This is a genomic window from Amycolatopsis sp. NPDC049252, from assembly GCF_043197175.1.
Classification (GTDB): Bacteria; Actinomycetota; Actinomycetes; order Mycobacteriales; family Pseudonocardiaceae; genus Amycolatopsis.
Genome location: NZ_JBICSQ010000011.1, coordinates 1 through 112069 on the forward strand (window position 1 = coordinate 1; position 112069 = coordinate 112069).

The window sequence follows — 112069 nt, forward strand, 5'->3', positions numbered from 1 at the left end:
CGGGACAGGTGGTTGATCCGGCAGCGCACCAGCACTGCGTGCACCGTGGATGCGGGCAGGCCGAGGCGGCCGGCGATCTGGATCGGGCCCAGCCGGTGCCGCCACCGCAGCCGCACGATCGCCCGCACCACGTGTTCGGGGGTGCGGGTCGGGGTGTGGTGCGGTCGGCCATGCCGGCAGGGCCTTCGGTGCGGTAACGCTGCGCCCATTTCGCGGCAGTCTTGGGCGCGACCTCGAACATCTTGGCCGCGGTGGTGCAGGTCCAGCCGTGGTCGACGATCAGGCGGGCGAGTCGTAGCCGGGTGCGTGGGGTGAGGGCGGGACACGAAGGCCTCCGGCGGGTTCCTAGCCAGCTCCACTTCACATCCGGAGGCCTTCACCTGTCTGCGCGACAGGCCGTCGCCGGGTCACCTCAACTCGGGACAACGTCCCTGGACATCACACCTAGGGGGCTGCCTCGGGGTCCAGTTTATCGGCGGCCACCGTCGAAACCCGCCGTCCGGTGAGCCACAACGCCGGTTTGTCCACAATGCCGCGCGCCTGGGGGCAACCCGGCCGGCTGCCAAGAAACAGCCACTTCACCGTCGTACCGGCAGACTCGGAGCACTGGGCTTGGGTATCGTCACGCCCAGCCACCTGATCTTCAGCACCGGGGAATGATGACCGAGCCGAACGTGAATCCCGAGCAGCCCGGCGCGCCTGACGCCGACCGGCTGGGTCCGCGGCCGCTCGCGCGGCCGGCCGTCGATCCGGGGCAGGCCGCGGTGTTCGGCAGGCCGCAGGGCGTCGACGGGGCGTTCGACAAGCTCTACGCGCCCACCAAGGCCAACGGCGTCAAGCTCACGCCGCCCGCGCCCGAGTCGCTCGCCGAGGCCTTCAGCCGCCCGCCTGGGGCCGAAGGGGTGCTGCTCGAACGGCCTCGAGAGGCCGTCGGGGACGCACCCCAAGGCGAACCGCCGCTGTGGACCGGGTCGGGCGACCCGTGGCGTGATCCGGGGGCCGGGGCCGTCCTCGCCGGGCCCGCGGTGTCCGCCGAAGACGAGGAAAAGCCCGCTCGGCGCCCGCCCGGGGCGCTGCTCAGCCTGCCCGAGGTGCTGTTCGGCCGCCGCGTCAAGCCGAAGGCGCTGGTCATGCTCGGCGTCGTGGCGCTGCTCATCGGCGCCGCCGGTGGTCTCGTCGGCTGGTGGGCCGCCGACACCGGCACCGAGCTCACCGGGTCCGCGACGATCTCCGAAGCCGAGGCCGCCAAGGAGCGTCCGGCCGGCTCGGTCGCCGAGATCGCCAAGCGTGTCTCCCCGGCCGTCGTCTCGCTCGAGGTGTTCAAGCCCGGCGCCGAGTCCGGCGAGCAGGGCTCCGGCGTGATGATCGACCCGCAGGGCTACATCCTCACCAACGACCACGTGATCAGCTCCGCCGCCGCGGACCCGAGCGTCAAGATCACCGCGATCTTCATCGACGGCACCCGCACCGACGCCAAGCTCGTCGGCACCGACCCCAAGACCGACCTCGCCGTGGTGAAGGTCAACGTCACCAACCCGACCGTGCTGCAGGTCGGCAAGTCCGCGGACCTGCAGGTCGGCGACACCGTGATGGCGATCGGCTCGCCGCTGGCCCTGCAGAACTCGGTGACCGCCGGCATCGTCAGCGCGCTGAACCGGCCGATCACCGCCGGCGGGGACAACGGTGCCGCGCCGGTCACCTACGAGGCCATCCAGACCGACGCCGCGATCAACCACGGCAACTCGGGCGGCGCGCTGGTCGACTCCACCGGCGCGCTCGTCGGCATCAACTCGTCGATCCGCTCGTCCAGCGCGGACGGCGGCAGCATCGGCATCGGCTTCGCCATCCCGAGCGACTACGCGATCAAGATCGCGAAGGCGCTGATCAAGGACGGCAAGGTCCAGCACGCCGACATCGGCATCAACGCCTCCTCGACGGTCGCCGGCTCGTCCACGATGGGCGCGCAGGTCAAGAACGTCGCGCCCGGCGGCCCGGCGGCGAACGCGGGCATCAAGGAGGGCGACGTGATCACGAAGATCGGCAACCGCCTGGTCCGCGACTCCGCGGAACTGACGGTCGCGGTGCGCGCGCACGACGTCGGCGAGGTGGTCCCGGTGTCGCTGGCGCGTGACGGCGCCAGCTTCGTCGTGGACGTAACCCTGGCTTCCGACTGAGTTACCGTGTTCGGCCTGCTGGAGCGGGGCCGGTGGCGAGTACCCTGAGCCAGTAGGTTCCGAGCGGAGGTTGACGGTGTTCGACAGTGTCGGATGGGGGGAAATCCTCGTCCTCATCATCGCCGGTCTTTTCATCCTCGGCCCGGAACGGCTGCCCGAGGCGGCGTCCTGGATGGCGAAGAGCGTGAAGAAGGTCCGCGACTTCGCGACCGGGGCGAAAGAGCAGCTCCGCGAGGAGATGGGCCCGGAGTTCGAGCAGCTCCGCAAGCCGCTGGAGGACCTGCGCGGGCTGCGCAACTTCGACCCGAAGCGGGTGGTGACGCAGCACCTGTTCGACGGTGACAGCGACCCGCTCGGCCTCAAGGGCATCACCAACGGCGGGACCAACGGGACCACCAACGGCTCGAACGGCTACACGGCGGCCCCGGCCCAGCCGGAGCCGCTGAAGCCCGGCGAGCGCCCCCCGATCGACCCGGACGCCACGTAGCCCGACCGGCCTGTGGACAACCGAACCGCACCCGCCTGAGCGCGCCCGAAACCGTCGGTGGCGTCCGGTAGCGTCGAATCCGGGGGCGGCGCCCCACCCCCGGACATGCCGAAAGCCACTCCCCGCGACGGGAAGTGGCCTTCGAAACGGGAACCGCTCAGCGGCCCGCGGGCGTCACGTTCAGCATCATCCCGGCCAGCCCGCGCGCCCGGACCGTCAGCTTCTTCGCCGCTTCCTTCAGCACCAGCGAAGCCGGGGCCTCCGGGTCCGAGAGCACCAGCGGCGTGCCCGAGTCACCCTGCTCACGCAGGCGCGGGTCCAGCGGCACCTGGCCCAGCAGCGGGACGTCCGAGCCGATCGACTTCGTCAGCGAGTCCGCCACCGTCTGGCCGCCACCGGAACCGAAGATCTCCAGGCGCGACCCGTCGGCCTGCTCCAGCCACGACATGTTCTCGATGACGCCCGCGACGCGCTGACGCGTCTGCAGCGCGATCGCGCCCGCGCGCTCGGCCACCTCGGCCGCCGCCTGCTGCGGGGTGGTGACGACCAGGATCTCCGCGTTCGGGATCAGCTGGGCCACCGAGATCGCGATGTCGCCGGTGCCCGGCGGCAGGTCCAGCAGCAGGATGTCCAGGTCGCCCCAGAACACGTCCGCGAGGAACTGCTGCAGCGCGCGGTGCAGCATCGGGCCGCGCCACACCACCGGGGTGTTGCCCGGGGTGAACATGCCGATCGAGATCATCTTCACGCCGTGCGCCTGCGGCGGCATGATCATGGTGTCGACCTTGGTCGGCTTCTCGCGGGTGCCCAGCATGCGGGGGATCGAGTGGCCGTAGATGTCCGCGTCGACGACGCCGACCGAGAGCCCGCGCTGGGCCATCGCCGCGGCCAGGTTCACCGTGACCGACGACTTGCCGACGCCGCCCTTGCCGGACGCGACGCAGTACACCCGCGTCATCGAGCCCGGCTGGGCGAACGGGATCACCGGCTCGGTGGCGTCGCCGCGCAGCGACTTCCGCAGCTCGGTGCGCTGCTCGTCGCTCATCACGTCGAGCTCGACCCGGACGTCGGCGACGCCGGGGAGCTTCGAGACGGCTTCCTTCGTGTCGTTGGTCAGCGTCGCCTTCAGCGGGCAGCCGGCCACGGTCAGGTAGATCCCGACGGTGACCACGCCGTCGTCGCCGACGACGACGTCCTTCACCATCCCCAGGTCCGTGATGGGTTTGTGGATCTCGGGGTCTTGCACGCTCTTCAGCGCGCTGCGGACGTCATCGACGCTGGGGAGCTGCTGAGTGCTGGTCACCCCGTCCATGTTACGAGCCGGTAGGAGTGCGGTCGGCCTTGGCCTTCCGTGGCTTCACCGACAGGTCCTCCCGCAGCCGGTCCAGCTCGCCGCGCAGGTAGTCGCGGGTCGCCACCTCGCCGACCGCCAGCCGCAGCGCGGCCAGCTCCCGGGCCAGGTACTCCGTGTCGGCCTTCGTCTGGAGGGCCCGGTTCCGGTCCTCCTCCAGCGAGACGCGGTCACGGTCGTCCTGCCGGTTCTGCGCCAGCAGGATCAGCGGGGCCGCGTACGCCGCCTGCGTCGAAAAGGCCAGGTTGAGCAGGATGAACGGGTACGGGTCCCAGCGCAGCGACACCGCGGCGAGGTTCATCGCGATCCAGACGATCACGAGCAGCGTCTGCCAGAACAGGTACTTCCCGGTGCCGAGGAACCGGGCGACGCGCTCGGTCAGCCGGCCGAAGGTGTCCGGGTCGATGTTCAGCTTGAACCGGTTCTGGCTGCGGGGCTGGTCCAGCCGCCGTCCGGACGTCAGTTCAGGCACGCTCGGCCTCCAGTTGTTCGCCGGTCTCGCCGGTCGTGTCGTGCAGCCCGGTCTCGCGCCAGTCCTCGGGCAGCAGGTGGTCGAGCACGTCGTCCACGGTCACCGCGCCGATCAGGTGGTCCTCGGTGTCGACGACCGGTCCGCAGGTCAGGTTGTAGGCCGCGAAGTAGCGCGTGACCTCGGGCAGGGTCGCGTTGGGCCGCAGCGCCGCCAGCCCGGTGTCGACGGCGCTGGCCACCAGCTCGGCCGGCGGCTCGCGCAGCAGCCGCTGGAAGTGCACGACCCCGACGAAACGCCCGGTCGGCGTCGCGGTCGGCGGGCGGCAGACGAACACCATGCTGGCCAGCGCCGGCGGCAGCTCGGCGTTGCGGATGTGCGCCAGCGCCTCGGCGATCGTGGTGTCCGGTGTGAGGACCACGGGCTCGGGGGTCATCAGGCCGCCCGCGGTGTCGGACGAGTAGGCCAGCAGCCGCTTCACCGGCGCCGACTCCTCCGGTTCCATCAGCTCCAGCAGCCGGCTCTGCTCGGCCGGGGCCAGCTCGGCCAGCAGGTCGGCGGCGTCGTCCGGGTTCATCGCCTCGAGGATGTCGGCCGCGCGCTCTTCGGCGAGGTAGGACAGCAGCTCCTTCTGGTCGTCCTCGGGGAGCTCTTCGAGGACGTCGGCGAGGCGCTCGTCGTCCATCGCGTCGGCGACCTCGTGCCGTCGCTTGAGCGGCAGGTCGCGGACGGTCGCGGCGACGTCGACCGAGCGCATCGTGTCGAACAGCATGAGCAGCTGCCCGGCGCCCTGCTGCTGGCCGGTGATGTCGGTCAGGCTGAGCCCGGCCACCTCCGACCACGCCAGCACCTGCATCGCCGAGCGGCGGCGCCCCAGCCCGATCCGCCGCTCCCGGATGGCGAGCTTCGCCAGCACCCAGTCGCGGGTGCGGGTCGGCTCCATCCCGGCGTCGACGACGGTGACGCGGGTGTCCGAACCGGCCAGCGTCGCGTGCGCGTCGAGCAGCTGGCCGAGCACCAGGACCTCGTTGGGCCGCTGGTTGAACTGGCGCATGTTGACCGAGCCGGTGGCCAGGGTGATGGCGGTCGGCTCGATCGCGGTGACCCGCAGCATCGGCACGAACACCCGCCGCCGGGTGGTCAGCTCGACGACCACGCCGAGGATCCGCGGCGGCTGCGTGTCGAGGCGCAGCCCGGCGACGAGGTCGCGGACCCGGCCGATGGACTCGCCGTCCGGGCCGAACACCGGCAAACCCGACAGCTGAGCTGCGAAAACCCTGTTGACCGCCGCCATGCCGCCGACCCTATCGGCTGGCTGCCCACTGGGCGATTTCCGGCACTGTGATGAAGGCCGGGTCGTCGCTGTCTTCGCCGGACTCGGCGAACTCCTCGGCCATCCAGAGCCAGTTCTGCACGGCCCGAACCAGCGTCCAGGCCCGCGCCTTCTCGGCGTCGAGATCCAGCGACGCGACGATCAGCGCCATCCGTTCGTCCAGTGTGGACTCGGTGAAGCGGTTCCAGAACAACGGGATCACGGCGTACTCGAGGTCGCCGGCCAGCGGCTTGGGGTCGATGACCAGCCACGGCTCCCGCCGCCCGGCGAGCACGTTCTGGAAGTGCAGGTCCTCGTTCACCAGCAGTTCGCCCGACGACGGCCCGAGTTCACGGCAGAGCGCGACGGCGTCGTCGACGAGCCGCCGGTCGAACGGCTCACCCAGCTCGGCCCAGCGCCGGGGGAGCTCCTCGACCAGCCGTTCAGCCTCCGCGCGCACACTCCGGGACAGCTCGGGTGGCGCGGGCACGGCGAGGCGGCGCGCCAGGCCGCCCAGGACCGGGATCGCCTCGCGCAGCGGGAGGTCGTCGAGGGTGCGTCCGGCGTCGAGCCGCTCCAGCAGCAGAACGCCGTCTTCGGGCGCGGAATCCAGCAGCAGCACCGCACCCCGACCGGCCCATGTGGACAGTGCGAGCGGCTCGTCGGCGGACTCTTCGGCACGCCAGCCGAGTTTCAGCACCACCGGCGTGCCGTCGGGCAGGCGCGCGGGCTGCACGACACCGACGTAACCGTGCATCGCCTCGCCTTCGAACGTCAGCCCCCACTTCCGGGCGTACCCGGCGGCGAGGTCCGGCAGGCCGGCGAGCCAGGGGAGCGCCCCGGGGCCGAGCACGCGGGGCGCCCGGGCGGCGAAGACCCGGGGCACGCGGAGATCGTTCACCACCCCAGTCTGGCCGCCGCGTCCAGCGCGTTTCGCCCTGGTGCCCACGGGCGTACGCTGGGTTTTCAGGGGAAAACACGACCCCGGGAGCAGCCATGGTGGTGGAGATCGTCAGCGCCGTCGTCGTAGTGGGCGGAGCCTGGCTGGCGGCCGGCGTGCGCGTCGTCAAGCAGTACGAACGCGGGCTCATCTTCCGGTTCGGCCGGGTCCGGTCCCGGGTGCAGGAACCCGGCCTGAAGCTGCTGGTCCCGTTCGTGGACCGGATGCAGAAGGTCAACATGCAGATCGTGACCATGCCGGTGCCCGCCCAGGACGGCATCACCCGCGACAACGTCACCGTCCGGGTCGACGCGGTCGTCTACTTCAAGGTGATCGACCCCGTCGTCGCCGCGGTCAACGTGCAGGACTACCGGGCCGCGGTCGGCCAGGTCGCGCAGACGTCCCTGCGCTCGATCATCGGCAAGAGCGAGCTCGACGACCTGCTGTCGAACCGCGAGCACCTCAACGAGGGGCTCGAGCTGATGATCGACAGCCCGGCGCTGGACTGGGGCATCCACATCGACAAGGTCGAGATCAAGGACGTCGCGCTGCCCGAGGCGATGAAGCGCTCGATGTCCCGGCAGGCCGAGGCGGAGCGGGAACGCCGCGCGCGCGTCATCTCCGCCGACGGTGAGCTGCAGGCGTCGCACAAGCTCGCGCAGGCCGCGGCGACGATGGCCGACACCCCGTCGGCGATGCAGCTGCGGCTGCTGGAGACGGTGGTCCAGGTGTCGTCGGAGAAGAACTCGACGCTGATCCTGCCGTTCCCGGTGGAGCTGCTGCGCTTCCTCGACGCCCACACGCCGAAGCAGGCCGCGGCCCCCGCGGCGCCCGTCGCTCCGGCGCCGGAACCCGAAGCGGTGGAAGCGAAACCGGAGGCGAACGGGCACGGGACGCCGTCGCCGCGCACCCCCGGCGACGCGGCCCTGCCGACGGCGGATTAGCCGCCTAGCTGTCGAACTGGCCGTTCACGCCCAGGATGATGAAGGTCGTGAAGAAGCCGATCAACAGGGCGAGCACGACGTAGCCGACGATCACGGCGCCCAGGGCGACGCCGCGGCCGCCGCCTTCGCCGCGGTTGGTGCGGCTCAGCGCGATGTGACCCATGATCAGCCCGGCGATCGCCGTGACGCCGGCGGAGCAGAAGCCGAGGATCGAGCAGACCAGCGCGCCGATGGCCAGCGCGTTGTCCTGGGAGCGCGGGGGCATCGCGTACGGCGGCCGCGCGTAGGGCGCGGGCGGGGCGTACGGCGCGCCGTAGGCCGGCGGGTACGGCTGCTGCACGTAGGGCTGCGGGTAGGGCGGCTGCGGGTAGCCCGGGGCCGCGTACGGCGTGCCGGGGATGTGCGCCGCGGGTGTCTCGTACGCGCCGGGCGGGAGGCCCGGGTCCACCGAATCCGGCGCCGGGGCCGCCGTGGTGTCGGTGGCGGTCGAGTCGGCCGCTGTCGTGTCGGCGACCGTGGTGTCGGCGGTGGTGGTGTCCGGGACCGTGCTGTCGAAGGTCGGGTCCGCGGTCGCGGGCGGCTCGTAGGACGCCGGGTCGTACGACGACAGCTCGGTGTTCGACGGCGGGTCGTACGACGTGGACGGCTTGTCCTTGTCGCCGGACGGGTCGGTCATCAAGGGCCCCCTCGGTGCGTGCAGGACCTCAACTTAGCCGGTCAGCGACCGCCGCCGTCGGGGCCGGTCGGGGAGCTCCGCGAGGTGCGGAACCCGCGGGCGTGAGCGCCCTCATAGCAGGGTCGCCCGTTTCGGGTCATACTCACCGGTAACCCAGCGCCGGGAGCGGCGTCGTAACCGGAAAGGGAGCCGTGATGGCCCGTCTCGCCCAGACCGCCGGCCTGTCCGACGTGCAGTCGGAGATCCTCGCGACCGTCCGCTCGTTCGTGGACAAGGAGGTCATCCCGCACGCGCAGGAGCTCGAGCACTCCGACACCTACCCGGCCGACATCGTCGAGGGCATGAAGGAGATGGGCCTGTTCGGGATCACCATCCCGGAGGAGTACGGCGGGCTCGGCGAGTCGCTGCTGACCTACGCGCTGGTCGTCGAGGAGATCGCGCGGGGCTGGATGAGCGTGTCCGGCGTGATCAACACGCACTTCATCGTGGCGCACATGATCGCCCGCCACGGCACCGAAGCGCAGAAGCAGCACTTCCTGCCGCGGATGGCGACCGGCGAGGTCCGCGGCTCCTTCTCGATGTCCGAGCCGGACCTCGGCTCCGACGTCGCCGCGATCAAGACGCGCGCGAAGAAGACCGGCGACGGGTACGTCATCGACGGCTCGAAGATGTGGCTGACGAACGGCGGCTCGTCCAACCTGATCGCGCTGCTCGTGAAGACCGACGAGGGTGCCGAGAAGCCCCACCAGAACCTGACGACGTTCCTCGTCGAGAAGCCCGAGGGCTTCGGCGAGGTGGCGCCGGGCCTGACCATCCCCGGCAAGATCGACAAGATGGGCTACAAGGGCGTCGACACCACCGAAGCGGTGTTCGACGGCTACGAGATCGGCGCGGACATGGTCCTCGGCGAGGCGCCGGGCAAGGGCTTCTCGTACATGATGGACGGTGTCGAGGTCGGCCGCGTGAACGTCGCTGCCCGGGCGTGCGGCATCGCGATCCGGGCGTTCGAGCTGGCGGTGGAGTACGCCCAGCAGCGCAAGACGTTCGGCAAGGCGATCGCCGAGCACCAGGCCATCGCGTTCAAGCTGGCCGAGATGGCGACCAAGGTCGAGGCGGCCCACCTGATGATGGTGAACGCGGCCCGGCTCAAGGACTCGGGCGAGCGCAACGACGTCGAGGCCGGCATGGCCAAGCTGATCGCGTCGGAGTACTGCGCCGAGGTCACGCAGGACTCGTTCCGCATCCACGGCGGTTACGGCTACTCCAAGGAGTACGAGATCGAGCGCCTGATGCGCGAGGCGCCGTTCCTGCTGATCGGCGAGGGCACGAGCGAGATCCAGAAGACGATCATCAGCCGCGGCCTGCTGCGCGAATACAAGTCCCGCTCCTGAGGCCGCCACTTTCGCCGGGAAAGATGCGTCCGAAGGGCCCTCCGATGTATCTTTCCCAGGGAAAGTGCGAAGCGACTTGTCGACATGGTGGCCGCGTCCGGCCTTTCGGGGTAAGCGGCTCGCACGGTCCGGGCCTTCTTGACAAGATGGACGCCCAGGACCCACGAGGGCGCAGGTGATGATGGTGAGTAGTCCCTTTGGCGGGGGCCGGGCGCCCGGTAACCTGCCGCGGTTGCCGACGCCGCCCACCGGCTGGCCGATCGGGTCCTACGCGACCTACGGCGAGGCGCAGCAGGCCGTCGACTTCCTCGCCGAGAGCGAGTTCGCGGTCGGCGACGTCACCATCGTCGGCGTCGACCTCATGCTGGTCGAGCGGGTCATCGGGAAGCTGACGTGGGGCCGCGTGCTCGCCACCGGCGCCTTCTCCGGGGCCTGGTTCGGCGTGTTCGCCGGGCTGCTGCTCGGGCTGTTCGTCAACCAGGGCTTCGTGCTGCAGGTGCTCACCGGGCTCGTGCTGGGCATCCTCTCCGGGCTGGTGTTCGCCGCCATCGGTTACGGCATGTCCCGTGGGCGGCAACGGGACTTCTCGTCGGCGAGCCAGCTGGTGGCCGGCCGGTACGACGTCCTGTGCCAGCCGCGTTCGGCCGAGCGGGCCCGGGAACTGCTGGCGAAGCTCGCGCTGAAACCGCCGTCGTGAGTTTTCCCGTCAATATCAGGGGATAATCACAGTTCGGCATGCACTGGCCTGAATCGTTACCGATACTGCTTGCGGGGTGTGATCGCCCGGCATAAGTTGTCCGACACCAGTCGGGCGGCCCGCCCAACCAGCGTGGCGGCCCGAGCACTAGCACGTCGGGGTGCTGGCGCGGTTCGCCTCATCGCGTCGCGGTGCCCACCGGGTACCGCGGTAACCGGCGTGCACGCGGGTGAGGAGGCCTGATGGGGAAGAGGATCGGCGCGGGCAAACGGGGGCGATCGCCCGGCCGTACCGCCGCCCTGCTGGGGGCAGGGGCATTGCTGACCGGCCTGGTGGCCGGCTGCGGCTCGGGCGGTGGTCTGAAGATCAACGTGTACTACGCACCTGAGGACAGCTTCCAGAAGGTCGTGGACAACTGCAACAAGGCGGCGAACGGCCGCTACGAGATCGTCTACAACAAACTCCAGCGCGGCTCGGACGACCAGCGCCTGCAGATGGCACGGCGGCTGGCGGCGGGCGACACCGCGATGGACGTCCTGGGGCTCGACGTGACCTGGGTTTCGGAGTTCGCCGAAGCCGGCTGGGTCGACGAATGGAAGGACCAGAACAAGGCCGCGGCCTCCGAAGGCGTCCTGCAGGGACCGCTGGACACCGCGACCTACAACGGGAAGCTCTACGCGGCCCCGAAGAACACGAACATCCAGCTGCTCTGGTACGACGACCGGATCACCCCGACCCCGCCCAAGACGTGGGACGAGATGATCCAGGCGTCCAAGGACCTGAAGCAGCGGGGCAAGCCGTACAGCATCGTCTTCACCGGCGCGCAGTACGAAGGCCTCGTCGTCTTCTACAACACCCTGGTCGAGTCGATGGGCGGGCACATCCTGTCCGACGACGGCAAATCCGTGGTGATGGACGACGGCGCCGTGAAAGCGCTCGCCCTGCTGAAGCAGATCACCGATTCGGGGATCACCGACGCGTCGCTGACCAACTCGAAGGAAGACGACGTCCGCCAGACGTTCCAGCGCGGTGACGCCGCGTTCGAGCTGAACTGGCCGTTCGTCTACGCCTCCTACGCGAAGGACAAGGCGTCCGACGTCCAGCACATGAAGTGGGCCGTCTACCCCGAAGCGGTGCCGGGCACCCCGGCCAAGACCACGATCGGCGGGTACGACCTCGCTGTCAGTTCGCTGTCACAGCACAAGCCCGAGGCGTACGAAGCCGCGTTGTGCCTGCGCAGTCCGGAGAACCAGAAGTTCTCCGCGATCAACGACGGCGTGCCGCCGACCATCGAATCGGTGTACCACAACGACACACCGCTCGACCCGTCCAAGCCGGCGGGCGACGACAACCCGAACATGGCGATCAAGTACCCGATGCGCGACTCCATCCTGGACGCGCTGAAGGACGCCGCGGTGCGGCCCCTGACCCCGGCCTACCAGAACATGTCGACGGTGATGTCGAAGATCCTTTCGCCGCCGGCCGAAATCGACCCGAAGGCCACCGCGGACAAGCTGCGTGAGCAGCTCAGCGACGCGCTCCAGTCGAAGGGAGTGATCCCGTGACCGTTCAGGACTCCACCCCGGCCGACACCGCCGGGGCCACCGTCGCCGAAGGGGCGACGTCCCACAAGAAGGGCAAACCCGCTCTCTCCGAGGGCAAGAAGGCCGAGCGGAAGCTCGGGCTCTGGCTGTGCGCACCCGCGTTCGTCGTGATGATCCTCGTCACCGGCTACCCGATCGTCTACTCGATCTGGCTGTCGCTGCAGCGGTACGACCTGCGGTTCCCGGCGCAGCAGCAGTTCGTCGGCTTCGACAACTACGGCGCCGTGCTGTCCAATTCGTACTGGTGGACGGCGTTCGGCACGACCATGTTCCTGACGGTCGTGTCCGTCGCGATCGAGTTCGTCCTCGGCATGGCGCTGGCGCTGGTGATGCACCGGACGCTCGTCGGGCGTGGCCTGGTCCGGACGGTCGCGCTGATCCCGTACGGCATCGTCACGGTCGTCGCGGCGTTCTCGTGGTACTACGCGTGGACGCCGAAGACCGGCTACCTGGCGAACTGGCTCGCCTCGGACGGCGCGCCGCTCACCGAGCAGTGGCCGTCGCTGTTCATCATCATCGGCGCCGAGGTGTGGAAGACCACGCCGTTCATGGCGCTGCTGCTGATGGCCGGCCTGGCGCTGGTGCCGGACGACCTGCTCAAGGCGGCCGCGATGGACGGCGCGAACGGCTGGCAGCGGTTCACCAAGGTGATGCTGCCGGTGATGAAGCCGGCGATCCTGGTGGCGCTGCTGTTCCGCACGCTCGACGCGTTCCGGATCTTCGACAACATCTACGTCCTCACCGGCGGCGCGCAGGACACCGGGTCGGTGTCCATGCAGACCTACGACAACCTGGTCAAGGGCCTCAACCTCGGGATCGGGTCGACGATGGCCGTGCTGATCTTCATCACCGTGGCGATCATCGCGTTCATCTTCATCAAGGTGTTCGGCACGGCCGCACCGGGTTCGGACACTGGGGGTAAGCGCTGATGGTGATGGGAACCGTCACGACGGGCCGCAAAGTTCGCTGGGGCCTCGTCGACATCCTCGTGCTGGTGTTCGCGCTGGTGCCGGTGCTCTGGGTGGTTTCGCTGTCGTTCAAGACCAAGGACACGCTGACCGACGGGTACTTCATCCCGCAGTCGTGGACCTGGCAGAACTACGCGGACATCTTCCAGACGTCGGAGTTCCTGCTGGCCCTGGTCAACTCGATCGGCATCGCGATCATCTCCACGGTGATCGCGGTGGTGCTGGGCACCATGGCCGCCTACGCCATCGCCCGGCTCGAGTTCCCCGGCAAGCAGCTGCTGGTCGGGCTCTCGCTGCTGATCGCGATGTTCCCGCAGGTGTCGCTGGTGACGCCGCTGTTCAACATCGAGCGGAACCTGGCGCTGTTCGACACGTGGCCGGGGCTGATCCTGCCCTACATCACGTTCGCGCTGCCGCTGTCGATCTACACGCTGTCGGCGTTCTTCCGGGAAATCCCGTGGGAGCTGGAAAAGGCGGCGAAGATGGACGGCGCGACGCCGGCCCAGGCGTTCCGGAAGGTGATCGCGCCGCTGGCCGCGCCGGGTGTGTTCACCACCGCGATCCTGGTGTTCATCTTCTGCTGGAACGACTTCCTGTTCGCCATCTCGCTGACGTCGACCACGGCGTCGCGCACGGTGCCGGCGGCGCTGTCGTTCTTCACCGGGTCCTCGCAGTTCGAGGACCCGACCGGGCAGGTGAGCGCGGCCGCGGTCGTCATCACCATCCCGATCATTGTGTTCGTGTTGTTCTTCCAGCGTCGCATCGTGGCGGGGCTGACCTCCGGTGCGGTGAAGGGGTAGTCATGGCAGAAATCGTCCTCGACAAGGTGTCGAAGAAGTACCCCGACGGCGCGCTCGCGGTGTCCGAAGTGGACATCACCATCGGCGACGGCGAGTTCCTCGTGCTGGTCGGGCCGTCCGGCTGCGGGAAGTCGACCATGCTGAACATGGTGGCGGGGCTGGAGGACATCTCCTCCGGCGAGCTGCGCATCGACGGCAAGCGCGTCAACGAGAAGGCCCCGAAGGACCGGGACATCGCGATGGTGTTCCAGTCCTACGCGCTCTACCCGCACATGAGCGTGCGGGAGAACATGGCCTTCCCGCTGCGGCTGGCCAAGGTCGACGACAAGACGGTGCGGGCGAAGGTGGAGGAAGCGGCGACGATCCTCGACCTGACCGCGCACCTGGACCGCAAGCCGGCCAACCTCTCCGGTGGTCAGCGGCAGCGCGTCGCGATGGGCCGGGCGATCGTCCGCAACCCCAAGGCGTTCCTGATGGACGAGCCACTGTCCAACCTGGACGCCAAGCTCCGCGGCCAGATGCGGACGTCGGTGTCGAAGATCCAGAAGCAGCTGGGCACGACGACGCTGTACGTCACGCACGACCAGACCGAGGCCATGACCCTGGGCGACCGGGTCGTGGTGCTGCGCGGCGGTTTCGTGCAGCAGATCGGTGCCCCGCAGTTCCTGTACGAGAACCCGGCGAACCTGTTCGTCGCGGGGTTCATCGGCTCGCCGTCGATGAACTTCGTACCGGCCACGCTGGAGAACAACGAACTGCGCACCCCGCTGGGCGTCACGCCGCTGACGGACCGGATCCGGCAGCTGGTGGAGAAGGCGGACGCGCCGCGCGAGGTGCTCGTCGGCATCCGGCCGGAGCACTTCGAGGACGCGGCGCTGGTCGAAGCGGGCCAGAAGACGGGCGGCGGCACGTTCACCGCGCACGTCGACGTCCTCGAGTCGATGGGCTCGGAGAAGTTCGCGCACTTCACTCTCGAAGGGGAAACCGCCACGTCCGCGGAACTCGCGGAACTGGCGGCGGACAGCGGCTCGGCCGACGTCCCGGGTTCGGAGTCCCAGATCGTGGCCCGCCTCTCGGCGGAGTCGGCCGCGAAGGAAAACTCCGACCTCGAGGTCTGGTTCGACGCGGACAAGGTCAAGCTCTTCGACCCGGCCAACGGCAAGAACCTCACCTACGAGGAGTAGGCAAAACCCGTGAAGGCCTCCTTACCGGCTCAAGATGCCGGTAAGGAGGCCTTCACGGCATTTCAGGCCTTCGGTAGCCGCGGCAGGATCGACGCTGCGGCCGTGCGGGCCAGGGTGCACGTGCCGTCGCCGGCCGTGCCGGCCGTCTCCACCACGCTGATCTCCGCCAGTTCGCGCCGGCCGGGCAGGCCGGGGGCGGGCTGGGTGGTGTCGACCAGGCAGAACGCGCCCTCGGTCCGGACCCGGGCCTCTCGGCCGCCGAGCGTCTCGGCCGGGCCGGCCGGGGGTGCCGTTTCGACCGTCAGCTTGAGGCTGACGTTGCCGCGGATGCAGGCGTGCCCGGTGAGGCTGATGGTGGGCTGGGTGCCGGCGCCCGCCGCGGTGTCGACGTCGTGGCCGTCGAGCAGCGCGCACGGCGCGATGCCGCCCCACGACCGCTCCGGGAAGCTCAGCCGCCCGACCTTGCCCGCGGTGATCGTGGCCAGGGCCGACCCGACGGCCGCGTCCGCGATCTTGCACCGCGACGCCGCGTCGCCGGTCCCGCTGTCGGTCACCGACAGGTCGAGCCGGTTGCCGTCGGCGAACGTGATCGCGCGGCTGCAGGCGCTCTGGTCGTTGAACGTCGACTGCTGCACCGCGACGCCGTCGGGTACCGGCCCGAGGTAGTCGTACGGCTTGATGTTCGGGTCGGCGGCCGACGCCAGCGGCCCGACGAGGACCGTGCGCGACCCGAGGTCGGCCCGGCAGTTCTCGAACGTCGGGACGGCGGTCGCGCCGGGGACGACCGCGGCCACGTCGAGCAGGCTGCAGTAGTCGACGGTGGCGTACTCGCCGAGCGCGGCGGACGCCGTCAGCGGCGAGGGCCCGGACTGGTCGGCGGGGGCGGGCGCCGCCTCGGTGCCCGCGCAACCCGCCGTGAGCAGGGCGCAGAGCATCGCGACGACCAAGGATTTCGGACGCGGGTACACGGGGTGCAAGTATCACCACATCGGTGCGAAAAACCAGCCCTGACGGGGACATCTCTCACTATTTTCCGCGAGGTGCGTGACAAACGCGCAGGTCGCCGGAGCCGCCGGCGCGCGGACGGCCGGTTCGCCGGTCTCCGAACAACTTTCGCCTTTGCCGTCCCCTAAGGGAGTTGTGGTCCGCGCGAGTGATGCGGAAGCGGGTACTCCGGTGGTGAAGTGGGGGACAACAGGAAGTTCGAGGAAAGGGAAAGACGATGAGCGCACCGGTCACCCGACGACTGAGCCGCCCGCACCACGGTCGCATGATCGGCGGCGTCTGCGCGGCCCTCGCGCAGCGGTACGGCATGAAGACCGGCACCGTGCGGCTGCTGGCCGTGCTGTCCTGCCTGCTGCCGGGGCCGCAGTTCGTGGCCTACCTCATCATGTGGGCGGTCATCCCGTCCGAGTGACGGACGCGGGAAAGGCGGGCCAGGCGGGGATTTCGACACCCGCCTGGTTTTTTGGTGCGGTATCCGGATTTCTCAGGGCCGCCAGGAGCACATCGCTTCGTCGATCTCCCGCTCGTCCAGCGGCGGGTGCGGCAGCTCCGTCGCCTTGCCGGGCTCGGCGCGGAGGCCGTCGAGCAGCATCCCCAGGCAGCGCCGCCACAGCGCCGGGTCCACCGCGCACGTGAACTCGACGACCGAACCGACCATCATGTGCAGCAGCGGGAGGTCCGTCGGGGCGAAGTCGGCCCGCAGGCCGCCCACCGCCTTGGCCCGCTCGACGAGCTGTGTGATCAACGGCACCATGCGCGCTTTCGCGTCCGCGACGTGCTCGTGGCCGAACTTGTTCGACAGCATGATCTCGCGCAGCCCGCGGTCCGTCGAATGCAGCTCGGCCGCCTTCCACGTGAAGTCCACGAACGCCTGCCACGGGTCTTCGGCCCGCAGCGCCTCCGCGGCGAGGTCGCCGATTTCCTCCATGCGCTCGGCGAACATCGCCTCGACCAGGTGTTCCTTGCTGGGGAAGCGCCGGTAGACCGTGCCGACGCCGAGGCCGGCGTGGTGCGCGATGTCGTCGAGGGTGGCTTCGAGGCCGCGGCGGCCGAACACCTCGCGGGCGGCCTGGAGGATGCGGCGGCGGTTCAATTCGGCGTCACGCCGCAGCGGCCGCGCCGGTGCGGCGGGACTCGCGTCCCGTGTCATGCGTCCCATCCTACCAATGAAGTAGAGGCACCTTCTCCGGTTCTTGTGTACCTTGGGCCACGTAAGGGGAGATACCTACTCCACATAGCTTCCTGATCACTTTCAGTGAGGACACCCATGACCGAGTCCACACTCGTCGTCGCGCCGTCGGGGGACGCGCGCGCCGCCGAGAACCCCCACCACGCCAGACGGTGGCTGATCCTGGTGATGATCGGCCTGGCGCAGCTGATGGTCGTCCTCGACGCGACCGTCGTGAACATCGCGCTGCCCTCGGCCCAGCTCGACCTGGGCTTCTCCAACGACGCGCGGCAGTGGGTCGTCACCGCGTACGCGCTCGCGTTCGGCAGCCTCCTGCTGCTCGGCGGGCGGCTCGCGGACCTCTTCGGCCGCAAGAACACCCTGCTCGTCGGCCTGGCCGGCTTCGCCGCGGTGTCCGCGCTCGGGGGCGCGGCGAGCAACATCGAGATGCTGCTGATCGCCCGTGCGGCACAGGGTGTGTTCGGCGCGCTGCTCGCGCCGGCCGCGCTTTCGCTGCTGACCACGACGTTCACCGACCCGAAGGAACGCGGCCGCGCGTTCGGCGTGTTCGGGGCCATCGGCGGTGGCGGCGCGGCGGTCGGGCTGCTGCTCGGCGGCGTGCTGACCGAGTACCTCGACTGGCGCTGGTGCATGTTCGTCAACATCATCTTCGCCGTGCTCGCGTTCGTGGGCAGCTCGATCCTGCTGCGCAACCAGCGTGACGACGGCCCGCGCCCGAAGCTCGACCTGCCCGGCACGGTCACCGCGTCGGCGGGTCTCTTCGCGCTCGTCTTCGGCTTCGCGAACGCCGAGTCGGACCCGTGGTCGTCGGTCTCGGTGTGGGGCTTCCTCGCGGCCGGTGTGGTGCTGCTGGGCGTGTTCGTGTGGCTGCAGCAGCGCGTCTCGCACCCGCTGCTGCCGCTGCGCGTGCTGCTCGACCGCAACCGCGGCGGCTCGTACCTGGCGATGTTCCTGCTGGCCATCGGCATGTTCGCGATCTTCCTGTTCCTGACGTTCTACGTGCAGCAGAACCTGAAGTTCACGCCGATCCAGAGCGGTGTCGGCTTCCTGCCGATGGTGGCGACGCTGATGCTGGCCGCCACGACGGCGACGGCCGTGCTGCTGCCGCGCTTCGGCCCGCGGCCGCTGGTGCCCACGGGCATGGCCATCGCCGCGGTCGGCCTGTTCTGGCTCAGCCGCATCGACCTCGAGAGCACGTACGCCAGCGGGGTCCTCGGCCCGCTGCTGGTGATGGGCTTCGGCATCGGCCTGGCGATGGCGCCGGCGATGAGCGTCGCGACGTTCGGCGTCGAGGTGCACGACGCCGGGGTCGCCTCGGCGGCGGTCAACACGATGCAGCAGGTCGGCGGCTCGATCGGCACGGCGCTGCTCAGCACCCTCGCGGGCAACGCGGCGTCGTCGTACCTCGCGAACAAGGTGCCGACGCCGCAGCTGGTGGCCGAAGCCTCGATCGAGAGCTACACGACGGCGTTCACCTGGGCCGCGTTCATCTTCGTGGCCGGCGCGGTGCTCAGCGGCCTGCTGCTGCGCTCGGGCGCCCCGAAGGGCGAGGCGGCGCCGGGCGTCGTCCACATGTAAGGCCCGCTTGAACCGATCCGGCCCTCCTCGCACCAGCAGGGGTGAGAATGTGCGCAGGAGGGCCGGATGGGGGCTTGGGGAGACCTCGACTTCAGCGAGTCCAGGTGTACCGGCGATGGCGCCGGGGCCGGCCGGGCACCGTCGACGCCTACGCGCGGCGCATTCTGCTGAACGCTTTCCTCGCCGGGCGCAAAAGCCGACCGTGAGCACGTGACGTCCCGATCCACCCGATCCGGCGTCGGCCCCGAGCGCGCCCTGACCGGGCTGACGCCGAGACAGCGCGCGATGGCCGTGCTGCGGTTCCTCACAGGGCGCCATCTTCCACAGGGGTGTCCTTCATGGCGCTGCCCAGCAGCCCTTCCTCGAGGTGAACTGTGGCGGCACCGATCCACACCAGGTGAGCTGCGCGCCGGAACAGCAGGCGGACGGCACCTGCGGAAGGTGACCGAGCGCGTGGACGAGGTGCTGACCTACCGCGCTTCGCTGGTCTCGCCGACGACGAACATCCATTTCTGGTCGAACAACTGTGGGGTGCCGGTGCAGGAGGGCGTGCGGGTTCCGGTGCAGCGCCCGGCACCGGCGCTGAACGCCGTGCAGGTCAGGGGGCCGGCGCAGACACCGGGTCTCGGCTGAAGATCCACTTTGGACCGAGGCACCCGATCGGGCGGTAGACACCGAAGTGTTCGCGTGGTGCGGTGGAAAACCCGATCGAGTGGTAAGGGGTGGACCTTGCGGGAGCCTGAGGTGGCGCCGGATCTCGTGGATGCCGCCCGGCGGCTGGCCGTCGCGGTAGCGGAGGGCACAGCCGCCGACCGGGAGTCGATGGTCGTCGAATTCGCGCGGAAGGTACTGGCCTCGCGCGGTGGTGAGGCCAGGTTCGCCACCTTCTACGAAAAGTGCCCGTCCGGTGTGGTTCTCGTAGATCCCAAGGGGGTGATCGGGGCCGCCAACCCGGCTTTCCTGAAACTGGCGCGCATCGGCGCCGAAGACGAGCTCCTCGGCACGCGCGCCGAAGAGCTCGGGGCGACCGCGCGGGACCGGTCGGCACTGGCCGCGGCGCTCGAAGCCGGGGACCGCGTGCTGGACCGGCTCGCGATCCGTTCCCGGCCCGACGCCTCCCGGCTCGTCCGGCTGACGGCGACGACGTTGCCGGGCGAGCGTTCCCGGTACCCGATCCTGATGTTCGAGGACACGCACGACCTGCGGCAGCTGCAGGAGACCATCCAGCACCAGAGCCTGCACGACCCGCTGACCGGCCTGCCCAACAACGCGCACTTCCGCTCCAAGCTCGAAGGCATGCTCGCCGACCGCGACCAGGGGCGGATCGGGTTGGTGTACCTCGACATCGACGGTTTCAAGGTCGTCAACGACGGCCTCGGCACCGAGGTCGCCGACAAGGTGCTGCGCGGCGTCGCGGGCACGCTGCGCGCGGTTTTCGCCCCCGCCAAGGGTTTTGTGGCCCGCCTCTTCGGCGACGGGTTCGCCGTGGCCCTGCGCGGCGAGCTCGAACCGTCGGCGGTGGTGAAGCTGGTCGAGCAGACCATCTGCGAGCTGGCCAAACCCGTTTACGCCAAGGGTGTCGGGGTCGGCGTGAGCGCCAGCGCGGGCATCGTCGTGGCGGAGGTGCCGGGCGCCGAGCACGACGAGCTGATCCGCTCGGCGGAAGTCTCGCTGCACCGCGCGAAGGAGCTGGGCAAGGCGCAGTGGGTGGTGTTCGACCCGCGGTCGGGCCGCGCCGACCGCGACCGCTACCGCCTCGCGGCGGCCATCGCCGGGGCGCTGGAGCTCGGTCAGATCACCGTCGTCTACCAGCCGCACGTCGTGCTGCCGGACGCCCAGATCGTGACGTCGCTCAACGCGGCGCTGCTGTGGAACCACCCGACGCGCGGCCGGCTGCGGTCGGAGGAGTTCTACGCGCTGGCGGAGACGACCGGGATGACGGTGCCGCTCGGCAAGCACCTGCTGAGGAGGGCCCTGGAGACGAAGGCGAGCTGGCAGGCCAGATTCGGCGACGGCGCGCCCATGGTGTGCCTGACCCTGCCCCGCCGCATGGCGATCGACGCGGACCTGGTCGCCATGGTCCGCGCGGAGCTGGACCGCGCGGGCCTGGAGCCCCGGCACCTGATGCTGTGCGCGGACGCGGAGTCTCTGATCGACGACCGCGGCGACCTGATCGACTCCCTGGGCCACCTGGCCCGCCTCGGGGTGCTGTTCGTCCTGAACATCACGGGCCTCCCGGAGCTGGAACTGATCCCGGCGCACGCGATCCCGGCCCCGGGGGTGATGCTGCGCGGCCCGATCGTCGACGTCCTGGCGGCGGACGACGCCCCGGCGTGGGCCCGCCGCAACGTCCGCCAGCTGGTGGAGCGCGCGGAGGAGATGGGCGTGAAGGTCGGCGCGTACGGCGTGGTTTCCCAGACCCAGGCGGAGTTGTTGTACGGGCTGGGCGTGGTGGTCGCGTCCGGGAGCTACCAGCCGGAGTACCAGACCAGCTCGGAGGCGGAGGTCTGGGTGGGGCGCACCTTCCCGATGGGCTAGCCACCCGCCGGGTTCGCCTCGTCGGCCAACACCCTGCCCGGAGTGGCCACTACGGCTAGCTCTGTTCGCTCCGCAGCTGCTCGATGACCTCGTCGTCCCACCGATGGGTCCGGATCAGGCGGTACCGCTCCGCCGCCACCCACATGTACGCCTCGGCGTCCGTGCGGTCACCGACCATCCCCGCCTGGCGCAGCATCCCCACCACCGGGACGAACTCCTCCTCGAACCAGCGCTGGGCGACGCTCGCGCGGTCGCAGAACCGGCCTTCGTCCTGCATCAGACGGAAGCCCCACGCTTCCACGTGCTCGCCCAGTTTCGCGTAGTCCCACGGGTCCGTCACGATCACCGACGCCCGCGCGTGGCCGGCCAGGGGGACGCGCTCCAGGAACAGCCTGCGGTAGTCCTTGACGATCAGGTCGCCGCGGTGCCGGATGCCGCTCGGGTCCAGTTTGGTGCGGACCACCGTCACGAACGCCTCTATTGTGGACAGTCCCTGCGCGTGGGCGACCGAGACCCGGTGGTGGCCGTCGATGATGAAGTGGAGCTCGCCGACGCGGTAGACCTCGATCGGCGGGATGTCCTCGCCGCGGCGGGCGGCCAGGGCCAGCCGTTCCCAGCGTTCGCGCACGCGGCCGGACGTCGGGCGGAAGCGGCGGTCGAAGTCGCGGCTGCGGTCGACCGTGCCGACGATCGAGTCCAGCTTGATCACCCGCAGGCCGATCCGGCTTTCGCCGAGGTACCCGAGCGCCTCCACGACCTCGTGGAACGGCAGCATGATGTTGACGTCGTCGGGCTCGCGCCGCAGCCACGTCGAAAGGCGCGAAAGCACCTGCTGACGCCGGGCGCGGAGGAAGTCGTTCTCGGCGTCGGCGCGCGGGAATCCCGTTTCCTTCATGAGAACTCCATGATCCGGTGGCCCACCACGTTGCGGATCCGCGTGGCACCGACGACCCGGTCGGGCACCGGCTCGCCGTGGGGGTGGATGTGCCCGTGCAGCAGCCACTTCGGGCGCAGCCGCTCGATCGTCCGGTGCAGGCAGGAGAACCCGCGGTGCGGCGGGTCCTCCCGGTCGCCGAGGTCCAGCGGCGGCGAGTGCGTCAGCAGGATGTCGACGTCACGGCCGTCGCGGCGGTGCCGCCACCGGGCGCGCCGCTCCAGTGCGCGGGCCCGGCGCGCCTGCTGGCGCTGGGTCCACTGGTTGGGCCCGTCGTTGTACCGGATCGAGCCGCCGAGCCCGGCGAACCGGATCCCGGCGACGTCGACGATCCGGCCGTCGGCGTTTACGCCGCCCGCCGGGCCCGGCCAGACCGTCGGGAAACCGTCCTTCATGGACAGTCCGCCGTAGCGGGTGTAGCCGCTCAGGTCCGGGTCGTGGTTGCCGGGCACGAACACGCACGGCGCGTCCAGGGCGCTGGCGAGGAACGCCAGGTAGTCGTAGGGGAGGTCGCCGGCGCCGATGACGAGGTCGACGGGGCGGCTGCGGACCGCGTCGGTCCACAACCGCTCGTCCACCTCGTCCGCGACCACCAGCGCTTTCGTCACGGACCCAGGGTACGACGCCCGGGCGTCATTTCATGCCGTGCGCGAACCCGGGGTCGGCGACGATGACGAAAGTGATGACGAAGATCCACAGCAGGCTGAGGGCGAGGGCCCAGGCCTTGAGGTTGGACAGCATGCGGGGCATCACGAATTCTCCGATTCCGGCGGTGGGAAAAAGGGGACCTAGAGCCAGCCGTTCTTCCGGAATATTCGGTACAGCAACAGGCAGATCGCCAGGATCACGGTGATCACCAGCGGGTACCCGAACTTCCAGTGCAGTTCGGGCAGGTAGTCGAAGTTCATGCCGTAGATCCCGGCGATCATCGTCGGCACGGTGATGATCGCCGCCCACGACGTGATCTTGCGCATGTCGGTGTTCTGCTGCAGCGAGATCTTCGCGACGGTCGCGTCGACCAGTGTGGACAGCAGCTCGTCGAACGCCGCCACGCGCTCCGACACGGTCGTGAGGTGGTCGGCGACGTCGCGGAAGTAGGAGCGGACCTCGTCCGGCACCAGCCGCGTGTAGCCCTCGGCCAGCCGCTGGACCGGCGTCGCGAGCGGCATCACCGCGCGGCGCAGCTCCAGGACCTCCCGCTTCATCAGGTAGATCTGCTCGGCGCTGACCTGCGACCGCGGCGCGAAGACCTGCGCCTCCATCACGTCGATGTCGTTCTCGATCCGGCCGGTGACGTCGAGGTAGTGGTCGACGACGTGGTCGGAGATGGCGTGCACGACCGCGGCCGGGCCGAGCTGCAGCCGCTCCGGGTCGTCGTCCAGCTCACGGCGCAGCCGGGCCAGGCCGGAGTGGTTGCCGTGCCGGACGGTGATCACGAAGTCGCGGCCGAGGAACACCATCAGCTCGCCGGTCTCGACGATCTCGTTCGCCGTGGTGGGCGACTCGTGCTCGACGTACCGGACGGTCTTGACCACCAGGAAGAGCGTGTCGTCGTAGCGCTCCAGCTTCGGCCGCTGGTGCGCCTCGAGCGCGTCTTCGACGGCCAGCTCGTGCAGCCCGAACGTCTCCGCGATGCCCTGGATCTGGTTCGCGTCCGGCTCGTGCAGCCCGATCCAGACGAACCCCTCGTGGCGCTTGCGGACCTCTTTGATCGCCTCGATGTGCGTCCAGCGGCCGGGCAGGCGCTTGCCGCCGACGTACACCGCGCAGTCCACGACGTAGGCGGACAGCGGCACCGGGATCGGCCGGACGGGGACGGCCTTGGCCCGGTTGTTGCCGCGGCCGCGAAGGCCGCCGAGCGAGGGAATGGCAGGCATGGGATCTCCTGGGCGTCGTGCGTGGTCGTGCGAGACGACTGACCAGGGGCGGAACGCGTCCGCCCGGCGACACCAGCGTTCCCGGGAAGGGGCCTACCGAGAGATGAGCCGGCCGGCGGGTGAGGTGGGAACGCTGGGACTACTAGGGAGCGGACTATCGCCACTACTCATCGAGTTCCTCACCTCCTTCGGCCGGGTACTGCAGTTGAGAAGTACGGAGTGGTGGGGCTCGCGTTGACGAGCGACAACCAATGGTTGAGGGTACTCCTCACTACGAATGCGTGTCGTACCAGGCTCACGCCGTGTTACGCGGAACAGGAGAAGACGAGTGCAGTTCGGCCGGTACTACGAGGAGTTCGAGGTCGGTGCGGTCTACAAGCACTGGCCGGGCAAAACGGTCACCGAGTACGACGACCACCTCTTCTGCCTGATCACCATGAACCACCACCCGCTGCACCTCGACGCGCACTACGCCGAAGAGACGACCGACTTCGGCAAGAACGTCGTCGTCGGCAACTACGTCTACTCGCTGCTGCTGGGCATGTCCGTGCCGGACGTGTCGGGCAAGGCGATCGCGAACCTCGAGGTCGAGTCCCTCAAGCACGTCAAGCCCACTTTTCACGGCGACACCATCTACGGCGAGACCGAGGTGCTGGACAAGACGCCGTCGAAGTCGAAGGACGACCGCGGCGTCGTGTACGTCGAGACCCGCGGGTACAAGCAGGACGGCCTGATCGTGTGTACCTTCCGGCGGAAGGTGATGGTCCCGAAGCGCTCCTACGGGGAGACTCGGGGCGGGGAGCAGCCGGGCCGGCCGACCCCGCACGAGTGATCGGGACGCGCTGATGGACCTGAACCGGATCAAGGGCGTATTGCGCACGTTCGCGGAAGTCGAGGCGCGCGGGGTTTCGCCGCTGTACGACCACCTCGCGACGCAGGCGGCCGAGGACGACGACGTCGCGGGGCTGCTGAGCGCCGCCCGCGACGGTGAGGTGCGCGCGACGCTGCTGATGGCGACCGCGCACCGGCTCGTCCAGGCCGACCCGATCCACCCGCTGTCGCGGTACTACCCGTCACTGGGCGGCTTCGACGGCGTCGACTCCGAAACCTGGCCGTTGTTCCGGTCGTTCCTGCTGGACCGGGCGGACAAGGCCCGCGCGCTGATCGCGTCGCGGTACACCCAGACGAACGAGGTCCGCCGCGCCGCGCTGCTGTACCCGGCCGTCGCCCGGGCGGCGAAGGAGGCGGGCGGGAAGGTCTCGCTCCTGGAGGTCGGCTGCAGCGCCGGCCTGCTGCTCGGCCTCGACCGCTTCGGCTACCGCTACCAGTGCGACGGCGGCGAGCAGCTGACGGCGGGCCCGGCCAAGGCCGCGGTCGGCCTGCACTGCGCGCTCGACCTGGCCCCGGGGGCGGTGGCGCCCAAGCTGCCGAAGAAGCTCGCGGTGGTGGCGCGCGCCGGGCTGGACCGGGCCCCGGTCGACGTCTCGGACGAGGACGAGCTGGCCTGGCTGGAGGCGTGCGTCTGGGCCGACCAGCCGGACCGCATCCGGCTGCTGCGCACGGCGGCGGCCGAGCAGGCCAAGCACCGGCCGTCGCTGATCACCGGGGACGGCGTGGACGACCTGGCCGCGGCGGCCGCCACGCTGCCGTCCGAGACGCCGCTGGTGGTGCTGACGAGCCACGTGCTGGCCTACTTCGCGGCCGACCGGCGTGCGGCGTTCGTCGAGGCACTGGCGGCCTTGGCGGCCTCGCGGCCGGTGTGGTGGGTCTCGGAGGAGTTCTACGGCGCGGCGCTCGAGGGTGTCCTGCCCGGCCGCGCCGACCTGGTCGGCGCCGGCCTGGCGACGCTGGGCGTGGTCCGCTGGGACGGCGGGAAGCCGGAGGCGCACGCCCTGGCCCGCACAGCGCCCCACGGGCAGCGGATGACCTGGCTGCCGGTCTAGCAGGTTCGCGAAACCACCCCGATGCCGCGGGCTCAGGCCCGCGGTAGGGCGTTCCAGTCGCGCAGCGTCACGTACAGGAGATCAACGAGCCGGCCGGTCGCCTCCAGGTCCGCAAGGTCTGCCGCATCGGACCAGCGGGCGTCCGTGGCGTCGTCACCCGCGGTGAGCACGCCGCCCGTGACGCGGCAGGCGTAGTCGTGGATTTCGTAGCGGCCGCGGGTCACCGTGCCGATCACTGTGCCCGGAATCACGTCGAGGCCCGTTTCCTCCCGCATCTCGCGAATCACGGCCGTTTCGTCCGATTCGCCGGGTTCGACTCGTCCGCCCGGCAGCGACCATTGCCCCGAACCGGGGTCGTTGGCCCGCCGGATGAGCAGTAATCGGCCCTGGTCGTCGTACGCGATCCCGCCGACGCAGCGGACGGTGGTGTCGATGGAGCCCTCCATGTCCCGAAGGGTAGACGTGACCGACTTGAAAACCGATGTCCTGTACACGGAGAGTAGCCGTGCGGTACACTCTGGACCGCGTACTGACCCAAGCGCGGGACTTTCCTCCCTCGCGCCCCTTCAGTGCGGTACAACGTAAAAAGTCAGGATTTACCTCTTGTCCGGTGTCACCGTAAGAGACGGGATTTGATCGCGGTGAACGTGAAGAAGATTGCGGGCCTCGCCGGTATCGCGTTGGTGCTGTTCTTCGTCATTGCCCAGCCCGGTCAGGCCGCGGGCCTTGTCGGCAACATCGTCGACTTCCTGCGCAGCTCGGCCGAATCGGTGATCACCTTCGTCAGCAACGTGTTCAAGGGCTGATAGGGGGCTACCCTCGAACCATGTTCGCGCCACGCGACCCCGACGAGTACCTCCTCGACACCGAGCGGCGGGTCATCCGGATCCGCCGCCACTGGGCGGTGCTGCTGTGGGACACCTTCGAGGCGGCGGCTCTGCTCGCCATCTGCGTCCTGGTGTCCTACCTGCTGCCACCTGCGCTGTACATCGGCCAGAACATCCTCTGGTACGTGGCGCTGATCGTGGTGCTGCGGTTCGCCTACGTGGTGATGGAGTGGTGGGTCGAGCGGCTGGTGGTCACGGACAAGCGGTTCGTCATGACCACCGGGGTGTTCACGACCAAGGTGCTGATGATGCCGATCAGCAAGGTCACCGACCTCAGCTACGTGCGCACGGCGACCGGCCGCATGATGGGCTACGGCACGATGGTGGTCGAGTCCGCCGGTCAGATCCAGGCGCTCAACAAGATCGACTTCCTGCCACGGCCGGAGGAGTTCTACGACACGATCTCCGAGCTGGTCTTCGGCGACAAGCAGAAGCAGGCCGAACGCTTCTCGATGATCAAGGCCCAGCGGGCCGCCCGGGGCAAGAAGCCCGTCGGCTGAGGCGTACCGGCCTACGTGTGACGTAGCGCATCGTCGACAATGGACCCGATGCGCATCGACCTGCACGCCCATTCCACCGCTTCCGACGGCACCGACACGCCGGCCGGGCTCGTCGCCGCGGCCGCGAGAGCCGGGCTCGACGTCGTCGCGATCACCGACCACGACACCACCGCGGGCTGGGCTCCGGCCACCGCGGCCATCCCACCAGGCCTGACCCTGGTGCCCGGTGCCGAGCTCTCCACCGTGTCGATCAACCCCGAGACCGGCCGCCAGATCAGCGTCCACCTGCTGGCCTACCTCTTCGACCCGACCTCCGAGGCCGTCGTCACCGAGCAGACCCGGCTGCGGGTCGAACGCCGCACCCGGCTGCGCAAGATGGCCGAGCGGATGACCGCCGACGGCCTGCCGATCGACGCCGACGAGATCTTCGGCCTGCTGCCCGAGGACTCGCCGCCCGGACGCCCGCACCTGGCCCAGGCGCTGGTCCGGGCCGGGCTGGTCAAGTCCGTCGACGAGGCCTTCGCCGACTACCTGAACCCCCGCCGCGGGTACTACGTCGCCCGCCGCGACACCCCGGTCGAAGAAGCCATCGACATGATCGCCGCGGCCGGCGGGGTCACCGTCATCGCGCACCCCTTCGCCTTCAGCCGCGGCGCCACGATCAGCGAGGACACCCTCGCCGGGCTGGCCGCGCACGGGCTCACCGGCGTCGAGGCCGACCACCCGAACCACGACCCGGCCACGCGGGCCCGCACCCGCGCGCTCGCCGGCGAGCTCGGCCTGCTGGTCACCGGCTCGAGCGACTACCACGGCACGAACAAGACCATCGCCCTCGGCGAGTGCACCACCGACCCGGGGCAGCTCGAGGAGCTCATGGCGCGGGCGACCGGTTTCCAGGTCGTGAAGGGCTGAGATGGCGATCGCCGACTTCTTCGACGCCAAGCTCTTCATGAGCGCGACCATCACCCTGGTCGTCATCATGGACCCGCCCGGCACGGTGCCGGTGTTCCTGAGCCTGGTCGGCCGCAAGCCGGTCGCGACGCGCGCCCGCGCCGCCCGGCAGGCCGTCCTGGTGTCACTGCTCGTGATCAGCCTCTTCGCCGTCGCCGGCCAGGCGATCCTGGCCTACCTCGGCATCGGCATCCCGGCGCTGCAGGGCGCGGGCGGCCTGCTGCTCCTGCTCATCGCGCTGCAGCTGCTGACCGGCGGCGGTCACGAGCAGGAGGCGGCCACCGAAGACGTCAACGTCGCGCTCGTGCCGCTCGGCACGCCCCTGCTGGCCGGGCCCGGCGCGATCGCCGCGACCATCGTGTTCGTCCGCCAGGCCGACGGGCACGCGGGCGCGTACATCGCCTTGGCCTTGGCGATCGTCACGACGCACTTCGTGATCTACATCTGCATGCGCTACTCCGGCGTCGTCATCCGGCTGATCAAGGAAAGCGGCATCACGCTGCTGGCCAAGGTGGCCGGCCTGCTGCTGGCGGCCATCGCCGTCGAGCTCGTCGCGAACTCCGTGCGCGGCTTCATCGCCGGCGGCAACTGACCCCCGCCACTCGGGTTGTCCTGCCGGACAGGATCCGGCCCGCGCGTTGACATCGTTGGCGCGCCTCCCGCAGCCTGAATCTCAACTCAGCGGTTGAAACGATTCAAACGCCTGCGGAGGCCTCGATGAAGTGGCTCAGAGCTTTCCTGCCGGTCACGGTGCTGGTGGCGAGCGGGGTGGCGGCGCTGCCCGCCGCGTCCGCCGTCGCGGCGCCGGGCTGGCAGAAGTACGTCGTCGCGCCGGCGAGCCGGGACGTCCGGCCGGTGCGCGTGCTGTCCACCACCGGCGACGTCACCAACCCGGACGGCCTGCTCGGCCGCGGCGTCACCACGCTCAAGCGGCAGGCGCCGCCGCCGAAGCCGGCCTGGCCGGGCGGGACGACGGCGGCCGCGTCGTCGTTCCACGCCCCGAACAACGGCGGCAACGGCCAGCCGCGCACGTACGACCCCGGCAACGCCGTCGACGGCAACACCGACACGTTCTGGAACGACGACACGATCGGCGCCTACCCGGACGTCCTGACGATCACCTCGGGCGCGCCCGTCGCGCTCCCCGGCGTCACCGTCCTGTCCAGTGTGGACGGTGTACCGCAGGACTACACGGTCGAGGTGCTGGACGGCGGTGCGTGGCGGACCGCGGCCATCGTCACCGGCAACACCGACGTGCAGCGCACGGTGGCGTTCGACCGCGCGGTGACGACCACGCAGGTCCGGATCACCGTGACGAAGGACCAGGCGACGCCGTCGGGCGAGTTCAGCCGGGTCACCGAGGTGTGGCCGGGCCTGGTTGCCGACCCGCCGACGCCGGTCGCGGTGCTCGACTTCGGCAAGGTCGTCTCGGGGTACCCGAAGATCTCCTTCGCGGGCGCGTCGGCGAACCACCCCGGCATCCGCGTCTCGACGTCGGAAACCCAGCAGTACCTGGGCGAACGCTCCGACTTCTCGCGGTCGGACTTCTCCGGCGGGCCGGGCAGCGACCAGATCGCCGTGCCGGCGACGCCGACGGTCTGGCGTGACACGAAGGGCTGCCAGAGCGGCACGCAGGTGTGCGCGGACGGCCTGCGCGGCTTCCGCTACCTGCGGATCAGCCTCGACGCCCTCGCGTCGGACGCGCCGCTGACCCAGGCGTCCGGTGAGGTGCGGATCAACGGCGTCTCGCTCGACTTCACGCCGTTCCTCGGCACGCCGAGCACCTACCGCGGCTGGTTCGAGTCGTCCGACGACGCGCTGAACCGCTACTGGTACAACGCTTCCTACACCAACGAGCTGGGCATGGACACGTTCCGCGAGTCCGATGTGGACCCTCGCGGCGCGTTCTCGCCGTCGCTCGACGGGAAGGTCGTACTGCACGACGGCGCGAAGCGCGACCGGGACCCGTACGTCGGCGACGTCGCGATCTCCGGGCTGACCGAGTACCTGACGCACCAGGACGGCACGGCGGCGCGCAACGTGCTCGCCGACCTGGCCGGCCACCAGCGCGCGGACGGCTGGATCCCGCCCGCGTCGATCAACGGCTACACGCTCCCGCTGTTCGACTACCCGCTCTGGTGGGTGACCGCGAGTTGGGACTACGTGCTCTACACCGGCGACACCGGGTACGCGTCTTCGTACTACGCGAACCTCGTGAAGACGCTCGACGCGTGGTACCCGTCGGTCACCGACGCACACGGGTTGCTTTCGAAGGGCCTCAACGGCACCGGCGGTTACGGCGACTACGCGTTCCTCCCGCGGACCGGCGAAGTGACGTACTACAACGCGTTGTACGTCCGGGCGTTGCAGGGCGCGGCCGGGCTCGCGCGGGCGACCGGGCACGCCGCCGACGCGGATCGGTGGCTTTCGCGGGCTTCCGGCGTCGCGGCTGCGGTGAACCAGTACCTGTGGGACCCGGCGGCGGGGGCGTACCTCGACTCGGCGACGGGCGCGGTGCGCCACGGCCAGGACGGCAACAGCCAGGCGATCGTCGCGGGTATCGCGTCGCCGGCGCAGTCCTCGTCCGCCTTGGCCCGGCTCGCGGCCGGGGCGTTGCCGTACGGGAACCCGTTCATGGACAACGACACGCTGGTTTCGGACGGCACCAAGCGCGTCTACGCGTTCACGTCGTACCCGGAGCTGGTGGCGCGGTTCCAGACCGGGCAGGCGGCGTCCGCGATCGACCAGATCAAGCGGATGTACGGCTGGATGACCAGCCACGACCCGGGCATCACGGACTGGGAGGGCATCGGCGACGGCGGTTCGCACTACGAGCAGGGCTACACGTCGGCGGCGCACGGCTGGTCGACCGGCGTCGTGCCGGCGCTGACGAACGAGCTGCTGGGCGTCTCGCCGACGTCCCCCGGCTTCGCGACGTGGCAGGTCGCGCCGAAGCCGGGCACGGTCGCCTGGGCCCGCGGCGCGGTACCGACGCCCAAGGGCGCGGTGTCGGCGTCGTGGTCCCAGGTCGGTTCGGTGTTCTCGCTGACGGTGACGGCGCCGCGCGGGACGTCCGGCTCGCTGGCGGTGCCCGCCGGGCACCTGGTGCTGCTGGACGGCCGGGTCGTCCGGACGGCGGCGGTGAACGGCACGGTCACGGTCCCCGCCGGCGCCGGCACCCACACGGTGCTGGTGGTGCGGTAGGCGGTGCGGTAGGAAAGCCGTGAAGGCCTCCTTACCGGCTCTTATGGCCGGGAAGGAGGCCTTCACGGCTTTGTGCTGGTGGTGCGGGCGCGGCGGCCGGCGCGGGTCCGGCGCGGAAAGTGTCGGTGGTGGTGCGTAGCGTGGGGAACCGTGAAGGAGCAGATGGGCTTCGATTTCGGTGTCGCGCAACCGGTACGGCTGACGAAGGTGTCGCCGGCGCGGCTGGCCACCTTCGACGACTGCCCGCGCCGGTACCGCTTGTCGTACCTGACGCGGCCGACGCCGCAGCGCACCGGGCCGTGGGCGCACAGCACGCTCGGCGCGGTGGTGCACAACGCGTTGCGGGCGCTGTTCGACCTGCCGGCGGCCAAGCGGGTGCCGCAGCGGGCCGTCGCGCTCGTCGCCGAGCACTGGAAGGACGCCGGCTTCGAGGACGCCGAGCAGGCCGCCCGCTACCGGGCGCGGGCGAAGGGCTGGGTGGCGGAGTACGTCGAGGACAACGACGTCACCCACGACCCGGTCGGGCTCGAGCGCTGGGTGTCGGCGCCGGTCAGCGCGACGCCGGGGGAGCGGCCGTCGATGATCATCGAAGGCCGCACGGACCGCATCGACCAGCGTGACGGCGAGCTGGTGATCGTCGACTACAAAACGGGCCGCCGCGCGCCGGACGAGTTCGAGGCGCGGGCGTCGCAGGCGCTGGCGCTGTACGCGGTGGCGTCGGCGCGCACGCTGCGCACGCCGTGCACCACGGTCGAGCTGCACCACCTCCCGACGGGCACGATCGCGGCGGCCGAGCACACGCCGGAGAGCCTGCAGCGGCACCTGCAACGCGCCGAAGAGACCGCCGGTGACCTGAGGCTGGCCACGGATACCCTGGACGCGGGCGGCGACGAGGACGTGGTGTTCCCGGCCCGCCCGGACCGGCGTTGCGCCTGGTGCGACTTCAGGCCGAGCTGCGCGGTGGGTCAGGAAGCGGCCCCGCAGGCGCAGCCGTGGGACCTGCTCGCGCCCTGAACAGGAGAGAAAGTGGCCTCACCGGACACCGAGGAACTGGCAACGGTCCCCCAACCGACACCGGCGCCGGACACGAAGAAGGCACTCCAGCCGGTCGCCGAGGACCCGGCCACGGCCGAGACGGCACCCCACCGGGCCATCGATCCGGCAGTGTCCGCGGCTGAGGTGGCGCCTCACCGGGCCGTCGATCCGGCAGTGTCCGCGGCTGAGGTGGCGCCTCACCGGGCCGTCGATCCGGCAAGGTCCGCGGCTGAGGTGGCGCCTCACCGGGCCGTCGATCCGGCAAGGTCCGCGGCTGAGGTGGCGCCTCACCGGGTCATCGATCCGGTCGGGTCCGCGACTGAGGCGGCGGCCCACCGGGCCGTTGACCCGGCAGCGGCCGTGGCTGAGACGGCGCCCCACCAGGCCATCAACCCGGCCGACGGTGAGATAGCGCCGCAAGAGGCCCTCACCGGCCCGGCGGAGGCGGTGCCCAGCGCAGCCGGTGCGGACGAGCCAGCTGCCGCAACCGGCGCGGACGGAGGCTCTTCGCCGGAAACCGTCGAGCAAGGCGTAGGCAAACCGGCCAAGCAGCGCGGCCGCTGGTGGCGCGGCTTCACCGGCTCACTGGCCGCAGGCCTCACGGTCCTGGCCGTCGGAGTGCTGGTGGTCGCGGGAGTCTGCCTGTACACGGACGCCCCCGGCCCCGGCCCGGTGCTGCTGATCGGTCACCCGGTGGCCGCGGTGCTGGCGTTGCTGGCCCAGCGGGTCGCCGACCGTCGCAACGGGCTTCCCGCCGCCGGCGCGGGGATCGCGGTGGTCCTTTTTGTGGTCTCCGCCCTGACCCTCTTCTGGCTCACCTGACGAAGTCCGGGCCGGCAACCCGCGTGACCAGCTCCGCGACCTTGCCTGGCCAACCCCGGAACCGCGCGACCAACCCCAGAACCCCCGTGACTAGCTCCGCACCTCGCGTATTCAGCTCCGCACGTGGCGTGATCAGACCCGGAACTCGCGAGTTCCGGCCCTCATCACGCCAGTCACGAGCTGGATCACGCCAGTTCCGTCCCTGATCACGCGGAACCCGCCCGATCAGGCGGGCATCTCACGTGATTGGCGGGGCGACTCGTGGGATTGAGGAGTCGACTCGGGACTGGGTTACTTCAGAGCCCTCAGGGTGTCGCCGCGCTGTTCCAGCAGGACTGGGCCTGCTGTGCCCAGCCGGACCGGGCCCGTGTAGCCGCGGCGATCGACGCCCACCGTGCGGATCGTGGAGCCGTCGTTCTCGTTCAGCACCGCCAGGCCGCCCTTGATCGGGACCACCAGCTGGCTCGCGAACGTCACGCCCGGGCCCATCGCGCTGCTCAGCGTCCAGCGCGGCGAGAGGTCGTCGCGGGACATCGCCACCACCTTCGAGCCGCTGAACCAGTACACGCCCGCCGCGGTCTGGGTAGTCGCCTCGGTGCCGCCCGGGGGGTCGGCGGCCAGGTCGGCCGGCGGGACGTCCAGGGGGTAGGCCGCGCGCTGGGAACCGTCGCCGTTGAAGACCACGAGGAGCTTCTGGTCCGGCAGGACCACCGCCGTCAGGTCGCCCGACATCGCGATCACGCGCGCCCGCTTGCCGGCCAGCACGGAGCTGAACGCCACCTGGGGCTCGTCGTCCTTCTCCGGCGCCGCCTTGTAGACGGTCAGGCGGTCCGCCGGGTCGCCCGGGCAGCGCTCGATGACGCCGACCTTGCTCGACGCCGCCGCGACCGTGCCGTACGTGCAGCCGGTGCGCGGCTGCTTGCCCGCGTTGACCAGCGCCGGGACCTGGCCGTATTCGGCGCTCTGCACCAGGTCGTCGCGCCAGGTGTCGAGCAGCTTCTTGCCGGTGGTGGTCACGTGCGAGCCGTCGCTGACGAGCTGCGTGCCCAGCTCGGCGTTGCCGTTGCGCTGGGCGGTGATCCGGCCGGTGCCCGGGTCGAGCTGCGTGACCTCGCTGCAGTTCTCGGTCTTGTGGTAGACGGCGTTGACCCGCCCCCACGTCTCGTTCATGGTGCACAGGGGCAGGTCACGCGTGTAGTGCCAGCGGATCTGCCCGGTCAGCGGGTCGCGCGAAGCGACCTCGCCGCCGTCCGCCGTGACCACGGAATCGCCGGTGGACACCGGGACCGGCGTCGCGCCGCTGCGGGCGCTCCAGATCTCGGCCAGCGAGCCGGGCACCGCGTTCGGCGCCGCGGGCAGCGGCGGGGGCGGGTCCGCCTCGGTCCGGTCGGTGGCCGCGCTGTCGCTGGTCGTGCCGATGACCAGCGCGACCGCGACGACGAGCACCGCGATCACCGCGGCGAGGACCCGGTCCCGGCCGCGGTTCCAAGGCGAACGACGTGCCTTGACCCGCGGCTCGGGCGGAGCGGGTTCGACGTCGTCGAGGACGTCTTCGGAGCCGTAAGCGCCTTCCGAAGGCTGCTCCGGCTCTTCTTCGGGCAAGGGCGAAGCAGCCTTGTCCTCGTCGCTCACTTACCCGCTCCCCGCGCTAAAGCCTCAGTCTGCCGACGCAGGTGTATCAGAAGTCGCGGCCGGGCGGCGACGGCGGCGCCGCCGAGCGGGGCGTTCGGCGTTCTCGCCGGACTCCTTCTCCGCCGGGCCGGCCGTCTCCGGAGCCGTGCCGCGGGTGCGGCGGCGGGTCCGGGTGCGGCCTTCGGCAGCGCCGTCTTCCGCTGGGGCGGCAGCCGCGTTGTCGGTGGCCTCGCTCGTCTCGCCCGTCCGCGCGGCACCGCGGGTCCGCTTGCGCGGGGCGCGGTTGCGCTTGCGCGGCTCTTCCTCGGACGACGGCGACTCGGGGCCGCCGGCGGAGGTGTTGCCACGGCCCTGGGCACCACGGCCCCGGCGCTTGCCGCCCAGGTCCTCTTCGACCTCGGCGCCCAAGCCCGCCCGGGTGCGGTTGGCCAGCGGCAGCCGACCGGTCTTGCCCTCCGGGATGCCCAGGTCTTCGTACAGGTGCTTCGAAGACGAGTACGTCTCCACCGGCTCCGGCTTGTCGAGGCCCAGGGTGTCCGAGATGAGCTTCCAGCGCGGCATCTCGTCCCAGTCGACGAGGGTGACCGCGACACCGGTGCGGCCCGCGCGGCCGGTGCGGCCGATGCGGTGGACGTAGGTCTTCTCGTCGTCCGGGCACTGGTAGTTGATCACGTGCGTGACGTCGTCGATGTCGATGCCGCGGGCGGCGACGTCGGTCGCGACCAGCACGTCGACCTTGCCGGAGCGGAACGCGCGCAGGGCCTGCTCGCGGGCGCCCTGGCCCAGGTCGCCGTGCACGGCCGCCGCGGCGAACCCGCGCTCGACCAGGTCGTCGGCCACCTTCTGCGCGGTGCGCTTGGTGCGGCTGAAGATCATCGTGAGGCCGCGGTCGGACGCCTGCAGGATGCGGGCGATGACCTCGGGCTTGTCCATCGAGTGCGCCCGGTAGACGAACTGCGTGGTGCGCTCGTGGATCGCGCTCGCGTCGTTTTCCTCGGCGCGGATGTGCGTCGGCTGGTTCAGGAACGTGCGGGCCAGCGTGATGATCGGCCCCGGCATGGTCGCCGAGAACAGCATCGTCTGGCGCTTGTCCGGCACCATCCGCAGGATGCGCTCGATGTCGGGCAGGAAGCCGAGGTCGAGCATCTCGTCGGCCTCGTCCAGCACGAGCCCGCGGACCTTGCCGAGCACCAGGTGCTTCTGCTCGGCGAGGTCGAGGAGCCGGCCCGGGGTGCCGACCACGACGTCGATGCCCTTGCGGAGCGCCTCGATCTGCGGCTCGTAGGGGCGGCCGCCGTAGATGGCCAGGGTGCGGATGCCGAGGTGCTTGCCGGCGCCCTTGAGGTCGTTGGCGACCTGGATGCACAGCTCGCGGGTCGGGACCACGACCAGCACCTGCGGGGTGCCGTCGCCCGGCACCTCGACGCGGTGCAGCAGCGGGACGCCGAAGCCCAGCGTCTTGCCCATGCCGGTGCGGGCCTGGCCGATGAGGTCGTCGCCGGCCATCGCCAGCGGCAGGGTGAGTTCCTGGATCGCGAAGGTCCGCTCGATGCCGACTTCGGCGAGGGCCTTGATGATCTCCGGCTTGACGCCGAACGACGCGAAGGTCGGGGCTTCGGGCTCGACCTCGACGCCCGCCTGCAGCGGGTGCGAGGTGTCGAGCGCGGCCGGGCCGGTCTCGCTGTGTTCCAGCGCGACGGCGGGGGAGTTCTGTTCGGTTGTGGGGTTTTCTGCGGTCAGGGTGATCGCCTCTCTCGTGACCAGCGCGCACAACCCTGAGTCCCGTTTCGACACTCGACCGGGAGTAAACCCTGGTCCCCAGCGCTGTTGTGAAGCGCGGAACCGGTCCGTCCCGGGAATGCCGGAAGAGGCGTGCACGCACATTGCAGTACGTCGGCCAGCCTCCTGGCCAGCCTGTTTCCCGACGCCGGTATGGCGTACGGAAGCTCTATGTCAAAGGCAGTGTACCTGGTCAGCAGTTTTTCGACAGTACCCGGCACGCCGGAGGCAGTGGGATCGGTCTCGTCCCGACACGCCCGGGTGCTTCGGCGATACCCTGCTGCCGTGACCGACCCGAAAGAGATCACCGAAGGCGTCGTCGACCTTCTGGGTGTGATCGCCTACCTCGAGCTGTCCGCGTTCGACCGGCTGGCGGAGGACGCGCGCAGCGCCCCCACACTGGCCGGGCGGGCCGCGCTGGCGGCCATGGCGGCCGCCGAGATCGGTCACTACGGCCTGCTGTCCGCGCACCTGGCCGCGCACGGCGTCGCGATCGAGGACGCGATGGCGCCGTTCCCGAAGCACATCGACGACTGGCACGCCTCCACCCCGCCGAAGTCGTGGCTGGAGTCGCTGGTCAAGGCCTACGTCGGTGACGGGCTCGCCGCCGACCTCTACCGGGAGATGGCCAGCTGGCTGGACCCCGAGACCAAGGACCTGGTGCTCACCGTGCTGGCCGACACCGGGCACTCCGCCTTCGCCGAGCGCGAAGTGGCTGCCGGGATCGAAGCCGACCCCAAGACCCGCGACAAGCTCGCGCTGTGGGGGCGCCGCCTGCTCGGCGAAGCCCTCACGCAGGCCCAGTACGTCGTCGCCGAGCGCGACGGCCTGGCCGAGCTGATCATCGCCGGATCGGGCGACCTCTCCGGAATTGCGGCACTGTTCCGGCGGTTGCAACAGGGGCACACGAAGCGCATGCAGGCGCTCGGCCTGGGCTGATCCCGATGGAGTACCAGGACACGACGAAGTGGCCGGGCGCGGACATGCGGCACCGCAACGACCCGGTTCGGTTAGCCTTGCCGAGCACATCCCTTTCGAATTTCCAGCGGAGGTCCCACGTGGAGGTCAAGATCGGCATCAAGGACACCCCGCGCGAGCTGGTGGTGTCCAGTGGCCAGTCTCCCGAAGAGGTGGAGAAGCTGGTCGCCGAGGCCCTGACGGCCGGTGACGGGCTCTTCCGCCTCAGCGACGAGAAGGGCCGGAAGTACATCGTGCCCTCCGACCGCATCGCCTACGTCGAGATCGCGCCGTCGGACGTCCGCAAGGTCGGCTTCGGCGTCGGCGACTGACATCACACCGCGGTAACCGCCCGGTCTCAGCTCGCTCTCAGCCCCGTCCGTCACCGTGCCCCGGCAGGGGACGGACGGGGTGAACGAGAGATGAGGTGGACGGCGTCCACGCGGTACCAACGGCTCCGGAACGGAGCCGCGAACACCAGGCCACGGCCGGTCTCGCTCCCCGGAGCGGACCGGCCGTCCGCCTCACCGGGGTCGACGTGGCCCGCGGGGTCGCGGTCCTCGGCATGTACGCCGTGCACGTCGGGCCGAACCCGCTGGACGGCGGCGGCGCCGGCTGGTTCAAGCCCTTCGAGGGCCATTCCGCCGCGCTCTTCGCGGTGCTCGCCGGGGTCTCGATCGCGCTGATGTCCGGCGGGCGGCGCCCGAAGGAAGGCCGCGCTCGCACACGCGTCGCGCTCCGGCTGGCGACCCGGGCCCCGCTGCTGGTCGCGCTGGGGCTCCTGCTGAGCGGGCTCGGCACCGGTTACATGGTCATCCTCGCCTACTACGGCGCCTGCTTCCTGCTCGCGATCCCCTGGCTGCGCTGCCGGGCGCGGACGCTCGCCGTCGCCGCGCTGGTCACGGCCGTGGTGATGCCGCTGGTCTCGTTCGCGCTGCGGTCCGTCTTCGCGCCGCGCGACCTGGTCTTCGAGGCGCCGGACATCGCCTGGGGCGACTTCGCGACCTGGCACGGCCTCGGGCGCGCGGCCGGCGTGCTGCTGCTGACCGGGACGTTCCCGGCGGTCACGCTGATGGCGTACCTGTTCGCCGGGATGGCGATCGGACGGCTCGACCTGCGCTCCCCGGTGGTCGCCCGCGCGCTGTGCTTCGGCGGGGCGGCGCTGGCCCTCGGCGCGTACGGCGTCTCGTGGCTCGCGACGCGCGCCTTCGGTGGTCTGGAAGCGGTTCACCGTGCGCTGGAACCGGCCGCGGCGAGCTACGGGATGAGCCCGGAAACGCTGCTGCACCTCGACGAATCGTGGATCCACGGCACCCCGCCGACCACGACGTGGGCGTGGGAACTGCTGCCGAGTGGTGCGTCGTGCACGCCGTTCGACCTGCTGGTGTCGATCGGCGTCGCGGCGTCGGTGCTCGGCGGGTGCCTGCTGCTCCCGCCGTTTTTCGAGCGGCTCCTGCGCCCGCTGGCGGACCTCGGCGGCCGCGCGCTTTCCGCGTACGCGCTGCACTTCGTGGCGATCTGGCTGATCTGGGACAGCGACGGCGACCGCTCGGACGTGTTCGCCCTCACCCATTTCGTGGCCTTCTCGGCGGTCGCGCTCATCGCCTCGGTGGCCTGGCGTCGCCGGATCGGGCGCGGCCCGCTCGAATGGGCGATGGCGCGGCTCTCACGGTGGCCGGACCGGGTCCTGCCCTAGGTTCACCGGATCGGTGAGTTCTTGTTGGTGTGTCGGGGTTTCGCCCTCTAACTTCGGCTGGCGATCCGGCGCCGCGGGGCCCGGACGGGCACTCTCTCGGAGCGGTAGATGACCACTGTCGAACCCACGGCCACCGCCGTGGCGGATCTCGTGCGGAACACCCTGGCGACGCACAAGTCGCTGTTCCTCGCCACGGCGGGCAGCGACGGGTCCTGGGTCGGCGGCGTGTACTTCGCCGAGAGCGACCCGTTCACGCTGAACCTCGTGCTGGAGCGGCGCGGCCGGACGCTCGCGGCGATCCAGGAGAACCCGGTGGTCTCGCTGGTCGTGTCGACCGGTTCGCCGATGCAGCCGTTCCTCCAGGCGCAGGCCCTGGCGGAGATCGTGGCGGGTGAGCAGGACACGCGGGTGCGCGAGCAGCTGGTCGCGAAGGTCCCGGAGGCGGCCCCGTTCCTGGACGCCCCGGTCGCGGCGATCCGCCTGAGCGTGCGTGGCTGGCGCGCCACGGACATCGCGAACGGCTGGCTGCCGGGCCGCGACCTGCCGGCACCCCGCGTCGCCAACTGAGCCAATCCCGGCACGGCCATCGCGCGGGTGGCCGAGCCGGTTCCTGCCGCACCGCCCGCGACGACGCCTTCCGGGGCCGGCGTCGTCGCGGGCGGTCGCGAAAAGTCCGTGAATGTCGCATTGAGGGACTTGAAGTCCGTGAATGCGACATTCACGGCCCGGTACCGGCTCAGGCGTTGAGTTCTTCCAAACTCGTCGGCACGTGGAACGGCGGGGTGCTCGTGCCCATGATGCGGTAGCGGCCCCACGGGTCCGGGTCGGACAGCTCGCCCGTCGCCGAGTGCGAGCCCGCCCGGATCTCGACCGCCTTCTTCTTGCCGCCCGCCAGGCGGGCCAGCTCTTCGTGCACCGCCACCCGGCCGTACCAGCGGTAGAAGCCGTCGATCGGCTGGAAGTAGCCGCGCAGTTCCACCTGGGCCGTCAGCGAAACGCCGTCGACCACCAGGGTCGCCTCGCCGCTGTAGCCGTCTTCGTCGTGGTCGCTCATGACGTTTCCTCCACGGGGTCGGTACGGCCCAGCTGGACCACCTTGTTCGCCTCCAGCGGCAGGTTCGGGTCGATGACCACGCCGTTCTGGCGGGTCAGCCCGTCGATGGCCGCCCAGATGATCTGCGTCAAGTATTCGACGACGGCGTCGCGGCCCATCGAGCGCCGGTCCAGCCACCACTCGCCGGTGTTCTGGACCATGCCGACGATGCCGTGCGCCCACGGCTCGGCCGCGCCGGAGTCCATGTTGAACATCCGCATGTAGTCGCCGAGCAGCGCGGTCAGCGCCGTCGCGATCAGTTCCTTGTCCTCGGCCACGACGTCGGAGCTGACCGGCTTCTCCGGCCGGCCGTGCGCGAGCAGCCGGTAGAGGTTCGGGTGCTCCTCGATCACCGTGAAGAACGCGTCGAGCGCCATCCGGATCCGCGGGACCGGCGCCAGTTCGGCGTTGATCGCCGGGATCAGCCGCTCGAAGAGGATCTCCGTGCCGCGCTGGCCGAGGGCGACGTAGAGGTCGGCCTTGTCGTCGAAATGCCGGTACAGCACGGGTTTCGTGACGCCCGCCTCGGCGGCGACGTCCTCCATGCCGAGGTCCGGGCCGTGCGTGTCGAGCGCGCGCAGGGCGGCCTCGACGAACTCCTTGCGCCGCGCGATCCGGTGCTTGCGCCAGCGGTCGCGGCGGGCGTCGCCGGTCACCTCGCCGTCGTGCGACGAGGGCTTGGACTGCTTGCCGGAGCGCTTGACACGTTCGATCACGAGAGGGATGCTACCAAAGGTAACTGTTACCGCAAGTTACATGTTTCGGAAGGGGTTGTCGGCAATGACGCGGACGCTGAAAGAACCGGATCGCGAAAAGACCGCGGAGCGCCTGCTCAAGTCGTCGGCGAACAAGTTCTACGACCCCGACGTCGACATCGACTGGACCGCGCCGCTGGTCGAGGGCAAGCGGTTCATCCTCGACGAGCGCTCCTCGCTCTACGGCACCGAGCTGTGGGACAAGCTGACGCCGGAGCAGCGCATCGAGCTCGGGAAACACGAGGTCGCCAGCGTCGCCACCACCGGGCTGTGGTTCGAAATCCTCCTGATGCAGATGCTGCTCAAGGAGGTCTACGAGCAGGACCCGACGTCCGCGCACGCGCAGTTCGCGCTCACCGAGATCGCCGACGAATGCCGGCACTCCACGATGTTCGCGCGGATGGCGTCGCGGATCGGCTGCCCCGCCTACGGCCCGGTGCCGTGGCTGCGGCGCCTGGCCAAGCTGATGCCGACGATCTCCTACGGCCCGGCGCGCTACGGCGCGATCCTGGTCGCCGAGGAGGTGCTCGACCGGCTGCAGCGCGAGCAGATGAACGACGACGGTGTCCAGCCGCTGGTCCGGATGGTCAACCGGATCCACGTGCTGGAGGAGGCGCGGCACGTCACCTTCGCCCGCGAAGAGGTCACGCGCGGCATGGCGAAGCTGTCCAAGGCCAAGATCGCCTACCAGCAGTTCGTCATCGCCCTCATCTCGTACTTCGTGACGCGCGCGTTCATCAACCCGAACGTCTACAAGGCGGTCGGCATCCGGCCGCGCGACGGCGTCGAAGCGGCCCTGAACAACCCGCACTGGCAGGGCACGATCGCCTGGGCCGGGGAGAAGATCATGCCGTTCCTCGAGGAGTCGGGCCTGGTCGGGCTGCCCGGGAAGTTCTTCTGGCGCAAGTCCTTCCTGCTCCCGGCGGGCCGGTGACCACCGCGTCGCGGCTGCGCGACCCGTCGATCGCGCACCGGTTCGTCGCGAGCGACGGCGCCGCGCTGCACGTCGAGCTGTCCGGGCCCGCCGACTCGGCGGTGACGCTGGTGCTGGTGCACGGCTGGACGCAGGACCACCGCACGTGGGACTTCGTGCTGCCGCACCTGGACCCGGGTGTCCGGGTGCTGCGCTACGACCTGCGCGGCCACGGCGGCTCGGCGCACGCGCGTCCCGGCTCGGCGTCGATCGCCCGGCTCGCCGACGACCTGGCCGAGGTGATCGCCGACCGCGTCCCGAACGGGCCGCTCGTGCTCGCCGGTCACTCGATGGGCGGCATGACGCTGATGGTCCTGGCCGAACGGCACCCGTCGCTCGTCGCCTCGCGGCTCGCCGGGGCGGCGTTCGTCGCGACGTCGTCGGGCGACATGGACCGGCTGACGCTCGGCTTCCCGGGCCTGGTCGGCCGGGGCGTCACGCGCTTCGAGCCGCGGCTGGCCCGTCTGCTGGCGGGCCTGCGGTCGGACACGCTGCGCCTGCGGCCGGGGATGGTCCGATCCGGGTCGCGCCGGCTGGTCTTCGGCGACCGGCCGGGCCGCGCGCAGGTGGACAGCGTCGTCGAGCAGCTGCTGTGCGCGCACCCGGCGAGTGCCGGGCTGTTCCTGGACGCGATCGCGTCGCACCGCGGCATCGGCGGCCTGGGCGCGCTCTGCGACGTCCCGTCGGTGGTGCTGGCGGGGGAGAAGGACCGGCTCTGCCCGCTGGCGCACGCGAAGGTGATCGCGGACGAGCTGCCGCACGCGGAGTTCGTCCGCTACCCGGGCGCCGGGCACATGCTGCCGCAGGAACGGCCTTACGAAGTGGCTCGCCGCATCTCGGCCCTGGTCCGCACGGCCGTCACCACCCGCTGACGCCAGAAGTCCGTGAATGTCGCATTGAGGGACTCAGAGTCCCTCAATGCGACATTCACGGACTTTGTCAGGAGTCCTTGAGCGGGAAGCCGCCGCCGATGCCGCGCCAGGCCAGGTTCGCCGTCAGGGCCACCGCTTCCTCGCGGCTCATCGACTGGTGGTGCTGCAGCCAGAACCGGGCGCTGACCTGGCTCATCCCGACCAGCCCGACGGCCAGCAGCCGCGCCTTGTCCTCGTCGAGGCCGGCGTCCGCCGTGATCGTGTCCGTGATCGCGTCCACGCTCGCCGAGGTCGCGCGGTCCACCGCTTCCTGGACCGCCGGCTCGCCGCGCAGGTCGGACTCGAACACCATGCGGAACGCGCCCGCGTCGTTGCTGACGAAGTCGAAGAACGCGCCGACCGTGGCCGGGACGCGCTGCTTGTTCTCCGTCGTCGAGTCCAGCGCGTTCTGCACGCGCTTGACCAGCTCGTCGACGTGGCTTTCGAGCAGCGCGATGTACAGGTCGAGCTTGCCGGGGAAGTGCTGGTAGAGCACCGGCTTGCTGACGCCCGCGACCTCGGCGATCTCGTCCATGGCGGCGGCGTGGTAGCCGTTCTCGGCGAAGACCCGCTGCGCCGCGGCGAGGAGCTGGGCCCGGCGCTCCGTCCGGGGCAAGCGCACCCCTCGTTGCTGCAACCGCGTCATCTCCGTCATGCTCTTCCTCCCGTCTTCAGCCTCTTCGACGGGCGGGGTCGCCACCGCGTGAAGTCGACCTGAAGATTACTCGCCGGTACGCGTGCTGTGCCAAGTGTCGGGCATCCTGGAGCCGTGAAGACCTCCGACCACCGCCCTGGCGACGTCGGCCCGGCCCGCCCGCCGGTGACCCACGTGCCCCTCTCGACCAGGGCTTTGCCGTCGATCGAGCCGGTGCTGCCGCCCTGGCCGGCGACCTTCGAAGAGGTCGGCACCGCCCGGCTCCACGTCCGCCGCACCCCGGGCCCGGACGGCGTCCCGGCGGTCTACCTGCACGGTCTCGGCGGCTCGTCGACGAACTGGACCGACCTGGCCGCGCTGCTCGCGCCGGTCGCCGGCGGCACCGCGCTGGACCTGCCCGGCTTCGGCTGGTCCGAGCCCGAGGCCGGGTTCGACTTCAGCCTCGAAGCGCACGCCGAGGTCGTCGCCCGCCACGTCCGTGAGGTCGGCGCGCCCGTCCACCTGCTCGGCAACTCCATGGGCGGCGCCATCGCGCTGATCCTGGCCGCGCGGCACCCGGAGCTCGTCAAGACGCTGACGCTCATCTCGCCCGCGATGCCCGACCGCCGCCCCGACCCGCGGCGCCTGTCGGACCCGCGGATGGCGCTGGCCTACCTGCCGCTGGTCGGCGCCCGGGTGCGCGCGCAGCTCGCGGCGATGGGCCCGCGGGAACGCGCCGCCCAGGTCATCAAGCTGTGCTTCGCGGACCCGTCGAAGTTCCCGGAGAGCCGGCTCGACGAGCTGACCGAGGAACACGGCGCCCGCGCGGGCTTCGACTGGGCCGCGCCCGCGATGGCGCGCAGCACCTTCGGCATCTTCCGGGCGTGGTCGGCGGTCGGGAAGGCGTCGCTGTGGTCCCTCGCGCCGGTGGTGAAAGCGCCGACACTGGTCGTCTGGGGCCGCGAGGACCGGGTCATCTCCGTGCGACGCGCCGTGCGCACCGCCCGCGCGATCCCGCGGGCCCGGCTGCTCGTGCTCCCGCGCACCGGCCACGTGGCGCAGATGGAGCGGCCGATCGTCGTGGCGAAGGCCGTCCTCGGCATGTGGGAGCACGTCGAAGCCGGGAATTGGTAGCCCGATCGGGCGACAACTGATCGCTGGGTGATCCGCCAGTCGCCGAGGGCGCCGCTCCGGCGCTGTGGCACCCTGGTGCGGTGGACCGGGTGAAGCAGGACGAGCGAGGCGAAGATCGGCGGGCTCCCCACCGCGCGTCGGCCCGCCGGCCCGCGCAAGGCGCCCCCGAGACCGGAGACTCCCCGCGCACCGGGCAGTACCGCCCGTCGAAGGCGCCGGCCCAGCGGGTCAGCGAGGACCGCTACCGCCCGGGCAGCCGCCGGACCTCCGCCGAGCCCCTGAGCGCCTCCTGGAAGCCGCACCAGGAAGCCCGCGAGACCAAGCAGGCCGAAGAGCCGCCGAAGACCCTTTTCGCCAAGCTCACCGGGACCTACGGCTGGCGCGTCTACGCCCTGCCGATCCTCGCCGTGCTGACCGTGCTCGTCGTGGTCAACACCGCGAACAGCCCGGCCGAGCCGATCGCCGAGCAGGGCAGCGCCCCCGGCGTCGAATCCGCGGGCGGGGACAGCTCCGGCGGCTCCATCGACGGCGACGACGGCCAGGGCATCCCGGAGAACCCGGCCACGCCGGTCGACCTCAAGGTGCCGACCGCGGACCTGCCGAACGGCAGCCCGTTCACCCAGGCCGGCGCCGGCACGTGGCACACCGTGCCGGGCAGCGGCCCGAAGGTCGGCAACGGGAAGCTCTACACCTACACCGTGGACGTCGAGGACGGCATCGACCCGGCGAGCTACGCCGGCGACGACGCGTTCGCCACGGCCGTGCAGGGCACCCTGTCCGATTCCAAGAGCTGGACGTGGGACGGCAAGATCGCGCTGCAGCGCGTCGACGCGAACTTCCCGAACCCGTCGTTCAAGGTGAGCCTCACCACGCCGGAGACCACGCACCGGGCGGACGCCTGCGGCTTCCAGATCACCTTCGAGGCGTCCTGCTACCGCAAGAGCATGGGCCGGGTGCTGATCAACCTGGCCCGCTGGGTGCGCGGGGCGAAGGCCTTCGGCGCCGACATGACCGGGTACCGGCAGTACGCCATCAACCACGAGGTCGGGCACGCACTGGGCAACCAGCACGTCGGCTGCCCCGGCAACGGCCAGGCCGCGCCGGTGATGATGCAGCAGTCCTTCGGCGTCGCCGACGACTACGTCTCGATGCTCAACGACATCCCCGGCGGCGACAAGGGCAAGGTGGCCAAGGACGGCCGCGTCTGCGTGCCCAACTCCTGGCCGAACCCCTCGCCCAAGTCGTAACGCATCCCACCATCCGGACCGGGGAAGGTCTGTTTGCGTGCGCGCGTTGTGCATAGTGGGATGGACGCGATCCGCGCGAGATGGAGGACCCGATGTCAGCACTGCCGCCGCTCGTCGAGCCGGCTGCCGAGCTCACCAAGGAAGAGGTGGCCCGGTACAGCCGTCACCTGATCATCCCGGACGTCGGGGTGAACGGGCAGAAGCGGCTGAAGAACGCGAAGGTCCTGGTCATCGGCGCCGGCGGCCTCGGCAGCCCCGCGCTGCTGTACCTGGCCGCGGCCGGCGTCGGCACGCTCGGCATCGTCGACTTCGACGTCGTCGACGAGTCGAACCTGCAGCGCCAGGTCATCCACGGCCAGTCCGACGTCGGCAAGCTCAAGGCCGCGTCCGCGCAGGAGTCGATCGCCGAGATCAACCCGCTGGTCAAGGTGCACCTGCACACCGACCGGCTGGACTCCTCGAACGCGCTGGAGATCTTCGAGCAGTACGACCTCATCGTCGACGGCACGGACAACTTCGCCACGCGCTACCTGGTCAACGACGCCGCGGTGCTGCTCGGCAAGCCCTACGTCTGGGGCTCGATCTTCCGGTTCGAAGGCCAGGTCAGCGTCTTCTGGGAGGACGCGCCGAACGGCAAGGGCCTCAACTACCGCGACCTCTACCCGGAGCCGCCGCCCCCGGGCATGGTCCCCTCCTGCGCCGAGGGTGGCGTGCTGGGCGTGCTGTGCGCGTCCATCGGCTCGATCATGGTGACCGAGGCGATCAAGCTCATCACCGGCATCGGCGAGACGCTGCTCGGGCGCCTCATCAGCTACGACGCGCTGGAGATGAAGTACCGCGAGGTCAAGATCCGCAAGGACCCGGAGACCCCGAAGATCACCGAGCTGATCGACTACGAGGCGTTCTGCGGCGTGGTCTCCGACGAGGCCGCTCAGGCCGCGTCCGGCAGCACCATCACGCCGGCGGAGCTCAAGGCCAAGTTCGACAGCGGCGAGAACTTCGCGCTGATCGACGTCCGCGAGCCGCACGAGTACGAGATCGTCAACATCAAGGGCGCGACGCTGATCCCGAAGGACCGCATCCTCTCGGGTGAGGCGCTGGCGGAGCTGCCGCAGGACAAGCCGATCGTCCTGCACTGCAAGTCGGGTGCCCGCTCGGCGGAGGCCCTCGCGGCCCTGCACGCGGCCGGCTTCAAGGACGCGACGCACCTCGGCGGCGGCGTGCTCGCCTGGGCCAAGCAGATCGACCCGAGCCTGCCGACCTACTGACAGTGGTTGTCCGTGAAGGCCACCTCGAGGGACTCTGAGTCCCTCAAGGTGGCCTTCACGGCGTTTCGTCCCGGTCGTCACCGTGTTCTCGCAGCGTTATCAAAACCGTGTGTGACCAGCGCGTCTTCTCGTTCGTGGACCACCCGGCCGGGTACCGTCAGTACTCGTGCGCTCAACCCTCGAACGCCCTCCCGGCCACGTCTGCTCGGCCTTCGGCGGGCTCGCCGACAGCGGCGAACCGATGCCGGACTCGGCGGCGTGGCGCTGCGGCGACCTCGTGCTGAAACCGGTCACCGACAAGGCCAGGACGCTGTGGACCGCCCGCGCGCTCGACTACGTCGACGAGCCGGGCCTGCGGGTCGCGAAGCCGGTGCGCTCGACCGACGGCCGCTGGATCGTCGGCGGCTGGACGGCGTCGCGGTTCGTCGCCGGCACGCCCGAGCACCGCGGTGACGCGTCGGTGCTGGCCGCGGTGAAGCTGCACCGGGCGACCGTCGGGCTGCCCCGGCCGGACTTCATCGCCGGGCGCAAGGACGTCGACGCCGTCGCCGACCGGGTCGCCTGGGAGGAGCTCGAGGTCCCGCTCGACGAGACGAAGGGCGGCCGCTGGTTCGAGGTCCTGGCCGGCGCGCGCCGCCCGATCAAGCTGCCGTCCCAGGTCGCGCACGGCGAACTGCTGGCCGGCCTGCTGTTCGACGGCGACGCGGCACCCGGCCTGGTCGACTTCGTCCCGTACTACCGCCCGGGCGAGTACGGCGCGGCGATCGTCGCGGTCGACGCCCTGGCCTGGGGCGGCGCGACCCGCGAGCTGCTCGAACGCTGGGCGCACCTGCCGGAGTGGCCCCAGCTGCTGCTGCGCGCGGTGCTGTTCCGGCTGGCGTCGAACGCACTGAACCCGAGGTCGACGCGCGCCGCGCTGGACGGCCTTCGCGTGGCGGCCCGCGAGGTCAGCGGCGTGCTCTGACACGGCCTTCGAGCCTGCGCCGGGCCCATCGCATCCGGACGGTGAAGCCGCCGGTCCGCGCCTCTCCAGCCAATCCGCTCGTCAGCTCGCGTCGGCCGAGGACGCCGGATTCGTTTTTCGGCACATCGCCGAACCTCCGCTCATCGGGACCGCGGCACCCGACGCGCTGCCGGTGTCGTCCGGGTGCACCTGCCCAGGGTGCGATCCGGGTCCTTTCCCGCGCCGACCGCCGGGTCGCCGGTCGGACGTCGCCCGATCGGCTCGGGTCGCTGCCGGAGTGGTTCCCGCGGCGCTTCCTGGAGCAGCGCGGCTGGGGCCGGTCACGCACCTCACCGCCGGGGGCGCGTGAGTCGCGCCGCAATGTCAACTGCCGGAAACATTCGGTCGATTCCGAGTAACACGGCCTCCTTAGCGTCGGGTCATCCGAACGACGCCGGAGGTACCCGTGCCGCAGGTCGACACGCACTGCCCGTACTGCGCCCTGCAGTGCGGCATGCACCTCGACGGCGTCCGCGTCACGCCGCGGGCGTTCCCGGTGAACGCCGGCGGCCTGTGTCAGAAGGGCTGGACGTCCGGCGCGCTGCTGACCTCGCCGAAACGGCTGACCACCCCGATGATCCGCTTCAACGGCCTTCTCGAACCGGTCAGCTGGGATTTCGCGCTCGACTTCGTCGCGCGGAAGTTGCGGGAACTCCAGGAAGCACACGGCCCGGACGCGGTCGCGATCTTCGGCGGCGGCGGGCTCACCAACGAAAAGGCCTACCTGCTCGGCAAGTTCGCCCGCGTCGCGCTCGGCACCTCGCAGATCGACTACAACGGCCGGTTCTGCATGTCCTCGGCCGCCGCCGCGGGCACCCGGGCCTTCGGGGCCGACCGCGGGCTGCCGTTCCCCGTCACGGATCTGGCCGGCGCCGACGTCGTGCTGCTCGCCGGCGCCAACCCGGCCGAGACGATGCCGCCGTTCACCCAGCACCTGCGCGGCGCCGACCTGATCGTCGTCGACCCGCGCCGGACGGCGACCGCCGAGCTCGCGGGCCTGCACCTCGCCCCCGCGCCCGGCACCGATCTCGCGCTGGCCCTCGGCATCCTGCACGCCGTGGTCGCCGATGGCCACCTCGATCAGTCCTATGTGGACGAACGAACCAGCGGCTTCGCGGAGACGTGGCGGATCGCCGCGTCCTGGTGGCCGGAACGCGCCGAGCGCGTCACCGGCGTTTCGGCCGCCGACATGCGCCTGGCCGCCGCGAAGCTGGCCAACGCGTGCAACGCCTACATCCTCACCGCCCGCGGCACCGAGCAGCACGCCACCGGCACCGCGACCGTCGGCGGCTGGATCAACCTCGCGCTCTCGCTGGGCCTGCCCGGCCGCGCGGGCTCCGGTTACGGCTGCCTCACCGGCCAGGGCAACGGGCAGGGCGGCCGTGAGCACGGTCAGAAAGCCGACCAGCTGCCCGGCTACCGCAAGCTCGACGACCCGGCCGCCCGCGAGTACGTCGCCGGGGTCTGGGGGGTCGACCCGGACAGCCTGCCCGGACCCGGCCGATCGGCGTACGAGCTGCTCGAAGCCCTCGGCCAGAACGGCGGGCCGAAGGCACTGATGGTGTTCGGCAGCAACGTGGTCGTCTCGGCGCCACGCTCCCGGCGTGTCCAAGATCGGCTGTCCGCATTGGACCTCCTGGTCGTCGCGGACTTCGTGCTGTCGGAGACGGCGGCGCTGGCCGACGTCGTCCTCCCGGTCACGCAGTGGGCCGAAGAGGACGGCACGCTCACCAACCTCGAGGGCCGGATCCTGCTCCGGCGCAAGGCCTTCGATCCCCCGATCGGCGTGCGGTCCGACCTGGACGTCCTCAACGGACTCGCTGATCGGCTCGGCCAGCCCGAAGGTCGCTTCCCGGTCGACACCGAGACGGCGTTCGAGGAGCTGCGGATCGCGTCCAAGGGCGGCATCGCCGACTACTCCGGCGTCAGCTACGCCCGGCTGCGCGCGGGGGCGGCCCTGTACTGGCCGGTGCCGGCCGACGACCACCCCGGCACCCCGCGGATGTTCCTCGACACCTTCGCCCACCCGGACGGTCGCGCGCGGTTCGTGCCCGTCGAGCACACCGGCCCGGCGGAACTGCCGGACGACGAGTTCCCGCTGCAGGCCACCACCGGCCGGGTGCTGCAGCACTACCAGTCGGGCGCGCAGACGCGGCTGATCGACGAGCTGAACGACGTCGTGCCCGAGGCGTTCGTCGAGGTCCACCCGGACACGGCCAAACGCGCCGGGCTCGAAGAGGGCGACCAGGCGCGGATCCGCTCCCGTCGCGGGGAGATGACGGCGCTGGTGCGGTTCGCCCAGTCGCTGCGGCCCGACCTGGTCTTCGTGCCGTTCCACTTCCCCGGCGCGCAGCGCGCCAACCTGTTCACCAACCCCGCGCTCGACCCGGTCAGCCGGATGCCGGAGTTCAAGGTGTGCGCCGTGTCTCTGTCCGCTGTGGACGGTGTGGCGTGAGCGCCCGGGACGTCGTCATCGTCGGGTACGGCATGGCCGGCGCCCGGCTGGCCGACGAGATCCGCCGCCGCGACCCGGCCGCCGAGCGCGTCCGGCTGACCGTACTCGGCGCCGAGAGGCACGCGGCCTACAACCGGGTGCTGCTCTCGGCCGTCGTCGCCGGCGGGATGAGCCCGGAGAGCGTCCGGCTGCACGACGACGAGTGGGCCGCGCGGGTGAACGTCGACCTCCGCCTCGGCACGGAAGCCGTCCGGATCGACCGCGGGAAGCGCTGTGTGGAACTCGGTGACGGATCCACTGTGGACTACGACGCCCTCGTGCTCGCCACCGGTGCCAACCCGTGGATCCCGCCGGTCGAGGGGTTCGGCCCCGGTGTCGTCACCTTCAGGACGCTCGACGACTGCGCCAAGATCCTCGACGCCGCCCGCCTCGGCGCGCCGGTCGCCGTCCTCGGCGGCGGGCTGCTCGGGCTCGAGGCCGCCCGCGGCCTGGCCGGGCGCGGCAACCAGGTGACCGTCGTGCACCCGAACCGCCACGTCATGGAACGTCAGCTCGATCCCGCAGCCGGGCACGTGCTGGCCCGGCAGCTGGCCGCGATGGGCGTCACCTTCCGGTTCGGCGCCACCGCCGCCCGCTACCTGCCCGGCGACGGCCTCAAGCTCGACGACGGCAGCTTCGTCCCGGCCGACCTCGTGGTGGTCGCCGCCGGGGTCCGCACCGAGACGAGCCTCGCCGAGAACGCCGGGCTCGACGTCGATCGCGGGATCCTGGTGGACGACGTGCTGCGCAGCAGCGACGGCCGGATCCACGCGCTCGGCGACTGCGCCCGCCACCCGGGCGCCCCGGGCGGGCTGATCCAGCCCGCGTGGGAGCAGGCCGAGGTGCTCGCCGACGTCCTGACCGGCACGAACGCCGCCGCGCGCTACCGCGGCACGAGCGCGGTCACCCGGCTCAAGGCGCGCGGCATCGACCTCGCCGCGCTGGGGGAGACCCAGGTCGAGGCCACCGACGACGACGCCGAGGTGCTGACGTTCACCGACCCGGCCGGCGGCCGGTACGGCAAGCTCGTCGTCCGCGAAAACCGCGTCACCGGGGCGATCCTGCTCGGCCTGCCCGACGCGGCCGCGTCGATCACGCAGTTCCACGACCGCGGGACGCCGTTGCCGGACGACCGGCTCGCGGTGCTGCTCGGCCGGGCGCTGCCGGCCGGCGCTGGTCAGGCGGCCAGCCCGGCCGACCTGCCGGCGACGGCGGTGATCTGCCGCTGCAACACCGTCACCAAGGCCCGGCTGATCGAAGCCTGGAAGGCCGGCGCCACCGATACCCCCGCACTGGCGCGGGCCACGCGGGCCACCACGGGCTGCGGCGGGTGCACCGGCACCGTCGGCGCCGTCGCGAACTGGCTCGCCGCGCAATGAGCACATCGACTGCTACAAGGGAGAACGCCGTGGTGCACCAAGGGAAACACTGGATCGAGCACTGGGAACCGGAGAACGAGACGTTCTGGGAGGAGACCGGCAAGAAGGTCGCCCGCCGCAACCTGTGGTTCTCCGTGCTGGCCGAGCACATCGGGTTCTCCGTCTGGACACTGTGGTCGGTCATCGTCCTGTTCATGGGCAAGGACTACGGTTTCGACGCCGCCGACAAGTTCCTGCTCGTCTCGACGCCGACGCTCATCGGCGGCCTGATGCGACTGCCCTACACGTTCGCGGTGGCCAAGTTCGGCGGTCGCAACTGGACGGTCGTCAGCGCCCTCCTGCTGCTGATCCCGACGATCCTGGCCGCGGTGGTGCTGCACCCCGGCACGTCACTCGGCACGTTCCTGCTGGTCGCGGCCCTCGGCGGGGTCGGCGGCGGGAACTTCGCGTCGTCGATGACGAACATCAACACGTTCTACCCGGAGAAGCACAAGGGCTGGGCGCTCGGCCTCAACGCGGGCGGCGGCAACCTCGGCGTCGCCGCGATCCAGCTCGTCGGCCTGCTCGTGATCGGCACGGCGGGGGCGACCGCGCCGCGGATCGTGCTGTACGTCTACATTCCGCTGATCGTGATCGCCGCCGTCTGCGCGTACCGCTACATGGACAACCTCGCGACCGTCCGCAGCGACACCAAGGCGATGCGCCAGGTCGTCAAGGACCCGCACACCTGGGTGATGTCGTTCCTGTACGTCGGCACGTTCGGCTCGTTCATCGGGTACAGCTTCGCGTTCGGGCTGGTGCTGCAGAACCAGTTCGGCCGGACGCCGCTGCAGGCGGCCGCGGTGACCTTCCTCGGCCCGCTGCTCGGCTCGCTCGCGCGGCCGGCCGGCGGCTGGCTGTCCGACCGGATCGGCGGCGGCAAGGTCACTTTCGCGACGTTCGTCGGGATGGCGCTGGCCACGGTGGTGCTGATCCTCGCCTCGACGTCGAAGTCCCTGACGCTCTTCACGATCGCGTTCATCGTCCTCTTTGTCCTGACCGGCGTCGGCAACGGTTCGACGTACAAGATGATCCCGGCGATCTTCCGCGCGAAAGCCCGGACGGCGATCGCGAACGGCGCCGAGGAGGCGGCCGAGCTGCTCAAGGCGCGACGGCTGTCCGGCGCGCTGATCGGCCTGGCCGGCGCGATCGGTGCGGAGGGCGGGCTGTTCATCAACCTGGCGTTCCGGCAGTCGTTCGCCGACACCAAGAGCGGCGTGCCCGCGTTCATCGGGTTCCTGGTCTTCTACGGGCTGTGCTTCGCCGTCACCTGGGCGGTCTACCTGCGCAAGCCCGCCGAACAGCCGAGTGAGCGCGGTCTGGCGCTCGCGGGAGCGGAGGTCTGAGATGCCCACCTTGGTCGTCGCCGGGCACGGCATGGTCGCGCACCGGCTCGTGGAGGCGGTGCGGACCGCCGACAGCGCCGGCAGCTGGCGGATCGTCGTCCTCTCCGAGGAGCCGCGCCCGGCGTACGACCGGGTGGCCCTGACGTCCTATGTGGACGGCTGGGATCCCGCGTCACTGGCGTTGCCCGGCTCGGACTACGCGGGTGACCAGCTCGTCGACCTGCGGCTCGGCGAGCTGGTTGCTTCGGTGGACCGGGCTGCCCGCACGGTCACCACCGCGTCCGGTTCCACGGTCTCGTACGACGCTCTGGTCCTGGCCACCGGGTCGCGACCGTTCGTGCCGCCGGTGCTCGGGCACGACCTGCCCGGCTGTTTCGTCTACCGGACCATCGAGGACCTCGACGCGATCCGCGCGGCGGCCGAGCGGCCCGGCCGCGGGCGGCGGGCGGCCGTCGTCATCGGTGGTGGCCTGCTCGGCCTGGAGGCGGCCAAGGCGTTGCGGGACATGGGACTCTCGCCGCACGTCGTCGAGATGGCGCCGCGGCTGATGCCGCTGCAGGTGGACGAAGGTGGTGGCTCGCTGCTGCGGCGGCTCATCTCCGGGCTGGACGTGACCGTCCACACGGGAACGTCGACCGACGCGATCGAGGCCGACGGTGCGCGGCTGGTGGCCCGGCTGGGCAACGGTACCGAGCTGGACGTCGACCTGGTCGTGTTCTCGGCCGGGGTCCGGCCGCGTGACGACCTCGCACGGCAGTCCGGTTTGGACGTCGGCCCACGCGGTGGGGTGCTCGTCGATCTGTCCTGCCGCACCAGTGATCCGTCGGTGTACGCGATCGGTGAATGTGCTGCGGTCGAAGGGCGCGTCTACGGCATCGTGGCGCCCGGGTACGCGATGGCCGAGATCGTCGCGGCGCAGCTGACCGGCGGCGCCGGAACGTTCCCCGAGCCGGACACGTCCACGAAGCTGAAGCTGATGGGTGTCGACGTCGCGTCGTTCGGCGACGCGCACGCGGCCACCGAAGGCGCGCTCGAGGTCGCCGTCAACGACGCGGTCGCCGGGACGTACAAGAAGCTCGTGGTCACCGACGACGGCAAGACGCTGCTCGGCGGTGTCCTGGTCGGCGACGCGGCGGAGTACAACACGCTGCGGGCGCTGGTCGGGCGTCCGCTGCCCGCCGAGCCGTCGGCGATCCTCGCCCCGGCCGGGGGCGGTGCGGCGGTCGGTGTCGACGCGCTGCCCGACGCGGCGCAGATCTGTTCGTGCAACGCGGTTTCCAAAGGCGCGATCACGCGGGCGATCCACGAGGACGGCTGCGACACCGTCGGCCAGGTCAAGGCGTGCACCCGCGCCGGGACGTCGTGCGGCTCCTGCGTCCCGCTGCTCGGGAAGCTGCTGACCGCGGCCGGCGTCGAGCAGTCGAAGGCGCTGTGTGAGCACTTCGGACAGTCGCGGGCGGAGCTGTTCGAGATCGTCCGGGCCACGCGGATCTCCACGTTCAGCGAGGTCATCGCCCGGTACGGCACGGGCACCGGCTGCGCGGTGTGCAAGCCCGCGGTCGCGTCCATTCTCGCCACGCTGGGCACTGGGCACGTGCTCGGCGGCGAGCAGATGACGTTGCAGGACACCAACGACCGGTACCTGGCGAACCTCCAGCGCAACGGCACGTACTCGGTCGTCCCACGGATCCCCGGCGGCGAGATCACGCCGGAGAAGCTGATCGTGATCGGCGAGGTGGCCCAGGAATTCGGGCTGTACACCAAGATCACCGGCGGCCAGCGGATCGACCTGTTCGGCGCCACGGTGGACCAGTTGCCGTTAATCTGGCGGAAGCTGGTCGACGCCGGGTTCGAGTCCGGGCACGCCTACGGCAAGGCGCTGCGGACGGTCAAGTCGTGTGTGGGGTCGACGTGGTGCCGCTACGGTGTGCAGGACAGCGTCGGGCTGGCGATCGAGCTGGAGCTGCGTTACCGCGGGCTGCGGTCGCCGCACAAGCTGAAGTCGGCGGTGTCCGGGTGCGCGCGCGAGTGCGCCGAGGCGCGGAGCAAGGACTTCGGGATCATCGCCACGGAGAACGGCTGGAACCTCTACGTCGGCGGCAACGGCGGCACCACGCCGCGGCACGCCGAGCTGCTGGTGTCCGATGTGGACACCTCGACGCTGATCCGGACCATCGACCGGTTCCTGATGTTCTACGTGCGCACCGCCGACCGGCTGCAGCGGACGGCGCCGTGGATCGAGGAGCTGGACGGCGGGCTCGACCACTTGCGCGCGGTGATCGTCGACGACTCACTCGGCATCTGCGAGGACCTCGACGCGGCGATGGCCAAGCACGTCGACAACTACGCCGACGAATGGCGCGGCGTGCTGGAGGACCCGGAGAAGCTGGCCCGGTTCACGTCGTTCGTCAACGCGCCGGGCACGCCGGACCCGGCCATCTCGTTCCGGTCGGAGCGGGAGCAGAAGGTGCCCGTGATGCTGGGAGTACCGGAGGTGCGGCGATGACGACGTCTCTCGAACGGACCTGGACGGCGGTGTGCGGCGTGGACGCGGTGCCCGAGTACTCGGGGGTCGCGGCGCTGCTGGACGAGGTCCAGGTGGCGATCTTCCGGCTACCGGGTGAGCGCTGGTACGCACTGTCCAATTGGGACCCGTGCAGCGGAGCGGCCGTGCTCTCGCGCGGGATCGTCGGGGACGCCGGTGGTGTCGCGGTGGTCGCGTCGCCGGTCTACAAGGAACGGTTTTTGCTCCACAGTGGACAGTGTCTGGACGCCGAGGGGGTTTCGGTTCCGGTGTACGAGGTGCGCGTGCGAGAGGGCGTGGTCGAAGTGGAGTCGCCGTGACGGAAGTCCTCCCGCTGGCCGGTTTCGTCATCGGCATCACCGCGGCGCGCCGGGCCGACGAGCTGGGCGCACTGCTGGTGCGCAAGGGGGCGGGCGTCCGGTACGGCCCGGCGATCCGGATCGTGCCGCTGACGGACGACACCGAGCTGCACGCGGCGACGGCCCGGCTGCTGGATTCGCCGGTGGACGCGGTCGTCGCGACGACCGGCATCGGCTTCCGCGGCTGGCTGGAGGCCGCCGAGGGCTGGGGACTGGGGGAGGCGCTGGTTTCGCGGCTGGCGGCGTCTTCGCTGCTGGCGCGCGGCCCGAAGGTGACGGGCGCGATTCGCGCGGCCGGGCTTTCGGAGGACTACTCGCCGGCGTCGGAGAGCAACGCCGAGCTGCTGCAGCACCTGCTCGCCACCGGGGTCGACGGGATGCGGATCGCGGTCCAGCTGCACGGCGAGCCGCTGCCGTACTTCGTCGACACGCTGCGTGAGGCCGGGGCGGAGGTCATCGAGATCTCGGTGTACCGCTGGGTCGGCCCGGTCGACCCGGGCCCGGTGGACCGCCTGCTGGACGGGGTGCTGGAGGGTTCGATCCACGCGCTGCCGTTCACGAGTGCGCCCGCGGTGGCTTCCTTGCTCGCTCTGGCCCGCCGCACGGGCCGCCTTCCCGGCTTGATCTCGGCGCTTTCGGGTCCCGTGGTGGCGGCGTGCGTCGGCCCGATCACGGCGGGTCCGTTGGCGGCGTTGGGCGTCCCGACGGTCCAGCCGCACCGGGCGCGGATCGGCGCGTTGGCCCGGACACTCGCCGAGACCCTGGTGGCGCGGTCCCCACGGCTACAGGCGGGCGGCCGCTGTCTCGAACTCCGCGGCGAGGCCGCCATCGTGGACGGCGAGTGGTGCGAGGTGGCGCCAGCGCCGATGGCCCTGCTGCGGGCCCTGGCGGCCTCCCCTGGCCGGGTGATTTCCCGGCGCGAGCTGATCTCGGCCCTGCCGGGCGGAGGGGAGGAACACGCGGTGGAGACGGCGATCGGCCGGCTGAGGACCTCGTTGGGGGGTAGCGGGGTGGTCCAGACGGTGGTGAAGCGTGGATACCGGCTGGCGGTGGACGCCTAGCGGCTCAGTGCGACGACGAGCGACAGCAGGGAAACGATCAAGGCGGACATCGGGACAGCGAAGGCCTTGATGACCTCCCACCTGGTCCGCGTACGCATGGGATCGAGAAAGAGTGCGTCTCGTTCCTCGTCCGCCTCAGACGACTCACGGCCTGGCAGCGTGTCGACGTACAGGCTCCTGACGCGGGGTATCAGATCCTCCCGGTCCAGAGCGACCACGGCGGCGACGTCGATCACGAACCGGCCGAGGTCACGCTGTTCGCGGAGATTGGCGGGGGAGGGCAGTCCGAAATCGTCTCGGAGTTCGACGTCCAGCAGCGAGCGCGTCAAACGCAGCACGCGCGTAGAGGCGGCCGGCGGTGAGACCCATGTCCAGCGGCTGCGCTGGAGCGTGGGATCGGCCCGTGATCCCGCTTGCTCTGAAGCAAATTCGCGACGAAGAAGACGACGATCACCGCGACGGCGGTGGACAAGGTGAATCCACCGGTGACGAGCAGTAACACCGTGAGAATTCCCGCCGTCGACAGGACGACGATCGCGGAAGTGAGCAGGACTTCCATGAAAAGCCAGAATTGCCGCATGCTGCGATACCGCCGCAGCATGAACCGGTGCTGCTCGTCGTACCAGGGTTCGTCCAGGTTCTCGAACAGGACCCTGAGCACGCCCACGTCGAAGGTTGGATATGCCGGCATCAACAGCTTCGGAGCCGGGTGCTCGATGCGCGGTTCCAGGTCGGCTCCGAGCTCGTATTGGGCGACGTTTTTGCTCGACTTCCGGTCATTTTGTGCCATGACCTCATTCGATCATGGCAGGCCTCTTTCGATGATCGCTGAGGCCACTCACGACGCGACCCAGGTGACGTCGTGTTTCTCGAAGCCTCGGGCCGTCGCCACCAGGGCTGCTTCGGCTTCGGCCGCCTCCCGGGAAGCCGGCCGGAGCGGGTCGAACGCCGTCAGCGTGAACTTCAGCTTCGCGCCGCTCGCCTTCGTGCGCCACGTGCCCGCGATGTCGCCCTCCGCCAGCAGGACTCCGGGGTTGCCCAGCATCTTCCAGACCTCCTTGCGCCGCGCCGGGTCCGGGACCAGCAGGGCCTTGTCGCGCGCCTGGATGAACGGGTCCCACGGCGGCAGCAGCCGCACCACGTCGGGCTCCGGTGGGTTCTCCAAGGCCGGCAGAGACGCAGCGGGCAGGTACCGGACCTTGCCGTCCACGCGGACCTCCGCCAGGTCGGACGGCCACGTCCGGTCCACGACCGCCCGGGCCGTCCCCACGAACTCCGCCGCTTCGCCCGGGGATGCCGGGCCGTTCAGCCGCAGGTACGACTCGACCACCGACGTCGCCGCGGCGGGATCCGGCTTCGTGCGCATGCGGCCGCGGCCTTCCAGCGGGGCCAGCGTCGCCGGGGTCGCGCCCGCGACCAGGCGGACGCCGCCCAAGGGAGCCGCGATGCGCATCAGCTGCTCGTGGATGTGCGTCGCGTTGCAGCCGCGGCACCAGCGGGAGAACTCCGGCGGCACGACCTTCGTCACCGCCGTCGACACCGCGCCCTTCGTCATCTCCGACGTGACCACGCCGCGGATCGCCTTCGCCGCCGTGAAGACCACCTCGGCCGCCGCCAGGCCCGTCGCCGTCAGTTCCTGGCGCTGCCACAGCATCCGGGCCAGCGCGTCCGCGTCGTCCAGGGGGATCAGGGCGCGGGCGACCTCGTCGAGGGCGGCACGCAGGTGGTAGTGCGGCGCGCCGCGCAACGTCCAGGCCAGCACCAGGCGGTCGTCGTCCACAAGGGACGCGGACGGCACCCGGGCCACGGCGGCCAGCAGTGCCGTGTCGCGCATGCTGTCCTGCAGCCCGGCCCGGACGACGGCGAGATCCGCCACGTCCCGGGCGGACCGGTGCAGCCCGTGCTCGGCGATGCGGTAGGCGAGTACCTGACGACGGTCCACCTGCGACTCCTAGATCGTGTACTCGAAGGTGTACCCCATTTTCTCCTCGCCCATCGCACCGCCGACCGTGCCGGACCCGGTGAGCCCGGCCAGCGCGCCGGTGCCCGAGCCCGGGACGACGGTGAACGTCGAGGCGATGCCCTTGGCGTCGAACGTGAACTCGTGACGCACGATGAACGTCCCCTCGCGACCGTCGACCTTGCCGTCGAAGCGTTCGAGGCTCGGCGACGTCGTCGTGCCGCTGTCGTACCCCTCGCCCGCGTAGTACAGCAGCAGGTCGCAGACCGATTCACCCTCGATGACCCCCTCGTACGCCATCGACGCGTGCGCGTAAGCCACCCGCGGTCCGCCCTCAGTGCCGCTGACGACGTTCTCTTCCCAGTTCTTCATGGTGAATGCGTTCATGAGAGCCACCCTGCCGGAGATACCTGTCAGCTCGTGTCAGGTTTTTGGGTCATAATTCCGAGATGCGCGCCAGCCGCCTCCTCTCCGTCCTCCTGCTGCTGCAGAACCGCGGCCGGATGACGGCGGAAGAGCTGGCCGAGGAGCTGGAGGTCTCGGTCCGCACGGTCTACCGGGACATCGACGCGCTCTCGGCGTCCGGCGTCCCGGTGTACGCCGACCGGGGCCGGACCGGCGGCTATCGCCTGGTCGACGGCTACCGCACCCGCCTCACCGGGATGACCGAGGAGGAGGCGCAGTCGCTGTCGCTGGCCGGGCTGCCGGTGGCCGCGGCCGAGCTGGGCCTGGGCACGGTGCTCGCGGCTGCCCAGCTCAAGCTCTACGCCGCCTTGCCGCAGGAGCTGCGCGACCGCGCCGGGCGCGTCGCCGAGCGCTTCTACCTGGACGTCCCGGGCTGGCATCGCGGCATCGAAAGCCTGCCGACGCTGTCGTCGGTCGCCGACGCGGTGTGGTCGTCGCACCGCATCCGGATCCGCTACGAACGCTGGGGGCAGCGGATCGTCGAGCGCGAGGTCGAGCCGCTGGGCCTGATCCTCAAGGCCGGCAACTGGTACCTCGCCGGGCGCTGCGACGGCACCGACCGGACCTACCGGATCTCGCGGATCCAGGAGCTGACCGACCTCGGCGAGGAGTTCGAGCGGCCGGCCGGCTTCGACCTCGCGGCCTACTGGCAGGAGTGGTCCGAGCAGTTCGAACGCCGGATGTACCCGCGCGTGGCCGTGGTGCGGCTGTCGCCGCGGGCGCAGGCTCTCGTACCGTTCTACGCGGGTTCCGTCGGGGCCCGGGCGCTGCGCGACTGCCGGAACGAGCCGGACGCGGCCGGCTGGCTCACCATGGAGCTGCCGGTGGAGCCGGGCGAGCCGGCCATCGGCGAGCTGCTGCGCTTCGGGCCGCACCTGGAGGTCCTCGAGCCCGCGGACCTGCGGGCGCAGCTGGCGGCGGCGATCGAGGGGATGGGCGCGATCTATGGGTGAGCTGAGCGGGGTCGCGATCGGCGTCACGGCCGAACGGCGCGCCGACGACTTCATCGAGGCCCTTGAACGCTACGGCGCCGACGTCCGCCACGCCCCGACGATCACCATCGTCCCCCTGGACGCCGACCCCGAGCTGCGGGCGGGCACCGACGAACTGCTGGCGTCCCCCGTCGGCTTCACGGCGATCACGACCGGCGCGGGCTTCCGCGGCTGGCTGGCCGCGGCCGACGGTTGGGGCCTGCGCGACCGCCTGCTGACGGCGCTGGGCGAGTCCCGCATCTACGCGCGCGGCCCGAAAGCCGTGGGTGCCCTTCGCGGTGCCGGGCTGCGAGAGTCCTTTTCGGCCGCCTCGGAGTCCAACGCGGAGTTGTTCGGTGCCCTCGCCGAAGCGGGCATCGGGGGCGAACGCGTGGCCGTCCAGCTGCACGGGACGCCGTTGCCGGAGCACACCGCGACGCTCGAGCGGGCGGGGGCGCGGCTGGTCGCGGTCCAGCCGTACCGCTGGTACTCGCCGCCGGACGTGACTCCGGTGCACGACCTGATCGACGCCGCCGTGGCCGGCGAGCTGGACGCGCTGGCGTTCACGAGCGCCCCTGCGGCCGCCAACTTCCTGACCCTGGCGCGGGACTACGGCCGCTACGACGAGCTGCTGACGGCGTTGCGCGGCCCGGTGGTCTGCGCGTGCGTCGGCCCGGTGACGGCGGCGCCCCTCGAAGAGGCCGGGGTGCGCACGCTGCAACCGGACCGGCAGCGCCTGGGAGCGCTGGTGAAACTGCTCGTCACGACGCTCAAGACTTAACTTGTCAAGTGACTTGGTGGCTGTCGGCCCGAGTTGTCCACACCGCGTCCGGCCATCCACAGATGTGCCGCGTCACCCATCCGAGGCCGGGCGGGCCGATAGACTGGAGCAGGGCACGCCCCCCTGGGTGTGGCGGGGGTGTCGGTTCGCGGCGGCGGGCACAAGCGGCCAGCCCGTCGGCGAGTCTTCCCACTGCTCCTGGCGGCCGAACACGGTCAGGTCCATCAGCGCGTAGCTGTAGTCCATCGCCTCGACGCCACGCCGGGTCGTCCAGTACGTCTCGAAGACGCGGTCGCCGTCACGCAGGTAGCAGACCAGGTGGAACAGGCCGGTCTCGCGCCCGACCAGGAGCGTGTCGAGCGACGGCTGCGCCGAGTACCAGGGCAGGTGCCAGTCCATGAAGTCGCGGTAGCGCAAGGACTCGTCGTACGACGTCTGCGCGTCGGCCGGCTCGGTCGAGACGTTGCGGCCCTGGGAGAAGACCGCGAACGTGATGTCGCGCGAGTGCAGGTTGGCCGGTTCGGCAACCTGGTTGGTGTAGAACGTGCAGCCTTCGCACTGCTCGGCGGCGGGACGCCCGGGGTTCCACATGAAGTAGTAGGCGATGAGCTGACGCCGTCCCTCGAACGCGTCGAGCAGGGTGACCGGGCCGTCCGGGCCGAGCAGCTCGAGACCGGCGTCCACCTCGACCACCGGCAGCCGCCGCCGGGCCGCGGCGATCGCGTCGCCTTCGCGGGTGTGGGCCTTTTCCCTGGTGCGCAAGCGATCCAGCTCGGCCTGGAACGTTGCGCGGTCGACGATCTCCATCACGACTCCTTCAGCTTGGCGGTGAGCAGGACGACGCTGGCCAGCGTGCAGGCAACGGCCACGCCCAGCGCGAGGTGGATTCCGGTGAGCTCGGCGGCCTGCGTCGCGGCGACGGCGCTCAGGACCGGGATGCCGACGGTGATGCCGAACTGCTGGGTCATCGACGTCAGCCCGGTGGCCAGGCCCTGCTCCTCGTCGGGCAGCCCGGACGTCGCGGTCACGGTGTACGCCACGATCGCGGCCACGTGCCCGAAGAACCCGGCGAACAGGGCCGGCAGCAGGACCAGCAGGGCGCCCCGGCCGGGCCCGAGGAACAGCAGCGGCAGCGTCGCCAGCGCCTCGACGGTGAGCCCGGCGGCCAGCAGGAGACGGCTGCCGAAGCGGCCGATCACCCGCCCGGCCAGCACGCCCGCGGCCACCGAGGCCAGCCCCGGCACGCCGAAGACCAGGCCGGTCGCCCACGGCGAAAGCCCCAGGATCCGCTGCAGGTAGAGGCTCGTCAGGAAGATCACCGCGGGTTCCACCGCGAACAGCACGAGACCGGCGAAGTTGCCCCACTTCACGGTGCGGCGGGCCAGGATCCGCGGCGGCACCAGCGGCGCGGGCGAGTGGCGTTCGATCAGCCAGAACGCGGTCAGCAGCACGCCGCCGACGACGGCCGCGAGCACGCTCTTGTCGATGACGGCGTAGACGAGGGCCAGCAGGCCGCCGCTGACCGTCAGGGCGCCGGGCAGGTCCGGGCGCGCGCGGCCGGGCACGGTCGATTCGGTGACGAGGAACGGCGTCGCGATGAGGATGGCGACGGCCACCGGGACGTTCATGAGGAACGCCGCGCGCCAGCTCAGCAGGCCGACGAGGGCGCCGCCGACCAGGGCGCCGACGGTGAAACCGCCGGAGAGCAGGGCGCCGTTGAGGCCGAGGACGCGGTCGCGCGCCCGGCCTTCGGCGAAGGTCGTGGTCAGCAGGGACAGGGCCGCGGGCAGCGTCATCGCGGTGGCGAAGCCCTGCAGGGCCCGGGCCGTCAGCAGCAGTTCCGGGTTCGTGGCGACGCCGCCCAGCAGCGACGCGGCGGCCAGCAGGGCCATGCCGGACCGGAACATCCGGCGCCGGCCGAAGAGGTCCGCGAGGCGGCCGCACACCAGCGTGAAACCGGCCGCGGGCAGGACGAACGCCGTGCTGACCCACGGCAACGACGTCAGGCCGAGCCCGACACCGGCGCCGACCTGCGGCAACGCGACGTTCAGGATCGAGAAGTCGATCGACAGGAGGAAGCCGGCGCCGAGCAGCACGGCCAGTACGGCGCGCTGTCTCGGCGTGAAATGGGCAGGGGGTAGCGCAACAAGAGACATCAGGTGCTCCAAACGGGGTTCAGTCCTGCTCGGCGGCCTCCGCGAGGCGCTTGATCCGGGCCAGGCGGCGGTCCCAGTCGGCCGCGAGCGAGGCCATCCAGCGGGCCGTGGTGTCGAGGGCTTCGGAACGCACGGCGTACCGGACCTCGCGGCCGATCTTCACGCTGCCGACCAGCCCGGCCGAGCCGAGGACGGTGAGGTGCTTGACGATCGCCTGGCGCGACACGGGAAGGCCGCCGGCGAGGGTCGTCGCGGTGGCCTGCCCGTGGGAGGCGAGCAGGTCCAGCAGCTGACGACGGGTCGGATCGGCCAGTGCGGCCAGGACGCCGTCGACGACGTCGTGCTCCATCACTCGGCGCGCGCGGCGAGGGCGGTGAAGCACTGCTCCCAGCCGGCGGTGTGGTCCTTGATCACGTTGCGGCGGTTGTCGTCCGAGGTCGGCAGGCCGGCGAAGCCGCTCTCGACGACGCGCAGGCGCGTGCCGTCACCCTCGGGCGTCAGCCAGAACTCCACGAGCGTCGAGTTGTCCTCGCGCAGTTCCTCGCCCGGGAACGCGCTGACCCAGCGGTAGGCGAGGTAGTTCGGCGGGTCGACCTTCTCCACGCGCAGCGGGAACTCGCCGTGTTCCGAGTGCGTGACGACCAGGGTCTGGCCTTCCTCGGCCATGGTGCCCTGGATGGTTTCGTCGTCGGTCGCCCAGAACCCGGGCTCGGCCACCAGCGGCCAGACCTTGGCCGGCTCGGCGGCGATCACGATCTCGCGTTCGATGCTGTCGCTGATCATCGGTGCACTCCTTCGGCTCATGTGCAATCCCAGAGTTGCACATGCCGGAAAGTGATGCAACCCCAGGGTTGCACTTGCGACTCAGTCCTCGGGGACCTCGCCCGCCTCCGCCGCGCGCAGGGACTCCCGGCTCGCCGCTTCCTCGCTCATCCCGAGCCGCCAGTAGCCCGTGAAGCAGATCCGCCGCTTGTCGACGCCCCGCTCGCGCACGAGGTGGCGCCGCACCAGCTTGACCACGCCCGCTTCGCCCGACACCCACGCGTACGGCGTCCCGCCCGGGAAATTCGCCGCGCGGACCGCCTCCAGCAACGCCTCTCCGTGCGGGCGCGCCCCGCGAAGCAGCCAGTGGACTTCGACCACTCCGCGCGTCTCGAACGTCTGACGCTCTTCGCGCGCCGAGACCTCGATGTACGCCGAAAGCCGTGCGTCGGCCGGGAGCCGCTCGATGATCGCGCCGATCGCGGGCAACGCCGTTTCGTCGCCGGTCAGCAGCTGCCAGCCGGTGCCGTCCGGGACGTCGTAGAGGCCGTGGGGTCCGAGGAAGGCCACGCGGTCGCCGGGTGCGACCCGGGCGGCCCACGCCGAAGCCGGGCCGGTGTCGCCGTGCAGCACGAAGTCGACGTCGACCTCGGCGAAGCGCGGCCGGTGCGCGCGCACGGTGTAGGTGCGCATCGGCGGGCGGACGTCGTTGGGCATCGCCAGGTACGTGCGGTGCCAGGACAGAACGTCGGACGCGGTCTCCGGCAGCTCCGGCGTCTCCTGGCCGGGCCGCGGGAAGAACACCTTGACGTACTGGTCCGGCGCCCCGGCGGGCACGTCGGCGAAGGTCGCCGCCTCGAACGTCACGCGCACCATGTGCGGCGTGATCGGCCGGACCGTCGTCACGCGGGCCCGGTGGTAGGTCAGTGCCGGTCGCTCCACCTGCGTCGTCATTAGGTGAGGCTAACCTGATCGACGAGTGTCAGAACAGCCCTTCCGGCCCGGGATCCTCCTCACCTTCCGGCTTCCAGCGGTATTTCCGCAGGTCGACGCGCTCGCCGTCGGCCAGCACACCCTCCGCCCGCAGCCGCTCCAGCTGGTCGTGGAGCAGGTGCGGCGCGGGTGTCCCGTTCGCGCGCAGGATCCGGTGCCACGGCAGGTCGTGCCCGTCCTCGGCGAGGATCGCGCCGACCATCCGCGGGGAGGGCGCGCCGGAGAGCGCCGCGATGTCGCCGTACGTCGCGACCGTGCCGGCCGGCACCGACTCGATGATCTCCCGCACCCGCTCGTGCAGAACGTCGTCCATGCCACCACTCTGCCGCACGGGTACGACAGTTTCGGTAGCCGCCTGTCGCACCGGCGGTGACCTTCACCGAACGCGCCCCTCGTTAAGCCGTGCCGGTGCCGCACCCGTTACTCCGGACGTGGTTCCATCGCGGGGTGAACGGGAGGCGAACAGGACCGGCGAACGCGCGGCTGGTGCGCACGCCGATCCTCGACACACCCACGTTCACCTGGGATTCCGGTGCTCGCCGGGTACTCTCCGCACCCGCCGGTTTCCTGCGTGTGCTCGGCGGTCCCGGCACCGGGAAGACGACGCTGCTGGCGTCGGCCGCGACCCGCCGGATCGCCGAGGGCGCCGACCCGGAGAGCGTGCTGGTGCTGACCACGTCGCGCAAGGCCGCGGACGCGCTGCGTGCCGACATCACCCGCGGCCTCACCGCCGACCCCGACCTGGCGCGGCCGCTGCCCCGGACCGTCCGCGAGCCGCTCGTCCGGACCGTCCACTCGTACGCGTATTCACTGCTGCGGCTCGAAGCGATGGGCGAGGAGCTCCCGCCGCCGCGGCTGCTCGCCGGGGCCGAACAGGACGTCGTCGTCCGCGAGCTGCTCGCCGGTGACCTCGACGAGGGCGCCGAGGAGTGGCCGGAGCAGCTACGCCCGGCGCTGATGGTGCCCGGCTTCGCCGAGGAGCTGCGCGACCTGCTGATGCGCGCGGCCGAGCGCGGGCTCGGGCCGGCGGACCTCGCCGAGCTGGGCCGCCGCCGCGGCCGTGAGGAGTGGGTCGCCGCCGGGCACTTCTGGGCGCAGTACGAGGAGGTCACGCAGCTGCAGGGGGCGGGCGGCAACGCGCTGGGCGTGGCGAGCGCGCCCGCGCTGGACGCCGCCGAGCTGGTCACCTCCGCGCTGCTCGCGCTGGAGGACGACGACGAGCTGCGCGAACGGGAGCGCACCCGCGTGCGGCACCTGTTCGTCGACGACGCCCACCACCTCGACCCGCTGCAGACCAGCCTGGTCCGGATGATCGGGCACACCGCAGCCGAGTTCGTCGTGGCCGGCGACCCCGACCAGAACGTGTATTCCTTCCGCGGCGCCGACGCGAGCCTGTTCGCCGACGCCGACCCGGACGGCAGCCGGACGATCACGCTCACGACGTCCCACCGGCTCGCCCCGGCGGTGCGGGTGGCGGTCGCGAAGATCGGTGCGACGCTGCCCGGGCTGTCGCAGCACCGCAAGATCGTCACGCCCGCGAGCGCCACCGGGGGCAACGTCCGGGTGCGCGTGATGCCGACGCCCGCCGCCGAGGCCAGCTGGATCGCCGACCAGCTGCGCCGCGCCCACCTCGTGGACGGCGTGCCCTGGTCGGAGATCGCCGTGCTCGTCCGGTCGCCGGCGCGGACTTTCCTGGTGCTGCAACGCGCTTTGCGCGCGGCGGGCGTCCCCATCGGGTCGGCCACCGAGGAGCTGCCGCTGGCCCGGCAACCGGCGGTGCGGCCGCTGCTGGCCGTGCTGAAGCTGGCGCCTTCGCCGGATCTGCTCGACATCGACCTCGCCGAGATGCTGCTGTCGTCGTCGCTCGGCGGCGCGGATCCGTTGGCGCTGCGCCGGTTGCGCCGCGGTCTGCGACGGCTCGAGCTGGCCGGCGGCGGGCAGCGGTCGAGCGACGAACTGCTCGTGGAAGCGTTGCGGGGCGGGGACATCCTCGTCGGGCTGGCCGACGCCGAGGCCGAGCCGGTGCGGCGGGTCGGTGGCCTGCTGCGCGTCACGCACCAGGCCGTCGCGCGGGGTGACGGCGTCGAGCAGGTGCTGTGGGAGCTGTGGAACGAAAGCGGCCTCCAGGAGAAGCTGCTGAAGCAGACCGAGCGCGGCGGTTCGCTGGGTGCGCAGGCCGACCGTGATCTCGACGCCGTCGTTGCGTTGTTCGACGCGGCCGGTCGTTATGTGGACCGGCTGCCGCGATCGAGCGTCGCGTCCTTCGCGGACTACCTGGGCGCGCAGCGGATCGCGGGGGACACGCTCGCTCCGGCCGCCGTCCCGGCCGACGGCGTTTCGCTGCTCACCGCGCACTCCGCCGCCGGTCGCGAGTGGACGGTCGTCGCCGTCGCCGGAGTCCAGGAAGGTGCTTGGCCGGACCTGCGGCTGCGCGGATCCGTGCTGGGCGTCGAACGGCTCAAGGACCTGATGTCCGGTGTGGACGACGACGCCGTCTCCCAGACCGCGCCGATCCTGGCCGAGGAGCGGCGGCTGTTCTACCTCGCGATGAGCCGCGCGAAGCAGACGTTGCTGGTCACGGCGGTGTCCAGGGAGGACGAACAGCCGTCCCGCTTCCTCGACGATCTGGAGGAGAACGGCGCCGACGACGGCGGCCTCGACTCCCGGATGAAACCGCCCGGCCGGTCGCTGGTGCTGGCCGAGCTGGTGGGGGAGCTGCGCGAGGTCGTCTGCGACGACAAGGCCGACCCTGCGCGCCGTCGCCGGGCGGCGAAGCAGCTCGCGCGCCTGGCCGACGCCAAGGTGCCCGGCGCCCACCCTTCGACGTGGTACGGCCTGCTTCCCGCGTCCACCGACGAACCGGTGCACCCACCCGGCGACCTGATCCGGATCTCACCGTCCACAGTGGAAATCCTGACGAAGTGCCCGCTGCGGTGGATGATCGAGCGCCACGGCGGCAGCGACCCGGCGCAACTGGCCGCCGTCACCGGGACGTTGGTGCACGGGCTCGCGCAGGCCGTCGCGTCCGGCAGCACCGACGCCGAGCTGCAGGCCGCTTTGGACGACGCGTGGGTGCGCGTCGACGCCGGGGCGCCGTGGTTCTCGAAGCGGGAGCGCCGGCGGGTCGAAGGGATGCTGCAGAACTTCGTCACCTGGCTGGAGCGCAGCCGGGCGGAGCTGAAGGAAGCCGGGGTCGAGCAGGACATCGAGGTCGAGCTGCCGGCCGGCGGCGAGGACGAAGTCCGGGTGCTGCTGCGCGGGCGGGTCGACCGGGTCGAGCTGGACTCCGAGGGACGGCCGGTGATCGTCGACATCAAGACCGGCAAGGTCCCGGTGTCGGGGGCCGACGCCGAGGCGCACCCGCAGCTGGCGGCGTACCAGCTGGCGGTGCTGCTGGGCGCGATCGAGGGCCGCAACGCGCCGGGTGGCGCGCGGCTGGTGTACGTCGCGAAGGCGAACAACAAGACCGGGTCGACGGAACGGTCCCAGCCGCCGATGGACGAGACGGGCGGCAAGCAGTGGCTGGACCTGGTCCGCGGCGCGGCGGCTTCGGCGGCCGGGCCGGACTACCAGGCGCAGGAGAACGTGGACTGCGACCGCTGCCCGGCGCGGGGCTGCTGCCCGCTGCGCCCCGAAGGCCGGCAGGTGCCGGGCCCATGAGTGTGCGTGTGGTCGCGGGGGGGGGGGGGGGGGGGGGGTGGGGGGCGGGTGGTTTTGAACAAACCTTTAACAACCCCTGTTCCCCCCCCACGACCGGTAGGCGAGGTGCGTGCGTGAGCCCCCTTGTCATCGCCAACACCGTTGAGCCTGCTGAGCTCGCTGATGCGCTTGGCCTGCACCGGCCGACTCCCGAGCAGGCCACCGTGATATCCGCGCCCGTCGAGCCGTCGCTGGTCGTCGCCGGCGCCGGGGCCGGGAAGACCGAGACCATGGCCGCGCGCGTGGTCTGGCTCGTCGCCAACGGGATCGTCAGCCCGGACCGCGTCCTCGGCCTCACCTTCACCCGCAAGGCCGCGCGCCAGCTCGGCGAACGCGTCCGCGCGCGGCTGCGGCGGCTCGCCGGATCCGGGCTGCTCGACCGGCTCGACCCGTCCGGCGGGCTGCGGTCCACTGTGGTCGCCGGGGAACCGACCGTCCTCACCTACCACGCCTACGCCGGGCGCCTCCTCTCCGAACACGGCCTCCGGCTGCCGGTGCAGCCCGGCGTCCGGCTGCTGTCGGAAACGTCGTCGTGGCAGCTCGCCCACCGCGTCGTGTCCACATGGGACAACGAGCTGGACACCGACCGTGTGCCGCCGACCGTGACCGCGGACGTGCTGGCCCTCGCCGGAGAACTCGGCGAACACCTGGTGTCCACGGAGGAACTGGCCGAGTACACGTCGTGGATGTGCCGGGTCATCGAGAACGCGCCGCGCGCCAAGGGGCAGCGAGCCGCGCTGCCGCAGAAGCTCACGGAAATCATGGCGGCGCAGCACTTCCGGCTCGCGCTGCTGCCGCTCGTCGAGGCCTACCACCGGCGCAAGCGCAACGAGGGCGCGCTCGACTTCGCCGACCAGATGTCACTGGCCGCGCAGCTGGCGAGCGGGTACCCGTCGGTCGTGCGCGGCGAGCGGGAGCGGTTCGGCGCGGTGCTGCTCGACGAGTACCAGGACACCGGGCACGCCCAGCGCGTGCTGCTGCGGGCGTTGTTCGGCGGCGTCGAGAACCAGCCGATGCCGGTCACCGCGGTCGGTGACCCGGCGCAGGCGATCTACGGCTGGCGCGGCGCCAGCGCGGCCAACCTGCCCCGGTTCACCACGGACTTTCCCCGTCATGACGGGGAAAGGCTCGTGCCCGCGCGGGATTTCGGGCTGCTCACCAGTTTCCGCAACCCGCCGGAGATCCTCGACCTCGCCAACGCGATCGCCGAGCCGCTGCGGGCGCGCGGCCTCGGCGTCGAACGGCTGCGGGCGCGGGAAGGCGCCGGGCCGGCGGACATCGCGTGCGCCCTGCTGCCGGACATCCGCGCCGAGCGCGACTGGGTGGCCGACGGGCTCGCCCGCCGCTGGTACGCCGTGCAGGAGCAGACCGGCAAGCCGCCGACCGCTGCGGTGCTGGTGCGCCGCCGCGCCGACATGGCGCCGATCGCCGCGGAACTGCGGGCGCGCGGGCTGCCGGTCGAGGTCGTCGGCCTCGGCGGGCTGCTGGACGAACCCGAGGTCGCGGACCTCGTCTCGACGCTGCGCGTGCTCGCCGACCCGCTCTCCGGCAGCGCGGCGGCGCGGCTGCTGACCGGCGCGCGCTGGCGGCTCGCGGCCGCCGACGTCGCCGCGTTGTGGCGGCGCGCGGGGGAGCTGTCCAGCCCCGAGAAGCCCGACGGTCCGGAGCTGGTCGTGGAGCGCGTCGAGCAGGCCGGGCTGATCGACGCGATCGACGAACCGGGTGCGCCGGAGCGGTATTCCGAGGAGGGCTACCGGCGGATCCGGCGGATCGGCTGGGAGCTGGCGGCCCTGCGGCGGCGGCTCGACCAGTCGCTGCCGGAGCTGGTCGCCGACGTCGAGCGCACGCTGCTGCTGGACGTGGAATCGCTGGCCCGCCCGGGATCGGCCGGGCGCGCGCACCTGGACGCGTTCGCGGAGGTCGTCACCGACTACGCCGAGACGGCGCCGACCGCGACCCTGCTGTCCTTTGTGGACTACCTGAACACCGCGGCGCACGCCGAAGACGGGCTCACCCCGGGTGAGGTCGAGGTGGTGCCGGACCGGGTGCAGGTGCTCACCGTGCACTCCGCGAAGGGTCTCGAATGGGAGGTCGTCGCCGTGCCGCACCTGGTGCAGGACGTCTTCCCCGGGCGACGGCGGTCGTCGTCGTGGCTGCGGACGGCGACGTCGCTGCCCGCTGCGTTGCGAGGGGACGCCCAGGACCTGCCGGAGCTCCGGATCGCGGATGGTTACGACCGCAAGGAAGTCCAAGAAGGACTGGAGCTGCACGAGGCGGGGTTCGTCGAGCGGGAGCAGTCGGAGGAACGGCGGCTCTGCTACGTCGCGCTGACCCGGTCGGAGCACGCGCTGATCGTGTCCGGGCACTGGTGGAACGAAAGCAGCAGCCGGGCGAAGGGGCCGTCGGAGTTCCTGACGGAGATCGCCGGCGTCCTGCGCGAGACCGGCGTCGGACAGCTCGCCGACTGGGCGCCGGAACCGACGTCCGACGACGAAAACCCGCTGGTGTCGGATTCGCGGACGGCCCGCTGGCCGGTCGACCCCCTCGCCGACCGCCGCACCGGTGTCCAGGGTGGGGTGGAGCTGGTCTTCGAGGAGCTTTCCGCTCCCGACGAATCAGGCGAGTCCGAAGAGGACGATCCCGACGGCTGGCTCACCGACACCGACGTCCTGCTCGAGGAGTGGGCGCGCAAGGACGACCAGGTCAAGCGGGTTCCGTTGCCGTCACGGCTTTCGGTGAGCCAGCTGGTCGCGCTGGCCGACGACGCCGACCGGCTCGCGACCGACCTGCGGCGTCCGCTCCCGATGGCGCCCAACAGTTTCGCCCGCCGCGGCACGGAGTTCCACAGCTGGCTGGAACGCCGTTTCGGCGGCGACCAGCTCATCGAGATCGACGACCTCCCGGGCGCCGCCGACTTCGCCGAGATCCCGGACCCCGGCCTCGAAGAGCTGCAGACCCAGTTCGAGAAGAGCGAGTGGGCCGCGCGCGTCCCGCACGCCGTCGAGATCACGTTCTCGGCGGACGTCGAGGGCATCACCCTGCGCGGCCGCATGGACGCCGTCTTCTGGAATCCCGACGGTTACTGGGAAGTGGTGGACTGGAAGACGGGCTCGCTCCCGCCGGAGTCCCGCCGCCCGGTGCTGTCGGTCCAGCTGGCGGCCTACCGGATGGCCTGGGCGGCCCTGAAGAACGTCCCGGTGGAACAGGTCCGCGCGGCCTTCCACTACGTCCGCGCGAACCACACGATCCGCCCGGCCGACCTCCTGGACGCCGAAGGCATCCGCCGCCTGCTCCGCGACCTCCCCGAGGCGTAACGGAAACCGGACGACACGCGTACCCAGATGGACGACACGCGTACCCAGGCGGACGACACGCGTACCCAGATGGACGACACGCGTACCCAGACGGACGACACGGCGGTGTGGCCGGAGTTCCGGCGTGTCGTCCGGCTAGGTACGCGTGTCGTCCCTGCAGGTACGCGTGTCGTCCGGCTGGGTACGGACGGGTCAGGCGGCGTCGCGGACTTTCAGGGCCCAGGCGATCAGTGGCCACTGCAGCGGCAGCCGGCCGAACGCGATCGCGCGCTGCGGGAGGGGGGCCGAAGACGCGTCCACCGCCATCTTCACGTTGCCCGGGAAGACGCCCAGGAACAGCAGGGCCGCCGCCAGCCCGCCCAGGCGGCGGGTGCGCGGGGTGGCGACGGCGGCCGCCACCGTCAGCTCGGCGACGCCCGAGCCGTACGTCCAGGCGCGCCGCGAGCCCGGGAGCGAGCGCGGGATCAGGCCGTCGAACGGCTTCGGCGCCACGAAGTGGAGGACGCCCATGAAGCCCAGCGCACCTGCCAGGACGTGCGCGGGCCGTTGCGAGGTTGCCATGATCTCATCGTTCCACGCGGCGGCCGGTCACCCGGTTCGGCTATCCTCCGGGCGTGAGTGACGCTCGACACCTGCCCGCGGGAGCCGGTGCATGAAGGCACTGAGGCGGCTGCCGCTCGGCAGTCTCACCGACCGGCCGGACCACGAACTCGTCGGCATCCTGCGGATGCCCGAGCTGACGGTCAGCCCGCTGCGGGCCATCTCGAAGCGGATCATCGGCGCGACACTCGCCCTGCTGGCCACGGTGGTCCTCGTCTACCTCGACCGCGACGGCTACCGCGACGCGAACGGCGACGGCCTGTCCCTGCTCGACAGCCTCTACTACGCGACCGTCTCGCTCTCGACCACCGGCTACGGCGACATCGCGCCGGCCACGTCGTCCGCCCGGCTGGTGAACGTGCTGGTGATCACCCCGCTGCGGGTGCTCTTCCTCATCGTCCTGGTCGGGACCACCCTGGAAGTGCTCACCGAGCGCTCCCGGCAGGCGTTCAAGATCCAGAAGTGGAGGACGAAGGTGCGCGACCACACGGTCGTCGTCGGGTTCGGCACCAAGGGCCGGTCCGCCGTCAACGCGCTGCTCGGCGACGAGAACATCGCCCCAGGCCAGATCGTCGTCGTCGACACCGACCAGCAGGCCCTCGACGCCGCGAGCGCGCTCGGCCTCGTCGCCGTGCACGGCTCGGCCACCCGCTCCGACGTCCTCCGCGTCGCCGCGGTGCAGCACGCGCGCGCGGTGGTCGTCGCCCCGAACCGGGACGACACGGCCGTGCTGGTCACCCTCACCGCCCGCGAGCTGGCGCCCAAGGCGCACATCGTGGCGTCGGTGCGGGAGGCGGAGAACGTCCACCTGCTCAAGCAGTCCGGGGCGGACCAGGTCGTCGTCTCCAGCGAGACGGCCGGGCGGCTGCTCGGCATGGCGACGTCGACACCGCTGGTCGTGGACATCATGGAGGACCTGCTCACTCCCGAATCCGGCCTGGCGATCGCCGAGCGGCCGGTCGAGCCGTCGGAGGAGGGCGGGTCGCCGCGGCACCTGTCCGACCTCGTCCTCGGCCTGGTCCGCGACGGCGTCCTCTACCGCGTCGACGCGCCGCAGGCCGACGCCATCGAGCCGGGCGACAAGCTGCTGTACGTCAAGAAGGTCACCCAGACGGAGAAGATCGAGCGGTAGGTCCGGTTCGGGGCGCACCGGACCCGGGGCGCCTGGGTTTTGCCCGGCGGATCTGGAACCATGACCGGGTGCCCCCGCGACCCCTCGCCCTGAAGTGGCCCACGGTGGCGATCCCGGCCGCGGCGGGCGTGCTCGTCGTGCTGCTGGCCTGGCTCGCCGGGCCCGGGCTGCTCGGGATCAGCAACGAAGACGTCGGCGTGCCGGTCTCGGCCGAGGTCACCAAGCCCGCGCCGTGCGACCGGCTCGACCCCGTGGAGACCGTGCGGTTCACCGTCGGCGGGAAGACCCACGAGGGCACCCTCAACGGCTGCGGTCACGGCCAGAACGAGCACGTCGACGTCGGCGTCCCGGCCGAGCTGCCGGACCAGGGCACGGTCACCGTCCGGGTGGCGGACACGTCGGCCGGCGCGTCGGACGCGCGGCGACCGGTCGGGCTCGCGCTGCTGGTGTTCGCCTGCTTCGCCGGCGGGATCTCCGTCTACACCTGGCTGCGGCTGCCGCCGAAGCCGCGGCCGAAACCGAAGGCCGCCAAACCGGCGAAGGTCAGCTGACTTCGGACGACGGCGCCGCGAAGGTGTTGCAGTCGGCGATCCGGTTGCTCGTCGCGCCCGCCCGCCACCACGACGCGTAGTGCGCGTTGGTGCCGTGGTCGTGGCTGCGGGAGGTGTTGTCGCCGCGGGTCTCCTGGTCGTTCCAGGCCTTGTTGTACATGTCGCGGCTGATCGTGCCGCCCTGGTCGACGTGCGCGCCGAGGAACATCCCCGAGAAGCACTGGGCCTGCAGTTCCTTGCGCCGCGACATCTCCAGCCCGGCGGGGCTGTTCTGGCCCGCCTCGTAGATCTTCTGCCAGGCCGCGTCCATCAGCCCGGCGACCTCCTGGACGTGGTGGCCGTACTCGTGGGCGAACAGGGCCAGGTAGACGCCGGGGTTGTTGCCGTACTGGTCGGTCTGCAGGCCGCGGAAGGGCACGTACAGGTTGTTCTCGCAGTAGTACGCGGCGGTCGCGATGCCGACCTGGATGGTGCCGCACTCGGTCTCGAAGCTCGCGCCGGTCGGGAAGTGCAGCGCCGGCGGCGTGAACGGCAGGCCGTAGGCGGTGAGGAACGGGCCCCACGCGGCGTCCAGGCACTTGCTGGCGGCCGTGAAGAACGCTTCGGCGCCCGCCTGCGTGCTCTGCCAGGTCGGGAGCGTGCAGACGCGGTTCTGCAGCCCGGCGTTCGGGTCCTGCAGGATCGGGTGGTCGGCCAGCTTGAGGATCTTCTGCGGGCCGGTCGCGCTCGGCGTGGACAGCTCGGTCGACGGGCCGGGTGACGCCGACGCCGGGGCGCCCGCACCCCCGGGCAGCTGCGAAGGAGCGTCCTGGGACGACGGGGCGTCGCGGTAGTTCGGGTTCGCGAGCGGGGTGTCCTGGCGGTTGAGCGCCACGATCGCGACCAGCCCGAGCACCAGCACGGCCACGGCGCCGAGGCACACCCCGATGATCGCCGCGGGGGAGCGGCGCCGGGGCGCGGAGACGGTGTGGGGGTGACCCAGCCACGGGGGAGCCGGTTGCGCATCCGGCACCGGCGGCGGCTGGACGGTTCCGCGGGGCGGTACCTGGCCGTGGGGCGGTTGCGTCATCTAGGCAGTCCCGAAGGGTCTCGGTACGGACCGGGGGTACCCGATCCCGGCGTTCAGCCTACCGGGGGAACGGGGCCTCCCGCACCCGTCCGTGTGCGCACCGTCGCGGTGTGCGGACGTCACCCCAGGTCTGGCCGGGTGCAACCCGCTCTGAGAGAGTGTCCGCAAGCAGGTACCGCAGGCGAGGGGCTTCGATGACAGAGACCGGTGGCGCGCCCGGCGAAGAGGGCGCGGACACGCCGACACCGAGCCGGGGTATTCCCCAGGCTCCCACCCCTGGATCGGGTGAGGTGAGGCCGCCGGAAAGTCACGATCAGTCACCGCCGACGCCGCCGACCGGCTGGCAGGCCCCGGACCCGCGTGGCGCTCAGTCACCGCCGCCCGGCTGGCAGCCGCAGGCCCCGCCGCCGATGTCCTACGGCGGGCCGCCGCAGCAGTACGCGCCGTACCCGCAGCAGCGGGGCTTCAGCCCGCACGGCCTGGGCAAGCCCGGCGTGATCGCGCTGCGCCCGCTCAACGTCGGCGACATCCTCGACGGCGCGATCACCGCGATCCGCCGGTACCCGCTGGTCATCCTGGGCATCGGTGCCGTGATGTCGGTGATCTCGGCCGCCCTCTCGTTCCTGATCCAGCGATTCCTCTACAGCGACCTGGCGGACCTGACGAAGATCGGCCCGGGTTCCACCGAGGCGGAGGCGCGTGACGCCCTGTTCGGCGCCTTCGGCGACCTGGCGATCGTCGTGCTGCCGACGGCGTTGCTCACGACGTTGCTGCTGACCGTCGTGAACGGCCTGCTGGCCGCCGTGATGGGCCGCGCCGCGCTGGGGCGCGAAGTGACGTTCTCGCTCGCGTGGGCCGAAGTCCGGCCCCGGCTGCTGCCGCTGCTCGGCGTCGGGCTCGTCTACTCGATCGTCTCGACCATCGGCCTGATGCTGTGCATCATTCCCGGAGTGGTCGCCTACGTGTTCTGGGCGCTGGCCAGCGCCGCGCTCGTGCTGGAGCACGGCACGTTCAAGCAGGCCTTCTCCCGGTCGGTCCGGCTGGTCAAGGGCTCGTTCTGGCGCGTGTTCGGCATCCTGCTGCTGGCCGGGCTCATCGCGTACCTGTTCAACAGCATCATCCAGGTGCCGTTCAGTCTCGGCAGCGGCGTGTTCAGCCAGATGCTGAACCCGTCGGCGCAGCCGGTCCTGCCCGGCACCGGCGAACTGCTGCTGCAGTCGGTCGGCCAGATCATCTCCGGCACCATCGCGACGCCGTTCGTCGCGCTGGTCACCGTGATCGTCTACCTGGACCAGCGGATGCGCCGCGAGGGCATGGACATCGAGCTGGCCCGCGCCGCCGGGGTGACGCCGCCGCAGGCATGGTGACGCTGCTCCTGACGGATGTCCCGGTCGACATCGACCGGGACACCGCGCGGCGCGCCGCGCAGGAGGAGCTGACCGACCAGAGGTACCAGCAGGCGAAACCGAGCCTGCTGCAGGAAGCCGCCCACTGGGTCGGCGAGCAGCTGGACAAGCTGCTGAACGGCCTGTCTTCGGTGGTCCCCGGCGGGATCTTCGGCGTGGTGCTGATCCTCGTGGTGCTGATCGTGCTCGTCGTCGTGATCCGCCTGCGCACCGGCAAGATCGCCCGCGCGGCCCGCGCCGACCGGCTCGTCTTCGAGGGGAAGCGGCAGAGCGCCGCCGACTACCGCCGGTCCGCCGCGGCAGCCGCGGCCGCCGGCCGGTACGACGACGCCGTCCGCGACGGCTTCCGCGCGCTCGTGCGGGCGCTGGAGGAACGCGCGCTGCTGGACGCCCGGTCCGGCCGGACGGCCGACGAGGCCGCCGCGGAGGCCGGGGTGCTGCTGCCGAACGTCGCGAACGAACTGCGCCAGGGCGCGCGGCTCTTCGACGACGTCCACTACGGCGGCCGCGAAGGCACCGAAGCGGCCTACCGCACGCTGACCGAGCTGGACGACCGCTGCCGCCGGGAACGTCCGGTCGTGATGGCCTCTTGAACACCTCCGTTTCGCCGGACGTACGCCGGATCTGGCGTGGCTCCCGCATTCCGCTGGCCCTGCTCGCGCTGGTGATCGCCGTCGCCGCGCTGCTCCTGCTCGGCCGCGGCGACCAGACGCTCGGCGCGCTCGAACCCGGCTCCTACGAACCCGGCGGCGCCCACGCGCTCGCGAAACTCCTGGCGGACCAGGGCGTCGACGTCCGGACCGCGCACACGATCGACGAAGCGGACGACGCGCTCGGCGAGAACTCGACGTTGCTCGTCACGCAGCCGGACCTGGTGCCGGCGAAGCGCTTCGACGCGCTGCGGCAGCGCGCCGCGGACGTCGTCCTCGTGACGCCGGGGGCGCCGACGCTGAAGGACTCCCTGCCGCTGGTCCGGCCGGTCGGCCAAAGCAGCGTCGACACGCTGAGCCCGCAGTGCACGGTCGCGGCCGCCGTCGCGGCCGGCGACGTCACGCTCGGCGGGATCGGCTACGCCGCACCTGGCGCGCGCTCGTGCTACCCGGGCGAGGACGGCGGCGGCACGCTGCTGCAGCTCGCCGACGACGGTGGCACGACGACGCTGCTCGGCTCGTCGTCACCGCTGACCAACGGGAAACTCGCCGAGCAGGGCAACGCGGCGCTGGGCCTGCACCTGCTCGGACAGCACCCGAAGCTGGTCTGGTACCTGCCTTCGGCGTCCGATCCGGCACTGGACGACTCGCGGAAGTCGATCTTCGAGCTGATCCCCGACGGCTGGTACTTCGGGGCCGCGCAGGCCGGGATCGCCGTGGCGCTGCTCGCGCTGTGGCGGGCCCGGCGGCTCGGCCCGGTCGTCACCGAGCCGCTGCCGATCGTCGTCCGCGCGGCCGAAACCGCCGAGGGCCGCGCCCGGCTGTACCGGCGCGCGAAGGCGGCCGGCCACGCGGGCGAGACACTGCGGGAGGCGGCGCGGGCCCGGTTGCGGACGGCGCTGGGGCTGCCCCGCGACGCCGACGCGGCGGCGCTGGTGACGAGCGTGAGCGCGCGCACCGGACGGCCGCCGAACGACGTCGGCGCCGTGCTGTACGGGCCGCCGGTGACCGGCGATCCCGCGCTGGTGCGGCTGGCCGGCGAACTGGACAGGGTGGAACGAGAGGTGGAGCGATCTTGACCAGCGGTACCGAAGGGACGACCGGGGCCCGCGACGCGCTGATCGCGCTGCGCGCGGAAGTCGCGAAGGCCGTCGTCGGCAACGACGCCGCCGTCACCGGGCTGATCCTGGCCCTGCTCTGCCGGGGGCACGTGCTGCTCGAAGGCGTCCCCGGCGTCGCGAAGACGCTGCTGGTGCGGGCACTGGCGGCGGCGCTGGACCTGGAGACCACGCGCGTGCAGTTCACGCCGGACCTGATGCCCGGCGACGTCACCGGCTCGATCGTCTACGACGCGCACAGCGGCGAGTTCTCCTTCCGCGAGGGCCCGGTGTTCACGAACCTGCTGCTCGCCGACGAGATCAACCGGACGCCGCCGAAGACGCAGTCGTCGCTGCTGGAGGCGATGGAGGAGCGGCAGGTCTCGCTCGACGGCAAGTCGCGGCCGCTGCCCGACCCGTTCATCGTGATCGCCACCCAGAACCCGGTGGAGTACGAGGGCACCTACCCGCTGCCGGAGGCGCAGCTGGACCGGTTCCTGCTCAAGCTGACCATGCCGACGCCGTCGCGCGAGGACGAGATCGGCATCCTCTGGCGGCACGCGCAGGGTTTCGACCCGCGCAACCTCGCGGCGGCCGGCCTCAAGCCGGTGGCGGGCGCGGCGGAACTCGCTGTCGCGCGCGAAGCGGTTGCGAAGGTGACGATCGGGCCCGAGGTGATCGGGTACGTCGTCGACCTCTGCCGCGCGACGCGGCAGCTGCCGTCGGTGCGCATCGGCGTCTCCCCGCGTGGTGCGACGGCGCTGCTGGCCGTCGCGCGCGCCTGGGCGTGGCTCGCCGGGCGCGACTACGCGACCCCGGACGACGTCAAGGCGCTGGCCCGGCCCGCGCTGCGGCACCGCCTGGACGTCCGGCCCGAGGCCGAGCTGGAGGGCGTCACCGCGGACGGCGTGCTGGACCGGGTGCTCGCGTCCGTGCCCGTGCCGCGCTGACATGGCCGTCACCGGAAGGCTCGGGCTGCTGGCGCTGTTCGGCGCGCTGGTGGTCGGGCTGCTCCTGCCGTCGCGGACCGGCCTGCTGGCCGTCGGCGGGGTGCTGCTCGTGCTGGTCGTCGCCGACCTGGTGCTGGCCGGGAGCGTCCGGCCGCTGCGGTTCACGCGCTCCGGCGACACGTCGGTGCGGCTCGGGGAGCCGTGCGAGGTGACGCTCGTGGTGACCAACCCCGGCGGCCGCGCGGTCCGCGGGCAGCTGCGCGACGCGTGGCCGCCCAGCGCCGGCGCGGCCGACCGGCACGCGTTGCGTGTGCCGGCGGGGGAGCGGCGCGCGTTGGTGACGGCGTTGCGTCCTTCGCGGCGCGGTGACCGGACGGCGGCGCGGGTGACGGTCCGGTCGGTGGGGCCGCTGGGGCTGGCCGCGCGGCAGGGTTCGCACGCGGTGCCGTGGACGGTCCGCGTGCTGCCGCCGTTCCACAGCCGCAAGCACCTGCCGTCGCGGCTCGCGCGGCTGCAGCAGCTCGACGGCCGCAACGCCGTGCTGATCCGGGGCCAGGGCACGGAGTTCGACTCGCTGCGCGAGTACGTGATCGGCGACGACGTCCGCTCGATCGACTGGCGCGCGACGGCCCGCGCGGCGGACGTGATGGTCCGGACCTGGCGCCCGGAGCGCGACCGGCACGTGGTGCTGGTGCTCGACACGGGGCGTGTTTCGGCGGGCCGGGTCGGCGACGCTCCGCGCCTCGACGCGGCGATGGACGCCGCGCTGCTGCTGGCCGCGCTGGCGACCCGCGCGGGCGACCGCGTCGACCTGCTGGCCTACGACCGTCGCCTGCGCGCGGCCGTCCAAGGCTCGACCGGGGCGGCGCTGCTGACGTCCCTGGTCAACGCGATGGCGCCGCTTGAGCCGTCCCTGATCGAGACGGACGCGCGGGGCATGGTGGCCGAGGTCCTGCGGCGCACCCGGCGTCGCGCGCTGGTCGTGCTGCTGACGGGCTTGGACGCGGCGCCGCTGGAAGAGGGCTTGTTCCCGGTGCTGAGTTCGCTGACCACGCGGCACGAGCTGGTGATCGCGTCGGTCGCGGACCCCCGGGTGGCGGAGATGCTCGCGGGACGCGGCGACGCGGAAGCGGTGTACGACGCGGCGGCGGCGTCCCGGACGATGGCGGAGCGCAGCCGGGTGACCGAACGCCTGGCGCGCCACGGGGTCAGCGTCGTCGACGCGGTCCCGGAGGAGCTGCCGCCGGCCTTGGCGGACCGCTACCTGGCCCTGAAGGCCGCCGGCCGGCTCTGATTCCCGTACCCAGCTGGACGACACGCGCACCCAGCTGGACGACACGCCAGGCGAGCCCCAGTATCGCTGTGTCGTCCGTCCAGGTACGCGTGTCGTCCACCTGCGTGCGCGAGTTCGCCGTTCCGGTACGCCGCTCGCCGGTGATCGCCGGGTCGACTCGTGTGATCGAGCAGTCGACACGGCCCGCGTGTCGGCGTTCTGATCACGGCGTCCCTCGGGCGAGTGGCTACGGTGGTGCGTGGCCCGCCGGACTGTTAAGCCCGAAGGATGCGAAAGCTTTTCGTGGGGTGCCTGGTCCTGGTCTCGGTGTCGGTTCCGGCGGTCGCGTCGGCCGACGACGGGGCGCCCGTCTACCTCGCCGACGGCGGGGGCACGCTCTCGCTCGCGGCCGTCGACGGCAAGCCCGTCCTCGCCGACGCCAAGGACCCGAACGCCAAGTGGACGTACGACAAGACGTCCCAGCACTTCACGAGTGTCCCGAGTGGACAGTGCCTGACCGCGGCCAGCCCGGTCGACGGCGTCGCGGTGAAGCTCGCCGCCTGCGACGACAAGGACAAGCACCAGGCCTGGCGGCGGGTCGCGGGGCTGCCGGGGCTCGTCGAGATCGCGAACGTCGCGACCGCGCGCTGCCTCACCGCGGAAGGCGCGGTCGCGGGAGCCCGGTTGTACCAGGAAGTCTGTTCCCTGACCGGGATTTCGAACACCTGGGCCGCGGGCGGCCGCACCCTCGCCATCCTGTCCGGCAACGGCCAGCGCCTGGCGACGAAGGACCCGGGCGCGCCGTTCGTCGTCCGGGTGATCGGCGAAAACGGCCAGCCGGCGGCGGACGTCCCGGTGAGCTTCTACGTCCGCGCGGCCCGCCCGAAGAACCTCCTGGTCTTCGAAGGCGGCAGCGACACGGCGACGGCGAAGACGGGCGCCGACGGCTCGGCGTCGAGCCCGAAACTGACGTTGACCGAGCAGGGTGAATTCGAGGCTCGCTTCGTCGGAACCGCGAGCCTGGACGACGGATCGTCCATCGCCTTCGAGGGTTCGTGCCTATGCTGATTCGGGCAGCGCGTCGCCGATGTCCCGCGCCTCGAGGTCGCCGACCTCGCCTTCACGAGCCGCGCGGCGGCCGAGCGTGAAGACGTAGACCAGGAACAGCACCTCGACCAGGACGCCGATCCCGACGCGGACCCACGTCGGCCAGCCCGACGGGGTCACGAACGCCTCGATGACGCCCGTCACCAGCAGCACGCACGCCAGCCCGAGCGCCATCACCACGACCGACCGGCCCTGCTCGGCCAGCGCCGCGGTGCGCGAGCGGCGGCCCGGGTCGATCACCGTCCAGCCGAGCCGGAGGCCCGTGCCCGCCGCGACGAACACCGCCGTCAGCTCCAGCAGGCCGTGGGGCAGCAGCAGGCCGATCATCACGTCGCCGCGGCCGGCCGCGCTCATCGCGCCGATGATCAGGCCCGCGTTGAGCGCGTTCATCCAGAGCGCGCCGATCACCGGCAGGCCCAGCGCGATCCCGAGGAACAGGCAGGTCGCCGCCACCCAGGCGTTGTTCGTCCAGACGTGCGCGGCGAACGTCGTCGCGGGCCCGGTCGAGTAGTAGCTCTCGGCCTCGCCGCCCGGCTTGGTCAGCTGGTTCAGCTCGTCCGGCGTCGCGATCGAGGCGCGCACGTGCGGATCACCCGCGACCCACACCGCGATCACCACGATCACCGCGATCGAGGCCAGCATCGCCGGGATCCACCACCGCCGCGACAGGTAGACCGCGGCGGGGAACCGGCGCGTGAAGAACAGCGCGACCTCGCGCCACGCCGGGTTGTGCGACCCCGAGATCGCCGAGCGGCCGCGCGCGACCAGCCCGGACAGCCTGCCGATCAGCGCCGGGTCGGGCGCGACCGACCGGACGATCGACAGGTGCGTCGCCGTCCGCTGGTAGAGCGTCACCAGTTCGTCGGCTTCCGCGCCGGTGAGCTTGCCGCCGCGGCGGGTCAGCTCGCCGAGCCGCTGCCACTCGGCCGAGTGCGCCACCACGAAGACGTCCAGATCCACCAGGCCACCCTATCCGTCGATAGGCTGGTTCTCGTGCACGAGGAATCCGAGCTGGTCACCGGCGAAGCCGTCGTCCTGGACCTGCGCGTCGCCAAGCTCGCCAGCCGGGCCGTCGCGATGGCGCTCGACGTCGTCGTCCAGTTCGCCCTCCTGCTCGGCGCGTTCTTCGTGCTGACGCTGACCGTCCCGCCGGACGACGGCTCGCTCGCGCTGACCCTCCTCCTCGTGTTCCTGGTGCTGGTGATGGTCGGCTACCCGGTGCTGTTCGAGACGCTCTCGCGGGGCCGGTCGCTGGGCAAGATGGCGCTGGGGCTGCGCGTGGTGCGCGTCGACGGCGGCCCGATCCGCTTCCGCCACGCGCTGACCCGCGGGCTCGCCGGCTTCGTCGTGGACTTCTGGACGCTCGGGCTGTTCGGCGCGGTCGCGGTGATCGTGTCGCTGTGCTCGTCCGACGGCCGCCGCGTCGGCGACTTCCTCGCCGGGACACTCGTGGTGCGCGAGCGCGTCCCGGAAAGCGCCGGCTACCCGGCGATCGGCATGCCGCCGGGCCTGGAGGGCTGGGCGTCCCAGCTCGACCTGACCCGGCTGCCGGACGACCTCGCGCTGGCGAGCCGCCAGTTCCTCGCGCGCTTCACCGAGCTGCGCCCGGAGGCGTCGCACGCGCTCGGCTGGGGGCTCGCGCAGCAGGTCGGCAACGCGCTGGGCGTGGCGGTGCCGCCCGGGGTGCCGCCGTGGGCGTTCCTGGCGGCGGTGCTGGCGGAACGGCGGAACCGCGACCACGCCCGTGCCTTCCAGGCGTATGCGACGGCGCAGGCCCAGCAGGCGCAAGCGTTTGCGGCGGGGGGACAGGGTTATCCGGCGCAGGCTTGGCCGGCGCAGGCTTATGCGGCGGCTCCGCAGGCTCACCCCGGGCAGGCGCCGTCGCAGCCCTTCGCGGCGCAGCAGAGTGCTGGACCCTCGCAGCCGTTCCCGGCGCAGCCGAACGCCGCGCCGTCGCAGCCGTTTCCGACGCAGCCCGCTGCTGCCGAATACGCGGGTTCCTCCGAGCTGACCCCGCCGCGGGGCACCCCGGCCGTCGAGAACCCGTTCACGCCGCCGAGCTGACCGGGCTGCGTTACGAGACGTCTCCGGCGGAGGCCGTCCACGTGTTGCACTGCTGGCTGCGGTTGGTCGTCGCGCCGTGCTGCCACCAGGAGATGTTGTGCTTGGCGCTGCCGTGATCGCGCTTGCCGTTGCGGGCGTAGTCGTCGCCGCGGTCCTGGGCGTTCCAGGCCTCGTTGTAGAGGTTCTTGTCGACCGAACCGCCCGAGACCGACGCCGAGCCCAGGAACATCCCCGAGAAGCACTGCGCCTCGAGCTCCATGCGGCGTGACAGCTCGAGGCCGGTCGCCGAGTCGGCGCCCGCGTCGTAGCGCTGCTCGCCGTAGGCGTCGGAGATGCCGGCCATGTTCTGCACGTGGTGGCCGTATTCGTGGGCGAGGATCGACAGGTACGGGCCGGGGTGGTTGCCCCACACGTCGATCTCGATGCGGTCCATCGGCATGTAGATCGTGTTGTTCGACGGGCAGTAGAACGGCGTGACGCCGGTGGTCGTGCCGCCGCTGCCGCACGGCGTCGACGATTCCGAGAGCGACCGCGGCACCGCCAGCTTCGGCGACTCGAACGGCAGGTCCGCGCCGCCCAGCGCCTTCGACCACATCGCGTCGAGGCAGGTGATGGCGGACTGGAAGAACCGCGTGACGCTGGCCTGGTCGGTCGCCCAGCGGCTCAGCGAGCACGGGACGTTCTGCAGGCCGAAGTTCGGGCTGGCAAACAGCGGGTTGTCGCCGGTCTTAGCGACCGAGTGGGGCCTGGACGGCGTCTGCGACGTCGGCGTCTCGCGCCCGGACGTGGTCTCGCGCGTGGTCGTCTCTTCGGTGGACGACGTCGTTCCGGTCGTTTCCTCGCTGGTGGTGGCGGAGCCGGTGTCGGTCGGGTAGGTGCTGGAGTAACCGGCGTCGGCGACGTGGCGCGAGTTCCCGCCGGTCAGCGCGACGGCCGCGATCAGCCCGCCCACGACGGCCACGATCCCGATGATCGACACGGCGACGATCAGCCCGGTGTTCGACTTCTTGGCGACGTAGGGCCGGTACCCGGGCGCGAACCGCGGCCCGAACGACATGGCGGGCGGCGGCCCGGCGTAGCCCGGAGCGAAGACGGGAGCGGGAGCCGTCACGGGCGGCGGCAGCGGAGCCCCAATGGGCGGCGGCGGACGGAACTGGGGGCCGCCTGGCTGGGGGTAGGGCCCGGACGGCGGTCCCGGCGCGGAGAACCCTTGGGTGCCTTGCGGACCTTGGGGCGGACGCCCGGGCTGCTGCGGCCCACGCGAACCCGGTGGCGGCCCGGCAGGCGACTGCGGATTCCACGGTGCCTGGGGATTTTGCTGCGGTGAACCGCCTGCCCCGGGCGGATTCTGCGGCGAACCGGCGGGGCCATGGGGATTCTGCGGCCCGTGCGGCGGCGGTCCAGCGGGGTTCTGCGGCATCCCGGCGGGTTGCTGCGGTCCGCCCGGATTTTGCTGCGGCGAACCGGCAGGCCCCTGCGGCGCCCTGACGGGTTGCTGCGGCCCGTGCGGCGGCGGTCCGGCAGGTCCCTGGCCCGGCTGCCCTTGGCCCGGCTGGCCCTGCCCTGGCTGTCCTTGCCCAGGCTGACCGTGCCCCTGCTGTCCCCGACCCGGCGGTCCGGCAGGCCCCGGTGAACCGGAAGGTTCGTGCCCAGCTTGCCCCTGACCCGGCTGCCCCTGCCGACTTTGGTCCTTCCCCGGCTGCCCTTGGCCTGGCTGCCCCTGCGGAGGCTGCCCTTGGCCCGGCTGGCCCTGCCCCGGTCGCCCCCGCCCCGGCTGCCCCTGCGGCAACGGCCGGTTCGCCGGCGGTGGCAACGGCCGGGCCCCCGGCGGAGGCGACGGAGGCAAAGGCGGGACTGGCGGCTGTGGCGGCCGAGCCCCCGGAGGCGGCACCGGACGTCGCGGGTCGGGTGGACCCTGCGGCGGCTGAGACATCTTGGCGGAACCCCCCGTGGACTATCCCCGTCGGAAGCGGCGTACCTGCGCTGATCTCGCCGTTCCGGCCGTCAGCATAGATCCAGTGCTCTAGGGTGTGGTGCTGTGTTGAGGAAACTCGCCGCTGTGGTCGCCGCGGCCGGGATGCTGACCGCGGGAACAGCCGCGGCCGCCGACGGGCCGACCGCCGGGCCGCCGCTGCCCGCCCAGCCGAGTGAGCAGGTCAAGAAGCCGCAGCTGCTCGGCAGCGTCGTGCCGGGCCAGCCGCCCGCCGACGGCACCAGCGCCGACGTCGCGCTCAAGCTCCTGCGCGACGGCTCCCTCTCCGTCACCGAAAAGGTCACCGTCCCCGGTGGGCAGCAGCTCGTTTCCCGCGTCCCGCTGCGGGTTTCGGCCGGTGACGACCAGGATCGCGTCTTCGCCGTCCGGGACGTCAAGACCGAGGGCGCCGCCACCGGCCAGGTCACCGGCGACCAGCTCGTCCTCACCTTCACCGGCGGCACCTCCACCGTCACCTACCTGGTCGACGGCGTCGTCGCCGACCAGGGCGGCCGGCAGCAGGCGCGCTGGCAGGCCGCGAGCGGCTTCGACGGCCCGGTCGCCAAGCTCACCGCGTCGTTCATCGCGCCGTCGCCCGAACTGTCCCCTGTGGACTGTTTCGCCGGCCCGATCGGCTCCAGCCGTCGTTGCACCCTCGCCGAGCTCGACCACACCGGCGTCGTGCGCCTGGAGCAGAACGACGTCCCGCCGGGCGACCGCGTCGACCTGCTGGTCGGCCTGCCCGCCAACACCACGCCGGCCACCGCGAAGTTCGCCGACATCGGCCTGCTCGCCAGCGCCTTCGCCATGACGCCGCTGACCGGCATCGTCTTCGCCGTCCTCCTGGTCCTCCTGATCGCCGCCGCGGTCTTCGTGGTGCGCCGCCGCAAGCAGGACGCGGGCGCGCTCACCGCCGCCACCGGCCCGGTCGAGGTGCTGCTGCGTGACGGCGAACGCGTCTACTTCGCCTCCCCGGACGGCGTGCTGCCCGGGCAGGTCGGCACGGTGATCGACGAGACCGTCGACGTCGTCGACATCAGCGCCACCGTGGTCGACCTCGCCGTCCGCAACTACCTGTGGCTGGCCGAAGTCCCCGGGCAAAATGGGCCCGACTGGCAGCTCGCCCGCCGCAACCCGCCCGACGAGCACCTCCACGACTTCGAGCGCGCCGTCTACGAAACGCTCCTGCCCGAGGGCACCGACGCCGTGCTCGTGTCGCAGCTGCGCGCCCGCGGCGGGCTCGACCTGCGCCGGATCAGCGACGCGATGTACGCCGACGTCGTCACCAAGCGCTGGTTCTCCCGGCGCCCGGACACCGCGCGCGGCCGCCTGACCTGGCTCGGTGCCGGGATCTTCGCGCTCGGGCTGGTCGTCACGGCGATCCTCACCTTCACCGTCGGGGACGCGCTGCTCGGCGTCGCGCTCGCGCTGGCCGGGCTCGGCGTGGCCGCCGCGGCCGCGCTGCTGCCGTCGCGCACCGCGCGCGGCCGGGTGCTCGTCGGCCAGGTCCGCGGCCTGCTGCACTACCTGCACCACGCCAAGGCCGAGGACATCCCGCCGGGCGACCGCGAGATGGTGTTCTCGCGGTCGCTGCCGTACGCGGTGGTGCTGGGTGACACCGAACGCTGGCTGGGCACCTTCGCCGCGCTCAACCCGGCGTCGGACGGCACGGCCGGGCTCTACTGGTACGGCGGCATGGAGGCCGACAGCGACCTGCGCCGGTTCGGCACGCACTTCCCGTCGTTCCTGACCGCGCTCGACGGGCTGCTCACCGAGTCCGGCCGCACCACGTCGCCGCGCTGACGTGCTCGCGGCGGCGGTGCTGACGCTCCTCCTGGCCGCGGCGCCGGTGGACCAGCCGCCGCTGCCCGCGCTGCCGCAAAGCGCCGAGATCCAGCTCAAGGTGCAGCGTGACGGCTCGCTCTCGGTCGCCGAAGCGGTGTCCGTGCCGGGCGGCGTCACGATGGACCGCCGGGTCGCGCTGCGGGTCGCGGCGCCGCACCACCGCGACCGCGTCTACGGCGTCCGTGACGTCGTGCTCGAAGGCAGCGGCACGGCGTCGGCCGACCAGGACGCGTTCACCGTCCACCTGACGTCCGGCACGTCGATCGTCCGGTACACAGTGGACGGTGCGGTCGACGGCGACCGCGTCACCTGGGAGCTCGCCGGTGGCTGGAACACCGACCTCAAGTTCCTCCGCGCCTCCTTCGCCGCGCCGAAGATCCCGACGGCCGTTGACTGCCTCGCCGGGCCGGCCGATTCGGACTTCCCGTGCGGCGCCGCGCAGATCGACCACGCCGGCCTGACCCGGTTCAGCCAGCAGAACCTCCTCGCGGGCCAGCGGATGACGGCCACCGTCGAGCTGCCGGCGGGCACCGTCCCGGCGAACGCCCGGCTGGTGCCGTCCAAGACGCTCGCGGGCGCGTTCGTCGTCACCGCCCCGGTCGGCTGGGCCTGGGCGTGCTTCGGCGCGCTGCTGCTGGCCGCGGCCGCGTTCGTGCTGTTCGCGCGGCGCCGGGACGCCGCCGCGCCGGAGCCGCCGAAGGCCGAGCTGGTTTCGCCGAGCGGCGAGTTCGCGTCACCGGAAGGGGTGCTGCCGGGCCACGCCGGCGTGCTGCTGCACGGCCGCGCCGGGCCGGCCGACCTGGCCGCGACCGTGCTCGACCTGGCCGTCCGCAACTACCTCTGGGTCAGCGACGGCGCCCGGCTGACCCGCCGCAACCCGGCCGACGAGCACCTGACCTCCTTCGAGCGTGCGGTCTTCGACGCCGTCCTGCCGGAGGACTCGGTCACCCTTGCCGAACTGCGGCGCGACCACGTCGCCATCGCACCGGCGCAGCTGTACGCCGACGCCGTCCGCCGCGGCTGGCTCGCACCCCGGCCCGGCCGGCTTCGCCGCGCCGGGATCCGGGTCGGCTTCTACGGCGTGTTCCTGACCGTCCTGCTGGCGTTGACCGCCGGGTACGCCCAGCTCGGCGTCGTCCTCGCGCTGGCCGGGGCGGCCACCACGGTGGTTTCGGCAGCGCTGCCGGCGCGTCGGCGGGTCGGTCTCGACGTCGCACGACGGCTGCGCGGGGTCGCCGCGGAACTGGCTGCCGTGAAGGTCGGGGACCTCGGCAAGCCGCACCGGGAACTGGTGTTCTCACGCGGCCTGCCGTACGCGCTCGCTCTGGGCGAACTAGGGCCGTGGGTGGCCGCGTTCGACGGCCTCGAGCACCCGCCGGCGGTCTACTGGCACGACGGCGACATCACCCCTGACCAGGCCGGATCCTTCGCGACGGCGCTCGCGGGCGCGTTCGCCGGCGCCCGCCGCGCGCGGCTGCTCGCCGCGCTCGGCCCGGACGCCGGTTCTCACCCGCCAGCCGGGAAGCCAGGAGGCGCCGAGCCGTCGTAGGGTGGGGCCATGGCCGATCCCGAGCTCGTCCGATACACCCTAGACAACGGTTTGCGCGTGGTCCTCGCACCCGACGCGACCGCGCCGGTGGTCGGCGTCAGTGTCCACTACGACGTGGGTTTCCGCTCCGAGCCGGAGGGACGCACCGGTTTCGCGCACCTCTTCGAGCACCTGATGTTCCAGGGCTCCGAGAGCCTGGAGAAACTCGCCCACTTCCGGCACGTCCAGTCCAGCGGCGGCACCTTCAACGGGTCCACCCATCCGGACTACACCGACTACTTCGAGGTGCTGCCGAGCGCCGCGCTGGAGCGCGCGCTGTTCCTCGAGGCCGACCGGATGCGCGCGCCGAAATTGACCGCCGAGAACCTGGCGAACCAGATCGACGTCGTCAAGGAGGAGATCCGGCTCAACGTGCTGAACCGGCCCTACGGCGGGTTCCCGTGGATCACCCTGCCGCCGGTGCTGTACTCGACGTTCCCCAACGCGCACAACGGTTACGGCGGCTTCGAGGACCTCGAGAGCGCCACGGTCGAAGACTGCGCCGCGTTCTTCGACACCTACTACTCGCCGGCCAACGCCGTGCTCACCGTGGCGGGCGACTTCGAGATCGCCAACGCCAAGAACCTGATCGAGCAGCACTTCGGCGACGTCCCGCACCGGCCCGCGCCGCAGCGGCCGTCGTTCGCCGAGCCGCTGCCGACCACCGAGCTGCGCGGGGAGAACCTCGACCCGCACGCCCCGCTGCCCGCGCTCGCCGTCGGCTACCGGATGCCCGACCCGATCAACGACGTCGACGGTTACCTCGCCTACCTCGTGCTCGCCGGCGTGCTGACCGACGGCGACGGCTCCCGGCTGCAGCAGCGGCTGGTGCACAAGGAGCCGCTGGTCGTCGACATCGGCGCCGGCGCCGGGCTGTTCGGCCCGTTCGAGGCCCGCGACCCGGACACGTTCACCATCACCCTGATCCACCCGCACGAGGTGACGCGCGAGCGCGTGCTCGCGGCGCTGGACGACGAGCTGCAGAAGCTCGCCGACAGCCCGCCGAGCGAGGAGGAGCTGCGCAAGGTCACCGCCCGCTGGACGGCCAGCCTGCACTCCGAGCACGACCGCCTGGTCTCCCGGACCCTCGCGCTCGGCTCGTTCGAACTGCTCTACGGCGACGCGTCGCTGGTGTACCAGCTCGCGGACCGGATGTCCGCCGTCACCTCGGAAGCCGTTTCGGCGGCGGCGAAGGCGCTGCGCCCCGACGCGCGCGCCGTCCTGGTGGTCAAGCCCGCTTCGGAAGGGACCAACGAGCAGTGAGCTCCCCCACGACTTCTGCAACGCACCGCAGCGCCGAGGAGATCGGCCGCACCGCGCGGGGGCCGCGTCCGCTGCCCCCGCTGGGCGAGCAGCGCGTTGCCGGCGACCTGTCCCATGTGGACACCACGCTGTCGAACGGACTGCGGGTGCTGGCCGTCCGCAAGGCGACCGTGCCGATGGTCGAGGCGCGGCTGTGGATCCCGTTCGCGGGCGACGACGCGCTGCACCCGGCGACCGCCGAGGTGCTCGCCGAGACGATCCTCACCGGCACCGCCCGCCGCAGCCGCATCGACATCGACACCGAGCTGGCGCTGATCGGCGGCGACATCGGCGTCGGCGTCGACCCGGAACGCCTGGTGCTGACCGGCTCCGCGCTCGCCGCCGAGCTGCCGACGTTCCTCGACGTGCTCGCCGACGCCCTCACCGGCGCGACGTACGCCGACGAGGAGATCGCGCGGGAGAAGGAGCGGCTGGTCGAGCGGATCGCCGTCTCCCGCACGCAGCCGCGCACGATCGCCCGCGAGGCGCTGCAGAAGCACCGCTACGGCGACCACCCGGCCACCCGCGAGGTGCCCAAGGCCGAGGACGTCGCGGTCGTGACGCCCGAGCAGGTCCGTGCGCTGCACCAGGCGTCCGTGCAGGCGCGCGGCTCGGTGCTGGTGCTGGTCGGCGACATCGACCCGGGCGGGGTCATCGGCGAGCTGGAGAAGGTGCTCGGCGCCTGGGCGTCGGACCGCTCCGCCGTCCGCCTGCCCGCGCTGCCGGACCTGACCGGCCCGAGTGTGCTGCTGGTGCCGCGCGCCGGGGCCGTGCAGTCGCAGATCCGGCTGTCCGCGCAGACCGTGCCGCGCACCGACCCGGGTTACGCCGCGCTGCAGCTGGCGAACCTGGCCTACGGCGGGTACTTCTCGTCGCGGCTGGTCGAGAACATCCGCGAGAACAAGGGGTACACGTACTCCGCGCACTCCGGTTTCGAGTTCACCGACGACACCGCGGTGGTCAACGTCGACGCGGACACCGCGACCGACGCGACCGCCCCGGCGCTGCTGGAAACCCGCTACGAGCTGGGCCGCCTCGGCCAGGTCCCGCCGACGGGTGACGAGCTGGAGTCGGTGCGGCAGTACGCGATCGGCTCGCTGCTGACCTCGACGTCGTCGCAGGCCGGGCTGGCCGGGCAGGTGCTGGCGCTGGCCTCGACCGGGCTGGGCCTGGAGTGGCTGAACGAGCACCCGGCGCGGGTCGCCGCCGTCACCGCGGAAGAAGTCGCCGACGCGGCGCTGAAGTACTTCGCTCCCAAGCGGTTCACCGGCGTGGTCGTCGGCGACGCGGCGGTGCTGGAACGCAAGCTGCTGGCGCTCGGTGACGTCGAAGTGGGCGAGCCGGCCTGATGTCCGTCCCGTTCACCCTCGGTGCCCTGCCGACCCTGTCCCGGTCCACTGTGGACCGTCAGGAGGGCTTGCGCACCAACCCTTCACGACTGCTTTCCCGCTGGGCTGACGCCCGGGTCGTCCTGCTGGACGACACCGGGCGCACCCCGGTCGTCGAGGGATCGTCGGTTCTGGCGTTCCGCAAGGCCGTCGACTTCGGCGCCGAGCCGCCGCCGGACGCGGTCTTCCTCGGCGAGTGGCAGGACACGGACTACTGGTCGCTCCCGGGTGGCCCCTCGGGTGAGACCGACACCGTCAAGATGGCCGGCAGCTGGGGCTTCGTCGAAGAGGTCCCGCGCGTCGACGGCGAAATCTGGGTCGAGCTGCGTGGTTACGGCGACCTGCTGGACGACACGTCGGCCGGCCTCTTCACGACGGCGCAGGCGTTGCGCAACTGGCGTCGCCAGGCCAAGTTCTGCACCCGCTGCGGCCACCCGACCGAGCTGATCCAGTTCGGCTGGGCGAGCAAGTGCACGAACGACGGCCGCGAGGAGTACCCGCGCACGGACCCGGCGGTGATCTGCCTGGTGCACTCGCTGGAGGGCACCAACGGATCCCACGTCCTGCTGGCCCGCCAGCCGATCTGGCCGCCCGGGCGGTACTCGGTGCTGGCCGGCTTCGTCGAGGCGGGGGAGTCGCTGGAGGCGTGCGTGCTCCGCGAGATCCGCGAAGAGGTCGGGGCTGCCGTTTCCGACGTCCGCTACCTCGGTAGCCAGCCGTGGCCGTTCCCGCGTTCGATCATGCTGGGCTTCACCGCCCGGGCGGACCGCACGCTGCCGCTGGTCCCGGCGGACGGCGAGATCGAGGAAGCGCTGTGGGTGTCGCGCGCGGAAGTGCGGGCGGCGTTCGAGAACAGCTCACTGCGCAACGAGGGCGCCAAGCCCACCCCGATCGCGGACGGCGCGGCGGAGATCCTCCTGCCGGGCAACTCCTCCATCGCCCGCGTGATGCTCAAGGCCTGGGCGGACGCGGAGGAGTAGTCACGGCCAGTACGGCTGGGCCAGCTTCGCCGCCTCGGTGATGGCCCGGCCGTCCAGCGTGGTGGCGGTGCGGTCCAGACCGGCCTTCCGCCACTCGACGGAGAACTCGAAGGGACCGGCCGGCAGCGGGCTCAGCCAGAGCTGCCGGTCGCCCCGGTAACGGCGGTCGTCGTAACTCGCGCCGCCGCCGACCTCGGTCAAGCTGCCGCGGTCGACCCGGAACTTCAGACCGTCGCCGGTCGGGCCGGGGAACCCGCCGGCGTGACTTTCGCCGATGCCGTCCCAGGTGGACCGGTCCAGCGTCCCGCGCCGGACGGTCAGGTGCAGGTGCAGAGCGCAGCCGTCCGGATAGGCGACGACGTGCTGCAGCGCGACCACGGCGAGGTCCGTCCGCGCGACGAACCGCGCGATCGGCACGGGGTACCCGAGCACGTCATCGGGCGGCGTCATCGCAGGTCACCGCGCTCGATCACCGTGCGGTTCGGCTCGCCGGTGAGGTTGGGGATGGCGCCGTACGCCAAGTTCAGCGTCTCCAGCCGGTACTGCCACTGGTCGCCGCACCCGCACGTCGAGCCGAAGCGGTAGTTGATCTGCCAGCGCAGCCACTCGCCCGGCCACAGGCGGACCGGCTCCGGTCGCCACTCCCTCCTTGGCCAGCTCATCGGCGCCAGTTCGATCCGCACGGTCAGCGAACCACCGGCTTCCCGGAGTGTCACGCCGTCCAGCGTGTCGAGCACCTTGAACCGCGGTTCGAAACCGGTCGACTCGTCGACAGCCACCTCGTGGATCGGGGCCTCGCCGGGCCAGGGAAAGGCCACCGGCACGCGATTGCGTGCGGAAGCCGCCGGACCACCCCGGGACCGCTTGGTCCAGGTGGTCCGCACCCGCTGCGCGAAGAAATCCACAGGACCAGCATCCCCGCGCGCGCAACCGGAAATCCGCTGACCAGGCCCACATCGCCCGGCGGAACTCGTTCACCGGTGTTTCCGCCACGTGGCCCAGTACGCCGTCAAGCGTTACCTGGCCGTTTCCGGAGCCCGTTGACGGCTGTGGCTCGGCTCACTACAGTCCCCGAAAACCGTCTGTAAAGTATCCTAATTAAGTCGGGAGCGACGACAAGTGCGAGCCGGTAGCCCGCGGATGCTGCGTGAGATCAACGATCGCGCGGCCATCGAGGTCCTCCTCCGGGAGGGGCCGCTGACGCGCGCCGAGCTCGAGCTCGCCATCGGGCTGTCCAAGCCCGCCACCGCGCAGCTCATCACCCGGCTCGAGCAGGACAACCTGGTCGTCAAGGCCGGAGTACGGGGTGGCGGACGCGGTCCGCGCGCCCAGCTCTGGTCGGCCAACGGCGGGCTCGCCTACGTCGCCGCCGTCGATCTGACCCCGCACGTCGCGGACTTCGTCGTCGCCGACGTCGCCGGGACGATCCTCGCCGAGCACCAGGTCGCGCTGCCCGTCCACGAAGGCGCCGACGTCGTCGGGACCTTCGGCGAGGCACTGAGCCATGTCGCCGAAGCGGCCGGGATCACCCGCGAAGAGCTCGCCCACGTCGTCATCGGCGCCCAGGGCGCCTTCGACCCGCGCACCGGCCTGCTCTCCTCCGCGCCGCACATCCCCGGCTGGCTCGGGTTCGACGTCCCGCAGAAGCTCAGCGACGAGCTCGGTGTCGACGTCCTGATCGAGAACGACGTCAACCTCGTCGCCGTCGAGGAGATGAGCGCCGGGAAGGCGCAGGACGTCGACGACTTCGTCATGGTGTGGCTGTCCGAAGGGGTCGGCGGCGCGGTCGTCATCGGACGCCGGCTGCTGCGCGGCGCCACCGGCGGCGGGGGCGAGATCGACTGGATGCGCGTGCCCGACCCGGCGACCGTCGACACCGGTGACGTCTGGCCCGAGGCCGGCGCCCGGTTCGGCAACCTCGTCGACTCGCCCGCCATCTGCCGCCTCGCCGCCGCCCACGGCATCGAAGCCGACACCGCGTGGGACGCCGTCGAGCTGGCCGGAGACGCGCACCCGTTCCTCGACGATCTGGCCCGGCGCGTCGCCGGCGGCATCGCGAACCTCGTCGCGGTCGCCGACCCGCAGCTCGTCCTGCTCTGCGGCGACACCAGCCGCGCCGGCGGCGAGAACTTCGCCGGCCTGGTGCAGGGCCGGCTGCACGACCTCGTCCTGCCGCGGACCCCGGTCGGCTGCGCTTCCGTGCAGGGCAACGCCGTCCGCGCCGGAGCGCTGCAGTCCGCGCTTGCCAAAACCCGTGAGGACGTCTTCGGCGTCGTCACCCCCACGCTCCTCGGGTCGCGCCGACCCGCGGTCGGACCCTCGCCCGGTAAAGCGGCGGTCCCGAACACCCGTCCCGCCCCGTCCCCAACCGAGTAGCCCAACCGATGAGGAGGAGGGCCATGCGCCCTACCAACCGGACCCGTCGCGGCGCAGCGTTAATCGCCGTGGCCGCGGCGTCCGTCCTGCTGACCAGCGCCTGTTCCGGCGCCGCCGCGCCGAGCGGTGGCGGTGACGCGGCCGCCGCGCCCGGCAAGGACGACAAGATCACGATCACCGTCTACAGCAAGTTCACCGATCGCGAGTACGGCGTGGTCACCGCGGGCCTGAACAAGCTCAAGGCGAAGTACCCGAACATCGAGATCAAGCACGAGGGCAACCAGGACGACGACAAGCTCACGCAGTCGATCCGCGGTGGCAACCCGCCCGACGTCGCGATCTCGTTCTACACCGACAACCTCGGCGCCTGGTGCTCCAACGGCAGCTTCCAGGACCTGAAGCCCTACATCGACCGCGACAAGATCGACCTGAACCAGATCCCGGAAGCGGTCCGCAACTACACCGAGTACCAGGGCAAGCGGTGCGCCATGCCGATGCTCGCCGACGTCTACGGCTTCTACTACAACAAGGACATGTTCGCGGCGAAGGGCGTCACCTCACCGCCGAAGACCACGGACGAGTTGCTCGAGGACGCGAAGAAGCTGACCGAGTACAACGCGGACGGCTCGATCAAGGTCGCCGGCTTCCTGCCGTCGATGCCGTTCTACGCCAACCAGGCCCAGTACTGGGCGCCGAACTTCGGCGCGCCGTTCCTCGGCCCGGACGGCAAGTCGGACCTCGCCACCAACCCCGGCTGGAAGGCGATGTTCGAGTTCCAGCAGAAGCTGATCGACGCCCTCGGCGGCCACGACAAGGTCGAGAAGTTCAAGGCCGGTCTCGGTGACGAGTACTCCGCCGACAACGGCTTCCAGAAGGGCAAGCTGGCGATGATCTACGACGGTGAGTTCCGCACCGCGTTCATCAAGGACCAGGCGCCGACGCTGAACTACGCCACCGCCCCCGCCCCGGTGCTCACCACCATGGCGGACAAGTACGGCAGTGCCTTCACCACCGGCACGATCATCGCGATCCCCAAGGGCGCCAAGAACCCGGGCGCCGCGTGGGAGCTGATCAAGCAGGTCACCCTGGACACCGACACCCTGGTGGACATGGCCAACGGCCTGAAGAACGTGCCCAGCACGAAGGCCTCGCTGACGTCGCCCCGCCTCGACCTGCAGCCGCAGTTCAAGACGTTCCTCGACATGTACGACAGCGGCAAGCTCGTGTCGAACCAGACCACCCCGATCGGTGACGCGCACCTCAAGGCGGTCAACGACTTCGCCGAGAAGTGGCAGGCCGGCTCGATCCCCGATCTGACCGAAGGCCTGAAGAAGGTGGACGCGCAGATCGACGACGAACTGAAGCAAAAGGGCGCAGGCGGATGACCTCCATTGTCGCCGAGAAAGCCCAGGGTTCCCCGTCCGCGCCGGAAAAGGCGCGGGCGGGGGCCCGCCGGGCCGGCAAGCGCCGCCGGACCGCGCTGTTCTTCATGGCCCCGGCGCTCATCGGGTTCCTGGTCTTCTTCGGTTACCCGCTGATCGCCACGGTCTACTACTCCTTCACCAAGTACGACCTGATCAACCCGCCGCAGTTCATCGGGTTCGACAACTACGTCCGGATGTTCACCACCGAGCCGCTCGTCGCCACCGCGGCGTACAACACGCTGTGGCTGGTGGTCGTCCTGACCGTTTGCCGGGTGGCGTTCTCGCTCGGCATCGCGTCGGTGATCTCCCGGCTCAAGTCGGGTGTCGGCCTGGTGCGGACCCTCTGCTACCTGCCGACCCTGGCCCCGCCCGCGGCGGCGACGCTGGCGTTCGTCTTCGTGTTCAACCCGGAGTTCGGCCCGGTGAACCGGTTCCTGCGGCTCATCGGCATCGACGGCGGCCTGTGGTTCAACAGCCCGGCCATGTCGAAGCCCGCGCTGACGCTGCTCGCGCTGTGGGGCTCCGGCGAGCTGATGATCATCATCCTGGCCGCGCTGCTCGACGTCCCGACGGAACAGTACGAGGCCGCCGAGCTCGACGGCGCCGGCTCGGTCCGGAAGTTCTGGCACGTCACGCTGCCGTCGATCTCGCCGGTGCTGCTGTTCGGCGTGGTCAACTCGATCATCTACGCGCTGCAGTTCTTCACCCAGGCGATCGTCGCGGCGTCCGCCTCGGCGGGCACGGCCGACGTCGCCGGCAACTCGAAGCTCATCGGCGCGCCCGAGAACTCGACGCTGACGTACCCGATCTGGCTGTACGTCCAGGGTTTCCGCTACTTCAACATGGGTTACGCGGCGGCGATGGCGGTGCTGCTGTTCATCGTTTCGGCTGGCTTCACCTGGATTCTCGTGCGGCAGCTGCGTAAGTCCCAGCACCAGGAGGAGGGGGCATGACCGCACTGGCGGACGCGCCGCAGAAGCCGGCGGGCGTGGACCCGAAGGTGCGGTTCAAGCGGAGCTGGGACCGGCGCCTGTCCTGGATCGCGTTGCACGCGACCGGGATCGCGCTCGGCGTGATCTTCATGCTGCCGCTGCTGTTCGTGTTCCTCACCGCGGTGATGGCGGACGACCAGGCGATGACGGCGAGTCTGTGGCCGACCGAATGGCACTTCGAGAACTTCGTGACGGTGTTCAAGAAGGCGCCGCTGCTGGAGTACTTCGGCAACAGCCTGCTGTATTCGGCGCTGGCGACGATCGGCGCACTGCTTTCGGCGATCCCGGCGGCGTACGCGCTGGCGAAACTGCGGTGGCGCGGGCAGAACCTGTTCTTCATGCTCACGGTGGCCGCGATGATGCTGCCGCCGCAGGTCACGGTCGTGCCGCTGTACGACCTGTGGGTGCGGCTCGGGCTCACCGGCACGCTCGTGCCGCTGATCACGCCGTACTTCTTCTTCGACGCGTTCTCGATCTTCCTGCTCCGGCAGTTCTTCCTCACCATTCCGAAGGACTACCTCGAAGCGGCGAAGATCGACGGCTGCAACGAGTTCCAGGCGATGTACCGGGTGCTGATCCCGATGGCGAAGCCCGGGATCGCGGCCACCGCGATGTTCTGCTTCCTGTTCACCTGGAACGACTACTTCGGGCCGCTGCTCTACACGGGCGAGAACCAGGACCACTGGCCGCTTTCGCTGGCGATCGCGTCCTTCCGCGGCATGCACCACGTCGAGTGGAACATGACGATGGCGGCGACCGCGCTGATCATGGCACCGGTGATCGTGCTGTTCATCTTCGCGCAGAAGTCGTTCGTCAAGGGCATCACATTCACGGGAGTCAAGGGATGAAGCTGGCAGTCGTCGGTGGCGGGTCCACCTACACGCCGGAGCTGATCGACGGGATCGCCGGTCGGAGGTCCACTTTGGACGTCGACGAGATCGTGCTGGTGGACCCGGACGCCTACCGCGTCGAGGCCGTCGGCGGGTTCAGTCAGCGGCTGCTCGACCACGCCGGCCACCCCGCGCGGGTCCGGACCACGCAGTCGCTCGAAGAGGGCGTCGACGGCGCGTCGGCGGTGCTGATCCAGCTGCGGGTCGGCGGCCAGCGGGCGCGGCGCTCCGACGAGACCTTCCCGCACGCCTGCGGCTGCGTCGGCCAGGAGACGACCGGCGCGGGCGGCCTCGCGAAGGCGTTGCGCACGGTCCCGGTGGTGCTCGACATCGCCGAGCGCGTCCGCAAGATCGCCGGTGACGACACGTGGATCGTCAACTTCACCAACCCGGTCGGCATCGTCACGCGCGCCCTGCTCAACGAGGGGCACCGCGCCGTCGGGCTGTGCAACGTCGCGATCAACCTGCAGCGGCAGTTCGGGAAGCTGCTGGGGGTCGGCGCGGACGACGTCAAGCTCGTCCACACCGGACTCAACCACCTGAGCTGGGAGCGCGGCGCGCTCGTCGACGGCGTCGACCGGCTGCCGGAACTGCTGGACCAGCACTTGGACTACCTGTCCACTGAGGTCAGCGTGCCGGAGAAGTGGTTGCGGCGCATGAACGTCGTGCCGTCGTACTACCTGAAGTACTTCTACGCGCACGACGAGCAGGTCGCCAAGCAGCGCACCGAGCGGCCGCGGGCGGAGGTCGTCAGCGACGTCGAAGAGGAGCTGCTCAAGATCTACCTCGACCCGGAGCAGAACACGAAGCCGGAGTCGCTGGAGAAGCGCGGCGGCGCGTACTACTCCGAGGCCGCCGTGCAGCTGGTGCACGCGCTGACCGCGGGCGGCCCGGCCGAGGAGCACGTGGTGAACGTCCGCAACGATGGCACGTTCGGCTTCCTGCCCGACGACGCCGTCATCGAGACTAGGTCCACTGTGGACTCGAAGGGGGCGACGCCGATCGCGCAGTCGCCCGTGGAACCGCAGTTCTCGGGTCTCATCGCGGCGACGACGGCGTACGAGTTCCTGGCGCTGGAGGCGGCGGTCAAGGGCGGCCGCGACCGCGTGGCCGACGCGCTGCTGGCGCACCCGCTGGTGGGCCAGTACACCAAGGCCGACACGCTCGCCGATTCGCTCGTGCAGATCAACCGTGAGTACCTGCCCTGGGCGCGCGGATGAAGCCGGCTGTCATCGCCATCGACGGAGGGAACAGCAAGACCGAGGTCCTCGTGGTGTCGCACGAGGGCGTCGTGCTCGGAAAGTCGCGCGGGCCGGGGGCCTCGCCGCAGAACGTCGGGGTCGCGGCCTGCGTCGCGGCGCTGGAAGCGCTGGTGCTGGAGGCTTTCCCGGATTTCGGGGAGAAGCCGTTCGCGGTGCACACGTCGGCCTACCTCGCCGGGCTCGACTTCCCGCGTGAGGAGGAGGCGCTGCACGCGGCGCTGGCGGCCCGCGGGTGGAGCGACACGCTGACCGTCGGCAACGACACCCTCGCGCTGCTCCGGGCGGGCAGCGCGGGGGTCGGCGTGGCGGTGGTGTGCGGCGCCGGGATCAACGGCGCCGGTGTCGGCCCGGACGGGCGGGTGCACCGCTTTCCCGCGCTGGGCAAGATCTCCGGCGACTGGGGCGGCGGTTACCGGCTCGGCGAGGAGGCCCTGTGGTGGGCGGTGCGCGCCGAGGACGGCCGCGGCCCGCGCACCGCGCTGCAGGCGGCGGTGGCCGGCTTCTTCGACCGGACGACCCTGCTCGACGTCGTCCAGGGCCTGCACTTCGAAGAAATCCCCGCCGCCTCGATTCACGGGCTCTGCCCGCTGCTGTTCGAGGTCGCGGCGACCGGCGACGAGGTGGCGGCGGACATCGTCACCCGGTTCGTCGAGGAGGTCAGCGTGTTCGCGGCGGTGATCCTGCGGAACCTCGACCTGACCGGGGAAGCGCCGGAGGTCATCCTCGGCGGCGGTGTGCTGACGGGCGTCGGCGCCCCGGTGATCGCCGAGATCGAGAAGCGGTGCCTGAAGGTCGCCCCGCGCGCGGTGGTGCGCGTCGTCGACGTCAACCCCGTGGTCGGCGCGGCCCTGTTCGGGCTGGACACCTTGGACGCGCCGGCGTCCGCCAAGGCCGCGCTGAAGGCCGCGACCCAGCGCGCGTAGACCCCGGCGGGCCCGGCTCGAAGCGGCGCGAGCCGGGCCCGCCGGACCCTCGTTCAGGCCGAGAGTCAGGCCGGGACGATGACGTCGCCGGTCTCCAGCAGGGACTTGAGGTCCGACAGGATCCACGCCCAGCCGCCACCGGCGTTCTCGCCCGGCCTGGCGTTGACGTCCTCGTGCACCCCGGCGACCATGTCGGCGGTCAGCGGCGCGCCGGTGACGTCGTGGGTGACGGTGAGTCTGGTGCCCGCGGTCTGCGTCGCCTCGATGTCGTAGGTGACGGTCGTGTACGGCTCGTCCGCCATGGCCGGGTCCATCAGCAGCTTCCAGGTGATGACGAGCTTGCGCGGCGGGTCGGCTTCGAGGACCTCGCCGTCGATCAGGTCCCCGGTGTAGCCCCCGTCGATGTACGCCTGCGTCGGGTGGGTCCGGTGTTTTCCGCCCGCCTTCAGATCGAAGTCGACGAGGCCGGTGTAGCCGTACTTCTGCGTCCACTCGGGCTTGGTGATGGCTTCCCAGATCCGCTCCGGAGTCGCCTTGATGTAGATGCGGTTGACCTGCACGGTGTTCGTCATGGTTCGTCGCCTTCCAGTTCGTTCTTGAGGTCGAGCAGCGCGGTCACGTGGCGCTCGGTGTACTTGTCGATCCACCGGTCGTGGATCTGCCGGATCGGCACGGGGTTCAGGAAGTGCAGCTTTTCGCGGCCCTCCCTGCGCGCGACGACCAATCCGGCCTCCTCGAGCAGCTTCAGGTGCTTCATGACGCCGAAGCGGCTCATGTCGACCTGCGTTTCGAGTTCGGTGAGCGTGCGCCCGTCGCGTTCGAAGAGCAGGTCGAGCAGGAACCGGCGGGTCGGATCCGCCAGCGCCTTGAACACCAGGTCATCGTCGGGCACGCCGGAAGAATAGGTGACCAAAAGGTCACGTGTCAACGGTCGCCAAAAGCCGTGAAGGCCACCTTGAGGGACTCAGAGTCCCTCAAGGTGGCCTTCACGGCTTTGAACTACACCACCAGCGACAGCGGCAGGATCAGCGCGATCGCCACCACGGAGATCAGCGTCTCCATCACCGACCAGGTTTTCAGCGTCTGGCCGACCGACAGCCCGAAGTACTCCTTGACCAGCCAGAACCCGGCGTCGTTCACGTGCGAGAAGAACAGCGACCCCGCGCCGATCGCCAGCACCAGCAACGCACTGTGCGAAGGGTCCATCGTCGCGGCCAGCGGGGCCACGATGCCCGCCGCCGAGACGGTGGCCACCGTCGCCGAGCCCGTCGCCAGGCGGATCGCCACCGCGACCAGCCAGCCCAGCAGCAGCGGCGACAGGTTCGCGTCCTTCGCCAGGCTCGTGATGACGTCGCCGACCCCGGCGTCCACCAGGGTCTGCTTGAAGCCGCCGCCGGCGCCGACGATCAGCATGATGCCCGCGATCGGTCCCAGTGACTCGCCGACCACAGTGGACAGCCGAGCGCGGTCCAGGCCGGCCGGGCGGCCCAGCAGGACCATGCCCACCAGCACCGCCGCGAGCAGCGCGATCAGCGGGTCGCCGACGAAGTCCAGCACGCGCCGCGCCTGGTTTTCCTTGCCCAGCAGGATGTCCGACAGCGCCTTCGCGAGCATGAGGACGACCGGCAGCAGGACCGTCGTGAGCGTCGCCGCGAAGCTCGGCCGCGGTTTGTCCGGGTCCGCCCGCTCGGGGATCAGCCGCTCGGGTGGCGTGGCGTCCGGGACCAGCCGGGCGGCCAGCTTGCCGAACAGCGGGCCCGCGATCATCAGCGTCGGGATGCCGACCAGCAACCCGAACGCCAGCGTGATCCCGACGTTCGCGTTCAGCGCGCCCGCCGCGGCGAGCGGGCCGGGGTGCGGCGGGACCAGGCCGTGCAGCACCGACAGGCCGGCGACGGCGGGAATTCCCAGCAGCATCAACGGTTTCCCGGTGCGCTTGGCCGCCAGCAGCACCACCGGGATCAGCATGACGAGCCCGATCTCGAAGAACATCGGCAGCCCGATCAGCGCCGCGACCAGGGCCATCGCCCACGGCAGGGCGGCCCCGCGCGCCTTGCCGAGCACGGTGTCGACGATCTGGTCGGCGCCACCCGAGTCCGCGAGCAGCTTGCCGAGCATCGCGCCGAGCGCGATCAGGATCCCGACCGAGGCGACCGTGCTGCCGACCCCGCCCGAGAAGCTCTTGAGCAGCTTGTCGACGGGCATCCCGGCGGCCAGGCCCAGCACGATCGAGCCCAGCACCAGCGACAGGAACGGGTGCAGCTTCACCTTGGTGATCAGCACGACGATCACCGCGATGGCGACGACCGTCGCGGCGATCAGGCGGGTGTCGTGGCCGGTCCAGGCGGCCGCGAGGACGGAGTTCATGCGCGCTCCCGGAAGGCGGTCAAGGCGGCTTCGGTGATTTCGTCGGGGGTGTTGCGGATGTCGAAGATCGCGCCGGGCTCGTCCGGTTCGAGGGGTTCGAGGTCGGCGAGCTGTGAATCCAGCAGGGAGACCGGCATGAAGTGGCCCTTTCGGGTCTTCATGCGCTCGGCGAGCACCTCGCGATCGCCGTGCAGGTGGGCGAACCAGACGTTGCCACCGGTGCGCAGGACGTCGCGGTACCGGCGTTTCAGCGCGGACGACGTCACGACGCCGCCGGACTCCTGGTGCGCGCGGATCCAGCCGGCGATGGCCTCGAGCCAGGGGGCGCGGTCGGCGTCGGTCAGTGCGGTCCCCGCGGTCATCTTGTCGATGTTGGCCTGCGGGTGGAACGTATCCGCTTCGGCGTACTCGACGCCCAATGCGTCCGCGAGTTCCGTGCCGACCGTCGTCTTCCCGGAGCCCGACACGCCCATCACCACGATGACGGTCATCGCCACCTCCCACTTCGTTGTGCTCGGGTGAGTCAAGCTCAAAAGTACTACTTATTCAAGATTAAGTGCTACTTAATCGAGTCAGTTCGCTAGGTTGGCTGAGTGGGGAACGACAGGCACGACCAGGTCCTGGACGCGCTCGGCGCGGCGATCGCGAACGGCGAGCTGCCGCCGGGCACCGTGCTGCGGTCCGAAGAGCTCCAGGAGCGCTTCGGCGCTTCGCGGACGGTAGCGCGTGAAGTGGTCCGAGTGCTCGAGACGATGCGCCTGACCAGCAGCAAGCGGCGCGTCGGGGTGACCGTGCGGGAGCCGGGGGAGTGGAACCACTACGACCCGAAGCTCATCCGCTGGCAGCTCGACGGCCCGGCGCGCCCGGCGGCCCTGGCCACGCTGAACGAGCTGCGTTCGGCGATCGAGCCGTGCGCGGCGCGCTACGCCGCCCTGCGCGCGACGCCGGAGGAGCGCGGCCGCCTCGGGGCGCTGGGCGAGCGGCTGGCGCGGACGGCTCGCGCGCGGGACCTCTCGACGTTCCTCGAGTTCGACATCGCGTTCCACGACCTGCTGCTGAGCGCGTCCGGGAACCCGATGTTCGCGCAGCTGTCCGAGGTCGTCGCGGAGGTGCTGACCGGCCGGACCGGCCACGGGCTGATGCCGCCCGAGCCCCAGCCCGAGGCGGTGGCCCTGCACCTGGAGGTGGCGGCCGCGGTCGCGGCGGGCGACGCGGACCGGGCCGAACGCGCGATGCGGGACATCGTCGTCCAGGCGCGGGACGAGATCGCGGCCCTGGTGGAGTAGGCCGCAAACCGGCCTGGCGGGGGCGAGTAGCCTCTCCCCGAAGCAGACTTTTCTTATGCCGGGGGGCACGGGTGAGCGCGGCGCGCGCGATCGGACTGGTGTTGGGCGTGGCGGCCGACGGCGCCCTCGGCGATCCGCGACGGCGTCCACCGGTGACGGCTTTCCGCCGCTTCGGGCCCGCTCCGGGAGCCGCCGTGGCCGGCGCCGCGGTGCTGGGTGGCCTGCTGCTCGAACGCGCGGGCCGGGGCCGTCCGCTGGTGCAGGCGACCGCGACCGCCGTGACGACCTGGGCCGTGCTCGGCGCGGCCGGCCTGGCGGTGCAGGGCACCGAGCTCGCCCGCGACCTCGAGGAGTGCCGCTTCGAGCCGGCCCGCTCGACACTGTCCGAATTGGACCCCCGCGTCGCCGACGGGCTGGGCCCGGTCGCGCTGTCGCGGGCGTCGGTGGAAACGTTGGCGGAGAACACTTCCGACGCCGTCGTCGCGCCGCTGGTGTGGGGCGCGGTGGCGGGTGTCCCGGGCCTGCTGGGCGCGCGGGCGGTCAGCCTGCTGCGCCGCACCCGCCGCGGCCGTCCCGGTCACTGGGCGATCGACCGGCTCGACGAGCTCGTCCACCTGGTCCCCACCCGCGTCGCGGCGGGCCTGACGGTGCTGGCGGCCCCGGTGGTCGGCGGCTCGGCGGGCGGCGCGTGGCGCGCGTGGCGCCGCGACACGATCGCCCACCCGAGCCCGAACGCGGGCCGCGTGGAGGCGGCGTTCGCGGGAGCGCTGGAGATCCGCGTCGGCGGCCGGACGGTGTACCCGCACGGCGTCGAGGAACTGCCGGTGCTGGGCGTGGGCCGCAACCCGGACGCGGGTCACGTGACACGCGCGGTGGAACTCTCCCGCGTGGTCGGCTGGCTGGCCGGGGTGACCTCGGTGCTGCTCGCGGTGGTCGCGGGTTTCTGGCGCCGCTCGCGCTGACTCAGCCGCGGCGGCGCAACTGCGCCAAGGCCTCCGCGTCCAGCCGCCCGTCGCGCTCCGCCAGCCGGGTGCCGATGCGCTCGCGGTCCTCTTCCGTCCGGTTGCCGCCGAACTTGAACTTCGCTCGGACGCCCGTGATCGTGAACTCGATTCCGCGGATGCCCGGCAGCAGCCGCCGGTCGGGGGCGTCCGTGGCGCTCACCTCGGCGCGGGCGCCGTCCGTCTCGAAGTGCCGCAACTGCTTGTCCAGCAGCGCTGCTTTTTCCGCCGGGTCGTCGATCAGCCGGACGTCACCCTCCAGCTGGACCGTCGCGTAGTACGACGTCGGCACTCCGCGAGCCGGGTCCGCGCCGGGCGCCGTGTTCCAGTCCGCGCGGATGTACGTGTAGTCGTCGACCACCGTCAGCAGCGCGCGCGGGTGTTCCTCCAGCAGCGGCCAGATCGGGTTGGGGCGGGCCAGGTGCGTGACGATCGTGCGGTCGCCGTCGTAGGCGAAGTGCGCGGGCGTGACCATCGGCAGGTCGCGGCCGGTGCCGCCGGCGATCAGCTGGCCGAAGTCGTGGCCGGCCAGCCAGTCCCGCCACTCGGCGTCGTCCTTCGCGGCGTCCCAGGGGTGGATCAGCATGAACCCAGTGTGAAGACTACAAGTGGCCTCGCCACAGGTCCATTTCCGGCTTACTTCGAAGGGCCACTTTCGGCGTACTCGGCCTCGTCCTCGGCCAGGATCTCCGAGACGGACTTCCGCCGCGTCCGCTCGCCCGACGGCTTCGGCTCGGACAGCGCGCCGCCCGGCTTCAGCTCGCGCACGGTGAAGTAGAGCCAGCCGAGCACCGCCATCGCACCGAACGCGATCCACTGCAGCGCGTAGGAGAAGAACGGCCCCGAGTCGGTCTGGGGCAGCGGCAGCGCGCCCAGCACGCCGGGCTGATCGGTGTCGAGCTGGAAGTACCCGGGCCGGATGTCGATCTTCCCCGCCCGCGCGACGACCTTCGAGTCGACGACGTAGCTCTGCAGCCGCCCGCCGGTCGACGCGTCGGCGAACGCGTCCCGGTTCTTCGGGTCGGTCTCGTCGCTGCGCACCCGCGCGGTGACCTGCACGGTCCCGCCCGGCGCCGGCGCGAAGGGCAGCACACCGGACTTGCTGTCGAGCTTGACGAACCCGCGGTCGATCAGCACGACCGTGCCGTCGGTCGTCCGCAGCGGCGTCAGCACCTCGAAAGCGCCCTCACCCTGCACGGTCCGCAGCCGGGCGACGACCTCCTTGTCCGGGAGGTACTGGCCGGTGATCGACACGAGGTGCCACTCGGTGTGCTGGTCGGGCACGGCGCCCGGCGGCAGCAGCTGCGCGAGCGGCACCGGCGCGGCCGTGAACGACGTCTCGAGGGAGGAGTTCTGCTGCTCGCGCTCGGTGTTGCGGCCGAACTGCCACGGCGAAAGGAGCGTGAAGCAGCAGACGGCGAAGGCGAAGACCACCACCGTCAGAGCCAGCCACCCGGGCCGGAGCAGGAACCGCAACCGCACCCCTCCACGGTAGGCCGTGCCCGGTCCGGCCCGCCCGCCGACCTCGCCGAATGTGACGTGTCAGGGGTGCGAACGCACCCAATCCAGCAAACCGGGCACGGCGCGTTCGATCATGCGGAGGACGTCCTCGAAACCGTCGTCGCCGCCGTAGTACGGGTCCGGCACCTCGGCGCCGTCCGGGGCCGACGGGTCGAACGACCGCAGCAGCCGCACCTTGGCGGGATCGTCGACGCGGGCCCGCAGGAACTCGGCGTGCCCCTGGTCGGCGGCCAGGAGCAGGTCGGCCTCGAGGTCGTCTTCGGTCACCTCGGAGGCGACGTGCTGGGTCGGGTAGCCGTGGGCTTTGAGCGTCGCCCGGGCGCGCTTGTCGGCGGGTTCCCCTTCGTGCCAGCCACCGGTCCCGGCACTGGACAGCCGGACGGCGCCGGCCAGCCCGGCGTCGTCGAGCTCCTTCCGCAGGACGAGCTCGGCCATGGGGGAGCGGCAGATGTTGCCGGAGCAGACAACGACGATCTGAAGCATGCGGCGAGCGTAACCACCGGCGGTGCGGGTTCACCTGGTCTGCTCACCGCTCGGTTGTAACAGCAGCCACTCCTCGCGCGAGTCAGACAACCACCACGGCATCCGAGGAGTCCGCTATGTCCGCCACCATCCGTCACTCGGCTCTCGTCGGTGTGTTGCTGACCTCGGCCGTGCTGTTGCCTCGATGGCTCGGCGGCGATGAGGAGGTCGACGGCTTCGCCATCCCTTCCCCGCGCCCGGCCTTCCCCGCCGAGCACGTGTACAACCGGCAGGACCTCGCCGGTTACGTCGCGTCCGACGCCGCGGCGTCGATGCTGGCGCGCGGCTACACCGACGTCCGTTACGCCTCCGACTCGACCCGAGTGCCCAGCGACAAGGGGTGCACGCCCGGCGAGGTCGTCGGCGTGTACGGCGTCGGCCCGGACGGCACCGTCTGGCTGCAGACCTTTCGCGACCCGGCAGGCCCGGATCCGTCCGCGCCCACCGCCTACGACGTGTCCGTCAGCGCGCGGCTCGCCCGATGCGCCCGGTGAGGCGGCGCGACGCCGTGCCGTAACCACCGGCGGTGCGGGTTCACCTGGTCTGCTCACCGCTCGGCGGTACCACCGGCCCTCACCAGGCACCTAGCGTCGATCACGCGAGGACGCGAACCGGAAGGAGAGCGATCATGCACGGGTGCTGCTCGAAGTGCACCGGACAGGGCTGCGGCTGCTGCGGCAACTGCAACTGACCCCCGCACGGCGCCCGCGGCGGCGGTGATTCGCCGCCGGGGCGCCCCTCAACTCGACCCTGCGGGCAGGTCGCCGCCGGCGACCCACTGTGGAGTCGGTCACCGCGCGGATCTCGCGCGGGCGGCGCGGAAGAAACCGCACCGCGACGAGCCAGGGCCGAGGTTTCACGGCCGGAAACGCTCCATGCGAAGATCCCCGGATGCCCGCCCTTTCCGAAGTCATCACCGTGCTGGAGCAGGCGTACCCGCCGGCGCTCGCCGAGTCGTGGGACGCCGTCGGCCTCGTCTGCGGCGACCCGGCCGAGCCCGTGACGCGCGTGCTCTTCTGCGTCGACCCCGGCACCGAAACCCTCGACGAAGCCGTCGAGCTCGGCGCGCAGCTGATCGTCGCGCACCACCCGCTGCTGCTGCGCGGCGTGCACGGTGTCCCCGCCGACACGGCGAAGGGCGCGTTGGTGCACCGGATGATCCGCGCGGGCATCGCGCTCTACTGCGCGCACACCAACGCCGACTCCGCCGACCCCGGCGTCTCGGACGCGCTCGCCGAGGCGATCGGCCTCCGCGTCACCGGGCCCCTCGACCCGAAGCCGGACGGCGTCACGGGAATCGGCCGGATCGGCGAACTGCCGGAGCCGGAACCCTTCGGTGTCTTCGTCCAGCGCGTCGCCGACGCCCTGCCCGCGACCGTCCCGGGCGTGCTCGGCGCGGGCGACGTGGACCGCCTGATCCGCACCGTCGCCGTCTCCGGCGGGGCCGGGGACTCCTACCTCGAGCGGGCCGCGGAAGCCGGTGTCGACGCCTACGTCACCGCCGACCTGCGGCATCACCCCGCGGGTGAGCACCTGGCCCGCCCGGGCACGGCGCCCGCGCTGGTCGGGCTGACCCACTGGGCCAGCGAATGGCCCTGGTGCGGGCAAGCCTCGGCGGTCGTGGCCGGGGCGTTTGCGGGTAACGTCGACACTTGCGTCTCCACGCGGTGCACCGACCCGTGGAACGTCCGCGCCGAGCGCACATCGAATTAAGAGGAGCACCGTGAAGGCCGAACCCGCCGTGCAGCGCCAGTTGCTCGAGCTCGCCAAGGTGGACGCCGAGCTCTCGCGCACCGCGCACCGCCGCCGCACCCTCCCTGAACTGGCCGAAATCGACGCCGGTGAGAAGACCGCCCGCGACCGCCGCGACGCGCTCGTGTCCGTGGAGACCGCCGCGTCCGACCTCGACCGCGAGGTCGCCCGCCAGGAGAAGGAGATCGAGTCGGTGCGCGCTCGCGAAGACCGCGACCGCAAGCTCCTGGCGTCCGGTTCCGTGAACTCCAAGCAGATGACCGACATCGAGCACGAGCTGCAGACCCTGCAGCGCCGGCAGAGCGCGCTGGAGGACGACCTGCTGGAGCTGATGGAGCAGCGCGAGGCGCTGGGGCTCGACGCCCAGCGCACCGGCGCCGAGGTCGACAAGGCCGAGGCCGAGATCGCGGCCGCGATCATCCGCCGCGACGAGGCGTTCAAGGACCTCGACACCACCCTCGCCCGCCGCGAGGAAGACCGCGCGAAGCTGCTGCCGCGGTTCCCCGAGCCGCTGCTCAAGCTGTACGAGCGCGTCCGCGAGCACAAGGGCATCGGCGCCGCGCTGCTGCGCGCCCGCCGGTGCGGTGCCTGCCAGCTGGAGCTGGACCGCAACACCGTCAACGAGATCAAGGGCGGCCCCGAGGACGACGTCGTGCAGTGCGAGAACTGCGGCGCGATCCTGGTCAGGACCGTGGAGTCCGGCCTGTGACCGAGCACGTCGTCGTCGAGGCCGACGGCGGTTCCCGGGGCAACCCCGGGCCCGCCGGGTACGGCGCGGTGGTCAAGGACGCCGCGACCGACGAGGTCCTGGCCGAGCGCAAGGACGGCCTCGGCGTCGTCACCAACAACGTCGCCGAGTACCGCGGCCTGATCGCCGGGCTGGCCGCCGCGGCCGAGCTCGGAGCGTCCACTGTGGACGTCCGGATGGACTCGAAGCTCGTGGTGGAGCAGATGTCCGGGCGCTGGAAGATCAAGCACCCGGACATGCAGCCGCTCGCCGAGCAGGCCAAGCAGCTGGCCGCGGGCTTCTCGCGCGTCAGCTACCAGTGGATCCCGCGCGCGGAGAACTCCCACGCGGACCGGCTGGCCAACGAAGCCATGGACACGGCCACGGGGAAGCCCGCCGCGGGGAAGCCCGCCGCCGGACCCGGCACTCCCCAAGCGGCGCCGAAGCTGCCGACCCGGAAGCCCGACCGCGCGACGGTGGCCTGGACCGGCGCGCGCGGCACACCGACCCGGCTGCTCCTGCTGCGCCACGGCCAGACCGAAATGTCGGCGCTGCGGCGCTACTCCGGCCGCGGCGACGTCCCGCTCACCGAGCTCGGCCGCGGGCAGGCCGCGGCGGCGGCGAAGCGGCTGGCCGCGACCGACGGCCTGATCGTGGACGGTGAGGCCGTTCCGATCATCTCCTCGCCGCTCACACGCACGAAGCAGACCGCGCAGGCCGTCGCCGACGCGCTCGGCGGCCGCGTCGAGACCCACCCCGGCCTCATCGAGACCGACTTCGGCGACTGGGAGGGGCTGACGTTCGCCGAGGCGGCCGACCGCGACCCCGAGCTGCACCGCTCCTGGCTGGGGGACAGCTCGGTCCCGCCACCCGGCGGCGAGAGCTTCGACGTCGTCCACCGGCGCGTCCGCAAGGCCCGCGACGAGCTGATCGCCGAGCACGGCGGCCGGACGCTGGTGCTGGTCAGCCACGTGACGCCGATCAAGACGCTGCTGCGGATGGGCCTGGACGCCGGGCCGTCGCTGCTGTTCCGGCTGCACCTGGACCTGGCGTCGCTGTCGATCGTGGAGTTCTACCCGGACGGCAACGCATCGGTCCGGCTGGTGAACGACACGTCGCACCTGAGCTGAGGCGGGGCCGGATGTGGGGTGGATCACGCTCAATGGCGACGCGTGGCCGACCCCTGATGGGGTATTGGCTACAGTGT

107 protein-coding genes and 1 pseudogene are annotated in these 112069 nt (G+C 71.4%); 68 read left to right on the plus strand and 40 right to left on the minus strand.

Going from position 1 to position 112069, the window contains the following annotated elements:
• Nucleotides 1–364: pseudogene (locus ACGFMK_RS15830) on the minus strand (helix-turn-helix domain-containing protein); the annotation flags it as partial.
• A 292-nt stretch (nucleotides 365–656) separates the two neighbouring features.
• On the opposite strand from ACGFMK_RS15830, the gene ACGFMK_RS15835 reads away from it, so the two are divergent.
• Together ACGFMK_RS15835 and tatB are read left to right on the plus strand one after the other, a co-directional pair.
• The gene (locus ACGFMK_RS15835) at nucleotides 657–2174 is read left to right on the plus strand and encodes a trypsin-like peptidase domain-containing protein (protein WP_392762873.1); all 1518 of its coding nucleotides are present in this window, start codon (nucleotides 657–659) and stop codon (nucleotides 2172–2174) included.
• 76 nt (nucleotides 2175–2250) lie between these two features.
• Nucleotides 2251–2661: a Sec-independent protein translocase protein TatB gene (gene tatB / locus ACGFMK_RS15840; RefSeq protein WP_392762876.1), complete on the plus strand. Its 411-nt coding sequence runs from the start codon at nucleotides 2251–2253 to the stop codon at nucleotides 2659–2661.
• A gap of 157 nt (nucleotides 2662–2818) precedes the next feature.
• Here tatB and ACGFMK_RS15845 read toward each other — a convergent pair whose 3' ends face one another.
• From ACGFMK_RS15845 to ACGFMK_RS15860, 4 genes are read right to left on the minus strand one after another with little or no spacing between them, the layout of a single operon-like run.
• On the minus strand, nucleotides 2819–3964 hold the full coding sequence (locus ACGFMK_RS15845; protein ID WP_392762879.1) for an Mrp/NBP35 family ATP-binding protein: 1146 nt from the start codon (nucleotides 3962–3964) through the stop codon (nucleotides 2819–2821).
• A 10-nt stretch (nucleotides 3965–3974) separates the two neighbouring features.
• The gene (locus tag ACGFMK_RS15850; RefSeq protein WP_392762882.1) at nucleotides 3975–4484 is read right to left on the minus strand and encodes a DUF1003 domain-containing protein; all 510 of its coding nucleotides are present in this window, start codon (nucleotides 4482–4484) and stop codon (nucleotides 3975–3977) included.
• A complete protein-coding gene (locus tag ACGFMK_RS15855) occupies nucleotides 4477–5775 on the minus strand; it encodes a magnesium transporter MgtE N-terminal domain-containing protein (protein ID WP_392762885.1) in 1299 nt (432 codons plus the stop codon). The genes ACGFMK_RS15850 and ACGFMK_RS15855 overlap by 8 nt, the downstream gene beginning before the upstream one ends.
• 10 nt (nucleotides 5776–5785) lie before the next feature.
• A complete protein-coding gene (locus tag ACGFMK_RS15860) occupies nucleotides 5786–6697 on the minus strand; it encodes an aminoglycoside phosphotransferase family protein (RefSeq protein ID WP_392762888.1) in 912 nt (303 codons plus the stop codon).
• A gap of 92 nt (nucleotides 6698–6789) precedes the next feature.
• Here ACGFMK_RS15860 and ACGFMK_RS15865 point away from each other — a divergent pair, with 92 nt between their 5' ends.
• On the plus strand, nucleotides 6790–7677 hold the full coding sequence (locus ACGFMK_RS15865) for a slipin family protein (protein WP_392762891.1): 888 nt from the start codon (nucleotides 6790–6792) through the stop codon (nucleotides 7675–7677).
• 4 nt (nucleotides 7678–7681) lie between these two features.
• Here the strand turns inward: ACGFMK_RS15865 and ACGFMK_RS15870 are convergent, their stop codons facing one another.
• Nucleotides 7682–8353: a DUF4190 domain-containing protein gene (locus tag ACGFMK_RS15870; RefSeq protein ID WP_392762893.1), complete on the minus strand. Its 672-nt coding sequence runs from the start codon at nucleotides 8351–8353 to the stop codon at nucleotides 7682–7684.
• Between the two features lie 194 nt (nucleotides 8354–8547).
• Between ACGFMK_RS15870 and ACGFMK_RS15875 the strand changes: the two genes are divergently transcribed.
• The 6 genes from ACGFMK_RS15875 to ACGFMK_RS15900 all read left to right on the plus strand — a co-directional run bounded on the left by ACGFMK_RS15875 (nucleotide 8548) and on the right by ACGFMK_RS15900 (nucleotide 14997).
• Nucleotides 8548–9744, plus strand: a complete 1197-nt coding sequence (locus ACGFMK_RS15875) for an acyl-CoA dehydrogenase family protein (RefSeq protein WP_392762896.1) — start codon at nucleotides 8548–8550, stop codon at nucleotides 9742–9744.
• 178 nt (nucleotides 9745–9922) lie between these two features.
• Nucleotides 9923–10441: a general stress protein gene (locus tag ACGFMK_RS15880; protein ID WP_392762899.1), complete on the plus strand. Its 519-nt coding sequence runs from the start codon at nucleotides 9923–9925 to the stop codon at nucleotides 10439–10441.
• A 242-nt stretch (nucleotides 10442–10683) separates the two neighbouring features.
• A complete protein-coding gene (locus tag ACGFMK_RS15885) occupies nucleotides 10684–12006 on the plus strand; it encodes an ABC transporter substrate-binding protein (RefSeq protein ID WP_392762902.1) in 1323 nt (440 codons plus the stop codon).
• Nucleotides 12003–12974, plus strand: coding sequence for a sugar ABC transporter permease (locus ACGFMK_RS15890; RefSeq protein WP_323334522.1), 972 nt, complete (start codon nucleotides 12003–12005; stop codon nucleotides 12972–12974). Before ACGFMK_RS15885 ends, ACGFMK_RS15890 begins: the two co-directional genes overlap by 4 nt.
• A complete protein-coding gene (locus ACGFMK_RS15895) occupies nucleotides 12974–13813 on the plus strand; it encodes a carbohydrate ABC transporter permease (RefSeq protein WP_323334521.1) in 840 nt (279 codons plus the stop codon). The genes ACGFMK_RS15890 and ACGFMK_RS15895 overlap by 1 nt, the downstream gene beginning before the upstream one ends.
• 2 nt (nucleotides 13814–13815) lie before the next feature.
• Nucleotides 13816–14997 (plus strand): ABC transporter ATP-binding protein, encoded by a 1182-nt coding sequence (locus ACGFMK_RS15900; protein WP_392762906.1) that lies wholly within the window; start codon nucleotides 13816–13818, stop codon nucleotides 14995–14997.
• A 62-nt stretch (nucleotides 14998–15059) separates the two neighbouring features.
• Here ACGFMK_RS15900 and ACGFMK_RS15905 read toward each other — a convergent pair whose 3' ends face one another.
• Nucleotides 15060–15932 (minus strand): hypothetical protein, encoded by an 873-nt coding sequence (locus tag ACGFMK_RS15905; protein ID WP_392763264.1) that lies wholly within the window; start codon nucleotides 15930–15932, stop codon nucleotides 15060–15062.
• A 287-nt stretch (nucleotides 15933–16219) separates the two neighbouring features.
• On the opposite strand from ACGFMK_RS15905, the gene ACGFMK_RS15910 reads away from it, so the two are divergent.
• Nucleotides 16220–16414 (plus strand): PspC domain-containing protein, encoded by a 195-nt coding sequence (locus ACGFMK_RS15910; protein ID WP_392762909.1) that lies wholly within the window; start codon nucleotides 16220–16222, stop codon nucleotides 16412–16414.
• A gap of 72 nt (nucleotides 16415–16486) precedes the next feature.
• Here the strand turns inward: ACGFMK_RS15910 and ACGFMK_RS15915 are convergent, their stop codons facing one another.
• A complete protein-coding gene (locus tag ACGFMK_RS15915; RefSeq protein WP_392762912.1) occupies nucleotides 16487–17152 on the minus strand; it encodes a TetR/AcrR family transcriptional regulator in 666 nt (221 codons plus the stop codon).
• Between the two features lie 117 nt (nucleotides 17153–17269).
• Here ACGFMK_RS15915 and ACGFMK_RS15920 point away from each other — a divergent pair, with 117 nt between their 5' ends.
• From ACGFMK_RS15920 to ACGFMK_RS15930, 3 genes are all read left to right on the plus strand, one after another.
• Nucleotides 17270–18769: an MFS transporter gene (locus ACGFMK_RS15920; RefSeq protein ID WP_392762915.1), complete on the plus strand. Its 1500-nt coding sequence runs from the start codon at nucleotides 17270–17272 to the stop codon at nucleotides 18767–18769.
• 453 nt (nucleotides 18770–19222) lie between these two features.
• Entirely contained in the window at nucleotides 19223–19402 is a 180-nt protein-coding gene (locus ACGFMK_RS15925; protein ID WP_392762918.1) for a hypothetical protein, read from the plus strand.
• Nucleotides 19403–19498: 96 nt separating this feature from the next.
• On the plus strand, nucleotides 19499–21307 hold the full coding sequence (locus ACGFMK_RS15930) for a diguanylate cyclase domain-containing protein (protein ID WP_392762921.1): 1809 nt from the start codon (nucleotides 19499–19501) through the stop codon (nucleotides 21305–21307).
• Between the two features lie 55 nt (nucleotides 21308–21362).
• Here the strand turns inward: ACGFMK_RS15930 and ACGFMK_RS15935 are convergent, their stop codons facing one another.
• From ACGFMK_RS15935 to corA, 3 genes are all read right to left on the minus strand, one after another.
• Nucleotides 21363–22202, minus strand: a complete 840-nt coding sequence (locus ACGFMK_RS15935; RefSeq protein ID WP_392762924.1) for a chromosome partitioning protein ParB — start codon at nucleotides 22200–22202, stop codon at nucleotides 21363–21365.
• Complete coding sequence (locus tag ACGFMK_RS15940; RefSeq protein ID WP_392762927.1) at nucleotides 22199–22849, minus strand: metallophosphoesterase; 651 nt, start codon at nucleotides 22847–22849, stop codon at nucleotides 22199–22201. Before ACGFMK_RS15940 ends, ACGFMK_RS15935 begins: the two co-directional genes overlap by 4 nt.
• Nucleotides 22850–23029: 180 nt before the next feature.
• Nucleotides 23030–24118, minus strand: a complete 1089-nt coding sequence (gene corA / locus ACGFMK_RS15945) for a magnesium/cobalt transporter CorA (RefSeq protein WP_392762930.1) — start codon at nucleotides 24116–24118, stop codon at nucleotides 23030–23032.
• Between the two features lie 328 nt (nucleotides 24119–24446).
• On the opposite strand from corA, the gene ACGFMK_RS15950 reads away from it, so the two are divergent.
• Nucleotides 24447–24950 carry a MaoC family dehydratase gene (locus tag ACGFMK_RS15950; RefSeq protein ID WP_323334499.1) on the plus strand — a complete coding sequence of 168 codons (504 nt, stop codon included), beginning with the start codon at nucleotides 24447–24449 and terminating at the stop codon, nucleotides 24948–24950.
• Between the two features lie 13 nt (nucleotides 24951–24963).
• Nucleotides 24964–26061 (plus strand): DUF2332 domain-containing protein, encoded by a 1098-nt coding sequence (locus tag ACGFMK_RS15955; protein WP_392762932.1) that lies wholly within the window; start codon nucleotides 24964–24966, stop codon nucleotides 26059–26061.
• Nucleotides 26062–26093: 32 nt separating this feature from the next.
• Here the strand turns inward: ACGFMK_RS15955 and ACGFMK_RS15960 are convergent, their stop codons facing one another.
• Nucleotides 26094–26507, minus strand: a complete 414-nt coding sequence (locus tag ACGFMK_RS15960; protein ID WP_392762935.1) for an NUDIX hydrolase — start codon at nucleotides 26505–26507, stop codon at nucleotides 26094–26096.
• A gap of 195 nt (nucleotides 26508–26702) precedes the next feature.
• Here ACGFMK_RS15960 and ACGFMK_RS15965 point away from each other — a divergent pair, with 195 nt between their 5' ends.
• The 7 genes from ACGFMK_RS15965 to ACGFMK_RS15995 all read left to right on the plus strand — a co-directional run bounded on the left by ACGFMK_RS15965 (nucleotide 26703) and on the right by ACGFMK_RS15995 (nucleotide 33460).
• Nucleotides 26703–26867, plus strand: coding sequence for a hypothetical protein (locus ACGFMK_RS15965; protein WP_167379843.1), 165 nt, complete (start codon nucleotides 26703–26705; stop codon nucleotides 26865–26867).
• A gap of 20 nt (nucleotides 26868–26887) precedes the next feature.
• Nucleotides 26888–27448 (plus strand): PH domain-containing protein, encoded by a 561-nt coding sequence (locus ACGFMK_RS15970; RefSeq protein WP_247014507.1) that lies wholly within the window; start codon nucleotides 26888–26890, stop codon nucleotides 27446–27448.
• A gap of 48 nt (nucleotides 27449–27496) precedes the next feature.
• Nucleotides 27497–28360, plus strand: a complete 864-nt coding sequence (locus ACGFMK_RS15975; protein WP_392762939.1) for a PHP domain-containing protein — start codon at nucleotides 27497–27499, stop codon at nucleotides 28358–28360.
• Nucleotide 28361: 1 nt separating this feature from the next.
• The gene (locus tag ACGFMK_RS15980; protein ID WP_392762942.1) at nucleotides 28362–28991 is read left to right on the plus strand and encodes a MarC family protein; all 630 of its coding nucleotides are present in this window, start codon (nucleotides 28362–28364) and stop codon (nucleotides 28989–28991) included.
• A gap of 125 nt (nucleotides 28992–29116) precedes the next feature.
• On the plus strand, nucleotides 29117–31603 hold the full coding sequence (locus ACGFMK_RS15985; protein ID WP_392762945.1) for an alpha-L-rhamnosidase C-terminal domain-containing protein: 2487 nt from the start codon (nucleotides 29117–29119) through the stop codon (nucleotides 31601–31603).
• 162 nt (nucleotides 31604–31765) lie between these two features.
• Entirely contained in the window at nucleotides 31766–32617 is an 852-nt protein-coding gene (locus ACGFMK_RS15990) for a RecB family exonuclease (protein ID WP_392763267.1), read from the plus strand.
• A gap of 12 nt (nucleotides 32618–32629) precedes the next feature.
• Complete coding sequence (locus ACGFMK_RS15995) at nucleotides 32630–33460, plus strand: hypothetical protein (RefSeq protein WP_392762947.1); 831 nt, start codon at nucleotides 32630–32632, stop codon at nucleotides 33458–33460.
• 291 nt (nucleotides 33461–33751) lie between these two features.
• Here the strand turns inward: ACGFMK_RS15995 and ACGFMK_RS16000 are convergent, their stop codons facing one another.
• Together ACGFMK_RS16000 and ACGFMK_RS16005 are read right to left on the minus strand one after the other, a co-directional pair.
• Nucleotides 33752–35092 carry a hypothetical protein gene (locus ACGFMK_RS16000; protein WP_392762950.1) on the minus strand — a complete coding sequence of 447 codons (1341 nt, stop codon included), beginning with the start codon at nucleotides 35090–35092 and terminating at the stop codon, nucleotides 33752–33754.
• Nucleotides 35093–35116: 24 nt separating this feature from the next.
• Complete coding sequence (locus ACGFMK_RS16005; protein WP_392763270.1) at nucleotides 35117–36736, minus strand: DEAD/DEAH box helicase; 1620 nt, start codon at nucleotides 36734–36736, stop codon at nucleotides 35117–35119.
• 420 nt (nucleotides 36737–37156) lie between these two features.
• Here ACGFMK_RS16005 and ACGFMK_RS16010 point away from each other — a divergent pair, with 420 nt between their 5' ends.
• The 4 genes from ACGFMK_RS16010 to ACGFMK_RS16025 all read left to right on the plus strand — a co-directional run bounded on the left by ACGFMK_RS16010 (nucleotide 37157) and on the right by ACGFMK_RS16025 (nucleotide 40091).
• Nucleotides 37157–37810 (plus strand): ferritin-like fold-containing protein, encoded by a 654-nt coding sequence (locus ACGFMK_RS16010; protein ID WP_392762953.1) that lies wholly within the window; start codon nucleotides 37157–37159, stop codon nucleotides 37808–37810.
• Between the two features lie 119 nt (nucleotides 37811–37929).
• A complete protein-coding gene (locus tag ACGFMK_RS16015; protein WP_086863970.1) occupies nucleotides 37930–38160 on the plus strand; it encodes a DUF3107 domain-containing protein in 231 nt (76 codons plus the stop codon).
• A gap of 95 nt (nucleotides 38161–38255) precedes the next feature.
• Entirely contained in the window at nucleotides 38256–39524 is a 1269-nt protein-coding gene (locus ACGFMK_RS16020) for a DUF418 domain-containing protein (protein WP_392762957.1), read from the plus strand.
• Between the two features lie 108 nt (nucleotides 39525–39632).
• Nucleotides 39633–40091, plus strand: a complete 459-nt coding sequence (locus tag ACGFMK_RS16025; RefSeq protein WP_392762960.1) for a pyridoxamine 5'-phosphate oxidase family protein — start codon at nucleotides 39633–39635, stop codon at nucleotides 40089–40091.
• A 169-nt stretch (nucleotides 40092–40260) separates the two neighbouring features.
• On the opposite strand, the gene ACGFMK_RS16030 is transcribed toward ACGFMK_RS16025, so the two are convergent.
• Together ACGFMK_RS16030 and ACGFMK_RS16035 are read right to left on the minus strand one after the other, a co-directional pair.
• Complete coding sequence (locus ACGFMK_RS16030; RefSeq protein WP_392762963.1) at nucleotides 40261–40578, minus strand: DUF4873 domain-containing protein; 318 nt, start codon at nucleotides 40576–40578, stop codon at nucleotides 40261–40263.
• Complete coding sequence (locus ACGFMK_RS16035; RefSeq protein WP_392763273.1) at nucleotides 40575–41342, minus strand: TetR/AcrR family transcriptional regulator; 768 nt, start codon at nucleotides 41340–41342, stop codon at nucleotides 40575–40577. Before ACGFMK_RS16035 ends, ACGFMK_RS16030 begins: the two co-directional genes overlap by 4 nt.
• Before the next feature lie 55 nt (nucleotides 41343–41397).
• Here ACGFMK_RS16035 and ACGFMK_RS16040 point away from each other — a divergent pair, with 55 nt between their 5' ends.
• Together ACGFMK_RS16040 and ACGFMK_RS16045 are read left to right on the plus strand one after the other, a co-directional pair.
• Entirely contained in the window at nucleotides 41398–42306 is a 909-nt protein-coding gene (locus tag ACGFMK_RS16040) for a diiron oxygenase (protein ID WP_392762966.1), read from the plus strand.
• The gene (locus ACGFMK_RS16045) at nucleotides 42303–43217 is read left to right on the plus strand and encodes an alpha/beta fold hydrolase (protein WP_392762969.1); all 915 of its coding nucleotides are present in this window, start codon (nucleotides 42303–42305) and stop codon (nucleotides 43215–43217) included. The genes ACGFMK_RS16040 and ACGFMK_RS16045 overlap by 4 nt, the downstream gene beginning before the upstream one ends.
• Before the next feature lie 67 nt (nucleotides 43218–43284).
• Here ACGFMK_RS16045 and ACGFMK_RS16050 read toward each other — a convergent pair whose 3' ends face one another.
• Nucleotides 43285–43911: a TetR/AcrR family transcriptional regulator gene (locus ACGFMK_RS16050; RefSeq protein ID WP_323334475.1), complete on the minus strand. Its 627-nt coding sequence runs from the start codon at nucleotides 43909–43911 to the stop codon at nucleotides 43285–43287.
• Nucleotides 43912–44115: 204 nt separating this feature from the next.
• Between ACGFMK_RS16050 and ACGFMK_RS16055 the strand changes: the two genes are divergently transcribed.
• The 10 genes from ACGFMK_RS16055 to ACGFMK_RS16100 all read left to right on the plus strand — a co-directional run bounded on the left by ACGFMK_RS16055 (nucleotide 44116) and on the right by ACGFMK_RS16100 (nucleotide 57744).
• Nucleotides 44116–45024, plus strand: coding sequence for an alpha/beta fold hydrolase (locus ACGFMK_RS16055; protein WP_392763276.1), 909 nt, complete (start codon nucleotides 44116–44118; stop codon nucleotides 45022–45024).
• Between the two features lie 80 nt (nucleotides 45025–45104).
• On the plus strand, nucleotides 45105–46271 hold the full coding sequence (locus ACGFMK_RS16060) for a DUF3152 domain-containing protein (protein ID WP_392762972.1): 1167 nt from the start codon (nucleotides 45105–45107) through the stop codon (nucleotides 46269–46271).
• 92 nt (nucleotides 46272–46363) lie between these two features.
• Nucleotides 46364–47539 (plus strand): adenylyltransferase/sulfurtransferase MoeZ, encoded by a 1176-nt coding sequence (gene moeZ, locus ACGFMK_RS16065; RefSeq protein WP_323334472.1) that lies wholly within the window; start codon nucleotides 46364–46366, stop codon nucleotides 47537–47539.
• A 166-nt stretch (nucleotides 47540–47705) separates the two neighbouring features.
• On the plus strand, nucleotides 47706–48503 hold the full coding sequence (locus ACGFMK_RS16070) for a TIGR02569 family protein (protein WP_392762976.1): 798 nt from the start codon (nucleotides 47706–47708) through the stop codon (nucleotides 48501–48503).
• Between the two features lie 445 nt (nucleotides 48504–48948).
• The gene (locus ACGFMK_RS16075) at nucleotides 48949–50997 is read left to right on the plus strand and encodes a molybdopterin oxidoreductase family protein (protein WP_392762979.1); all 2049 of its coding nucleotides are present in this window, start codon (nucleotides 48949–48951) and stop codon (nucleotides 50995–50997) included.
• Nucleotides 50994–52415: an FAD-dependent oxidoreductase gene (locus ACGFMK_RS16080; protein ID WP_392762982.1), complete on the plus strand. Its 1422-nt coding sequence runs from the start codon at nucleotides 50994–50996 to the stop codon at nucleotides 52413–52415. Before ACGFMK_RS16075 ends, ACGFMK_RS16080 begins: the two co-directional genes overlap by 4 nt.
• Complete coding sequence (locus tag ACGFMK_RS16085; protein WP_392762984.1) at nucleotides 52412–53800, plus strand: nitrate/nitrite transporter; 1389 nt, start codon at nucleotides 52412–52414, stop codon at nucleotides 53798–53800. Before ACGFMK_RS16080 ends, ACGFMK_RS16085 begins: the two co-directional genes overlap by 4 nt.
• Before the next feature lies 1 nt (nucleotide 53801).
• Nucleotides 53802–56306, plus strand: a complete 2505-nt coding sequence (gene nirB, locus ACGFMK_RS16090) for a nitrite reductase large subunit NirB (RefSeq protein ID WP_392762986.1) — start codon at nucleotides 53802–53804, stop codon at nucleotides 56304–56306.
• Nucleotides 56303–56644 carry a nitrite reductase small subunit NirD gene (gene nirD, locus ACGFMK_RS16095; RefSeq protein ID WP_392762989.1) on the plus strand — a complete coding sequence of 114 codons (342 nt, stop codon included), beginning with the start codon at nucleotides 56303–56305 and terminating at the stop codon, nucleotides 56642–56644. Before nirB ends, nirD begins: the two co-directional genes overlap by 4 nt.
• On the plus strand, nucleotides 56641–57744 hold the full coding sequence (locus ACGFMK_RS16100; protein ID WP_392762991.1) for a uroporphyrinogen-III synthase: 1104 nt from the start codon (nucleotides 56641–56643) through the stop codon (nucleotides 57742–57744). Before nirD ends, ACGFMK_RS16100 begins: the two co-directional genes overlap by 4 nt.
• On the opposite strand, the gene ACGFMK_RS16105 is transcribed toward ACGFMK_RS16100, so the two are convergent.
• Genes ACGFMK_RS16105 through ACGFMK_RS16120 form a run of 4 tightly spaced genes read right to left on the minus strand, consistent with a single transcriptional unit; the run spans nucleotide 57741 to nucleotide 60091 of the window.
• Nucleotides 57741–58082 carry a hypothetical protein gene (locus ACGFMK_RS16105; protein WP_392762993.1) on the minus strand — a complete coding sequence of 114 codons (342 nt, stop codon included), beginning with the start codon at nucleotides 58080–58082 and terminating at the stop codon, nucleotides 57741–57743. The two genes, ACGFMK_RS16100 and ACGFMK_RS16105, sit on opposite strands and share 4 nt — an antisense overlap.
• Nucleotides 58070–58534, minus strand: a complete 465-nt coding sequence (locus tag ACGFMK_RS16110; RefSeq protein WP_392762995.1) for a hypothetical protein — start codon at nucleotides 58532–58534, stop codon at nucleotides 58070–58072. The genes ACGFMK_RS16105 and ACGFMK_RS16110 overlap by 13 nt, the downstream gene beginning before the upstream one ends.
• A gap of 48 nt (nucleotides 58535–58582) precedes the next feature.
• Nucleotides 58583–59686, minus strand: a complete 1104-nt coding sequence (locus ACGFMK_RS16115) for a DNA glycosylase AlkZ-like family protein (protein WP_392762998.1) — start codon at nucleotides 59684–59686, stop codon at nucleotides 58583–58585.
• Nucleotides 59687–59695: 9 nt separating this feature from the next.
• Nucleotides 59696–60091 carry a DUF3224 domain-containing protein gene (locus ACGFMK_RS16120; protein ID WP_392763001.1) on the minus strand — a complete coding sequence of 132 codons (396 nt, stop codon included), beginning with the start codon at nucleotides 60089–60091 and terminating at the stop codon, nucleotides 59696–59698.
• A gap of 62 nt (nucleotides 60092–60153) precedes the next feature.
• On the opposite strand from ACGFMK_RS16120, the gene ACGFMK_RS16125 reads away from it, so the two are divergent.
• Both ACGFMK_RS16125 and ACGFMK_RS16130 read left to right on the plus strand, forming a co-directional pair.
• A complete protein-coding gene (locus ACGFMK_RS16125) occupies nucleotides 60154–61122 on the plus strand; it encodes a helix-turn-helix transcriptional regulator (protein WP_392763004.1) in 969 nt (322 codons plus the stop codon).
• On the plus strand, nucleotides 61115–61921 hold the full coding sequence (locus ACGFMK_RS16130; RefSeq protein WP_392763007.1) for a uroporphyrinogen-III synthase: 807 nt from the start codon (nucleotides 61115–61117) through the stop codon (nucleotides 61919–61921). The genes ACGFMK_RS16125 and ACGFMK_RS16130 overlap by 8 nt, the downstream gene beginning before the upstream one ends.
• A gap of 72 nt (nucleotides 61922–61993) precedes the next feature.
• Here the strand turns inward: ACGFMK_RS16130 and ACGFMK_RS16135 are convergent, their stop codons facing one another.
• From ACGFMK_RS16135 to ACGFMK_RS16160, 6 genes are all read right to left on the minus strand, one after another.
• On the minus strand, nucleotides 61994–62728 hold the full coding sequence (locus ACGFMK_RS16135; protein ID WP_392763010.1) for a DUF899 family protein: 735 nt from the start codon (nucleotides 62726–62728) through the stop codon (nucleotides 61994–61996).
• On the minus strand, nucleotides 62728–64077 hold the full coding sequence (locus ACGFMK_RS16140; RefSeq protein ID WP_392763013.1) for an MFS transporter: 1350 nt from the start codon (nucleotides 64075–64077) through the stop codon (nucleotides 62728–62730). The genes ACGFMK_RS16135 and ACGFMK_RS16140 overlap by 1 nt, the downstream gene beginning before the upstream one ends.
• 19 nt (nucleotides 64078–64096) lie before the next feature.
• Nucleotides 64097–64426 (minus strand): ArsR/SmtB family transcription factor, encoded by a 330-nt coding sequence (locus ACGFMK_RS16145; RefSeq protein WP_392763016.1) that lies wholly within the window; start codon nucleotides 64424–64426, stop codon nucleotides 64097–64099.
• Nucleotides 64426–64860, minus strand: a complete 435-nt coding sequence (locus ACGFMK_RS16150) for an SRPBCC domain-containing protein (protein WP_392763019.1) — start codon at nucleotides 64858–64860, stop codon at nucleotides 64426–64428. The genes ACGFMK_RS16145 and ACGFMK_RS16150 overlap by 1 nt, the downstream gene beginning before the upstream one ends.
• 81 nt (nucleotides 64861–64941) lie before the next feature.
• A complete protein-coding gene (locus ACGFMK_RS16155; RefSeq protein ID WP_392763022.1) occupies nucleotides 64942–65793 on the minus strand; it encodes a siderophore-interacting protein in 852 nt (283 codons plus the stop codon).
• A gap of 28 nt (nucleotides 65794–65821) precedes the next feature.
• Complete coding sequence (locus ACGFMK_RS16160) at nucleotides 65822–66145, minus strand: MGMT family protein (RefSeq protein WP_392763025.1); 324 nt, start codon at nucleotides 66143–66145, stop codon at nucleotides 65822–65824.
• A 173-nt stretch (nucleotides 66146–66318) separates the two neighbouring features.
• Here ACGFMK_RS16160 and ACGFMK_RS16165 point away from each other — a divergent pair, with 173 nt between their 5' ends.
• Nucleotides 66319–69492 carry an ATP-dependent helicase gene (locus tag ACGFMK_RS16165; RefSeq protein ID WP_392763028.1) on the plus strand — a complete coding sequence of 1058 codons (3174 nt, stop codon included), beginning with the start codon at nucleotides 66319–66321 and terminating at the stop codon, nucleotides 69490–69492.
• Between the two features lie 113 nt (nucleotides 69493–69605).
• Complete coding sequence (locus ACGFMK_RS16170; protein ID WP_392763030.1) at nucleotides 69606–72845, plus strand: ATP-dependent helicase; 3240 nt, start codon at nucleotides 69606–69608, stop codon at nucleotides 72843–72845.
• 192 nt (nucleotides 72846–73037) lie between these two features.
• On the opposite strand, the gene ACGFMK_RS16175 is transcribed toward ACGFMK_RS16170, so the two are convergent.
• Nucleotides 73038–73406 (minus strand): hypothetical protein, encoded by a 369-nt coding sequence (locus ACGFMK_RS16175; RefSeq protein ID WP_392763033.1) that lies wholly within the window; start codon nucleotides 73404–73406, stop codon nucleotides 73038–73040.
• Between the two features lie 91 nt (nucleotides 73407–73497).
• Between ACGFMK_RS16175 and ACGFMK_RS16180 the strand changes: the two genes are divergently transcribed.
• Together ACGFMK_RS16180 and ACGFMK_RS16185 are read left to right on the plus strand one after the other, a co-directional pair.
• Nucleotides 73498–74577 (plus strand): potassium channel family protein, encoded by a 1080-nt coding sequence (locus ACGFMK_RS16180; RefSeq protein ID WP_392763036.1) that lies wholly within the window; start codon nucleotides 73498–73500, stop codon nucleotides 74575–74577.
• Between the two features lie 104 nt (nucleotides 74578–74681).
• The gene (locus ACGFMK_RS16185) at nucleotides 74682–75128 is read left to right on the plus strand and encodes a hypothetical protein (protein ID WP_392763279.1); all 447 of its coding nucleotides are present in this window, start codon (nucleotides 74682–74684) and stop codon (nucleotides 75126–75128) included.
• On the opposite strand, the gene ACGFMK_RS16190 is transcribed toward ACGFMK_RS16185, so the two are convergent.
• Nucleotides 75121–76197, minus strand: a complete 1077-nt coding sequence (locus ACGFMK_RS16190; RefSeq protein WP_392763039.1) for a neutral zinc metallopeptidase — start codon at nucleotides 76195–76197, stop codon at nucleotides 75121–75123. The genes ACGFMK_RS16185 and ACGFMK_RS16190 overlap by 8 nt on opposite strands.
• Before the next feature lie 194 nt (nucleotides 76198–76391).
• On the opposite strand from ACGFMK_RS16190, the gene ACGFMK_RS16195 reads away from it, so the two are divergent.
• The 6 genes from ACGFMK_RS16195 (at nucleotide 76392) to ACGFMK_RS16220 (ending at nucleotide 82641) form a co-directional block, all read left to right on the plus strand.
• Complete coding sequence (locus tag ACGFMK_RS16195) at nucleotides 76392–77564, plus strand: hypothetical protein (protein ID WP_392763042.1); 1173 nt, start codon at nucleotides 76392–76394, stop codon at nucleotides 77562–77564.
• Nucleotides 77558–78196 (plus strand): DUF4129 domain-containing protein, encoded by a 639-nt coding sequence (locus tag ACGFMK_RS16200; RefSeq protein ID WP_392763044.1) that lies wholly within the window; start codon nucleotides 77558–77560, stop codon nucleotides 78194–78196. Before ACGFMK_RS16195 ends, ACGFMK_RS16200 begins: the two co-directional genes overlap by 7 nt.
• Nucleotides 78193–79332: a DUF4350 domain-containing protein gene (locus ACGFMK_RS16205; protein ID WP_392763047.1), complete on the plus strand. Its 1140-nt coding sequence runs from the start codon at nucleotides 78193–78195 to the stop codon at nucleotides 79330–79332. Before ACGFMK_RS16200 ends, ACGFMK_RS16205 begins: the two co-directional genes overlap by 4 nt.
• Nucleotides 79329–80300 (plus strand): AAA family ATPase, encoded by a 972-nt coding sequence (locus tag ACGFMK_RS16210; RefSeq protein WP_392763050.1) that lies wholly within the window; start codon nucleotides 79329–79331, stop codon nucleotides 80298–80300. The genes ACGFMK_RS16205 and ACGFMK_RS16210 overlap by 4 nt, the downstream gene beginning before the upstream one ends.
• 1 nt (nucleotide 80301) lies before the next feature.
• Nucleotides 80302–81594, plus strand: coding sequence for a DUF58 domain-containing protein (locus ACGFMK_RS16215; RefSeq protein ID WP_392763051.1), 1293 nt, complete (start codon nucleotides 80302–80304; stop codon nucleotides 81592–81594).
• A 267-nt stretch (nucleotides 81595–81861) separates the two neighbouring features.
• A complete protein-coding gene (locus ACGFMK_RS16220) occupies nucleotides 81862–82641 on the plus strand; it encodes an RICIN domain-containing protein (protein ID WP_392763054.1) in 780 nt (259 codons plus the stop codon).
• Here the strand turns inward: ACGFMK_RS16220 and ACGFMK_RS16225 are convergent.
• Entirely contained in the window at nucleotides 82633–83640 is a 1008-nt protein-coding gene (locus tag ACGFMK_RS16225) for a stage II sporulation protein M (protein ID WP_392763057.1), read from the minus strand. The genes ACGFMK_RS16220 and ACGFMK_RS16225 overlap by 9 nt on opposite strands.
• Nucleotides 83641–83673: 33 nt before the next feature.
• Between ACGFMK_RS16225 and ACGFMK_RS16230 the strand changes: the two genes are divergently transcribed.
• Entirely contained in the window at nucleotides 83674–84744 is a 1071-nt protein-coding gene (locus ACGFMK_RS16230) for an RDD family protein (protein WP_392763059.1), read from the plus strand.
• A 10-nt stretch (nucleotides 84745–84754) separates the two neighbouring features.
• Here the strand turns inward: ACGFMK_RS16230 and ACGFMK_RS16235 are convergent, their stop codons facing one another.
• Nucleotides 84755–85855, minus strand: coding sequence for a neutral zinc metallopeptidase (locus tag ACGFMK_RS16235; protein ID WP_392763061.1), 1101 nt, complete (start codon nucleotides 85853–85855; stop codon nucleotides 84755–84757).
• Nucleotides 85856–86821: 966 nt separating this feature from the next.
• Between ACGFMK_RS16235 and ACGFMK_RS16240 the strand changes: the two genes are divergently transcribed.
• Genes ACGFMK_RS16240 through nudC form a run of 5 tightly spaced genes read left to right on the plus strand, consistent with a single transcriptional unit; the run spans nucleotide 86822 to nucleotide 93819 of the window.
• Nucleotides 86822–88519: a DUF2207 family protein gene (locus ACGFMK_RS16240; RefSeq protein ID WP_392763282.1), complete on the plus strand. Its 1698-nt coding sequence runs from the start codon at nucleotides 86822–86824 to the stop codon at nucleotides 88517–88519.
• 1 nt (nucleotide 88520) lies between these two features.
• Nucleotides 88521–90110, plus strand: coding sequence for a DUF2207 family protein (locus tag ACGFMK_RS16245; protein WP_392763064.1), 1590 nt, complete (start codon nucleotides 88521–88523; stop codon nucleotides 90108–90110).
• A gap of 9 nt (nucleotides 90111–90119) precedes the next feature.
• Nucleotides 90120–91412 (plus strand): M16 family metallopeptidase, encoded by a 1293-nt coding sequence (locus ACGFMK_RS16250; protein WP_392763069.1) that lies wholly within the window; start codon nucleotides 90120–90122, stop codon nucleotides 91410–91412.
• Nucleotides 91409–92800, plus strand: coding sequence for a M16 family metallopeptidase (locus ACGFMK_RS16255; RefSeq protein ID WP_392763071.1), 1392 nt, complete (start codon nucleotides 91409–91411; stop codon nucleotides 92798–92800). The genes ACGFMK_RS16250 and ACGFMK_RS16255 overlap by 4 nt, the downstream gene beginning before the upstream one ends.
• Nucleotides 92800–93819, plus strand: coding sequence for an NAD(+) diphosphatase (nudC, locus tag ACGFMK_RS16260; RefSeq protein ID WP_392763074.1), 1020 nt, complete (start codon nucleotides 92800–92802; stop codon nucleotides 93817–93819). Before ACGFMK_RS16255 ends, nudC begins: the two co-directional genes overlap by 1 nt.
• Here the strand turns inward: nudC and ACGFMK_RS16265 are convergent, their stop codons facing one another.
• Nucleotides 93820–94269, minus strand: a complete 450-nt coding sequence (locus ACGFMK_RS16265; protein ID WP_392763077.1) for a hypothetical protein — start codon at nucleotides 94267–94269, stop codon at nucleotides 93820–93822.
• A complete protein-coding gene (locus tag ACGFMK_RS16270; RefSeq protein ID WP_392763079.1) occupies nucleotides 94266–94637 on the minus strand; it encodes a hypothetical protein in 372 nt (123 codons plus the stop codon). The genes ACGFMK_RS16265 and ACGFMK_RS16270 overlap by 4 nt, the downstream gene beginning before the upstream one ends.
• A gap of 322 nt (nucleotides 94638–94959) precedes the next feature.
• Between ACGFMK_RS16270 and ACGFMK_RS16275 the strand changes: the two genes are divergently transcribed.
• From ACGFMK_RS16275 to ACGFMK_RS16300, 6 genes are read left to right on the plus strand one after another with little or no spacing between them, the layout of a single operon-like run.
• Nucleotides 94960–96195 carry an ROK family transcriptional regulator gene (locus ACGFMK_RS16275; protein ID WP_392763285.1) on the plus strand — a complete coding sequence of 412 codons (1236 nt, stop codon included), beginning with the start codon at nucleotides 94960–94962 and terminating at the stop codon, nucleotides 96193–96195.
• Between the two features lie 23 nt (nucleotides 96196–96218).
• Nucleotides 96219–97580: an extracellular solute-binding protein gene (locus ACGFMK_RS16280; RefSeq protein ID WP_392763081.1), complete on the plus strand. Its 1362-nt coding sequence runs from the start codon at nucleotides 96219–96221 to the stop codon at nucleotides 97578–97580.
• The gene (locus ACGFMK_RS16285) at nucleotides 97577–98572 is read left to right on the plus strand and encodes a carbohydrate ABC transporter permease (protein ID WP_392763084.1); all 996 of its coding nucleotides are present in this window, start codon (nucleotides 97577–97579) and stop codon (nucleotides 98570–98572) included. Before ACGFMK_RS16280 ends, ACGFMK_RS16285 begins: the two co-directional genes overlap by 4 nt.
• A complete protein-coding gene (locus tag ACGFMK_RS16290; protein ID WP_392763087.1) occupies nucleotides 98569–99459 on the plus strand; it encodes a carbohydrate ABC transporter permease in 891 nt (296 codons plus the stop codon). The genes ACGFMK_RS16285 and ACGFMK_RS16290 overlap by 4 nt, the downstream gene beginning before the upstream one ends.
• The gene (locus ACGFMK_RS16295; protein WP_392763090.1) at nucleotides 99456–100721 is read left to right on the plus strand and encodes a 6-phospho-beta-glucosidase; all 1266 of its coding nucleotides are present in this window, start codon (nucleotides 99456–99458) and stop codon (nucleotides 100719–100721) included. Before ACGFMK_RS16290 ends, ACGFMK_RS16295 begins: the two co-directional genes overlap by 4 nt.
• Nucleotides 100718–101686, plus strand: coding sequence for an N-acetylglucosamine kinase (locus tag ACGFMK_RS16300; protein WP_392763093.1), 969 nt, complete (start codon nucleotides 100718–100720; stop codon nucleotides 101684–101686). Before ACGFMK_RS16295 ends, ACGFMK_RS16300 begins: the two co-directional genes overlap by 4 nt.
• Before the next feature lie 65 nt (nucleotides 101687–101751).
• On the opposite strand, the gene ACGFMK_RS16305 is transcribed toward ACGFMK_RS16300, so the two are convergent.
• The 4 genes from ACGFMK_RS16305 to ACGFMK_RS16320 form a co-directional block, all read right to left on the minus strand.
• Nucleotides 101752–102258 (minus strand): SRPBCC family protein, encoded by a 507-nt coding sequence (locus ACGFMK_RS16305; RefSeq protein ID WP_392763096.1) that lies wholly within the window; start codon nucleotides 102256–102258, stop codon nucleotides 101752–101754.
• The gene (locus ACGFMK_RS16310) at nucleotides 102255–102578 is read right to left on the minus strand and encodes an ArsR/SmtB family transcription factor (RefSeq protein WP_392763099.1); all 324 of its coding nucleotides are present in this window, start codon (nucleotides 102576–102578) and stop codon (nucleotides 102255–102257) included. Before ACGFMK_RS16310 ends, ACGFMK_RS16305 begins: the two co-directional genes overlap by 4 nt.
• 107 nt (nucleotides 102579–102685) lie before the next feature.
• A complete protein-coding gene (locus ACGFMK_RS16315; protein ID WP_392763102.1) occupies nucleotides 102686–104053 on the minus strand; it encodes a gluconate:H+ symporter in 1368 nt (455 codons plus the stop codon).
• Entirely contained in the window at nucleotides 104050–104544 is a 495-nt protein-coding gene (locus ACGFMK_RS16320) for a gluconokinase (RefSeq protein ID WP_392763105.1), read from the minus strand. Before ACGFMK_RS16320 ends, ACGFMK_RS16315 begins: the two co-directional genes overlap by 4 nt.
• 102 nt (nucleotides 104545–104646) lie before the next feature.
• On the opposite strand from ACGFMK_RS16320, the gene ACGFMK_RS16325 reads away from it, so the two are divergent.
• Together ACGFMK_RS16325 and ACGFMK_RS16330 are read left to right on the plus strand one after the other, a co-directional pair.
• Nucleotides 104647–105339, plus strand: coding sequence for a FadR/GntR family transcriptional regulator (locus tag ACGFMK_RS16325; protein ID WP_392763107.1), 693 nt, complete (start codon nucleotides 104647–104649; stop codon nucleotides 105337–105339).
• A 71-nt stretch (nucleotides 105340–105410) separates the two neighbouring features.
• Nucleotides 105411–106301: a cobalamin biosynthesis protein gene (locus ACGFMK_RS16330; protein WP_392763110.1), complete on the plus strand. Its 891-nt coding sequence runs from the start codon at nucleotides 105411–105413 to the stop codon at nucleotides 106299–106301.
• 1 nt (nucleotide 106302) lies between these two features.
• On the opposite strand, the gene ACGFMK_RS16335 is transcribed toward ACGFMK_RS16330, so the two are convergent.
• The 3 genes from ACGFMK_RS16335 to ACGFMK_RS16345 are packed head-to-tail and all read right to left on the minus strand — an operon-like array spanning nucleotide 106303 to nucleotide 108344.
• Nucleotides 106303–106926: an FMN-binding negative transcriptional regulator gene (locus tag ACGFMK_RS16335; RefSeq protein ID WP_392763115.1), complete on the minus strand. Its 624-nt coding sequence runs from the start codon at nucleotides 106924–106926 to the stop codon at nucleotides 106303–106305.
• A 50-nt stretch (nucleotides 106927–106976) separates the two neighbouring features.
• Complete coding sequence (locus ACGFMK_RS16340; RefSeq protein ID WP_392763118.1) at nucleotides 106977–107822, minus strand: SURF1 family protein; 846 nt, start codon at nucleotides 107820–107822, stop codon at nucleotides 106977–106979.
• A 60-nt stretch (nucleotides 107823–107882) separates the two neighbouring features.
• On the minus strand, nucleotides 107883–108344 hold the full coding sequence (locus tag ACGFMK_RS16345; RefSeq protein ID WP_392763121.1) for a low molecular weight protein-tyrosine-phosphatase: 462 nt from the start codon (nucleotides 108342–108344) through the stop codon (nucleotides 107883–107885).
• A gap of 116 nt (nucleotides 108345–108460) precedes the next feature.
• On the opposite strand from ACGFMK_RS16345, the gene ACGFMK_RS16350 reads away from it, so the two are divergent.
• From ACGFMK_RS16350 to ACGFMK_RS16365, 4 genes are all read left to right on the plus strand, one after another.
• A complete protein-coding gene (locus ACGFMK_RS16350) occupies nucleotides 108461–108877 on the plus strand; it encodes a hypothetical protein (protein WP_392763124.1) in 417 nt (138 codons plus the stop codon).
• Nucleotides 108878–109274: 397 nt separating this feature from the next.
• Nucleotides 109275–110096, plus strand: a complete 822-nt coding sequence (locus ACGFMK_RS16355; RefSeq protein WP_392763127.1) for a Nif3-like dinuclear metal center hexameric protein — start codon at nucleotides 109275–109277, stop codon at nucleotides 110094–110096.
• Nucleotides 110097–110106: 10 nt separating this feature from the next.
• Entirely contained in the window at nucleotides 110107–110844 is a 738-nt protein-coding gene (locus ACGFMK_RS16360; protein WP_392763130.1) for a zinc ribbon domain-containing protein, read from the plus strand.
• The gene (locus ACGFMK_RS16365; RefSeq protein WP_392763132.1) at nucleotides 110841–111992 is read left to right on the plus strand and encodes a bifunctional RNase H/acid phosphatase; all 1152 of its coding nucleotides are present in this window, start codon (nucleotides 110841–110843) and stop codon (nucleotides 111990–111992) included. Before ACGFMK_RS16360 ends, ACGFMK_RS16365 begins: the two co-directional genes overlap by 4 nt.
• The last annotated feature ends 77 nt before the right edge of the window (nucleotides 111993–112069 follow it).

What these genes read in the sequence shown, in the direction of transcription:
- ACGFMK_RS15835 (WP_392762873.1), top strand. Translation starts at nt 657, where the DNA reads ATGATGACCGAGCCGAACGTGAATCCCGAGCAGCCCGGCGCGCCTGAC.
- ACGFMK_RS15855 (WP_392762885.1), bottom strand. Translation starts at nt 5,775, where the DNA reads ATGGCGGCGGTCAACAGGGTTTTCGCAGCTCAGCTGTCGGGTTTGCCG.
- ACGFMK_RS15865 (WP_392762891.1), top strand. Translation starts at nt 6,790, where the DNA reads ATGGTGGTGGAGATCGTCAGCGCCGTCGTCGTAGTGGGCGGAGCCTGG.
- ACGFMK_RS15870 (WP_392762893.1), bottom strand. Translation starts at nt 8,353, where the DNA reads ATGACCGACCCGTCCGGCGACAAGGACAAGCCGTCCACGTCGTACGAC.
- ACGFMK_RS15875 (WP_392762896.1), top strand. Translation starts at nt 8,548, where the DNA reads ATGGCCCGTCTCGCCCAGACCGCCGGCCTGTCCGACGTGCAGTCGGAG.
- ACGFMK_RS15880 (WP_392762899.1), top strand. Translation starts at nt 9,923, where the DNA reads ATGATGGTGAGTAGTCCCTTTGGCGGGGGCCGGGCGCCCGGTAACCTG.
- ACGFMK_RS15885 (WP_392762902.1), top strand. Translation starts at nt 10,684, where the DNA reads ATGGGGAAGAGGATCGGCGCGGGCAAACGGGGGCGATCGCCCGGCCGT.
- ACGFMK_RS15895 (WP_323334521.1), top strand. Translation starts at nt 12,974, where the DNA reads ATGGTGATGGGAACCGTCACGACGGGCCGCAAAGTTCGCTGGGGCCTC.
- ACGFMK_RS15900 (WP_392762906.1), top strand. Translation starts at nt 13,816, where the DNA reads ATGGCAGAAATCGTCCTCGACAAGGTGTCGAAGAAGTACCCCGACGGC.
- ACGFMK_RS15905 (WP_392763264.1), bottom strand. Translation starts at nt 15,932, where the DNA reads ATGCTCTGCGCCCTGCTCACGGCGGGTTGCGCGGGCACCGAGGCGGCG.
- ACGFMK_RS15910 (WP_392762909.1), top strand. Translation starts at nt 16,220, where the DNA reads ATGAGCGCACCGGTCACCCGACGACTGAGCCGCCCGCACCACGGTCGC.
- ACGFMK_RS15915 (WP_392762912.1), bottom strand. Translation starts at nt 17,152, where the DNA reads ATGACACGGGACGCGAGTCCCGCCGCACCGGCGCGGCCGCTGCGGCGT.
- ACGFMK_RS15920 (WP_392762915.1), top strand. Translation starts at nt 17,270, where the DNA reads ATGACCGAGTCCACACTCGTCGTCGCGCCGTCGGGGGACGCGCGCGCC.
- ACGFMK_RS15935 (WP_392762924.1), bottom strand. Translation starts at nt 22,202, where the DNA reads ATGAAGGAAACGGGATTCCCGCGCGCCGACGCCGAGAACGACTTCCTC.
- corA (WP_392762930.1), bottom strand. Translation starts at nt 24,118, where the DNA reads ATGCCTGCCATTCCCTCGCTCGGCGGCCTTCGCGGCCGCGGCAACAAC.
- ACGFMK_RS15955 (WP_392762932.1), top strand. Translation starts at nt 24,964, where the DNA reads ATGGACCTGAACCGGATCAAGGGCGTATTGCGCACGTTCGCGGAAGTC.
- ACGFMK_RS15960 (WP_392762935.1), bottom strand. Translation starts at nt 26,507, where the DNA reads ATGGAGGGCTCCATCGACACCACCGTCCGCTGCGTCGGCGGGATCGCG.
- ACGFMK_RS15970 (WP_247014507.1), top strand. Translation starts at nt 26,888, where the DNA reads ATGTTCGCGCCACGCGACCCCGACGAGTACCTCCTCGACACCGAGCGG.
- ACGFMK_RS15975 (WP_392762939.1), top strand. Translation starts at nt 27,497, where the DNA reads ATGCGCATCGACCTGCACGCCCATTCCACCGCTTCCGACGGCACCGAC.
- ACGFMK_RS15980 (WP_392762942.1), top strand. Translation starts at nt 28,362, where the DNA reads ATGGCGATCGCCGACTTCTTCGACGCCAAGCTCTTCATGAGCGCGACC.
- ACGFMK_RS15985 (WP_392762945.1), top strand. Translation starts at nt 29,117, where the DNA reads ATGAAGTGGCTCAGAGCTTTCCTGCCGGTCACGGTGCTGGTGGCGAGC.
- ACGFMK_RS15990 (WP_392763267.1), top strand. Translation starts at nt 31,766, where the DNA reads ATGGGCTTCGATTTCGGTGTCGCGCAACCGGTACGGCTGACGAAGGTG.
- ACGFMK_RS16025 (WP_392762960.1), top strand. Translation starts at nt 39,633, where the DNA reads ATGACCACTGTCGAACCCACGGCCACCGCCGTGGCGGATCTCGTGCGG.
- ACGFMK_RS16030 (WP_392762963.1), bottom strand. Translation starts at nt 40,578, where the DNA reads ATGAGCGACCACGACGAAGACGGCTACAGCGGCGAGGCGACCCTGGTG.
- ACGFMK_RS16040 (WP_392762966.1), top strand. Translation starts at nt 41,398, where the DNA reads ATGACGCGGACGCTGAAAGAACCGGATCGCGAAAAGACCGCGGAGCGC.
- ACGFMK_RS16050 (WP_323334475.1), bottom strand. Translation starts at nt 43,911, where the DNA reads ATGACGGAGATGACGCGGTTGCAGCAACGAGGGGTGCGCTTGCCCCGG.
- moeZ (WP_323334472.1), top strand. Translation starts at nt 46,364, where the DNA reads ATGTCAGCACTGCCGCCGCTCGTCGAGCCGGCTGCCGAGCTCACCAAG.
- ACGFMK_RS16085 (WP_392762984.1), top strand. Translation starts at nt 52,412, where the DNA reads ATGAGCACATCGACTGCTACAAGGGAGAACGCCGTGGTGCACCAAGGG.
- nirB (WP_392762986.1), top strand. Translation starts at nt 53,802, where the DNA reads ATGCCCACCTTGGTCGTCGCCGGGCACGGCATGGTCGCGCACCGGCTC.
- nirD (WP_392762989.1), top strand. Translation starts at nt 56,303, where the DNA reads ATGACGACGTCTCTCGAACGGACCTGGACGGCGGTGTGCGGCGTGGAC.
- ACGFMK_RS16110 (WP_392762995.1), bottom strand. Translation starts at nt 58,534, where the DNA reads ATGGCACAAAATGACCGGAAGTCGAGCAAAAACGTCGCCCAATACGAG.
- ACGFMK_RS16120 (WP_392763001.1), bottom strand. Translation starts at nt 60,091, where the DNA reads ATGAACGCATTCACCATGAAGAACTGGGAAGAGAACGTCGTCAGCGGC.
- ACGFMK_RS16125 (WP_392763004.1), top strand. Translation starts at nt 60,154, where the DNA reads ATGCGCGCCAGCCGCCTCCTCTCCGTCCTCCTGCTGCTGCAGAACCGC.
- ACGFMK_RS16130 (WP_392763007.1), top strand. Translation starts at nt 61,115, where the DNA reads ATGGGTGAGCTGAGCGGGGTCGCGATCGGCGTCACGGCCGAACGGCGC.
- ACGFMK_RS16135 (WP_392763010.1), bottom strand. Translation starts at nt 62,728, where the DNA reads ATGGAGATCGTCGACCGCGCAACGTTCCAGGCCGAGCTGGATCGCTTG.
- ACGFMK_RS16140 (WP_392763013.1), bottom strand. Translation starts at nt 64,077, where the DNA reads ATGTCTCTTGTTGCGCTACCCCCTGCCCATTTCACGCCGAGACAGCGC.
- ACGFMK_RS16145 (WP_392763016.1), bottom strand. Translation starts at nt 64,426, where the DNA reads ATGGAGCACGACGTCGTCGACGGCGTCCTGGCCGCACTGGCCGATCCG.
- ACGFMK_RS16150 (WP_392763019.1), bottom strand. Translation starts at nt 64,860, where the DNA reads ATGATCAGCGACAGCATCGAACGCGAGATCGTGATCGCCGCCGAGCCG.
- ACGFMK_RS16155 (WP_392763022.1), bottom strand. Translation starts at nt 65,793, where the DNA reads ATGACGACGCAGGTGGAGCGACCGGCACTGACCTACCACCGGGCCCGC.
- ACGFMK_RS16160 (WP_392763025.1), bottom strand. Translation starts at nt 66,145, where the DNA reads ATGGACGACGTTCTGCACGAGCGGGTGCGGGAGATCATCGAGTCGGTG.
- ACGFMK_RS16175 (WP_392763033.1), bottom strand. Translation starts at nt 73,406, where the DNA reads ATGGCAACCTCGCAACGGCCCGCGCACGTCCTGGCAGGTGCGCTGGGC.
- ACGFMK_RS16180 (WP_392763036.1), top strand. Translation starts at nt 73,498, where the DNA reads ATGAAGGCACTGAGGCGGCTGCCGCTCGGCAGTCTCACCGACCGGCCG.
- ACGFMK_RS16190 (WP_392763039.1), bottom strand. Translation starts at nt 76,197, where the DNA reads ATGACGCAACCGCCCCACGGCCAGGTACCGCCCCGCGGAACCGTCCAG.
- ACGFMK_RS16195 (WP_392763042.1), top strand. Translation starts at nt 76,392, where the DNA reads ATGACAGAGACCGGTGGCGCGCCCGGCGAAGAGGGCGCGGACACGCCG.
- ACGFMK_RS16200 (WP_392763044.1), top strand. Translation starts at nt 77,558, where the DNA reads ATGGTGACGCTGCTCCTGACGGATGTCCCGGTCGACATCGACCGGGAC.
- ACGFMK_RS16215 (WP_392763051.1), top strand. Translation starts at nt 80,302, where the DNA reads ATGGCCGTCACCGGAAGGCTCGGGCTGCTGGCGCTGTTCGGCGCGCTG.
- ACGFMK_RS16220 (WP_392763054.1), top strand. Translation starts at nt 81,862, where the DNA reads ATGCGAAAGCTTTTCGTGGGGTGCCTGGTCCTGGTCTCGGTGTCGGTT.
- ACGFMK_RS16240 (WP_392763282.1), top strand. Translation starts at nt 86,822, where the DNA reads ATGCTGACCGCGGGAACAGCCGCGGCCGCCGACGGGCCGACCGCCGGG.
- ACGFMK_RS16250 (WP_392763069.1), top strand. Translation starts at nt 90,120, where the DNA reads ATGGCCGATCCCGAGCTCGTCCGATACACCCTAGACAACGGTTTGCGC.
- nudC (WP_392763074.1), top strand. Translation starts at nt 92,800, where the DNA reads ATGTCCGTCCCGTTCACCCTCGGTGCCCTGCCGACCCTGTCCCGGTCC.
- ACGFMK_RS16265 (WP_392763077.1), bottom strand. Translation starts at nt 94,269, where the DNA reads ATGACGCCGCCCGATGACGTGCTCGGGTACCCCGTGCCGATCGCGCGG.
- ACGFMK_RS16275 (WP_392763285.1), top strand. Translation starts at nt 94,960, where the DNA reads ATGCTGCGTGAGATCAACGATCGCGCGGCCATCGAGGTCCTCCTCCGG.
- ACGFMK_RS16280 (WP_392763081.1), top strand. Translation starts at nt 96,219, where the DNA reads ATGCGCCCTACCAACCGGACCCGTCGCGGCGCAGCGTTAATCGCCGTG.
- ACGFMK_RS16285 (WP_392763084.1), top strand. Translation starts at nt 97,577, where the DNA reads ATGACCTCCATTGTCGCCGAGAAAGCCCAGGGTTCCCCGTCCGCGCCG.
- ACGFMK_RS16290 (WP_392763087.1), top strand. Translation starts at nt 98,569, where the DNA reads ATGACCGCACTGGCGGACGCGCCGCAGAAGCCGGCGGGCGTGGACCCG.
- ACGFMK_RS16295 (WP_392763090.1), top strand. Translation starts at nt 99,456, where the DNA reads ATGAAGCTGGCAGTCGTCGGTGGCGGGTCCACCTACACGCCGGAGCTG.
- ACGFMK_RS16300 (WP_392763093.1), top strand. Translation starts at nt 100,718, where the DNA reads ATGAAGCCGGCTGTCATCGCCATCGACGGAGGGAACAGCAAGACCGAG.
- ACGFMK_RS16305 (WP_392763096.1), bottom strand. Translation starts at nt 102,258, where the DNA reads ATGACGAACACCGTGCAGGTCAACCGCATCTACATCAAGGCGACTCCG.
- ACGFMK_RS16315 (WP_392763102.1), bottom strand. Translation starts at nt 104,053, where the DNA reads ATGAACTCCGTCCTCGCGGCCGCCTGGACCGGCCACGACACCCGCCTG.
- ACGFMK_RS16320 (WP_392763105.1), bottom strand. Translation starts at nt 104,544, where the DNA reads ATGACCGTCATCGTGGTGATGGGCGTGTCGGGCTCCGGGAAGACGACG.
- ACGFMK_RS16335 (WP_392763115.1), bottom strand. Translation starts at nt 106,926, where the DNA reads ATGCTGATCCACCCCTGGGACGCCGCGAAGGACGACGCCGAGTGGCGG.
- ACGFMK_RS16345 (WP_392763121.1), bottom strand. Translation starts at nt 108,344, where the DNA reads ATGCTTCAGATCGTCGTTGTCTGCTCCGGCAACATCTGCCGCTCCCCC.
- ACGFMK_RS16350 (WP_392763124.1), top strand. Translation starts at nt 108,461, where the DNA reads ATGTCCGCCACCATCCGTCACTCGGCTCTCGTCGGTGTGTTGCTGACC.
- ACGFMK_RS16355 (WP_392763127.1), top strand. Translation starts at nt 109,275, where the DNA reads ATGCCCGCCCTTTCCGAAGTCATCACCGTGCTGGAGCAGGCGTACCCG.